Origin of the sequence: Rahnella sp. CG8 (genome assembly GCF_023701875.1) — a bacterium.
Classification (GTDB): Bacteria; Pseudomonadota; Gammaproteobacteria; order Enterobacterales; family Enterobacteriaceae; genus Rahnella; species Rahnella aceris.
In genome coordinates, this window is the sequence record NZ_JABAED010000001.1 from 127,469 (window position 1) to 242,811 (window position 115,343).

General features: G+C 52.9%; 102 protein-coding genes, 5 tRNA genes, 1 pseudogene and 1 riboswitch (2 of these 109 running past the window's edge). Of the genes and pseudogenes, 59 read left to right on the top strand and 49 right to left on the bottom strand.

The window, feature by feature from the left end:
• The 3 genes in view from HGO41_RS00655 to HGO41_RS00665 are tightly spaced (at most 26 nt apart) and all read left to right on the top strand, a layout consistent with a single transcriptional unit that may run on beyond the window.
• Nucleotides 1–273 carry the 3' portion of a sorbitol dehydrogenase family protein gene (locus HGO41_RS00655; RefSeq protein WP_015689471.1) on the top strand. The gene continues 249 nt to the left of window position 1, outside the view, so the window shows 273 of its 522 coding nt (coding positions 250–522); its start codon lies beyond the left edge, outside the window; its stop codon occupies nucleotides 271–273.
• 26 nt (nucleotides 274–299) lie between these two features.
• Complete coding sequence (locus HGO41_RS00660) at nucleotides 300–1,901, top strand: GMC family oxidoreductase (RefSeq protein WP_013574353.1); 1,602 nt, start codon at nucleotides 300–302, stop codon at nucleotides 1,899–1,901.
• Between the two features lie 10 nt (nucleotides 1,902–1,911).
• Complete coding sequence (locus tag HGO41_RS00665) at nucleotides 1,912–3,315, top strand: c-type cytochrome (protein WP_250980680.1); 1,404 nt, start codon at nucleotides 1,912–1,914, stop codon at nucleotides 3,313–3,315.
• A gap of 64 nt (nucleotides 3,316–3,379) precedes the next feature.
• Here HGO41_RS00665 and hmpA read toward each other — a convergent pair whose 3' ends face one another.
• Nucleotides 3,380–4,570 (bottom strand): NO-inducible flavohemoprotein, encoded by a 1,191-nt coding sequence (gene hmpA / locus HGO41_RS00670; RefSeq protein WP_153374834.1) that lies wholly within the window; start codon nucleotides 4,568–4,570, stop codon nucleotides 3,380–3,382.
• A gap of 332 nt (nucleotides 4,571–4,902) precedes the next feature.
• On the opposite strand from hmpA, the gene glyA reads away from it, so the two are divergent.
• Together glyA and HGO41_RS00680 are read left to right on the top strand one after the other, a co-directional pair.
• Nucleotides 4,903–6,156, top strand: coding sequence for a serine hydroxymethyltransferase (gene glyA, locus HGO41_RS00675; RefSeq protein WP_015689472.1), 1,254 nt, complete (start codon nucleotides 4,903–4,905; stop codon nucleotides 6,154–6,156).
• A 163-nt stretch (nucleotides 6,157–6,319) separates the two neighbouring features.
• Nucleotides 6,320–7,480 (top strand): 3-phenylpropionate MFS transporter, encoded by a 1,161-nt coding sequence (locus tag HGO41_RS00680; protein WP_112151291.1) that lies wholly within the window; start codon nucleotides 6,320–6,322, stop codon nucleotides 7,478–7,480.
• On the opposite strand, the gene csiE is transcribed toward HGO41_RS00680, so the two are convergent.
• Nucleotides 7,477–8,757, bottom strand: a complete 1,281-nt coding sequence (csiE, locus tag HGO41_RS00685) for a stationary phase inducible protein CsiE (RefSeq protein ID WP_250980681.1) — start codon at nucleotides 8,755–8,757, stop codon at nucleotides 7,477–7,479. The two genes, HGO41_RS00680 and csiE, sit on opposite strands and share 4 nt — an antisense overlap.
• 187 nt (nucleotides 8,758–8,944) lie before the next feature.
• Between csiE and HGO41_RS00690 the strand changes: the two genes are divergently transcribed.
• Both HGO41_RS00690 and HGO41_RS00695 read left to right on the top strand, forming a co-directional pair.
• Entirely contained in the window at nucleotides 8,945–9,610 is a 666-nt protein-coding gene (locus HGO41_RS00690; protein WP_223509731.1) for a DUF1007 family protein, read from the top strand.
• Nucleotides 9,601–10,620, top strand: a complete 1,020-nt coding sequence (locus HGO41_RS00695) for a nickel/cobalt transporter (RefSeq protein ID WP_126124668.1) — start codon at nucleotides 9,601–9,603, stop codon at nucleotides 10,618–10,620. The genes HGO41_RS00690 and HGO41_RS00695 overlap by 10 nt, the downstream gene beginning before the upstream one ends.
• Nucleotides 10,621–10,700: 80 nt before the next feature.
• On the opposite strand, the gene suhB is transcribed toward HGO41_RS00695, so the two are convergent.
• Nucleotides 10,701–11,504, bottom strand: a complete 804-nt coding sequence (gene suhB / locus HGO41_RS00700) for an inositol-1-monophosphatase (protein WP_013574361.1) — start codon at nucleotides 11,502–11,504, stop codon at nucleotides 10,701–10,703.
• A 127-nt stretch (nucleotides 11,505–11,631) separates the two neighbouring features.
• Here suhB and trmJ point away from each other — a divergent pair, with 127 nt between their 5' ends.
• The 16 genes from trmJ (at nucleotide 11,632) to HGO41_RS00780 (ending at nucleotide 28,116) form a co-directional block, all read left to right on the top strand.
• A complete protein-coding gene (trmJ, locus tag HGO41_RS00705; protein WP_121019585.1) occupies nucleotides 11,632–12,369 on the top strand; it encodes a tRNA (cytosine(32)/uridine(32)-2'-O)-methyltransferase TrmJ in 738 nt (245 codons plus the stop codon).
• A gap of 215 nt (nucleotides 12,370–12,584) precedes the next feature.
• On the top strand, nucleotides 12,585–13,079 hold the full coding sequence (gene iscR / locus HGO41_RS00710) for a Fe-S cluster assembly transcriptional regulator IscR (protein ID WP_013574363.1): 495 nt from the start codon (nucleotides 12,585–12,587) through the stop codon (nucleotides 13,077–13,079).
• 274 nt (nucleotides 13,080–13,353) lie between these two features.
• Nucleotides 13,354–14,523, top strand: a complete 1,170-nt coding sequence (locus tag HGO41_RS00715; RefSeq protein WP_121019584.1) for an IscS subfamily cysteine desulfurase — start codon at nucleotides 13,354–13,356, stop codon at nucleotides 14,521–14,523.
• A gap of 81 nt (nucleotides 14,524–14,604) precedes the next feature.
• Nucleotides 14,605–15,915 (top strand): aminopeptidase PepB, encoded by a 1,311-nt coding sequence (gene pepB / locus HGO41_RS00720; protein WP_250980682.1) that lies wholly within the window; start codon nucleotides 14,605–14,607, stop codon nucleotides 15,913–15,915.
• 82 nt (nucleotides 15,916–15,997) lie between these two features.
• A complete protein-coding gene (gene sseB, locus HGO41_RS00725; RefSeq protein ID WP_013574366.1) occupies nucleotides 15,998–16,861 on the top strand; it encodes an enhanced serine sensitivity protein SseB in 864 nt (287 codons plus the stop codon).
• 221 nt (nucleotides 16,862–17,082) lie between these two features.
• Nucleotides 17,083–17,508, top strand: a complete 426-nt coding sequence (gene ndk / locus HGO41_RS00730) for a nucleoside-diphosphate kinase (protein WP_013574367.1) — start codon at nucleotides 17,083–17,085, stop codon at nucleotides 17,506–17,508.
• A 225-nt stretch (nucleotides 17,509–17,733) separates the two neighbouring features.
• Nucleotides 17,734–18,933, top strand: coding sequence for a dual-specificity RNA methyltransferase RlmN (gene rlmN, locus HGO41_RS00735; RefSeq protein WP_013574368.1), 1,200 nt, complete (start codon nucleotides 17,734–17,736; stop codon nucleotides 18,931–18,933).
• Nucleotides 18,934–19,033: 100 nt separating this feature from the next.
• Nucleotides 19,034–19,771 (top strand): type IV pilus biogenesis/stability protein PilW, encoded by a 738-nt coding sequence (gene pilW, locus HGO41_RS00740; protein WP_041673193.1) that lies wholly within the window; start codon nucleotides 19,034–19,036, stop codon nucleotides 19,769–19,771.
• Entirely contained in the window at nucleotides 19,761–20,753 is a 993-nt protein-coding gene (gene rodZ, locus HGO41_RS00745; protein WP_013574370.1) for a cytoskeleton protein RodZ, read from the top strand. Before pilW ends, rodZ begins: the two co-directional genes overlap by 11 nt.
• A gap of 42 nt (nucleotides 20,754–20,795) precedes the next feature.
• Complete coding sequence (ispG, locus tag HGO41_RS00750) at nucleotides 20,796–21,917, top strand: flavodoxin-dependent (E)-4-hydroxy-3-methylbut-2-enyl-diphosphate synthase (protein ID WP_013574371.1); 1,122 nt, start codon at nucleotides 20,796–20,798, stop codon at nucleotides 21,915–21,917.
• 136 nt (nucleotides 21,918–22,053) lie between these two features.
• Entirely contained in the window at nucleotides 22,054–23,328 is a 1,275-nt protein-coding gene (gene hisS / locus HGO41_RS00755) for a histidine--tRNA ligase (protein WP_119261344.1), read from the top strand.
• A gap of 13 nt (nucleotides 23,329–23,341) precedes the next feature.
• Nucleotides 23,342–23,962 carry a YfgM family protein gene (locus tag HGO41_RS00760; protein WP_013574373.1) on the top strand — a complete coding sequence of 207 codons (621 nt, stop codon included), beginning with the start codon at nucleotides 23,342–23,344 and terminating at the stop codon, nucleotides 23,960–23,962.
• A gap of 11 nt (nucleotides 23,963–23,973) precedes the next feature.
• Entirely contained in the window at nucleotides 23,974–25,155 is a 1,182-nt protein-coding gene (gene bamB, locus HGO41_RS00765) for an outer membrane protein assembly factor BamB (protein WP_217243964.1), read from the top strand.
• 211 nt (nucleotides 25,156–25,366) lie between these two features.
• Nucleotides 25,367–26,851 (top strand): ribosome biogenesis GTPase Der, encoded by a 1,485-nt coding sequence (gene der, locus HGO41_RS00770; protein ID WP_013574375.1) that lies wholly within the window; start codon nucleotides 25,367–25,369, stop codon nucleotides 26,849–26,851.
• A gap of 66 nt (nucleotides 26,852–26,917) precedes the next feature.
• Nucleotides 26,918–27,874: an AEC family transporter gene (locus HGO41_RS00775; protein WP_250980683.1), complete on the top strand. Its 957-nt coding sequence runs from the start codon at nucleotides 26,918–26,920 to the stop codon at nucleotides 27,872–27,874.
• 11 nt (nucleotides 27,875–27,885) lie between these two features.
• Nucleotides 27,886–28,116, top strand: a complete 231-nt coding sequence (locus HGO41_RS00780; protein ID WP_013574377.1) for a zinc ribbon domain-containing protein — start codon at nucleotides 27,886–27,888, stop codon at nucleotides 28,114–28,116.
• Here the strand turns inward: HGO41_RS00780 and HGO41_RS00785 are convergent.
• From HGO41_RS00785 to HGO41_RS00795, 3 genes are all read right to left on the bottom strand, one after another.
• Complete coding sequence (locus HGO41_RS00785; protein WP_013574378.1) at nucleotides 28,101–28,445, bottom strand: protealysin inhibitor emfourin; 345 nt, start codon at nucleotides 28,443–28,445, stop codon at nucleotides 28,101–28,103. The two genes, HGO41_RS00780 and HGO41_RS00785, sit on opposite strands and share 16 nt — an antisense overlap.
• Nucleotides 28,446–29,480, bottom strand: coding sequence for a M4 family metallopeptidase (locus HGO41_RS00790; protein WP_112151286.1), 1,035 nt, complete (start codon nucleotides 29,478–29,480; stop codon nucleotides 28,446–28,448).
• Nucleotides 29,481–29,615: 135 nt separating this feature from the next.
• Nucleotides 29,616–30,698 carry a LacI family DNA-binding transcriptional regulator gene (locus tag HGO41_RS00795; RefSeq protein ID WP_013574380.1) on the bottom strand — a complete coding sequence of 361 codons (1,083 nt, stop codon included), beginning with the start codon at nucleotides 30,696–30,698 and terminating at the stop codon, nucleotides 29,616–29,618.
• A gap of 214 nt (nucleotides 30,699–30,912) precedes the next feature.
• On the opposite strand from HGO41_RS00795, the gene HGO41_RS00800 reads away from it, so the two are divergent.
• Together HGO41_RS00800 and HGO41_RS00805 are read left to right on the top strand one after the other, a co-directional pair.
• Nucleotides 30,913–32,226, top strand: coding sequence for an MFS transporter (locus HGO41_RS00800; RefSeq protein ID WP_013574381.1), 1,314 nt, complete (start codon nucleotides 30,913–30,915; stop codon nucleotides 32,224–32,226).
• Nucleotides 32,223–34,586 carry a glycoside hydrolase family 31 protein gene (locus HGO41_RS00805; RefSeq protein ID WP_250980684.1) on the top strand — a complete coding sequence of 788 codons (2,364 nt, stop codon included), beginning with the start codon at nucleotides 32,223–32,225 and terminating at the stop codon, nucleotides 34,584–34,586. Before HGO41_RS00800 ends, HGO41_RS00805 begins: the two co-directional genes overlap by 4 nt.
• A gap of 52 nt (nucleotides 34,587–34,638) precedes the next feature.
• On the opposite strand, the gene xseA is transcribed toward HGO41_RS00805, so the two are convergent.
• The gene (xseA, locus tag HGO41_RS00810) at nucleotides 34,639–36,012 is read right to left on the bottom strand and encodes an exodeoxyribonuclease VII large subunit (protein WP_013574383.1); all 1,374 of its coding nucleotides are present in this window, start codon (nucleotides 36,010–36,012) and stop codon (nucleotides 34,639–34,641) included.
• A gap of 168 nt (nucleotides 36,013–36,180) precedes the next feature.
• On the opposite strand from xseA, the gene guaB reads away from it, so the two are divergent.
• The 3 genes from guaB (at nucleotide 36,181) to HGO41_RS00825 (ending at nucleotide 40,917) form a co-directional block, all read left to right on the top strand.
• Nucleotides 36,181–37,647 (top strand): IMP dehydrogenase, encoded by a 1,467-nt coding sequence (guaB, locus tag HGO41_RS00815; RefSeq protein WP_015689478.1) that lies wholly within the window; start codon nucleotides 36,181–36,183, stop codon nucleotides 37,645–37,647.
• Between the two features lie 104 nt (nucleotides 37,648–37,751).
• Complete coding sequence (guaA, locus tag HGO41_RS00820) at nucleotides 37,752–39,329, top strand: glutamine-hydrolyzing GMP synthase (RefSeq protein WP_013574385.1); 1,578 nt, start codon at nucleotides 37,752–37,754, stop codon at nucleotides 39,327–39,329.
• 253 nt (nucleotides 39,330–39,582) lie between these two features.
• Nucleotides 39,583–40,917, top strand: coding sequence for a sensor domain-containing protein (locus HGO41_RS00825; protein WP_250980685.1), 1,335 nt, complete (start codon nucleotides 39,583–39,585; stop codon nucleotides 40,915–40,917).
• A 118-nt stretch (nucleotides 40,918–41,035) separates the two neighbouring features.
• On the opposite strand, the gene HGO41_RS00830 is transcribed toward HGO41_RS00825, so the two are convergent.
• Nucleotides 41,036–41,809 (bottom strand): NAD(P)H-dependent oxidoreductase, encoded by a 774-nt coding sequence (locus HGO41_RS00830; RefSeq protein WP_250980686.1) that lies wholly within the window; start codon nucleotides 41,807–41,809, stop codon nucleotides 41,036–41,038.
• Between the two features lie 85 nt (nucleotides 41,810–41,894).
• Here HGO41_RS00830 and HGO41_RS00835 point away from each other — a divergent pair, with 85 nt between their 5' ends.
• Nucleotides 41,895–42,788, top strand: coding sequence for a LysR family transcriptional regulator (locus tag HGO41_RS00835; protein WP_250980687.1), 894 nt, complete (start codon nucleotides 41,895–41,897; stop codon nucleotides 42,786–42,788).
• Between the two features lie 51 nt (nucleotides 42,789–42,839).
• Here the strand turns inward: HGO41_RS00835 and HGO41_RS00840 are convergent, their stop codons facing one another.
• Nucleotides 42,840–43,499 (bottom strand): DUF3313 domain-containing protein, encoded by a 660-nt coding sequence (locus HGO41_RS00840; protein ID WP_037036392.1) that lies wholly within the window; start codon nucleotides 43,497–43,499, stop codon nucleotides 42,840–42,842.
• A 139-nt stretch (nucleotides 43,500–43,638) separates the two neighbouring features.
• Complete coding sequence (locus HGO41_RS00845; protein WP_013574390.1) at nucleotides 43,639–44,073, bottom strand: GNAT family N-acetyltransferase; 435 nt, start codon at nucleotides 44,071–44,073, stop codon at nucleotides 43,639–43,641.
• A 153-nt stretch (nucleotides 44,074–44,226) separates the two neighbouring features.
• Nucleotides 44,227–44,325, top strand: a riboswitch (TPP riboswitch).
• A gap of 34 nt (nucleotides 44,326–44,359) precedes the next feature.
• On the opposite strand from HGO41_RS00845, the gene thiM reads away from it, so the two are divergent.
• Together thiM and thiD are read left to right on the top strand one after the other, a co-directional pair.
• The gene (gene thiM / locus HGO41_RS00850; protein WP_015689479.1) at nucleotides 44,360–45,169 is read left to right on the top strand and encodes a hydroxyethylthiazole kinase; all 810 of its coding nucleotides are present in this window, start codon (nucleotides 44,360–44,362) and stop codon (nucleotides 45,167–45,169) included.
• Nucleotides 45,166–45,966 carry a bifunctional hydroxymethylpyrimidine kinase/phosphomethylpyrimidine kinase gene (gene thiD / locus HGO41_RS00855; protein WP_013574392.1) on the top strand — a complete coding sequence of 267 codons (801 nt, stop codon included), beginning with the start codon at nucleotides 45,166–45,168 and terminating at the stop codon, nucleotides 45,964–45,966. The genes thiM and thiD overlap by 4 nt, the downstream gene beginning before the upstream one ends.
• A 7-nt stretch (nucleotides 45,967–45,973) precedes the next feature.
• Here thiD and HGO41_RS00860 read toward each other — a convergent pair whose 3' ends face one another.
• The 3 genes from HGO41_RS00860 to HGO41_RS00870 form a co-directional block, all read right to left on the bottom strand.
• Nucleotides 45,974–46,822: a hypothetical protein gene (locus HGO41_RS00860; RefSeq protein WP_250980688.1), complete on the bottom strand. Its 849-nt coding sequence runs from the start codon at nucleotides 46,820–46,822 to the stop codon at nucleotides 45,974–45,976.
• Between the two features lie 122 nt (nucleotides 46,823–46,944).
• Nucleotides 46,945–47,631 carry a GntR family transcriptional regulator gene (locus HGO41_RS00865; RefSeq protein WP_013574394.1) on the bottom strand — a complete coding sequence of 229 codons (687 nt, stop codon included), beginning with the start codon at nucleotides 47,629–47,631 and terminating at the stop codon, nucleotides 46,945–46,947.
• Between the two features lie 90 nt (nucleotides 47,632–47,721).
• Nucleotides 47,722–48,549 (bottom strand): AraC family transcriptional regulator, encoded by an 828-nt coding sequence (locus HGO41_RS00870; RefSeq protein ID WP_250980717.1) that lies wholly within the window; start codon nucleotides 48,547–48,549, stop codon nucleotides 47,722–47,724.
• A 281-nt stretch (nucleotides 48,550–48,830) separates the two neighbouring features.
• Here HGO41_RS00870 and HGO41_RS00875 point away from each other — a divergent pair, with 281 nt between their 5' ends.
• Both HGO41_RS00875 and HGO41_RS00880 read left to right on the top strand, forming a co-directional pair.
• Nucleotides 48,831–50,240, top strand: a complete 1,410-nt coding sequence (locus HGO41_RS00875; protein WP_250980689.1) for an MFS transporter — start codon at nucleotides 48,831–48,833, stop codon at nucleotides 50,238–50,240.
• Nucleotides 50,241–50,263: 23 nt separating this feature from the next.
• Entirely contained in the window at nucleotides 50,264–52,237 is a 1,974-nt protein-coding gene (locus tag HGO41_RS00880; protein ID WP_112197185.1) for a glycoside hydrolase family 127 protein, read from the top strand.
• A gap of 5 nt (nucleotides 52,238–52,242) precedes the next feature.
• Here the strand turns inward: HGO41_RS00880 and HGO41_RS00885 are convergent, their stop codons facing one another.
• The 12 genes from HGO41_RS00885 to mdtD all read right to left on the bottom strand — a co-directional run bounded on the left by HGO41_RS00885 (nucleotide 52,243) and on the right by mdtD (nucleotide 66,635).
• On the bottom strand, nucleotides 52,243–52,797 hold the full coding sequence (locus tag HGO41_RS00885) for a chorismate mutase (RefSeq protein WP_112151278.1): 555 nt from the start codon (nucleotides 52,795–52,797) through the stop codon (nucleotides 52,243–52,245).
• Between the two features lie 277 nt (nucleotides 52,798–53,074).
• The gene (locus HGO41_RS00890) at nucleotides 53,075–54,364 is read right to left on the bottom strand and encodes an MFS transporter (protein WP_015689485.1); all 1,290 of its coding nucleotides are present in this window, start codon (nucleotides 54,362–54,364) and stop codon (nucleotides 53,075–53,077) included.
• A 123-nt stretch (nucleotides 54,365–54,487) separates the two neighbouring features.
• Nucleotides 54,488–55,501 (bottom strand): Zn-dependent oxidoreductase, encoded by a 1,014-nt coding sequence (locus tag HGO41_RS00895; protein WP_119261354.1) that lies wholly within the window; start codon nucleotides 55,499–55,501, stop codon nucleotides 54,488–54,490.
• Between the two features lie 11 nt (nucleotides 55,502–55,512).
• On the bottom strand, nucleotides 55,513–56,727 hold the full coding sequence (gene manD / locus HGO41_RS00900) for a D-mannonate dehydratase ManD (RefSeq protein ID WP_013574401.1): 1,215 nt from the start codon (nucleotides 56,725–56,727) through the stop codon (nucleotides 55,513–55,515).
• Between the two features lie 191 nt (nucleotides 56,728–56,918).
• Nucleotides 56,919–57,932, bottom strand: a complete 1,014-nt coding sequence (gene yiaK, locus HGO41_RS00905) for a 3-dehydro-L-gulonate 2-dehydrogenase (RefSeq protein WP_119261355.1) — start codon at nucleotides 57,930–57,932, stop codon at nucleotides 56,919–56,921.
• Nucleotides 57,919–59,481: an MFS transporter gene (locus HGO41_RS00910; protein WP_013574403.1), complete on the bottom strand. Its 1,563-nt coding sequence runs from the start codon at nucleotides 59,479–59,481 to the stop codon at nucleotides 57,919–57,921. Before HGO41_RS00910 ends, yiaK begins: the two co-directional genes overlap by 14 nt.
• Nucleotides 59,482–59,726: 245 nt before the next feature.
• Nucleotides 59,727–60,614 (bottom strand): lipid kinase YegS, encoded by an 888-nt coding sequence (gene yegS, locus HGO41_RS00915; RefSeq protein ID WP_119261356.1) that lies wholly within the window; start codon nucleotides 60,612–60,614, stop codon nucleotides 59,727–59,729.
• A 369-nt stretch (nucleotides 60,615–60,983) separates the two neighbouring features.
• Nucleotides 60,984–62,369, bottom strand: a complete 1,386-nt coding sequence (gene trhP / locus HGO41_RS00920) for a prephenate-dependent tRNA uridine(34) hydroxylase TrhP (protein WP_013574405.1) — start codon at nucleotides 62,367–62,369, stop codon at nucleotides 60,984–60,986.
• Nucleotides 62,370–62,555: 186 nt separating this feature from the next.
• Nucleotides 62,556–62,903 carry a YegP family protein gene (locus tag HGO41_RS00925; RefSeq protein WP_013574406.1) on the bottom strand — a complete coding sequence of 116 codons (348 nt, stop codon included), beginning with the start codon at nucleotides 62,901–62,903 and terminating at the stop codon, nucleotides 62,556–62,558.
• A 154-nt stretch (nucleotides 62,904–63,057) separates the two neighbouring features.
• Complete coding sequence (baeR, locus tag HGO41_RS00930; RefSeq protein ID WP_037036367.1) at nucleotides 63,058–63,777, bottom strand: envelope stress response regulator BaeR; 720 nt, start codon at nucleotides 63,775–63,777, stop codon at nucleotides 63,058–63,060.
• Nucleotides 63,778–65,163: an envelope stress sensor histidine kinase BaeS gene (baeS, locus tag HGO41_RS00935; RefSeq protein ID WP_112151270.1), complete on the bottom strand. Its 1,386-nt coding sequence runs from the start codon at nucleotides 65,161–65,163 to the stop codon at nucleotides 63,778–63,780. It abuts the gene before it with no gap.
• The gene (gene mdtD, locus HGO41_RS00940) at nucleotides 65,160–66,635 is read right to left on the bottom strand and encodes a multidrug transporter subunit MdtD (protein WP_013574409.1); all 1,476 of its coding nucleotides are present in this window, start codon (nucleotides 66,633–66,635) and stop codon (nucleotides 65,160–65,162) included. Before mdtD ends, baeS begins: the two co-directional genes overlap by 4 nt.
• Nucleotides 66,636–66,894: 259 nt before the next feature.
• Here mdtD and HGO41_RS00945 point away from each other — a divergent pair, with 259 nt between their 5' ends.
• A complete protein-coding gene (locus tag HGO41_RS00945) occupies nucleotides 66,895–67,848 on the top strand; it encodes an aldo/keto reductase (RefSeq protein WP_013574410.1) in 954 nt (317 codons plus the stop codon).
• Between the two features lie 68 nt (nucleotides 67,849–67,916).
• Here the strand turns inward: HGO41_RS00945 and yegD are convergent, their stop codons facing one another.
• The 3 genes from yegD to tal form a co-directional block, all read right to left on the bottom strand.
• The gene (yegD, locus tag HGO41_RS00950) at nucleotides 67,917–69,269 is read right to left on the bottom strand and encodes a molecular chaperone (RefSeq protein ID WP_013574411.1); all 1,353 of its coding nucleotides are present in this window, start codon (nucleotides 69,267–69,269) and stop codon (nucleotides 67,917–67,919) included.
• A gap of 141 nt (nucleotides 69,270–69,410) precedes the next feature.
• Nucleotides 69,411–71,405, bottom strand: coding sequence for a transketolase (tkt, locus tag HGO41_RS00955; RefSeq protein WP_119261357.1), 1,995 nt, complete (start codon nucleotides 71,403–71,405; stop codon nucleotides 69,411–69,413).
• A 56-nt stretch (nucleotides 71,406–71,461) separates the two neighbouring features.
• Complete coding sequence (gene tal / locus HGO41_RS00960) at nucleotides 71,462–72,412, bottom strand: transaldolase (RefSeq protein WP_112198398.1); 951 nt, start codon at nucleotides 72,410–72,412, stop codon at nucleotides 71,462–71,464.
• A 370-nt stretch (nucleotides 72,413–72,782) separates the two neighbouring features.
• Here tal and maeB point away from each other — a divergent pair, with 370 nt between their 5' ends.
• A complete protein-coding gene (maeB, locus tag HGO41_RS00965) occupies nucleotides 72,783–75,062 on the top strand; it encodes an NADP-dependent oxaloacetate-decarboxylating malate dehydrogenase (protein ID WP_013574414.1) in 2,280 nt (759 codons plus the stop codon).
• Between the two features lie 59 nt (nucleotides 75,063–75,121).
• Here the strand turns inward: maeB and uriH are convergent, their stop codons facing one another.
• From uriH to amiA, 4 genes are all read right to left on the bottom strand, one after another.
• Entirely contained in the window at nucleotides 75,122–76,069 is a 948-nt protein-coding gene (gene uriH, locus HGO41_RS00970; RefSeq protein ID WP_013574415.1) for a uridine-preferring nucleoside hydrolase UriH, read from the bottom strand.
• A 54-nt stretch (nucleotides 76,070–76,123) separates the two neighbouring features.
• Nucleotides 76,124–76,573, bottom strand: a complete 450-nt coding sequence (locus HGO41_RS00975) for a YaiI/YqxD family protein (RefSeq protein WP_013574416.1) — start codon at nucleotides 76,571–76,573, stop codon at nucleotides 76,124–76,126.
• Nucleotides 76,573–77,556: an oxygen-dependent coproporphyrinogen oxidase gene (gene hemF, locus HGO41_RS00980; RefSeq protein WP_015689490.1), complete on the bottom strand. Its 984-nt coding sequence runs from the start codon at nucleotides 77,554–77,556 to the stop codon at nucleotides 76,573–76,575. Before hemF ends, HGO41_RS00975 begins: the two co-directional genes overlap by 1 nt.
• 99 nt (nucleotides 77,557–77,655) lie before the next feature.
• The gene (gene amiA, locus HGO41_RS00985) at nucleotides 77,656–78,540 is read right to left on the bottom strand and encodes an N-acetylmuramoyl-L-alanine amidase AmiA (protein ID WP_037036359.1); all 885 of its coding nucleotides are present in this window, start codon (nucleotides 78,538–78,540) and stop codon (nucleotides 77,656–77,658) included.
• A 276-nt stretch (nucleotides 78,541–78,816) separates the two neighbouring features.
• On the opposite strand from amiA, the gene HGO41_RS00990 reads away from it, so the two are divergent.
• Nucleotides 78,817–79,242: a GNAT family acetyltransferase gene (locus HGO41_RS00990; protein WP_013574419.1), complete on the top strand. Its 426-nt coding sequence runs from the start codon at nucleotides 78,817–78,819 to the stop codon at nucleotides 79,240–79,242.
• Nucleotides 79,243–79,305: 63 nt separating this feature from the next.
• On the opposite strand, the gene HGO41_RS00995 is transcribed toward HGO41_RS00990, so the two are convergent.
• Nucleotides 79,306–79,704 (bottom strand): YgiW/YdeI family stress tolerance OB fold protein, encoded by a 399-nt coding sequence (locus tag HGO41_RS00995; RefSeq protein ID WP_041673194.1) that lies wholly within the window; start codon nucleotides 79,702–79,704, stop codon nucleotides 79,306–79,308.
• Between the two features lie 217 nt (nucleotides 79,705–79,921).
• On the opposite strand from HGO41_RS00995, the gene HGO41_RS01000 reads away from it, so the two are divergent.
• From HGO41_RS01000 to HGO41_RS01045, 10 genes are all read left to right on the top strand, one after another.
• A complete protein-coding gene (locus HGO41_RS01000) occupies nucleotides 79,922–80,365 on the top strand; it encodes a DUF2919 domain-containing protein (protein WP_013574421.1) in 444 nt (147 codons plus the stop codon).
• Between the two features lie 150 nt (nucleotides 80,366–80,515).
• Nucleotides 80,516–81,145, top strand: a complete 630-nt coding sequence (locus HGO41_RS01005; RefSeq protein WP_183065307.1) for an RpoE-regulated lipoprotein — start codon at nucleotides 80,516–80,518, stop codon at nucleotides 81,143–81,145.
• A gap of 104 nt (nucleotides 81,146–81,249) precedes the next feature.
• Entirely contained in the window at nucleotides 81,250–82,149 is a 900-nt protein-coding gene (locus HGO41_RS01010; RefSeq protein ID WP_250980690.1) for a Dyp-type peroxidase, read from the top strand.
• A gap of 212 nt (nucleotides 82,150–82,361) precedes the next feature.
• Nucleotides 82,362–83,384: a thiosulfate ABC transporter substrate-binding protein CysP gene (cysP, locus tag HGO41_RS01015; RefSeq protein ID WP_112151264.1), complete on the top strand. Its 1,023-nt coding sequence runs from the start codon at nucleotides 82,362–82,364 to the stop codon at nucleotides 83,382–83,384.
• Nucleotides 83,384–84,214, top strand: a complete 831-nt coding sequence (gene cysT / locus HGO41_RS01020) for a sulfate/thiosulfate ABC transporter permease CysT (protein ID WP_013574425.1) — start codon at nucleotides 83,384–83,386, stop codon at nucleotides 84,212–84,214. The genes cysP and cysT overlap by 1 nt, the downstream gene beginning before the upstream one ends.
• Entirely contained in the window at nucleotides 84,214–85,089 is an 876-nt protein-coding gene (gene cysW / locus HGO41_RS01025; RefSeq protein WP_013574426.1) for a sulfate/thiosulfate ABC transporter permease CysW, read from the top strand. Before cysT ends, cysW begins: the two co-directional genes overlap by 1 nt.
• A complete protein-coding gene (gene cysA / locus HGO41_RS01030; RefSeq protein ID WP_013574427.1) occupies nucleotides 85,079–86,173 on the top strand; it encodes a sulfate/thiosulfate ABC transporter ATP-binding protein CysA in 1,095 nt (364 codons plus the stop codon). Before cysW ends, cysA begins: the two co-directional genes overlap by 11 nt.
• A 115-nt stretch (nucleotides 86,174–86,288) precedes the next feature.
• Nucleotides 86,289–87,173: a cysteine synthase CysM gene (gene cysM / locus HGO41_RS01035; protein ID WP_013574428.1), complete on the top strand. Its 885-nt coding sequence runs from the start codon at nucleotides 86,289–86,291 to the stop codon at nucleotides 87,171–87,173.
• A 102-nt stretch (nucleotides 87,174–87,275) separates the two neighbouring features.
• Nucleotides 87,276–87,959: a response regulator transcription factor gene (locus HGO41_RS01040; RefSeq protein WP_013574429.1), complete on the top strand. Its 684-nt coding sequence runs from the start codon at nucleotides 87,276–87,278 to the stop codon at nucleotides 87,957–87,959.
• Entirely contained in the window at nucleotides 87,940–89,289 is a 1,350-nt protein-coding gene (locus HGO41_RS01045; protein ID WP_013574430.1) for a HAMP domain-containing sensor histidine kinase, read from the top strand. Before HGO41_RS01040 ends, HGO41_RS01045 begins: the two co-directional genes overlap by 20 nt.
• Before the next feature lie 55 nt (nucleotides 89,290–89,344).
• On the opposite strand, the gene crr is transcribed toward HGO41_RS01045, so the two are convergent.
• The 5 genes and pseudogenes from crr to cysZ all read right to left on the bottom strand — a co-directional run bounded on the left by crr (nucleotide 89,345) and on the right by cysZ (nucleotide 94,318).
• A complete protein-coding gene (gene crr, locus HGO41_RS01050) occupies nucleotides 89,345–89,854 on the bottom strand; it encodes a PTS glucose transporter subunit IIA (RefSeq protein WP_013574431.1) in 510 nt (169 codons plus the stop codon).
• Nucleotides 89,833–91,630, bottom strand: a pseudogene (gene ptsI / locus HGO41_RS01055) (phosphoenolpyruvate-protein phosphotransferase PtsI). Before ptsI ends, crr begins: the two are co-directional and overlap by 22 nt.
• Before the next feature lie 50 nt (nucleotides 91,631–91,680).
• Nucleotides 91,681–91,938, bottom strand: coding sequence for a phosphocarrier protein Hpr (ptsH, locus tag HGO41_RS01060; protein WP_013574433.1), 258 nt, complete (start codon nucleotides 91,936–91,938; stop codon nucleotides 91,681–91,683).
• Between the two features lie 403 nt (nucleotides 91,939–92,341).
• Complete coding sequence (cysK, locus tag HGO41_RS01065; protein WP_013574434.1) at nucleotides 92,342–93,307, bottom strand: cysteine synthase A; 966 nt, start codon at nucleotides 93,305–93,307, stop codon at nucleotides 92,342–92,344.
• A 210-nt stretch (nucleotides 93,308–93,517) separates the two neighbouring features.
• Entirely contained in the window at nucleotides 93,518–94,318 is an 801-nt protein-coding gene (gene cysZ, locus HGO41_RS01070; protein WP_015689492.1) for a sulfate transporter CysZ, read from the bottom strand.
• Nucleotides 94,319–94,541: 223 nt separating this feature from the next.
• Between cysZ and zipA the strand changes: the two genes are divergently transcribed.
• The 3 genes from zipA (at nucleotide 94,542) to HGO41_RS01085 (ending at nucleotide 97,879) form a co-directional block, all read left to right on the top strand.
• The gene (gene zipA / locus HGO41_RS01075; protein WP_013574437.1) at nucleotides 94,542–95,540 is read left to right on the top strand and encodes a cell division protein ZipA; all 999 of its coding nucleotides are present in this window, start codon (nucleotides 94,542–94,544) and stop codon (nucleotides 95,538–95,540) included.
• A gap of 71 nt (nucleotides 95,541–95,611) precedes the next feature.
• Nucleotides 95,612–97,633 carry an NAD-dependent DNA ligase LigA gene (gene ligA, locus HGO41_RS01080; RefSeq protein ID WP_015689494.1) on the top strand — a complete coding sequence of 674 codons (2,022 nt, stop codon included), beginning with the start codon at nucleotides 95,612–95,614 and terminating at the stop codon, nucleotides 97,631–97,633.
• A gap of 3 nt (nucleotides 97,634–97,636) precedes the next feature.
• Complete coding sequence (locus HGO41_RS01085; protein WP_013574439.1) at nucleotides 97,637–97,879, top strand: DUF3820 family protein; 243 nt, start codon at nucleotides 97,637–97,639, stop codon at nucleotides 97,877–97,879.
• A 78-nt stretch (nucleotides 97,880–97,957) separates the two neighbouring features.
• Here HGO41_RS01085 and HGO41_RS01090 read toward each other — a convergent pair whose 3' ends face one another.
• The gene (locus tag HGO41_RS01090) at nucleotides 97,958–98,947 is read right to left on the bottom strand and encodes a bile acid:sodium symporter family protein (protein ID WP_013574440.1); all 990 of its coding nucleotides are present in this window, start codon (nucleotides 98,945–98,947) and stop codon (nucleotides 97,958–97,960) included.
• Between the two features lie 98 nt (nucleotides 98,948–99,045).
• On the opposite strand from HGO41_RS01090, the gene HGO41_RS01095 reads away from it, so the two are divergent.
• Complete coding sequence (locus HGO41_RS01095; protein WP_013574441.1) at nucleotides 99,046–99,972, top strand: LysR family transcriptional regulator; 927 nt, start codon at nucleotides 99,046–99,048, stop codon at nucleotides 99,970–99,972.
• A 33-nt stretch (nucleotides 99,973–100,005) separates the two neighbouring features.
• On the opposite strand, the gene HGO41_RS01100 is transcribed toward HGO41_RS01095, so the two are convergent.
• Together HGO41_RS01100 and HGO41_RS01105 are read right to left on the bottom strand one after the other, a co-directional pair.
• Nucleotides 100,006–100,347: a FlxA-like family protein gene (locus tag HGO41_RS01100; RefSeq protein ID WP_013574442.1), complete on the bottom strand. Its 342-nt coding sequence runs from the start codon at nucleotides 100,345–100,347 to the stop codon at nucleotides 100,006–100,008.
• 132 nt (nucleotides 100,348–100,479) lie between these two features.
• Entirely contained in the window at nucleotides 100,480–101,031 is a 552-nt protein-coding gene (locus HGO41_RS01105) for a nucleotidyltransferase family protein (protein WP_126125294.1), read from the bottom strand.
• Between the two features lie 286 nt (nucleotides 101,032–101,317).
• Here HGO41_RS01105 and eat point away from each other — a divergent pair, with 286 nt between their 5' ends.
• The 3 genes from eat to eutC are packed head-to-tail and all read left to right on the top strand — an operon-like array spanning nucleotide 101,318 to nucleotide 104,952.
• Complete coding sequence (gene eat / locus HGO41_RS01110) at nucleotides 101,318–102,727, top strand: ethanolamine permease (RefSeq protein ID WP_015689496.1); 1,410 nt, start codon at nucleotides 101,318–101,320, stop codon at nucleotides 102,725–102,727.
• A 21-nt stretch (nucleotides 102,728–102,748) separates the two neighbouring features.
• Nucleotides 102,749–104,131, top strand: a complete 1,383-nt coding sequence (locus HGO41_RS01115) for an ethanolamine ammonia-lyase subunit EutB (RefSeq protein WP_112151262.1) — start codon at nucleotides 102,749–102,751, stop codon at nucleotides 104,129–104,131.
• Between the two features lie 11 nt (nucleotides 104,132–104,142).
• Nucleotides 104,143–104,952 carry an ethanolamine ammonia-lyase subunit EutC gene (gene eutC / locus HGO41_RS01120; protein ID WP_250980691.1) on the top strand — a complete coding sequence of 270 codons (810 nt, stop codon included), beginning with the start codon at nucleotides 104,143–104,145 and terminating at the stop codon, nucleotides 104,950–104,952.
• Nucleotides 104,953–105,053: 101 nt separating this feature from the next.
• Here eutC and HGO41_RS01125 read toward each other — a convergent pair.
• The 3 genes from HGO41_RS01125 to HGO41_RS01135 all read right to left on the bottom strand — a co-directional run bounded on the left by HGO41_RS01125 (nucleotide 105,054) and on the right by HGO41_RS01135 (nucleotide 105,334).
• Nucleotides 105,054–105,129 (bottom strand) — tRNA-Lys (locus HGO41_RS01125).
• Nucleotides 105,130–105,136: 7 nt separating this feature from the next.
• A tRNA-Val gene (locus HGO41_RS01130) sits at nucleotides 105,137–105,212 on the bottom strand.
• Between the two features lie 46 nt (nucleotides 105,213–105,258).
• Nucleotides 105,259–105,334: transfer RNA gene (locus tag HGO41_RS01135), tRNA-Val, on the bottom strand.
• Between the two features lie 263 nt (nucleotides 105,335–105,597).
• Here HGO41_RS01135 and gltX point away from each other — a divergent pair.
• Nucleotides 105,598–107,016 carry a glutamate--tRNA ligase gene (gltX, locus tag HGO41_RS01140; protein WP_013574447.1) on the top strand — a complete coding sequence of 473 codons (1,419 nt, stop codon included), beginning with the start codon at nucleotides 105,598–105,600 and terminating at the stop codon, nucleotides 107,014–107,016.
• Nucleotides 107,017–107,103: 87 nt separating this feature from the next.
• Here gltX and HGO41_RS01145 read toward each other — a convergent pair whose 3' ends face one another.
• Complete coding sequence (locus tag HGO41_RS01145) at nucleotides 107,104–107,895, bottom strand: formate/nitrite transporter family protein (RefSeq protein ID WP_013574448.1); 792 nt, start codon at nucleotides 107,893–107,895, stop codon at nucleotides 107,104–107,106.
• Nucleotides 107,896–108,023: 128 nt separating this feature from the next.
• Between HGO41_RS01145 and HGO41_RS01150 the strand changes: the two genes are divergently transcribed.
• From HGO41_RS01150 to HGO41_RS01160, 3 genes are all read left to right on the top strand, one after another.
• Nucleotides 108,024–108,164: a hypothetical protein gene (locus HGO41_RS01150; protein WP_153374863.1), complete on the top strand. Its 141-nt coding sequence runs from the start codon at nucleotides 108,024–108,026 to the stop codon at nucleotides 108,162–108,164.
• A gap of 84 nt (nucleotides 108,165–108,248) precedes the next feature.
• Nucleotides 108,249–108,324 (top strand) — tRNA-Ala (locus tag HGO41_RS01155).
• Nucleotides 108,325–108,396: 72 nt separating this feature from the next.
• Nucleotides 108,397–108,472: transfer RNA gene (locus HGO41_RS01160), tRNA-Ala, on the top strand.
• A gap of 136 nt (nucleotides 108,473–108,608) precedes the next feature.
• Here HGO41_RS01160 and HGO41_RS01165 read toward each other — a convergent pair.
• Nucleotides 108,609–109,796 (bottom strand): NupC/NupG family nucleoside CNT transporter, encoded by a 1,188-nt coding sequence (locus HGO41_RS01165; protein ID WP_013574449.1) that lies wholly within the window; start codon nucleotides 109,794–109,796, stop codon nucleotides 108,609–108,611.
• Between the two features lie 417 nt (nucleotides 109,797–110,213).
• Between HGO41_RS01165 and HGO41_RS01170 the strand changes: the two genes are divergently transcribed.
• Nucleotides 110,214–111,443: an Nramp family divalent metal transporter gene (locus HGO41_RS01170; protein ID WP_013574450.1), complete on the top strand. Its 1,230-nt coding sequence runs from the start codon at nucleotides 110,214–110,216 to the stop codon at nucleotides 111,441–111,443.
• A 71-nt stretch (nucleotides 111,444–111,514) separates the two neighbouring features.
• Here the strand turns inward: HGO41_RS01170 and HGO41_RS01175 are convergent, their stop codons facing one another.
• Both HGO41_RS01175 and mgrA read right to left on the bottom strand, forming a co-directional pair.
• Entirely contained in the window at nucleotides 111,515–111,928 is a 414-nt protein-coding gene (locus HGO41_RS01175) for a DUF2502 domain-containing protein (RefSeq protein WP_241916690.1), read from the bottom strand.
• A 159-nt stretch (nucleotides 111,929–112,087) separates the two neighbouring features.
• Nucleotides 112,088–113,077, bottom strand: a complete 990-nt coding sequence (gene mgrA / locus HGO41_RS01180; RefSeq protein ID WP_112151259.1) for an L-glyceraldehyde 3-phosphate reductase — start codon at nucleotides 113,075–113,077, stop codon at nucleotides 112,088–112,090.
• A 328-nt stretch (nucleotides 113,078–113,405) separates the two neighbouring features.
• Here mgrA and HGO41_RS01185 point away from each other — a divergent pair, with 328 nt between their 5' ends.
• Entirely contained in the window at nucleotides 113,406–115,064 is a 1,659-nt protein-coding gene (locus HGO41_RS01185; protein WP_126124684.1) for an alpha-keto acid decarboxylase family protein, read from the top strand.
• On the opposite strand, the gene HGO41_RS01190 is transcribed toward HGO41_RS01185, so the two are convergent.
• Nucleotides 115,053–115,343: the final stretch of a LysR family transcriptional regulator gene (locus tag HGO41_RS01190; RefSeq protein WP_250980692.1), read on the bottom strand. 597 nt of this gene lie beyond the right edge of the window; 291 of the gene's 888 nt are visible here — the last part of the coding sequence; the start codon falls outside the window, past its right edge — the gene reads right to left on this strand; the stop codon is at nucleotides 115,053–115,055. The two genes, HGO41_RS01185 and HGO41_RS01190, sit on opposite strands and share 12 nt — an antisense overlap.

Below are 115,343 nucleotides of genomic sequence, written 5' to 3' on the forward strand. Positions count from 1 at the left end.
ACCGCGCAGGTTCAGGCGTTGCAGGCGTTTATTACGGCGAATCACATTGATGCCGCTGAACTGCAAAAAGCGCTCGATGCACAGCAGCCCGCGCTGGCGAAATTGCCGCGCAGCATTCTTCAGGCGTGGTATCTCGGTGTGGTCGGCGATGGCAAACAGGCGGTTTGTCTGGCGTATGAAAATGCGCTGATGAATGTTGCGGTTCGCGATCACCTCAATCCGCCGAGTTATGCCTACGGCGCTTACGGCACCTGGGCAAAACAGCCTGTCTGAAAATAACGTTCAAAAAGGGTTAAACAATGAGTGAACAACTTTCCGCTGACGTCGTCGTCATCGGCTCGGGGATCTGCGGCTCGCTGGTCGCACAGCGTCTGGCAAAACAGGGCATCTCCGTCATTATTCTCGAATCCGGCCCGCGTATTGATCGCGGTACGCTGACTGAAAACTTCCGTAATTCGCCGCGCAAAAAAGACTTTATGTCGCCATATCCGTACTCGGACTGGTCACCGCATCCGGTATATAAACCGGAAGATAATGATTATCTGCAACAGCAGGGGCCGTATCCTTTCCCGGCGGAATACATCCGCATTATGGGCGGCACGACCTGGCACTGGGCGGCGCAGGCATGGCGTGTTCTGCCTAATGATATGAAGATTAAAACACTGTACGGCGTCGGGCGTGACTGGCCGTTGTCGTACGAAGAGCTGGAACCGTTTTATTACGAAGCCGAAGTGAAAATGGGCGTGTCCGGTGCGCCGAATAACGGTTCACCGCGCAGCCAGCCCTTCCCGATGGAACCGGTCGCTGAATCCTGGCTGCAACAGCGTTTCCGCGAGCGTCTGGCACCGGGCGGTTATGAGGTGATCGTTAACACCACCGCCCGTAACAGCCGTAACTATGACGGCCGTCCTGCCTGCTGTGGTAACAACAACTGCATGCCGATTTGCCCGATTGACGCGCAATATCACGGCGGCATCGCCGCGCAGGCGGCTGAAGCGGCGGGTGCAAAACTGATCACCAGCGCGGTGGTTTACCGTCTGGAGCATGATGAGAAAGGCCGTATTGTTGCCGCGCATTATTACGACCCGGATAAAGGCGAACATAAAGTTACGGCGAAAAACTTTGTGCTGGCGGCGAACGGCATCGAAAGTCCGAAACTGCTGCTGATCTCCGCCAGCGATAAATATCCTGACGGGCTGGCAAACAGTTCCGGCACCGTCGGGCGTCATCTGATGGATCACCCGAGTAACTCACTGACCTTCGAAACCGAAGAACCGTTGTGGGCGGGGCGCGGGCCAATGAGTCCGGCGTCTATCAACAGCCTGCGCGACGGCGATTTCCGTAAAGATTACGCCTCGTTCCGTATCGATATCGCCAACTCATCTCAGGTGCAGTCGGTAACGCAAGATCTGCTGGCGGAAGGCGTTTACGGCATCAGCCTGGATAACGAAATTCGTCGCCGTGCCTCGCACCAGACCAGCCTGAAAAACGTGATGGAGCAGTTGCCGAATTACGATAACCGCATCATTCTCAGCGACAAAAAAGACAAACTGGGTATCCCGAAACCGGCAGCGATTTACCACATGGACGATTATGTGCATCGCGGTATGGCGCGCGCAGTGAAGGAATATACCGAGATCGCCAGACTGATGGGCGGCACCAATTTGCGCTTCAGCAAGCCGGGCGTTTATGGCAACAACCAGCATATTACCGGCACGATGAGCATGGGGCATGACCCGAAAGATTCCGTGGTGGATGCGTTCGGACGTACTCATGACCATGAAAATCTGTTCATCACCAGTACCGGTGTCATGCCGACCTCGGCCACGGTCAATTCGACGCTGACCGCTGTCGCACTGGCGTTACGCACTGCTGATCATCTTGCCAAAACTGCGCTATAGGCTGACTGACATGACTCTGAATCGTTTAACTCAAAAACGTCTGACGGGCGCGTTGCTGGCCTTTGGCCTGAGCCTGACGGCGGGCACAGCTTATGCCGCGTTATCGCCGGAACAGGATGCGCTGATCAGGAAAGGCGAATATGTCGCGGTCGCCGGGGACTGCGTGGCCTGTCACTCCACCGAAGGCGGCAAACCGTTCGCCGGTGGCCTCGGACTGGCAACGCCACTGGGCACTATTTACTCGAGCAACATTACGCCGTCTAAAAAAGACGGTATCGGCAATTACACGCTGGAGCAATTTGAACACGCGGTGCGTGATGGCGTGCGCGGTGATGGTGCGAATCTGTATCCGGCGATGCCGTACACCTCGTATGCCAAAATCAGCGATGACGACATGAAAGCGCTGTACGCCTACTTTATGCAGGGCGTAGAGCCGGTGGATGTGCCGTCAACGCCGACGGCGCTGCCGTTCCCGTTCAACGTGCGTTTGTCGATGGCAGGCTGGAATTTACTGTTCCTCGAAAAAGGCGCGTTTAAAGCCGATCCGTCGAAAAGCGATCAGGTCAACCGTGGCGCGTATCTCGGCGAGGCACTGGCGCACTGCAGCACCTGCCATACGCCGCGTAATGCGCTGATGGCGGAGGAGGGCGATAAAGCGCTGGGTGGCAGCAGTCTGGGCACCTGGTTCGCGCCGAACATTACGCCGGATGCGGTCAGCGGGATTGGCAACTGGAGCACCGGTGAGATCGCCGGTTACCTGAAAACCGGTCACGCGCCGGGTAAAGCGCAGGCGGCAGGGCCGATGGCGGAAGCGATCGACCATAGCCTCAGCCATCTGAGTGACAGCGATTTGCAGGCAATTGCCGTCTGGCTGAAACAGACCACGCCGGTCAGTCAGCAAGGGCAGGCGAGAGCCGCAGACCAGTTCGGATCACCGGCAAATTATGCCGATACTTTGCGTGGTGTTCCGCGTCCGGCTGATGCCGATAAAATGAGTGGCTGGCAGGTTTATGATGGCTATTGTGCCAGTTGCCATCAGCCCGACGGCCGTGGCAGCAAGGACGGTGGCCTGCCGTCGCTGATCAATAATACAGCGCTCGGGCACCTGAACAGCGACAACCTGGTGATGGCGATTCTGCATGGCGTGCAGCGCGGGCCGGAAAGCAAAGATGTCGCGATGCCAGCGTTTGAGCATTTACTGTCGGATACGCAGGTCGCTACGCTGAGCAATCAGTTGTTGCGGCAGTTTGGTAACGATCAGGCGAAAGTGACATCTGACCGCGTGAAAGAATTGCGTGCAGGTGGCAAACCTTCGCCGTTGCTTGAACTGGCGCACTGGGGCATGGGCATTGCGGGACTTGTGGTTATCCTGCTGATTGCGCTGTTCTTTGTACGTCGCCGACGTCGTCATTAATCTGTACTGAACAGCAATAAAAAAGGCTGACATTCTGTGTCAGCCTTTTCTTTTCGTGCAGGGATTAAAGGACTTTGTGCGGACCGAAACATTCGTAATGAATGTTGGCTTCGCTGATGTTCATCGCCAGCAGTTGTTTCGCTGCAAACTGCATAAAGCCGACCGGACCGCACAGGTAGAAATGCATCGCCGGATCGCTCAGCTGTGCGCTGACTTTGCTCAGATCCATCAGCCCTTCATACTGAAAATCTTCACCGGGTAAATCATTCGCCTGTGGCCGGTTATACCAGACATGGCTTTCCAGTTGCGGCAGGTTTTTCTGCGCGCTTGTCACTTCACCGGCAAATGCGTGCACGGCACCGTTTTCAGCCGCGTGCAGCCATTGTACCGGCGCATGATGTCCGCGTTCTGCCAGCGTATTGAGCATACCCAACATCGGCGTCTGACCAACACCTGCAGAAATCAGCGCCACCGGCGTGGTATCGCTGATATCCATAAAGAAATCACCGTGCGGGGCAGCAAGATGAATGATGTCGCCCGGCTGCGCAAAATTATGCAGGAAGTTGGATACGGCACCTTGCCCTTCGCGTTTTACCGCGATGCGGTAGGTTTTGCCGTTCGGTGCCTGGGTCAGGGAATACTGGCGGATTTCCTGATTTTCCAGTGAGGCATCGCGGATATATACCGCCAGATATTGCCCTGGCTGGAAGTCGGCCACCGGTTTACCGTCGACAGGTTCCAGCAGGAAAGAGGTAATCAGCTCACTCTGCGGTTGTTTTTCGGCGATGCGGAATTCACGCGTGCCGCGCCAGCCACCCGTTTTTTCTGCGCTGTCCTGATAAATCTCGGTTTCACGGTTAATAAACACATTCGCCAGCACGCCATAGGCTTTGCCCCATGCATCCAGCACTTCCTGACCCGGACTGAACATTTCATCCAGCGTTGCCAGCAGGTGAGCGCCGACAATATTGTATTGTTCAGGCTGGATGGTGAAGCTGGTGTGTTTTTGCGCGATGCGTTCCACTGCAGGCAGCAGCGCCGCCAGATTTTCAATATTGGCGGCATAAGCGCAGATGGCATCAAACAGCGCCTGACGCTGATCGCCGTTGCGCTGGTTGCTCATATTGAAGATGTCTTTCAGTTCGGGATTATGCGCAAACATACGGTCATAAAAGTGTGCGGTCAGTTTCGGACCGGTCGCAGCGAGCAAAGGAATAGTGGATTTAACGGTGGCGATAGTGGCTGAATCAAGCATGGTGAACACCTTGTCTGTGATGATTTTATTTAAACATGTATTTTAAATGCATCTTATATAAACCCACTATTTCTGTAAACACCCCCTAAAGGGGTAAGGGCTTTTCCCGACAGGGGCTGAGTCACAAAGCTGAAATTTGTACATGTTCAGGTGAATATTTATCCCTTGATTATGGACAGATGTTCGCAGATCAAAGCCTTGCTGTATCTGGAGCCAATCGTTTGCCTAAAAACCTCAAACTGACCCTATCCGAAGGCCGCTTAAACATTTACACTGTGGCGCAGAACCCGGAAGGGGCGTTTATTTTTAGTTTGTTGAGTCAGGAGATGCGGATGTTAAAGCGTGAAATGAACATTGCCGATTATGATGCTGAGCTGTGGGCAGCAATGGAAAAAGAAGTTGTTCGTCAGGAAGAACATATCGAGCTGATTGCGTCAGAAAACTATACCAGCCCGCGTGTCATGCAGGCTCAGGGTTCGCAACTGACCAACAAATATGCAGAAGGCTACCCGGGCAAACGTTATTACGGTGGCTGTGAGTACGTCGACATCGTTGAACAACTGGCTATCGACCGTGCAAAAGAATTGTTCGGTGCAGATTTCGCCAACGTTCAGCCGCACTCCGGCTCACAGGCAAACTTCGCGGTGTATACCGCACTGCTGCAACCGGGCGACACCATTCTGGGGATGAACCTTGGCCATGGCGGTCACCTGACGCACGGTTCACCGGTTAACCTTTCCGGTAAACTGTATAACGTGGTGCCTTATGGTATCGACGAAAGCGGCGACATCGATTACGAAGACGTGAAACGTCAGGCCGAACTGCACAAACCAAAAATGATCATCGGCGGCTTCTCTGCATTCTCCGGTATCGTTGACTGGGCAAAAATGCGTGAAATCGCCGACAGCGTTGGCGCTTACTTCTTCGTTGACATGGCACACGTTGCCGGTCTGATTGCTGCGGGCGTTTACCCGAACCCGGTTCCACACGCACACATCGTGACCACCACCACGCACAAAACGCTGGCTGGCCCACGCGGCGGTCTGATTCTGGCGAAAGGCGGCGACGAAGAGTTCTACAAAAAACTGAACTCTGCTGTCTTCCCGGGTGGTCAGGGCGGCCCGCTGATGCACGTGATTGCCGGTAAAGCGGTAGCACTGAAAGAAGCGATGGAACCTGAGTTCAAAGCTTACCAACAGCAGGTGGCTAAAAACGCACAGGCAATGGTGGCTGTAGTTCTGGAACGCGGCTACAAAGTGGTTTCCGGCGGTACGCACAACCACCTGTTCCTGATGGATCTGGTCGATAAGAATCTGACCGGTAAAGAAGCCGATGCCGCTCTGGGTCGCGCTAACATCACTGTGAACAAAAACAGCGTACCTAACGATCCGAAGAGCCCGTTTGTGACCTCTGGTGTGCGTATCGGTACCCCGGCTGTGACCCGTCGTGGTTTCAAAGAAGCTGAAGTGCGCGAACTGGCTGGCTGGATCTGTGACGTGCTGGACAACGTGAACGACGAAGCAACGATCGAACGCGTTAAACAGAAAGTTCTCGACATCTGTGCACGCTTCCCGGTTTACGCGTAATATTTGCGAAGCCGTTAAGCTGCTAAAACCCGCTACGGCGGGTTTTTTTATGGGCATGTATCAGAATTTGTGAGCTGGCAGACATTACGGGAGTATGAAAGCGTCTGCGGATTGCTAGCGATTGTGAGCTTTGTCAAAGTATTGGCCTCACACCGGAGGATTTATGGAATTGCGTTCCACGCGCTGGCTTGCACTCAGTTATTTCACCTATTTTTTCAGTTACGGTATTTTTCTTCCTTTCTGGGGCCTGTGGCTTAAAGGTGAGGGGATCTCCTCCGAAAGCATCGGCTTGTTGCTGGGTGCTGGTCTGGTCGCCCGTTTTCTTGGCACGTTAATCATTTCTCCGTCCATCAAAGACCCGTCTTACCTCATCACCGGTTTGCGTATTCTGGCGCTGCTTACGCTGGCGTTTGCCGTCGGGTTCTGGTTTGGCAACGGCTGGGCGTGGCTGATGATCAACATTGCCGGTTTCAGTCTGTTTTTCGGTCCGCTGGTGCCGCTGACCGATGCGCTGGCAGGCACGTTGCAACGCCAGATCAATATGGATTACGGCAAGGTGCGTGTCTGGGGCTCCATTGCCTTCGTGATTGGATCGGCGGTGACCGGCAAGCTGGTTGAGGTCTACGGTCATAAGGCGATTTTGTACACACTGACCGCAGGCGTGGCCGCGATGTTGCTCGGTATGTTGCTGCGCCCGAGCGTGAAGCCGGTGGGAGAGCCGCGTACCAGCGGTGCGCCGGGTATTTCGTGGAAAGCGTTGCTTGGCGAAAAACCAGTCTGGCGTTTCCTGTTATGTGTGACGCTGTTGCAGGGCGCCCATGCGGCGTATTACGGTTTCAGTGCAATTTACTGGCAGGACGTGGGCTATTCTTCCACGACCATCGGCTATTTGTGGTCGCTGGGCGTCGTGGCGGAAGTGCTGGTCTTTACCTTTAGCAAACAGCTGTTCAGCCGCTGGTCAGCGCGGGATCTGCTGCTGCTTTCGGCCTTGTGTGGCGTGGTGCGCTGGGGAATGATGGGCGCGTTTACCGCGTTGCCGTGGCTGATTGTGATGCAGATTCTGCACTGCGGCACGTTTACGGTTTGCCATCTGGCGGGCATGCGATTTATCGCCGCACGACCACGTGATCAGGTGATCCGCCTGCAATCGGTGTATTCCGCACTGGCGATGGGGGGCGGCGTGGCCGTGATGACCATGGTATCCGGTTTCCTGTTCGAACATCTGCATGCCGGATTGTTCTGGGTGATGGCGCTGCTGGCGGTGCCGGCGATTTTCCTGCGTCCGGTGGTTACGCCGTCAGCGCCGGTGACGTCAGCCCGTTAGGGGGCTTCGAGCAGCGAGCGGATACGTTTACGCTGCTCTTTGGCCAGCGGTAGTTGCGTGTGGATCACCAGCGGGTCGGCGTCGGTGCTGCGGGTGGCGTAAGGGGTGACAATCAGCGCTACGCCACTCGGCGCACCAAATTTATAGAAATCCGCCAGCGTCTGATATTTAATGTTCAGCGGCAGCAGCGTCGCTTCGCGAATTTGCTGCTCGACCGCTTCTTCCAGCTGCGGATTGTCGTGCGTCAGCAGCAAAATTTGTTTTTCCTGCAAGGCATTACCCTGCATCAGCCACGCGCCGAAAGTGATCGCCACCAGCCCGATTTCATCCTCAGAAAGCGTAATCAGATATTCGTGTTCGAAACCCTGCAACGCCTCGCGGGTGGTTCGCACCAGACGCGGATACATGCGGTTCACTTCTTCCTGCATCAGATTGTCGATGCCGATGCCAAAATGACAGCGTTCGATCGCCGGGCCCAGATGGGCGAAAAGCTGGCCGACCAGCCCTTCGTAACTGCTGAATTTCATCCCGGCGATATCCTGAAAACGCGCCACCATATTTTCAATATCTAATAACAGCCGCTGATCTTCCGTCGAACCGGAACTCTGATAACTGTGGATTTTCAGCATGCGTAACATCAGGGTGAAAAACTCACATTCGCACTCATCCAGCCGGCCGTTGCTGAGTTCCTGTAACTGAATAAACAGTTCGCGGGCGGCAGGATATTCGGGCTTTTCGCGCAGCCAGCGACGCTGTTGTTCGGTGAAGCGTAAGCCGGTCGGGCCATTGTTTTGCCACAGACAGTATTGCAGGCAGATGAGCATCAGCTGGCGGTCGTGTCCGCTCAGGGGTTTGGGTAATAACGCGCCGCAGTCTTCCAGCATCATGCCAAGAATGTCGGTGCGCAGAGCAGCCTTCGGGCAGGCCTGGCCTTCGAAGGCGATATGCAGCCAGGGAATAAAATGGCGGGAAACGAAGTCCGGTGAAATGCGCAATGTACGGCGCAAGCCCTGAAATAAACACAGCCTTTGAGCGAGCGTATCGCCCTGAATGCGGCATTCTTTTTCGCTGTACTGCAGCACATCAAGCTGGTGGATCCGCTGAATTTCGCAGGTCACTTCCGCCAGATCTTCCCACGTCATGTCTAGCCCGACGCCGTTAATTTCGCTGATGATCTCCAGCTGAACCGCCGTCAGCGGCGCGTACAGCATCAGCAACACGTGGCAACGGCGTTGCGTAGCGGAAAGCGCAGGGGAGGGCTGTTTTTCTGGATTCATATCACCTGCCGAAAAGGTATCGCCTGAAATTATTAGTCAAGCATAGCAAAGCGAATGCCCGCAATAAGGCGCGGGGATTGGCTTTTACTCCGGCTTACAACTCAGATCACAGATATTTTTGACGACCGGTTAAATGCACAGCAAAATACTGTTACTTAGTAACAATATAATGGCGCCTGATATGGAAATGACGTTACACCAGGCCCGGAACCGGCCTTTCTCCCGTTACGCCAAATGGCTGGGCGTTGCGCTGTTCTGTCTGCCCGCAACGGTGCTGGCGCACCCGCACAGTTTTATTGATATGCAGACCACGCTGGTGGCGAATGAAACCTCGCTGACCGGGCTGAAAATGGTCTGGACGATGGATGAAATCACCTCGGCAGATTTGCTGTACGACGCACAGAACGCCAAGCCGGGGTCGGATATCTGGAAGAAACTGGCGGCCGAAGTCATGGCGCGGGTGCTGAGCCAGCATTACTTCACGGATTTCTATCGCGACGGAAAACCGGTGAAATATCTGGATCTGCCCAGTGAATATCAGCTTTCCCGTAAGGGCGATCAGGCAGTGCTGGAATTCGTCCTGCCGCTGGCCAAACCGCAAGGGCTGGAAGGCAAACCGATGGAATTCTCCACTTTTGATCCTTCGTATTTTGTCGATATGACCTATAAAGACAAAACCGCGTTGCATCTGCCACCGGCGCTGGAAAAACGCTGTACGCTGGCGCTGTTTACGCCGAAGCCGGATGCCTCGCTGCAAAATTATGCCCTGTCACTCGATAAGGCTGATGCCCCGCCGGAAGACATGGATCTTGGTCAGCAATTTGCTCAGAAGGTCACGCTGGAATGTCATTAATCTCCACGCCATCGAAAACCCTGTCCTGGCGCGATCTCTGGCCGCTGGCAGTATTTCTGTTGCTGCTGGCGGGCGGCGCTTCCCTGTTAATCCATTACTGGCCGCGTATTTTGCTCAGCAGCATTATCTGGCAGCGGGAGTTACATCAGGAACTGGCGGGTCTGCTGCGGCAGGTGAAAGAAAATCCGATGCAGGCGGGTATGACGCTGGCCGGTTTTAGCCTGATTTATGGCGTGATCCACGCCATCGGGCCGGGGCACGGCAAAATCGTTATCACCACCTATCTGGCGACGCATCCTTCGCGACTGAAAAACAGCCTGAAGCTGACCTTCGCGTCGGCGATTGTGCAGGGGCTGGTGGCAATATTATTGGTCAGTGTGGTGCTCGGCGTGCTGCAACTGTCTTCGCGTCAGCTGCATCAGAGCAGTTTCTGGATGGAGCGGGGCAGTTTCATTCTGGTGATGTTGCTGGGGTTGCTGTTGTGCTGGCGGGCGCTTAAACGGATGTGGCAAACCATCAACAGTTTGCGTCCGGTTCACGCCATGAAAATCCACAGCCTGTCGCCGATGGGCAATGAAACGCATGTCCACGACGAACATTGCGGTTGCGGCCATCAGCATGTGCCAAACGATCAGCAGCTTCAGGCGGGCGGAGATTTACGCACGCAGGTGGCGATTGTGCTGGCGATGGGATTACGCCCGTGTTCCGGCGCGATCATGGTATTGCTGTTTTCCAAGGTGATTGGCGTCTACAACTGGGGCGTGATTTCAGCCATTACGATGGCTATCGGCACCTCGCTGACCGTCTCGCTGATTGGTGTGCTGGTGTTTTACAGCCGTGCGCTGGCAGTGAAACTAAGCGCAACCCGCACGCCTGCGGCGTGGCAGCGGATCACCTGGTCACTGCTGGCGCTGACCGGCGGAATTGTGCTGCTGGTGGCGGGCATTTTGCTCTTCAGCACGGGCGGCGGTGATGTTTCGCCGATAACCGGCGGGCCATTCAGGGGATAACCTCCTGTACATAAACAACAGACATAAAAAAACGGACGCCCGAAAGGACGTCCGTTTTTTTTAACTGATACTCAGCGGAATTAACGCTTCAGCGCTTCGCTCAGTTCATCACGCATGGTCATCAGAATACCTTTAACGACGCGTGGGTTGCCGGCAACGATGTTGCCTGACGAGAAGTGGTTGTGGCCGCCAACAAAGTCAGTCACCACGCCGCCGGATTCACGAACCAGCAGTTCACCGCCGGCGAAATCCCAGGGCTTGAGGGCGATTTCGAAGAAACCGTCAACGCGGCCAGCGGCCACGTAGGCCAGATCCAGCGCAGCAGAACCGGTGCGGCGGAAGTCTGCACATTCGGTGAACAGTTTGCCAACCACATTCATGTAGCTGGTTGCGTGTTGTTTTGCTTTGAACGGGAAACCGGTCGCCAGAATGGTGCCGTCGAGATCTTTCGCGTTAGTACCGCGCAGACGGTAACCGTTCAACTGTGCGCCCTGACCACGGCTCGCGGTGAACAGTTCGTTACGCATTGGATCGTAAACTACCGCGACTTCAGTGCGGCCTTTGATGCGCACGGCGATAGAAACAGCGAAATGTGGGAAGCGTTTAACGAAGTTGGTGGTGCCATCCAGCGGGTCGATAATCCATTGTACGTCTTTGTCTTCGCCTTCCAGCTCGCCACACTCTTCACTGATGATGGTGTGTTTTGGATAGGATTTGCGAATAACATCGATAATCATGTGTTCTGCATCGCGGTCTACGTTGGTAACAAAATCGTTGGTACCTTTTTGTGTAGATTCTACAGAGTCTGGCGTTTCGTAATGTTTGGCAATCAGGTTACCGGCCTTGCGCGCAGCGCGCACGGCGATGGTGAGCATCGGATGCATGGATATCTTCCAACTAGGATGTTAAAGAACGGGAATACGGGAAACGGCGCGCAGTATAGCAGGGGTTCTGAAAATTAACTACCGTTGTGTTAGGCTGTTGTGATTTTCCGTCTGGTTAAGAGTTCCTATGCTGCCCAATATCCGCATTGTATTAGTAGAAACGTCCCACACTGGCAATATGGGCTCTACCGCCCGTGCTATGAAAACCATGGGCTTATCAAGCCTTTATCTGGTGAATCCGCTGGTAAAACCTGACTCTCAGGCTATCTCTTTGTCTGCCGGAGCCAGTGATGTCATCGGTAACGCGACAATTGTTAATACGCTTGATGAAGCGCTGGCTGGCTGTAGTCTGGTGATCGGCACCAGCGCACGTTCCCGCACACTGCCTTGGCCGATGCTTGAACCGCGCGAGTGCGGTGAGCACAGTGCGAAAGCCGCACAAACCGCGCCGGTGGCGCTGGTGTTTGGCCGTGAACGCGTCGGGCTGACCAACGAAGAACTGCAAAAATGTAACTATCACGTGTGCATTCCGGCAAACCCTGAATACAGCTCGCTGAATCTGGCGATGGCTGTGCAGATTATTGCCTATGAAGTACGCGTCGCACATCTGGCCTTGCTGGAAGCGGCAAAACCGCAGATTGAATATGAAGAAACGCCGTATCCGCTGGTCGACGATCTCGAACGTTTTTATCAGCATCTGGAAAAAACCTTGCTGGAAACCGGCTTTATTCGTCAGGCACATCCGGGGCAGGTGATGAGCAAATTACGCCGTCTGTTTACCCGTGCACGACCTGAATCTCAGGAATTAAACATCCTGCGCGGTATCCTGACGTCGATTGAAAAGACTCATAGCAACAAAGAATAAGTATCGGAATTTGATTATAAAACACCGGTTTGTGGTTTTTTATCAAAGGGTTGCCGATTATCAGTAAATGACAGAAATCGTGCGGTTCTGCCCGCTCTGTAATACTTGAGTAAATTACTAGGTTAAATAGTTGACTGTTTTACTCGGGAATGGCAGACTCGTTTGCATGTTCCGCACTATTGAATTTCTAAGTCATTTAAACAGGTAACCATGCTATGAGACTGACATCCAAAGGCCGTTATGCCGTGACCGCTATGCTCGATGTTGCACTGCATTCCCAGGAAGGACCAGTACCACTGGCTGACATTTCTGAGCGTCAGGGTATTTCCCTTTCTTACCTGGAGCAGCTTTTCTCGCGCTTACGCAAAAATGGTCTGGTTGCCAGTGTTCGTGGTCCGGGCGGTGGTTATCTGTTAGGTAAAGATTCTGGTGATATCGCCGTTGGTGCCGTGATTACTGCCGTTGACGAATCTGTCGATGCGACCCGTTGCCAGGGTAAAGAAGGCTGCCAGAATGGCGAACGTTGCCTGACTCACACCTTATGGCGTGATCTGAGCGAACGCATCAGCGGCTTCCTGAACAATATTACGCTGGCAGAGCTGGTCAATAATCAGGAAATCCTGGAAGTGGCTGACCGTCAGAACGGTGAAACCCGTCGTCAGCCGAATGGCCGCCAGATGGAAACTATCAACGTCAATCTTCGAGCCTAATCCCTGTCATCCTTCGCGTCGCCTCGGGGTTTGCTCCGTTGCCGCCTTGATGCGACACGAATGATTTAGGGGAAGCATGTGAATTTTTACGTTACTCAAAGCCCGCGGAAATGCACATTTCCGCGGGCTTTTGCTTTTCTGACGTCAATTCTTACCGATTAGTGCCCGCAAAGCGTCATTTCCCTTTTAAGAAGCCGTGAACCCGTTTTAAACTGGATGTCGTTTTTTAATTCTTTCGTTCGAAGCCGAACGCGCAGTCCGGAGCTTACCTGCCATGAAATTACCTATTTATCTTGATTACTCTGCCACCACGCCGGTTGATCCGCGTGTTGCACAGAAAATGATGCAGTGTTTAACACTGGACGGTACTTTCGGTAATCCGGCTTCCCGTTCTCACCGTTTCGGCTGGCAGGCTGAAGAGGCGGTGGATGTGGCGCGTAACCAGATTGCCGAGCTGATTAATGCCGATCCGCGTGAAATCGTCTTCACGTCGGGCGCCACCGAATCTGACAATCTGGCGATTAAAGGTGCCGCCCACGCGCACAGCGCGAAAGGCAAACACATTATTACCAGCCAGACTGAGCATAAAGCGGTGTTAGACACCTGTGCTCAACTGGAAACCGAAGACTTCGACGTCACCTATCTGTCGCCGCAGGCAGATGGTTTTATTCCGCCAGCGGCGATTGAAGCGGCGCTGCGCCCGGACACCATTCTGGTGTCCATCATGCAGGTGAATAATGAAATCGGCGTGGTACAGGATATTGCGACCATCGGCGAACTGTGCCGCAGTCGGGGCATCCTTTTCCATGTGGATGCGACCCAAAGTGTGGGCAAGATTGCGATTGATCTCAGCGAGTTGCAGGTTGATCTGATGTCGTTTTCCGCGCATAAGATTTACGGCCCGAAAGGCATCGGCGCGCTGTACGTGAGTCGTAAACCGAAAGTGCGGATTGACGCGCAAATCCACGGCGGCGGTCATGAACGCGGCATGCGTTCCGGTACATTGCCGGTGCATCAGATTGTCGGGATGGGCGAGGCTTATCGTATCGCCAAAGAAGAAATGACCGCCGAAGTAGCGCGTCTGACTGAACTGCGCGATCGTTTGTGGAAAGGCATTCAGGCGCTGGATCAGGTGTTTCTGAACGGCACGCCGAAACATGCGGCACCGAATATTCTCAACGTCAGTTTTGCCGGTGTAGAAGGGGAGTCTCTGATCATGGCGTTGAAAGATCTGGCGGTATCGTCAGGTTCGGCTTGTACGTCTGCCAGCCTTGAGCCTTCCTATGTTCTGCGTGCTCTGGGATTAAGTGAAGAACTGGCGCACAGCTCCCTTCGCTTCTCGCTGGGGCGCTGGACAACGGAAGAAGAAATTGATTATGCGATTGCGCTGGTGGTGAAATCTGTCCGCCGCCTGCGTGAGTTGCCACCTGTTTATACGAAATGAAGTGCCACCCGATGAAAGGGTGATTTGCCTGTCATTGAAAATGAATATTCATTGAAGATAAAAAACATCAGGAGTGCTGTTATGAGTTCCGAAGTCACGACCAATGAAGCAATGTCCGTATTCCTTTCTTCCCAGCCTGCTGATGCGCGCTGGGGCGAAAAAGTCACACTGAGCACCGATTCCGCCGGTATGACCATTCATTTGAATGGCGGCGATGTGCTGACGGTCATTGCCCGTGCCGCGCGTCGTATCGACGGTCAGGGTGTTAAAAATGTTAAACTGGCGGGTGAAGGCTGGGATCTCGAAAATAGCTGGGCATTCTGGCAAGGCTTCCGTGGCCCGAAAGGCACACGCAACGTTGAATGGGCAGAATTGTCCGAAGATGACGCGAACACGCTTAAACAACGCCTGAAAATCATCGACTGGGTACGTAATACCATTAATACCCCGGCAGAGGATTTGTCCCCTGAACAACTGGCGACCCGCGCGGTTGATCTGATGTGTGAATTTGGTAATGAAAAAGTCAGCTACCGCATCACCAAAGGCGACGACCTGCGTCAGCAAAGTTATATGGGTATCCACACCGTGGGCCGCGGTTCTGACCGTCCGCCGGTATTACTGGCGCTGGATTACAACCCGGGCGGCGACGCAGATGCACCGGTTTACGCCTGTCTGGTCGGCAAAGGTATCACTTTTGATACCGGCGGTTACAGCCTGAAGCCAAGTGCGTCAATGGATTCCATGAAAGCGGATATGGGCGGCGCGGCCACGCTGACCGGCGCACTGGCGCTGGCAGCGGCGAACGGTCTGAATAAACGTGTGAAACTGTATCTGTGCTGCGCGGATAACATGGTCAGCGGCAATGCACTGAAACTGGGCGACATTATCCGCTACCGCAACGGTAAAACCGTTGAAGTGATGAACACCGACGCCGAAGGCCGTCTGGTGCTGGCTGATGGCCTGATCGACGCTTCTGCGCAAAAACCCGAACTGATCATTGATGCGGCCACGCTGACCGGCGCGGCGAAAACTGCGCTGGGTAACGATTATCACGCACTGTTCAGCTTTGACGATGCACTGGCAGGCGAACTGCTGGAAAGCGCGAAAGCCGAACACGAACCGTTCTGGCGTCTGCCACTGGAAGAATTCCACCGTTCTCATCTGCCATCTAACTTTGCTGAACTGAACAACATTGCCGGTCCTGCACACACTGCGGGCGCAAGCACAGCCGCTGCGTTCTTGTCTCATTTCGTCACTGACTATAAGAAAGGCTGGCTGCACATCGACTGTTCCGCAACGTACCGCAAAAGCGCAGCGGATCAGTGGTCTGCCGGTGCGACAGGTCTGGGGGTGCGTACCGTCGCCAACCTGCTGTTAGCCAAGGCGAAGTAAGTTTTAGAAAGCAATGCATGCATGAAGCACAACGGGGCGCTTAACAGCGCCCCGTTTTATACCACTAGCGGAGTTAAGAACCATGAGTGTCCCACACGATCATCTCCCTGCCAGCGCGGCGGCGACCGACGGTGAAAACGAGCTGGAGCGCCTGCTCCGCCTGTCTGTCACCGCGCCTGCCTGGCGTCCGGCGTTTTATCAAACTTTGCTGGAGTCCACCGTGTTTGTGCTCGGTGATGCAGGGCAGGATGACGCTGAAAAGCAGGGCAGTGTGGCGATTACCGCAGGCAGTGAACTGAATGTTTTGCACTGGGAAAAACAGGACGGCAGCTCGATCATTCCTTTCTTTTCCTCTGTGGAGGTTCTGGAAAAAGCCAGTGCCGGCGAAAGCCCGGATGAGCAGGCGTTTGTCGCGCTGCCTGCCCGCGTGTTGTTTGAAATGACACAAGGGGAGGAGTTGTTTCTGAATCCGAAGTCGGAGTACGGCAAGGAATTCACCCCGAACGAGGTCACGCTGTTGCTGAGCAATGGCGGGTTAAATGCGCCGTCTGAGCTGGTGCTGGATAAAGAAAGTCAGCTGCTGATCGGCCAGCCGGAGGAGTATCCTTCCGCCATGATCGACGCGCTCACCACGCTTTTCACTCAGAAGAAACCGGTGCGCCGTGCATTTATGGCGCTGATCCACGATAAAGCCGTGGATGAACAGCCAAACCTGCTGATTGGCGTCGAAGCGGACGGTGATGAGCAGGAGATTGACGCGCTGATCCGCGAGGCAGGGAATGTGGCGAGTGAAACCTCTCCCGACGAGCGTCCGGTGGATTTCTGTATCGTTTCTGAAAAAGAGCGTGGCATCAGCCATTATCTGATCAGCCACACCCAGCCGTTCTATCAGCGCAAGTGGGGAAGCTGGTTACGCAATATTATTCCTTCGTCAGGACAGGCATAAAGTGAGAGGACACCAGGGGAAAGCACCGTTTTGCCCCTGTTTTGTTTGCGGGAAATAGGTGGTTTAGGTTCGATAGTGAATTAATCACACATTTTTTTAATTAAATGTTGTGATTCGGGTAGGCAATCGTAACTTCGCTCCCTATAATCACCGCCATTTTACGGCAGGTATAACATTAAATTAACCCGCCCTACCTATAAAAGTCAGACAGAGGTTTTTTCATGACTATCGAACGCACTTTTTCCATCATCAAGCCAAACTCCGTAGCTAACAACGACATCGGTGCTATCTACGCACGTTTCGAACGCGCTGGCTTCACCATCATCGCGTCTAAAATGCTGAAACTGACGAAAGAACAAGCTGAAGGCTTTTACGCAGAACACAAAGGCCGTCCGTTCTTCGACGGTCTGGTTGAGTTCATGACCTCTGGCCCGATCATGGTTCAGGTTCTGGAAGGTGAAAACGCGGTTCAGCGTAACCGTGACATCATGGGCGCAACTAACCCGGACAACGCACTGGCTGGCACCCTGCGTGCAGATTTCGCGGATAGCTTCACTGCTAACGCGGTTCACGGTTCTGATGCTGTAGAATCTGCACAACGCGAAATCGCTTACTTCTTTACCGAAAGCGAAATCTGCCCGCGTTAAGATTTTTGAGTCACCGTTGCTGGAAGATAAGCCGCAAATTCACAAGAATTTTGTAACTGTACTTTCCAAACATGGCAACCGTGCCCTAAAATTTGTACAATGTTGCGCCCCGAATGAGCCAGCCTCTTCGGGGCGCAATTTTATTTGCAGGCCAGCCGTTACCTTTCGGGCCTGGCTCTGCACTTCCAATACGCCATAACGTGTAACAACGAGGCCATTTTCATCATGTTAGAATCCAACACGTCCGAGCCAATTTTGTCTGAAAATAACGCTGTTTCCGCAGAAGCCGTGAATACTGTCGTGCCTGCTGCCGCAAAAATTAACCTTCTTGACCTTAACCGCAAGCAAATGCGTGAGTTCTTCATCAACATGGGCGAAAAACCGTTCCGTGCTGATCAGGTCATGAAGTGGATGTATCACTACTGCAGCGATGATTTCGAGCAAATGACCGATATCAATAAGGCGCTGCGTGAAAAGCTGGCCCGCGTTGCAGAAATTCGTGCACCGGAAGTCGCGTCAGAACAACGTTCAACTGACGGCACCATCAAGTGGGCGATTCAGGTGGGCGGACAACTGGTTGAAACCGTGTATATCCCGGACGGCGACCGTGCGACGCTTTGCGTTTCCTCTCAGGTCGGCTGTGCACTGGAATGTACTTTCTGTTCCACGGCGCAACAGGGCTTTAACCGTAACCTGCGTGTGTCCGAAATTATCGGTCAGGTATGGCGTGCGGCAAAAATTATCGGTGCGGCGAAAGTGGCCGGTACGCGCCCCATCACCAACGTGGTGATGATGGGCATGGGCGAACCTTTGCTGAACCTCAATAACGTGGTTCCGGCCATGGAAATCATGCTCGACGATTTCGGTTTCGGTTTGTCAAAACGTCGCGTGACGCTTTCCACATCGGGTGTCGTCCCTGCGCTGGACAAGCTGGGCGATATGATTGATGTCGCGCTGGCGATTTCCCTGCACGCACCTAACGACGCCATTCGTGACGAAATTGTGCCGATCAACCGCAAGTACAATATCGATACCTTCCTGGCCGCTGTTGAGCGTTATATTAGCAAATCCAACGCCAATCAGGGCCGCGTTACCATCGAATACGTTATGCTGGATCACATCAATGATGGCACCGAGCATGCGCATGAACTGGCTGAGCGTCTGAAGAATACGCCATGCAAAATCAACCTAATCCCATGGAACCCGTTCCCGGGCGCGCCGTATGGCCGCAGCTCGAACAGCCGTATTGATCGTTTCTCTAAAGTGCTGATGGATTATGGCTTTACAGTTATCGTGCGCAAAACCCGTGGTGATGACATTGATGCCGCGTGTGGTCAGCTGGCCGGTGATGTTATCGACCGTACCAAACGTACGTTGAAGAAAAAAATGGCAGGCGAGCAACAGATTTCCGTAAAAGCCGTCTGATCCCAATGGGCTTCGCCACGGTGTTCCGTCGAAGCCCGCTGTTTTATTGTCGCTGGCAGGGTAAAGGGAATTAAGCATGGCAATGAAGGGCAGTGTGAAAATGCTGATCGCCGCAGGCATGACTGTGGCTTTACTGGCGGGATGTTCCAGTTCACCGAAAGAAACGCAACAGGCCAGCGGCGCAGCACAAACGCGTCTCGAACTTGGCATGGCGTACCTGAATCAGGGGAACATGGAGGCGGCCAGGCAGAATCTGCAGAAAGCCGTTGACGGTGCGCCGCAGGATTATCGGACACAGCTTGGCATGGCGCTTTACGAGCAAAAAAACGGCAATCAGAAAGCAGCGGAAAGCCGCTACCAGCAAGCGTTGCAGCTGGCGCCGCAAAATGGGACGGTCTTAAATAATTACGGTGCGTTTTTGTGTAGTTTAGGGCAGTATGTACCCGCACAACAGCAGTTTAGCGCCGCAGCTAATGCGCCTGATTACGGTCAGGTTGCTGACAGTCTGGAAAATGCAGGCTACTGTTTTCTGAAGGCCAATCAGAATGAGGAAGCGCGAGTGTTACTAAGCCGGGCATTGAAAGTGGATCCCGATAAAGGCGCACCCTTGCTGACTGAGGCAACCAAAGAATTTGGGGAAGGGAACCGCGCTCAGGCGAAACTATTACTGGATGTATATCAACATGTTCTGCCAGCCACTGCCGACAGCCTCATGTTACAAATTCGATTCGCTGCGTTAGCGGGCAACCCGGATAGCGTTCAACGCTACGGTAAGCAACTTGCGCGTAGTTATCCACAATCTAAACAGTACCAGCAGTTCTTAGCCAATGAATACTGAAGCCCCTCAAGAAAATAATGCAAAACTGACTACAGGCGAACGTCTGCGTCAGGCTCGTGAACAGTTAGGTCTTAGTCATCAGGCTGTTGCAGAACGCCTGTGTCTGAAAGTCTCAACTATTCGCCAAATCGAAGAAGAAACGACGCCGGCCGATCTTGCGCCGACTTTCCTGCGTGGTTACCTCCGTTCCTATGCAAAACTGGTTCATGTCCCGGAAGAAGAATTATTAGGTCTGATCGGTAAACAAGCGCCGATTAAAGTGCCTAAAGTGGCTTCAATGCAGGGATTCTCTCTCGGTAAGTCTCGCAAAAAACGCGATGGCTGGCTGATGGGCTTTACCTGGCTGGTAGTGTTTGTGGTGATTGGCCTGACCGGTGCGTGGTGGTGGCAAAATCATCAGGCGCAACAGCAGGAAATCGCAACAATGGCCGATCAGTCATCGGCACAACTGAATCAGGATAACGGCCAGGGGCAAACTATTCCTCTGGGCGACAATGCGAATTCTGCACCGACAACAGAAGATACTTCTTCTGACCCGGCTCCTGCTGCAAACACAACACAGCCGCAGAATTCTATCCCGCTGAATACCGCACCGGGCGCAGCAGCAAGCAACGCACCGGCAGCATCAGGTACGCCAGCGGAGCAAGCGCCTGCCGCGGTTTCAACCAGTCAGCCTGCAACAGCTGAAAACGGTCTGCCAACCGGTGATGCACAAACTGCGGCAGCAGGTGCGGATCCACAAGCGGTGACCTTTACCTTTAAAGCTGACTGCTGGTTCCAGATTGATGACGCATCAGGGAAAACCCTGTTCAGCGGCATGAAGAAAGGCGGAGAGACCTTCAGCGTGAAGGGCACTGCGCCGTATAAACTGAAAATCGGTGCGCCGGGGGCGGTGGATATCCAATTCCAGGGCAAGCCGGTTGATTTAAGTCGTTTTGTAAAATCAAGCCGTGTTGCGCGCCTGACCTTAGCTGCCGAGTAATCGGCAGTTTGTCAGACGATTGCAACGATGGAGAGTGAAGTAATGCATAACCAAGCACCCATTACCCGTCGCAAATCAACCCGGATTTATGTCGGCAAGGTGCCTGTAGGTGACGGAGCACCGATTGCGGTGCAATCGATGACCAACACTCGCACCACAGATGTCGCGGCGACAGTCGCACAGATCAAATCACTGGAACGCGTCGGTGTCGACATTGTTCGCGTTTCTGTGCCAACCATGGATGCGGCAGAAGCATTCAAACTTATCAAACAGCAGGTTAATGTCCCGCTGGTCGCTGATATTCATTTCGATTACCGCATCGCCCTGCAGGTTGCAGAATACGGCGTAGATTGCCTGCGTATTAATCCAGGTAACATCGGTAACGAATCCCGCATCCGCTCCGTGGTGGATTGCGCACGCGACAAAAATATTCCTATCCGTATCGGTGTGAACGGTGGCTCCCTGGAAAAAGATATTCAGGAAAAGTACGGCGAACCTACGCCGCAAGCGCTGCTGGAATCGGCGATGCGCCACGTTGATATTCTTGACCGTCTTAACTTCGACCAGTTCAAAGTCAGCGTAAAAGCCTCTGACGTTTTCCTGGCTGTTGAGTCCTACCGCCTGCTGGCTAAGCAAATTGTTCAGCCTCTGCATCTGGGAATTACCGAAGCCGGTGGCCTGCGTGCAGGTTCCGTTAAATCAGCCATTGGTCTGGGCCTGCTGCTCTCAGAAGGTATCGGCGACACGCTGCGTATTTCGCTGGCGGCTGATCCGGTTGAAGAAGTCAAAGTCGGATTCGATATCCTCAAATCACTGCGTATCCGTTCCCGTGGTATCAACTTTATTGCCTGTCCGACTTGTTCGCGTCAGGAGTTTGATGTCATCGGTACCGTGAATGCGCTGGAACAACGTCTGGAAGATATCATCACGCCAATGGACGTTTCGATCATTGGTTGTGTGGTTAACGGTCCGGGCGAAGCGCTGGTTTCTACCATGGGCGTCACCGGCGGTCATAACAAAAGCGGTTTCTATGAAGACGGTGTCCGTCAGAGAGAGCGTTTTGATAACAATGATATGATCGACCAGTTAGAAGCAAAAATTCGCGCCAAAGCGGCGATTATGGATGAGAGTAAACGTATCGTTATCAATCATCTTGAAAAGTAACATCGGTTGCAGGTGTCAGCGTACATCTGCATTATTATATTGAACCCGACTGGGGTAATGGCGTCTGTGCGTTGAACCACAAGCCACAAAGCCCCTATAATCGGGTTCATTTTTTATAAAACGATAGAGAACTGACGTGGCAAAGAATATCCAGGCCATTCGCGGCATGAACGACTACCTGCCAGAAGACACAGCCCTGTGGCAACGTATTGAAGGATCGTTGAAACAAGTGCTTGGCAGTTACGGCTACAGTGAAATCCGTATGCCGATTGTAGAGCAGACCCCATTGTTTAAACGCGCTATCGGTGAAGTGACTGATGTCGTGGAAAAAGAAATGTATACCTTTGAAGACCGCAACGGCGAAAGCCTGACGCTGCGTCCGGAAGGTACGGCGGGCTGCGTGCGCGCCGGTATTGAACATGGTCTGCTGTACAATCAGGAACAACGTCTGTGGTACATCGGTCCGATGTTCCGTTACGAACGCCCGCAAAAAGGTCGCTATCGTCAGTTCAATCAGTTGGGTGTAGAAGTCTTTGGTCTGCAAGGGCCGGACATTGATGCCGAATTAATTCTGCTGACCGCCCGCTGGTGGCGCGCGCTGGGGATTTCTGAGCACGTGGCGCTGGAACTGAACTCTATCGGTTCACTGGAAGCCCGCGCGGACTATCGTGATGCGCTGGTGGCTTTCCTTGAGCAACATAAAGACAAGCTGGATGAAGACTGTAAACGTCGCATGTACAGCAATCCGCTGCGTGTTCTGGACTCCAAAAATCCCGATATTCAGACGTTATTAAATGATGCACCGGAGCTGGGTGATTATCTTGATGAAGAATCAAGAGAACACTTTGCAGGTCTGTGTGAACTTTTAGAGCAGTCTGGTATCCCATATACGGTTAATCAGCGACTTGTGCGCGGTCTGGATTATTACAACCGCACCGTGTTCGAATGGGTAACCAGCAGCTTAGGCTCACAAGGGACTGTGTGTGCGGGTGGCCGCTACGACGGTCTGGTCGAACAACTGGGCGGTCGTGCAACACCGGGTGTCGGTTTCGCCATGGGGCTGGAACGTTTGGTATTACTGGTTCAGGCCGTAAACCCGGACTTCAAAGCACCGGCAACCGTCGACACCTACGTGATCTCATCCGGTGCTGGCACGCAAAGCGTGGCTATGCAACTGGCTGAAACACTGCGTGATGCGCTGCCTGAGCTGAAAGTTATGACTAACTACGGTGGCGGCAATTTCAAGAAACAGTTCGCCCGTGCTGATAAATGGGGTGCGCGTGTTGCCCTGGTACTAGGCGAAACTGAAGTCGCTAACCAGCAGGTCGTCGTAAAAGACCTGCAGAGTGGAACGCAAGAAACGCTGGCGCAAAGCGAAATCGTCGCGCGTCTGGCTTCGATGTTGGGTTAAGGAGAAGGACACTGTGGAAGTCTATACCACTGAGAATGAACAGGTTGATGCTGTACGTCGCTTCTTTGCCGAAAACGGTAAAGCGCTGGCCATCGGCGTTGTTCTGGGTATTGCAGCCCTGGGCGGCTGGCGTTTCTGGCAGAGTCACCAGGACTCTGCCCTGACGGAAGCTTCTGCGTCTTTCCAGCAAGCTAATCAGTCGCTGACCAGCAATAACGCGAAAGGCGTGGCTGATCTCGAAAAATTTGCTCAGAGCAATGACAATAATTACGGCGTATTTGCCGCCCTGCAACTGGCTGATCATTTTGTCGGAACCAGTGATTTCGCCAATGCTGAAAAGCAATTAGTGCAGGCGCAAGGTCAGGCCAAAGAAGATAATTTACGTTCGCTGGTGAACTTACGTCTGGCGCGTGTCCAGATGCAGCAAGGCAAATTTGATGATGCACTCAAAACGTTAGACGGCGTGAAGGGTGAAGGCTGGACGGCTATGCAACAAGGCATCCGTGGTGATGTTTTGCTTGCCAAAGGCGATGCAAAAGGTGCTCGTGAAGCCTACAGCAAAGGACTTGATTCTAAACCCTCTCAAACGCTGCAAACCGTGCTGCGTATGAAATTGAACAACTTAGCCAGCTAAGGGGAACCCCGATGCAATTGCGTAAAACACTCTTGGTAGGATGGGTTTCTGTTGCCCTGCTAAGTGGCTGTTCATTGTTTAACAGCGAAGAAGACGTGGTCAAAATGTCTCCTCTGCCAAAAGTTGAGAACCAATTCACACCGACGCAAGTGTGGAGCAAATCCGTAGGCGACGGCATTGGCGAATTCTACTCCAATCTGCGTCCGGCCTGGCAGGACAGCACCATTTTTGCGGCTGACCGTTTTGGTCTGGTTAAAGCACTCGACGCTGACAGTGGTAAAGAAAAATGGAGCGTCAACCTGTCTGAAAAGACCGGCTTCCTCTCCCGAAATATTTCTGCACAGCTGTCTGGCGGCCTGACAGTTTCAGGTGATCACGTTTACGTTGGCAGTGAAAAAGCTATCGTTTATGCATTGAACACCACTGATGGTAAAATCGCCTGGCAGACCAAAGTGGCGGGGGAAGCATTGTCCCGTCCGGTTGTCAGCGATGGTCTGGTTCTGGTTCACACCGGCAATGGTATGTTGCAGGGTCTGAATGAATCCGACGGTACCATTCAATGGACCGCTAACCTCGATATGCCAACGCTGTCTCTGCGTGGTGAATCAGCGCCTGTAGTAGCCTTTGGTGCTGCAATCGTCGGTGGTGATAATGGCCGCGTCAGTGCTGTACTGATGAAAGAAGGTCAGCTGATCTGGCAACAACGTATTTCTCAGACTACCGGTACGACTGAAATCGACCGTCTGAGCGATGTGGATACCACGCCGGTTATTGTTGATGGCGTTGTTTATACGCTGGCATACAATGGCAATCTGGTGGCGATGGATCTGCGTTCTGGTCAGATTATGTGGAAACGTGATGTTGGTTCTGTGAATGACATCATTGTCGACGCAGGCCATATCTATATGGTTGACCAGGATGACCGCGTGATGGCGCTCGATACTCAGGGTGGTGTCAGCGTGTGGCGCCAAAGTGAGTTGCTGCACCGTAACCTGACGGCACCGGTGCTGTATAATGGTTACATTGTGGTCGGCGATTCCGAAGGCTATCTGCACTGGATCAACACCACTGATGGTCGTTTTGTTGCTCAGCAGAAAGTCGACAGCGATGGCTTCCTGAGTGCGCCGATTGTGGCAAGCGACAAGCTGGTTGTGCAGGCGAAAGGTGGCGAGGTTTACTCCTTCACCCGCTAATACTGCGACCGGCATCTGGTCCTGAGGTCGGTTGACCCCGGGCTTTAAAACGGCTCCTGAATTGCTCAGGGGCCGTTTCGTATTCTGAAATCCGCGTAATCCCCAATGAGAGATTACGCTGTAACAAATTGAATTATAGTGGTTTGCAATGAAATTCAGCAGGCCAGCTATTTGCGTTTAGCACCACCTATAAAAACACTGAGGCTTCAAAATGATACCTGTCGTTGCGCTTGTTGGGCGCCCGAATGTGGGTAAATCCACTTTATTTAACCGTTTAACCAAGACGCGTGATGCGCTGGTGGCGGATTTCCCGGGGCTTACGCGTGACCGCAAGTATGGTCGTGCCGAAATTGAGGGTAATGAATTCATCATCGTGGATACCGGCGGTATTGACGGTACCGAAGATGGCGTTGAAACCCGCATGGCAGGGCAATCTCTGCTGGCTATCGAAGAAGCGGATATCGTGCTGTTCATGGTGGATGCGCGCGCGGGCCTGATGCCTGCCGATCAGGGCATTGCCCAGCATCTTCGCAGCCGTGAAAAAGCCACCTTCCTGGTGGCGAACAAAACTGACGGGCTGGATCCGGACAGCGCAACCGGTGATTTCTACTCACTCGGTTTGGGCGATGTGTATGCTATCGCGGCTTCACACGGCCGTGGCGTGACGCAACTGATCGAACACGTACTGATCCCGTTCGTGGGTGAAAAGCCGGAAGAAGTCGAACTGACCGAGGAAGAAGCTAACGCAGCTTACTGGGCCGAGCAGGAAGCCACCGGTGATGAAATCCCTGAAGACGAAGAAGATAATTTCGACCCGCAGTCTCTGCCAATCAAGCTGGCTATCGTCGGACGTCCGAATGTAGGTAAGTCCACACTGACTAACCGTATTCTGGGCGAAGAGCGCGTCGTGGTTTACGACATGCCGGGCACGACCCGTGACAGTATTTATATCCCGATGGTGCGTGACGAGCGTGAATACGTTCTGATTGATACCGCCGGTGTGCGTAAGCGCGGCAAAGTGACTGAAACCGTGGAGAAATTCTCGGTAATCAAAACCCTGCAGGCGATTGAAGATGCCAACGTAGTGATGCTGGTTATCGATGCCCGCGAAGGTATTTCCGATCAGGATCTCTCGCTGTTAGGCTTTATCCTCAACAGCGGGCGCTCACTGGTTATCGTGGTCAACAAGTGGGATGGCATGAGCGAAGAAGCGCGTGCTCAGGTTAAAGATCAGCTGGACCTGCGTCTTGGTTTCGTTGATTTTGCCCGCATTCACTTCATCTCTGCCCTGCACGGCAGCGGCGTTGGCAACCTGTTTGAGTCAGTAAACGAAGCGTACACCTGTGCAACCACGCGTGTGAGCACCTCCTTACTGACCCGTATCATGCAAATGGCGGCTGACGATCACCAGCCACCGCTGGTCAATGGTCGCCGCGTGAAACTGAAATATGCTCACGCCGGGGGCTATAACCCGCCAATCGTGGTGATTCACGGTAATCAGGTGAAAGACCTGGCTGATTCCTATAAACGCTATCTGATGAACTATTTCCGTCGTTCACTGAAAGTGATGGGAACGCCAATCCGCATTCAGTTCAAAGAAGGTGAGAACCCGTATGAAGGCAAGAAAAACTCGCTTTCTCCTCACCAGCAGCGCAAGCGCCGACGTCTGATGCAGCACCTGAAAAACAAATCCTAAACGAATGGGGTGCATGAAAATGTACCCCTTTTTTTCGTCTTAATTTCCCCGCAAGGAGCTGGCTGGATGTTCTGGCAGACCTGGAGTTTTGCATTTGGTGTTACGGTCCCAAACTTACTGATCTTGTTGCTGGGCGTGGTGCTCCGCCGTACCGGCCTGATGGACGACAGTTTTAACGAGAAAGCCAGCCGGCTGGTGTTCAATATCGCCTTACCTTGCCTGCTTTTTTTCAGCGTGGCGCAAGGGCATGATTCCTCAGGCTCAAATCTGCCGCTCGCCATTTATGGTGGCCTTGGCACCGTCGCTTCATTTCTGTTGCTGGAACTGGTGGCGATAAAACTGGTGAAAGACCCGCGTGAGCGCGGTATTTTTGTGCAGGGAGGATTCCGCGCCAATACCGGCATCGCGGGTCTTGCTTATGCCTCGCTGGCCTTTGGCAGCGAAGGTATTGCGCTGGGGTCGATGTATCTGGCGGTCACAGTGATCCTCTTCAACGTGCTTTCCGTGATTACGCTAACCCGTAGCCTGAAAGGCGGGCAGGGGAATAGCATCGGGCTGAAGCCGATTCTGCGCGGCATTATCACCAATCCGCTGATTATTGGTCTGGTGCTCGGGCTGGCGTTTAAGTACAGCCATTTACCGATGCCAGCGACCATTGCCAGCACCGGTGAGTTTATTTCAGGGATGGCGCTGCCGCTGGCAATGTTATGTGCCGGTGCCAGTCTTGACGTGAAGGCGATGTTCCGCAGTTCTCACGTGGCGGCCTGGTCTTCCGCGTCACGTGTGATATTTGTGCCTGCGCTGATGACCTTCGGGGCATGGCTGTTTGGCTTTCGCGACGCGGCGCTCGGCGTTATATTTCTCTTTTCCTGCACACCGACCGCAGCGGGCAGCTACGTGATGACCCGTGCAATGGGCGGCAACGCGACGCTGGCGGCGAATATTATTGCCGTCACCACGCTCGGATCATTTTTCACTACCGCACTGGGTCTGTATTTACTGCGGACGCTGGGTGTTATTTAGAGGGATAGACGATGGATGCACTTTGTCCGGTTTGCAGCCAGCCGATGAGCTGGGTAAGTGGTCACTTTCATTGTGACGCCAGCCATGGCGACTATCAGCAAATCGCATTATGCCCGGATTGCCAGCAACCGTTGCAGGAGCTGAAAGCCTGCGGCGCGGTCGATTACTTCTGCCAAAACGGGCACGGGATGATTTCTAAAAAAAGGGTACGGTTTACGTATTCGCCTTATTCCGCAGAGTGATCGTCAGGGGGAGCCTGCTTCCATAAATTCACCAGTTCCTCGGGCGTTTCGGTTTCAGGAATAATCACCACCAGGCTGGCCGAATGCGCTTGCGAAGCATAGTAAATCTCCAGCCGGAAATAACGCTGGTCGCCATGACCGGCGTTTTCTTTTTCCTGAGCATAGGGCAGGGCTTTGTTGATGAGCTGGCAAATTTCCCGCCGCTTATCATCACTCATACCTGAAAGTTCGACCCGTCGCGGCCCGCTGAGTTTCGGGATAAACGCAATGCCGCCTTCGCGGTAAATCTCAATGACCGCATTACTTTCCAGCGAATCTAAAGGTTTCATTTACATCACTCCGACCTGCTCCCAGGCTTCACGAACCGCTTGTGCAACGGAAGCGTCAAAGCGTTTTTCCGCATGCTGAATCGTCAGTTGGGCGAACGTGACAAAGTCTGCATTTTTGGGCAGGGATTTATCACAAACCGTGTCATACCAGACGTAACCTGCACGTTCCCACGCGTTACCACCCAGTTTAGTCGCTGCCAGATAGAACGCGCGGTTAGGTATGCCTGAATTAATGTGCACACCGCCGTTGTCATCGCGGGTATTCACATAACCCTTCATGTCCGCCGGTTGCGGATCTTTACCCAACAGCGGGTCATCGTAAGCGGTACCGGGATGAGACATAGAACGCAGGCCGGAACCGTTAATGCCTTTCGCCAGCAAACCTTCACCAATAATCCAGTCGGCTTTATCGGCAGTTTGTTTCAGGTGGAATTGTTTCACCAGCGAACCAAACACATCCGACATCGATTCGTTCAGTGCGCCGGACTGGCCGTTATATTCCAGACCTGCTTCCGTTTCGGTGACCCCGTGGGAAAGCTCGTGCCCGACAACGTCGATAGCAATCGTGAAGCGGTTAAAGATTTCGCCGTCACCGTCACCAAACACCATCTGCTGCCCGTTCCAGAAGGCATTCTGATAGCCTTTGTCATAATGCACCGTGCCGAGAAGCGCCAGCCCTTTGTTATCAAGGGAATTTCGCTGATAGGCCTGCCAGAAGAAATCATAGGTCACGCCAAGATAATCATAGGCTTCATCCACCGACACATCGCCGTTACTTGGCTGACCTTCCTTACGCACGGATTCCCCCGGTAGTCGGGTGGTATTTTTGGCGTCATAAATATCACGCTCAACCTGACCCGCTTTGGCTGTCACGATCTTCTGCGGTTTGGCGTAGGGCTGTGCCATCAGGGTATTCACATGTACCAGCGTCTGTCTGGCACATCTGCGCTGGGGCTCTGAACCGTGTTCAATAATACGGTTAAGCATGTAGGGCGGGATAACGCTGTTGTAACGCTTTGCTGAACTGTGATTCATCGTGAATCTCCTTATCAAGAGTCACCCGAAGGTGAAAACAAGGTGTTCTGACCGTCTGATACTGAAAGCCGGCTAATGAATAGTCATCACCGTCAGTATAGGACTGCTGAGCGTTAAGCCTGTTAAAGATGAGATTTATCTGTCCGGCTGCGGGTCATACAACGTATGTGAATGACAAATCACAGCGCGTCCGCTGGCTTTTCTGACCGATTCGCGCACCACCAGTTTTCCCTGCAACAGCTGCGTTGTGTGAGGCGCATCGGGGCGCAGCATGCGCCGTTGCAACAGGGAAATCGCTTCGGCACCGAGTTCATCGCGCGGCACATGCACCGCTGTCAGCGGCACATCGTGAATTTCTGCAAGATTGAATCCGTCAGTGCTGATAACGCTGATATCCCCGGGCACGGAAAAGCCGCGTTTAGCCAGCGCGGCTACCACGCCGGAAGCCATAAAATCGCCACCGGCCAGGATTGCGGTCGGCAGCGGCTGGCCGGGCGGCAAGGCATCCAGAAATTCCAGCAGCGCCTGTTCGCTTTCCTGGGCACCGAATCCTGAGGTATTCAGCAAATGCTGGCTGTCACTGAAAACCTGATGATGGCGCGTGAACGCCTGTTTAATCCCCGTGAGCCGAAGTTCCATCGTATGACGTCGCAGGCACTGCACGGTCACGATATGTGTGTGGCCCTGAGAAAAGAGATAGTCGCAGGCGAAATCGCCCATCGTCTGATGATCGGGGCTGACACTGTCATGGCGCATATGCCGGTCATGGCAATTGACCAGCACGCAGGGCTTGCCCATGTCAGCGGCCAATTGATGAATGTGAGGATCGTCGATACCGACCAGTAATACGGCTTCGGTTTGCGGATCGGTCATTTTGGCGATGAACAGCGCAGCATCGGCGTTTTCTTCTTCCATCGCACAATAACGGACGCGCACTTCATGATGGGCTGTGGCAGCCAGAATGCCCTGGATCACCTTGTAGTAAAAAATATCGCTGCGCACATCAAAGGCGCGGGCGGGAGCGAAAATCAAAATGTTGTTGAGCATCAGCCTGCCGGTGGAAAGGCCATCGAGAACGCCCTGAGATTTGGCACACTCAAGCACGCTGTCGCGCGCCTTGCTGCTGGTGTTATTTTTTCCGGCTAAAACCCGTGAAACGGTACTGATCGACAACCCTGTCTGGTCGGCAATTTGCTGGATATTTAACTTTCCTTTCAAACTGTGATCTCCTTCAAAATCGTCCATGCAAAAATTTTCATATCAGAAGATGTGCTTCCCGTGAGCTTTTATCCTCCCTGACTTCCCCGTCCAGTTATAGCGTGAAAGCTTTTGCAAAAAATCACGTTTCCCTCACAAATCCGGCTGCCTACTCTGCAGAAGTACCTCACATGACACATCATCTGCGGCCAGGCCGACGGGTGGGAGAACGGACATGACAATTCAAATAAATACCGGGACAGCTGCGGTTGCAGGACGCAGAAAGATAAAGGCTTTACGCTGGTGGATGCTGGCGCTGTTTCTGCTCGGCGTGACGGTCAACTACGTCACCCGAAATTCTCTGGGGTTACTGGCGGCTGAACTGAAAACCAGCCTGAACATGACCACGGAACAATATTCTTACATCGTCGCGGCGTTTCAGGCGGCGTACACCATTTTCCAGCCGTTGTGCGGCTGGCTGATTGATGTAATTGGCCTGAAGCTGGGCTTTCTGATCTGCGCCTCAATCTGGGCGGTGGTTTGTATGCTGCATGCAGGGGCGGGCAGTTGGATCCAACTCGCCGTTCTGCGCTTCTTTATGGGCAGTGCCGAAGCGGCGGCGACGCCGGCCAACGCCAAAGCGATTTCCGACTGGTTCCCGCGTAAAGAGCGTCCGGTTGCCGCAGGCTGGGCAGGCGTAGGCTTCTCGATTGGTGCCATGCTGGCCCCGCCGATTATCCTGGTCGCGCACGTGTCATTTGGCTGGCGTGGTGCGTTCCTGTTCTGCGGCGTGCTGTCGATGCTGTGGGTTCTGCTGTGGTGGAAGTTCTACCATTCACCGGAAACGCATCCGAACCTGAGCAAAGATGAACTGGCGCTGATCCGTTCAGATAACGAGCCGCAACAAACGCGTCTGCCGTTTATCAAATCGCTGAAAATTGTCTGTAAAAACAAGAAATTCTACGGTATCGCCATTCCGGCATTTCTGGCTGAGCCTGCGTGGGCGGTGTTCAGCTTCTGGGTGCCGTTGTATCTCGCCAATGAACGTGGGATGGATTTAAAACACATTGTGATGTTTGCCTGGCTGCCGTTCCTGGCCGCCGACCTCGGCAGTATTGCCAGCGGCTATCTCACTACGCTGTACCGCAAAGTGTTTGGCTGCACCCGCATTAACTCCATCGTCGCCAGCTCCGTCACCGGCGCATTTATGATGCTGTCGCTGGCGCTGGTCGCCTTGACGCAAAGCCCGTATGCCGCCATCGCCCTGATTTCCATCGGCGGTTTCGGTCATCAGGTGATTTCCTGCATGCTGAGTGCCGTCGTGGTGGAGACATTCGATAAGAGCCAGGTGGCGACAGTTAACGGCATGCGCGGTTCTTCGGCGTGGATCGCCAGTTTCCTGTTTTCACTGCTGATCGGCGCCGTTGCCGACAAAATGGGTTTCAATCCGCTGTTTATCGCGATGGGTTTCTTTGATTTGATCGGCGCAGTCTTCCTGGTTGCTCTGATCGCTGAACGCCGCAATCCGGCAAAAAGGGAGAGTCTATGAAGACGTTAAAACACTGGGAGCTTGCCGGGCAGGATGAAGCAGGCGTGGATTTGCGGGTTGATGGTAAACATCTGTTTTCTCTGCGTGTGCTGGAACAGGGTTTAATCCGCGTATTCATCCAGCGAAACGGCGAGCTTGCGCTGGATCGTACCTGGAGTATCGCACCACAAAATGATGCACCATGGGAAGGGCGTGACCGTCTGAGCAACGAAGGTTTTTCAGTGCCGGGTTATCAGCTCGAACAGGGCGACGATTGCCTGACACTGACCACTGAGGCGCTGCGCGTCACGGTGCATCAGCCGTTGTGGCTGGAGTGGGAATATAAAAATGAGGCCGGTGTCTGGCAGCCGCTGGTAAAAGATCGGAAAACCGGTGCGTATATGCTCGGCGTGAAAAACGAAGCATCGGCGCACTATCAGCTGCGTGAGGCGCAGGATGGCGTGTACGGACTGGGCGAGAAAGCCGGTGATCTCAACCGTAGCGGCCGCCGCTTTGAAATGCGTAATCTGGATGCGATGGGTTATAACGCCGCCAGCACCGATCCGCTGTATAAGCATATCCCGTTTACCCTGACGCGGCGCAATGGTGTCAGTTTTGGCGTTTTCTACGACAATCTCAGCAATGTCTGGCTTGATCTCGGCAATGAACTGGATAATTACCATCTGCCTTACCGTCGTTTCAGTGCCGAAGCGGGCGATCTGGATTACTACCTGTTTGTCGGCCCGACGTCACTCGACGTCACCAAAAAGCTGGTGCGCCTGACCGGTAAAACTACCTTTGGGCCGAAATGGAGTCTCGGTTACAGTGGCTCGACCATGTATTACACCGATGCGCCGGACGCCCAGCAACAGCTGATGAAATTCATCACGCTGTGTCAGCAACATCAAATTCCCTGCGATTCGTTCCAGCTTTCATCGGGTTACACCTCAATCGGCAACAAGCGTTACGTCTTTAACTGGAACTACGACAAAGTGCCTGAGCCGGAAGTGATGTCGAAAGCGTTTCTTGACGCTGGTATCCGTCTGGCGGCCAATATCAAACCTTGCCTGTTGCAGGATCACCCGCAATATGAACAGGTTGCTGAGCAGGGTTTATTTATCCGCGACAGCGAAAGCGACGTGCCGGAACGCTCAGTATTCTGGGATGACGAAGGTTCCCACCTCGATTTCACTCATCCGGCCGCTGTGCGCTGGTGGCAGAAAGGCGTGACGCAACAGCTGCTCGAAAAAGGCATCGGTTCGACGTGGAACGACAACAACGAATACGAAGTCTGGGACAGCGATGCGCGTTGCCACGGTTTTGGCAAGTCTATCGCCATCAAACATATCCGTCCGGTAATGCCGCTGCTGATGATGCGTGCGTCGTTTGAAGCACAGCAAAACTTCGCGCCGGAAATCCGGCCGTATCTGATTTCCCGCTCAGGTTGTTCCGGCATGCAGCGTTACGTGCAAACGTGGAGCGGTGATAACCGCACTAACTGGCAGACGCTGCGCTACAACACCCGCATGGGCATCGGCATGAGTTTATCCGGTTTGTATAACGTCGGGCACGACGTCGGCGGATTCTCAGGGGATAAGCCGGATGCCGAACTGTTTGTCCGCTGGGTGCAAAACGGCGTGATGCATCCACGTTTCACCATTCATTCCTGGAATGATGATCACACGGTGAATGAGCCGTGGATGTATCCGCAGGTGACGCCGCTTATTCGTGATGCCATCCGTCTGCGTTATCGCTTATTGCCTTATTTCTACACCTTGCTGTGGCAGGCTCATGCGGATGACGAGCCGATGCTGCGCCCGACATTCCTCGACCACGAGCACGACAAAAACACCTTCGCGGAAACCGATGACTTCCTGATGGGACGTGATTTGCTGGTCGCCAGCGTGGTGGATGAGGGGCAGCGTGAGCGTAATGTTTATCTGCCTGATAACGGAATGGGCTGGTGCGATTTCTATACCGGCGAATGGTTTGCGGGCGGGCAGACAATCACCCTCGACGCACCGCTGGACAGATTGCCGCTGCTGGTGCGCGCCGGTGCTGCATTGCCGCAATCTTGCCGTCTGGCGCATGTTGAGGCCAGTAAAGATATGCTGCGTGAATTGCATGTGTATCCGGCACCGGGTCAGGTGACATCGTCAGGCATGCTGTTTGAAGATGACGGCGAAAGCCATCGCTGGGAGCAGAATCATGCGCTGTGGCTGAACTGGGATATCGCCAGTGACGATCAGCGAATCAACATCACGCTGACGCAGCACGGCGATTTCAAACCGGCGTGGAAAACCCTGAGCATTGTGCTGCCGCAAAGCGAACCGCGTGAAGTTTGGGTGAATGGCGTGAAGACAAATAACTATAATCTGTAAGCTTTTCAATCTCCTCCCCCTGCGAAGGGGGAGGATGGGGGAAACCTAACGCTTATTTAACCGCACGTTTACGCACCTTCTTCTCTACCACAATCGATTTCACTTCACTTTCAATCCAGCCATCGGCCAGACGTGTTTTCAGTGTATCGCCCGGTGCAGTCTGCGTGGTTTTCTTCAGCAACGCGCCTTGCGGCGTGGTCGTCACGCTATAGCCGCGGGCGAGTGTCGCCAGCGGACTGACGCCTTCCAGTTGCGTACAGGCAGTACCGAAACGCTGACGGCTTTCGGTCAGTTGCGATGACATCGCCTGTTGCAGCCGGTACTGAAGCTGCTGAACCCGCTGCTGGGCGCGGTGAATACGCGGCTGCGGTTGCTGTTGTGTGAGGCGTTGCTGCAAACGGTCGGTGCGGCGCAGCATCTGACGCAGCTGGTTTTGCATGGCTTCATCAAGACGACGGCGCAATTTGAACAGCGCCGTTTGCTGACGCGCCAGACGTAAATGCGGATGCTGCTGTTGCAGGCGGTGATTCAGACGCGTGAAGCGCTGCGTCAGTTGTGCGAGATAATAATCCATCGCCATTTCGAGGCGCTGCTGCTGCGACTGGATCTGGCGCAGCAATTCCAGCTGATTGCGGCTGATCAGTTCGGCAGCAGCAGATGGCGTCGGCGCACGTAAATCAGCAACAAAATCGGCAATCGTCACATCGGTTTCGTGGCCGACGGCGCTGACGATCGGAATGCGGCTGGCAAAAATCGCCCGTGCCACGCGCTCATCGTTAAAGCTCCATAAATCTTCCAGCGAACCGCCACCGCGCCCGACAATCAGGACATCGACTTCTTCCCGAGCGTTAGCCAGCTCAATGGCGCGGACGATTTGCCCCGGCGCATCCGCGCCCTGAACTGACGTCGGATAAATAATGACGGGTAACGACGGGTCGCGACGCTTTAAGACATTTAACACGTCATGCAGCGCGGCGCCGCTGGCGGAAGTAATCACACCCACGCATTTAGCAGGCGAGGGCAGCGGTTGTTTAAACTGTGCATCAAACAGACCTTCGGCGGCCAGTTGCTGTTTCAGCAGATCGAATTTTTGCTGCAATAAACCGTCGCCAGCTTCCTGCATACTTTCGGCAATCAGCTGATAATCGCCACGTGGCTCATACAGCGTAATGGTCGCGCGGACTAATACCTGCTGGCCATTTTGCGGGCGGAACGTTGTGCGGCGATTCGTGTTGCGGAACATGGCACATTTGACCTGAGCGCGGTCATCTTTGAGCGTAAAATACCAGTGGCCGGAGGACGGCTGAGAGAAGTTTGAAATCTCACCGGAGAGCCAGACCTGACCCATTTCGTTTTCCAGCAACTGTCGGACCGTCTGATTCAGGCGGCTTACGGTAAAAATAGGAGGCGAAGAAGGTAGCGACATGTGATCCAGATCAAATTCAAAAACAGAGACTTAATCGAACGATACTACATGCCCGCAAAAGGTAATCAAGAAGTTTTTGAAATAGTTCTGGTCGAAATGCCTACTCACCTGTATACTCCCGCTGCAATATTTTATCTTTTCCGCATCCACCTTGGTGAGATATTGCCCATGCTACGTATCGCAAAAGAAGCACTAACGTTCGACGACGTTCTCCTTGTTCCAGCCCACTCCACAGTTTTGCCTAATACTGCCGACCTCGGTACTCAACTGACCGCTAAAATCCGTCTGAATATCCCTATGCTGTCCGCAGCGATGGATACCGTGACTGAAGCGAATCTGGCGATTGCTCTGGCGCAGGAAGGCGGCCTCGGATTCATTCACAAGAACATGTCTATTGAGCGTCAGGCGGAAGAAGTCCGTCGCGTGAAGAAGCATGAAAGCGGCGTTGTTGCTGACCCTAAAACCGTCACGCCATCGACCACTTTGCGTCAGGTTAAAGAACTCACTGAAATTAACGGTTTTGCCGGTTATCCGGTCGTGACTGAAGAAAACGAACTGGTCGGTATTATTACCGGTCGTGACGTGCGCTTCGTGACCGATCTGGAACAGCCTGTCACTGCGGTCATGACGCCGAAAGAACGTCTGGTCACCGTCAAAGAAGGCGAAGCCCGCGAAGTCGTGCTGCAAAAAATGCACGAAAAACGCGTAGAGAAAGCACTGGTGGTTGACGCGCAATTCCATCTGCTCGGTATGATCACCGTAAAAGACTTCCAGAAAGCCGAACGTAAACCGAATGCCTGTAAAGATGAGCAGGGCAGCCTGCGCGTCGGTGCAGCGGTTGGCGCAGGTGCGGGCAACGAAGAACGTATCGATGCGCTGGTTGCTGCCGGTGTTGACGTTCTGTTGATCGACTCTTCTCACGGCCATTCCGAAGGCGTTCTGGAACGTATCCGCGCAACCCGCGCGAAATACCCGGATCTGCAAATCATTGGCGGTAACGTTGCAACTGGCGCAGGTGCTCTGGCACTGGCGAAAGCAGGCGTGAGCGCGGTGAAAGTCGGTATCGGTCCTGGCTCCATCTGTACTACCCGTATCGTGACCGGCGTGGGTGTTCCGCAAATCACTGCCGTTTCTGACGCGGTTGAAGCGCTGGAAGGCACCGGTATTCCGGTTATCGCTGACGGCGGTATCCGCTTCTCCGGCGACATCGCAAAAGCTATCGCTGCCGGCGCAAGCTGTGTGATGGTCGGCGGGATGCTGGCGGGTACTGAAGAATCTCCGGGCGAAATCGAGCTGTATCAGGGCCGTTCATACAAATCTTACCGCGGCATGGGTTCTCTGGGCGCGATGTCCAAAGGCTCTTCAGACCGTTACTTCCAGACTGATAACGCTGCTGACAAACTGGTACCGGAAGGTATCGAAGGTCGCGTGGCGTATAAAGGCCGTCTGAAAGAGATCATCCACCAGCAAATGGGCGGTCTGCGCTCCTGTATGGGGCTGACCGGTTGTGCTACCATCGACGACCTGCGCACCAAGGCTGAGTTTGTCCGCATCAGCGGTGCCGGGATCCAGGAAAGCCACGTACATGACGTGACGATTACCAAAGAGTCACCGAACTACCGCATGGGATCCTGACCCTAAAGACAGCGAGCTAAAGGCTCGCTGTCTGCTTTTAAGATTGTTAGAAAATTTAACCTGTTGTTTTAACGCTTTTATTGCTTTCTGGAAAACGCCCCCTCATGAGCGAAAATATTCACAAGCACCGTATCCTGATCCTCGATTTCGGCTCCCAGTACACCCAACTTGTTGCGCGCCGCGTGCGTGAACTGGGTGTCTATTGCGAACTCTGGGCCTGGGACGTAACCGAAGCCCAAATCCGCGAATTCAATCCGAACGGGATCATCCTGTCCGGCGGCCCGGAAAGTACCACCGAGCATGACAGCCCGCGTGCACCAGACTATGTCTTCGAAGCCGGTGTACCGGTTCTGGGCGTCTGCTACGGCATGCAAACCATGGCGATGCAGTTAGGCGGCCATGTTGAAGGCTCTAACGAGCGCGAATTTGGTTATGCGCAGGTTGAAGTTCAGACTGAAAGTGCGCTGATCCGTGACATTCAGGATGCCCTGAGCGAGAACAACAAACCGTTGCTCGACGTCTGGATGAGCCACGGCGATAAAGTGACGGCCATCCCGTCTGATTTTGTGACCGTTGCCAGCACTGAGACTTGCCCGTTTGCCATTATGGCCAACGAAGAAAAACGCTTCTACGGTGTGCAGTTCCACCCGGAAGTGACGCATACCCGTCAGGGCCTGCGTATGCTTGAACGTTTCATCATGGATATCTGCGAGTGCGAAGCACTGTGGACGCCAGCAAAAATCATTGAAGATGCCGTTGAACGTCTGCGTGTGCAGATTGGCGACGATCATGTGATCCTCGGCCTGTCCGGTGGCGTTGACTCTTCCGTGACCGCCATGTTGCTGCACCGCGCCATTGGCGACCGTCTGACTTGCGTATTCGTCGATAACGGTCTGCTGCGTCTTAACGAAGCAGATCAGGTGCTGGAAATGTTCGGTGACCGTTTCGGTCTGAACATCGTTCATGTCGCTGCGGAAGAGCGCTTCCTGTCTGCGCTGGCAGGCGTTGATGAACCTGAGGCCAAACGTAAAATCATCGGCCGCGTCTTTGTTGAAGTGTTCGATGAAGAAGCCTGCAAGCAGGATGAAGTGAAATGGCTGGCGCAGGGCACCATCTACCCTGACGTGATTGAATCCGCAGCCTCGGCCACCGGTAAAGCGCACGTGATCAAATCGCATCACAACGTGGGCGGTTTGCCGAAAGAAATGAAACTGGGTCTGGTTGAGCCGCTGAAAGAACTGTTCAAAGACGAAGTACGTAAAATCGGTCTGGAACTCGGCCTGCCGTATGACATGCTTTACCGTCACCCGTTCCCGGGCCCGGGTCTGGGCGTTCGCGTGCTGGGCGAAGTGAAGAAAGAGTACTGCGACCTGCTGCGTCGCGCCGATGCTATCTTCATCGAAGAACTGCATAAAGCCGACCTGTATAACAAGGTCAGCCAGGCCTTCACCGTCTTCCTGCCAGTCCGCTCCGTTGGTGTGATGGGCGATGGACGTAAATACGACTGGGTCGTTTCCCTGCGTGCAGTAGAAACCATCGATTTCATGACCGCGCACTGGGCACACCTGCCGTACGATTTTCTTGGCCGCTGCTCCAATCGCATCATCAACGAAGTCGACGGTATCTCCCGCGTTGTCTATGACATCTCGGGCAAACCACCGGCAACGATTGAGTGGGAATGATTTCGCGTCTGGCAACAGTCTGCACGCTAAAGCAATAAATACCTCTAAGCCCGCGTAACTGCGGGCTTTTTGATATCTGTCAGATATCAAATGGCCGTTTCAACTTTATCATGTGATTCTTTCCTGAGTTTATTCAACTGTACCTGTACTATCTTTAACCGGTGGTGCAAAACGATGCAGTGCTAATGGACGACGGATATCTATCGTAAAGGTAGTCGTACTCACTCTTATATTCAGGCCTTATAGTTTCTCTATGGAATCGAATCCTCACGCGCCGTTGGCCAGTTTTATTGATCTCATGATGGATGCTGTTTTTGCGGTTGATGCCCATGCCAATATCGTTTTTGCGAGTGCATCATGCGAACGTATCTTTGGCTATACGCCGAAAGAAATGATCGGCAAAAACATGTTTGACATGATGCTGCCTGAAGATCGGGAAATAACCCGAAACTCGGTGGTGGGGATCATGTCTGGCAATCCTCAGTTTCATTTTGAGAACCGTTACATTCATAAGAATGGACAAGTAGTCAACATCATGTGGACGGCACGCTGGTCACCGGCTGATCAATTGCGCATTGGGGTTGCCCGAGATATTACCGAACGCAAACGATCCGAATTGTTGCAGTCTGCGCTTTATTCTATTTCTGAAGCTGCACATACCGCCGAAGATTTACTCAAGTTATTCCAGCGCATTCATGAGATCGTCGGCACGCTGCTGCCCGTCGATAATTTCTCGGTGACGCTCTACGATGATGAAACCGGTAAACTTAGCTTCCCTTATCATGTGGATCAGTTTCTGCCGAGGCCAGACCCCTTTACCCTGATCCCAGGTACGTTCTACGCAGAGATTATTCATACCGGTCTGCCGCTGCTGCTCACACCTGAAACGATGGTTGCCCGCATGGAAGAATTGCGGGTCTCTTTTGGCATGAATCCATTCTGCTGGCTGGGTGTTCCGCTCAAGTCGCATAAGGGCACGATTGGCGTGCTTATGGTCAAAAGCTACCCGGGGGGTGTGTGCTACAACGAACAGGATCAGGAGTTACTGCAGTTCGTTTCGACTCAAATTGCGACTGTCATTGAGCGTCAGCAAATGCAGGCTCGGCTGCAGTATATGGCGCAGTATGATCCACTGACCGACCTCCCGAATCGTGGTTTTTTGCATGACCGCCTGAAAGTCGCGCTCTCAACAGCACGTCGGGAGCAAGGTCAGTTGTCGCTGTTATACATTGATCTCGACAAATTTAAACAGGTTAACGATACGCTTGGCCATGGTATTGGGGATTTACTGCTGCAGGGGGCCGCTGCGCGCCTGAAGTTGTGTGCGCGCGAATCGGACACCGTCGCTCGTGTCGGCGGCGATGAGTTTGTGGTTTTGCTTCAGGGGGGTTCCTTACCCGCGTCTGCTCGGGTAGCAGAAAAAATCCGTGACGCTTTCAATCCTCCTTTTACCCTGGAAGGCCACAGTTTGACCATCACGCCCAGTATCGGAATCGCACTCTATCCGGAGCATGGTAACGATGAACGTCAGCTTCTCGAATATGCCGACAACGCCATGTATTTAGCCAAAAACGGCAAAGCGCATTGAGAAAATAGCGATCAAATGGGAATAAGTTTTAGAGACATCTGCTATTTAAAATCCACAAAACGCCAGTGTGATTAAATTATCCACTGGCATTTTTTATGCCTGAAATTCTCTCAGATCGTTATTTCAAATGCGCCGCAAACCCATTTTTCTCCGGCGCAATTTCCGGTTTCAATATCAGTGACGGAATAGCGTAATCGCCGCCATTCTGCTGGCGGAATGAAATGGGTGTCGCGCTTTCTAATGTATCCAGCCGGTGAGACATCTCCGCGCAAGTTTGCGCATAGCGGGTTTCATCCATGCGTCCGGTGCGGTAGAACACCAGCGGCGGCAGTACGCTGAAGCCCGGATAGTGCAGGATGCCGTGATGGATCGGGAACAGCAGCTCGTCGATAGGGCCATTAATCCCACGCGCACTGTAATGCGGTTCCCACCCGCCGGTCGTGACCATCAGCATGGCGCGTTTACCGGCCATTTTGCCTTCTCCGTAACGGTCGCCCCAGTGCGTGTCGGAATGTTCACCGACACCGTAAGCAAATCCGTAGGCATAAACGCGTTCCACCCAGCCTTTCATAATCGCGGGCATTGAAAACCACCATAGCGGGAACTGAAATATCACGGTATCAGCCCACTGTAATTTTTCCTGTTCGGCGCCAATGTCATGGCTTTGCGTGCCATTCTGGTAAGCGCGCTGTGAATTCTGCGAAGGTTGAAAAGGCCCTGGTGAAGGCTCGGTGTTATCTCCGGCATCCAGCGCAGCTTTCCATTGCATGGCATACAAATCCGATATCTGCACATTGTGCCCGGCGGCCTGCAGGTGACTGACCGCAAAATCTTTCAGCGAGCCGTTCAGTGATTGTGATTCAGGGTGGGCATAGACGATCAATACATTCATGACGAATTCTCCGCTAAGTGGTAAACGCAGAGTAGGTTGTTGTCAGGTATAGTTGAAATGAATTGATCATATAGCAGGTATAGCGATGAGTAATTTCGGCCGTTTGGATCTCAATTTGTTGCTGACGCTGGATGTCCTGCTCGCCGAGCAAAACGTCACGCGTACGGCGCAACGCCGTAATCTTTCACAACCTTCAGTCAGCGTTCAGCTCGCGAAGTTGCGGGAATTTTTTGATGACCCTTTGCTGCTGCCGGGACCACGGGGGATGCGGCCGACCGCGCGTGCTGATGAATTACGTGAGCCGCTGCGACAAGCACTGGCCGCGCTGGAGCAGGCCGTATCTGCGGGTGAAGTGTTTGACCCCTCGACGGCAAAGAATACCTGGAATCTGGGGGCGGCAGATTATGGCGAATCGACCATTGTGCTGCCCGCGTTACGGGCATTACGTATAGCCGCACCTTCTGCACGGCTGGCTATTTTTGAAACGTCACCTGCGCGGATTATCCGCAAAATGGAGCAGGGTACGCTGGATCTCGCATTCCATACCGGCGAGGCGGTGATGAATGGCCTGCACAGCCGATTAGTGTTTGCTGAACGTTATGTTTTGGTGAGCAGAAAAGGACATCCGCAGGTTAAAGGCAAGATATCGCGTTCAGCGTTTTGCGCACTGGAACATGTGATCGTTTCACCTGATGGTGGGGGTTTCTATGGCAATACCGACATCGCGCTGGCGGCCACTGGATTATCGCGCCGCGTCGTCATGTCAGTGCCGCATTTCCTGTTTGTCGTTCAGGTGCTGATGACCACTGATCTGGTGGCGATGTTGCCGGAACGTCTGGTACGTGGAAATCCTGCTTTGCAGGTTACTACACCGCCGCTGGATGTTTCGGGGTTCGAGATGTACATGGTCTGGCACGAGCGCGCTCATCGTGATCCTGCACATCAGTGGCTGCGTGAGTTTATCGCTGATTCAGTCTGAAAAAAGGCAGCCTTACGACTGCCTGTGTCTGACGGTGCGGAAAACCGGAACTTATTCGTTGAACAGCTTGGTATCATTCGCCAGGCTATCTACCACAACTTTTAAATCGTTAGCGGTAACTTTCTGCTTATCATTGGAAACTTGTTTACCGAATCCTTTACGCACGACTTTGATCACCGGTTTGCCAGTACTGGCGTCGATCAGCTCACCTTCGAAATACACTTCAGTATCACGCGTGCGGTGGCCTGTCGCGGTTTGAGTACCGGCAATAACCAGCGCGACCGGGACGACTTCATAGAACTGCAAACCTTCTGCCGACGTGTTCACACCGGTGATCGCGCCTTTGAAAATCAATGTGCGCGGCCCTGCGTGATCTGTCAGTGGCAGGCGCTCTGCCAGTGCAGGTTTCATGCGGCTGTTGGCGTAATCCAGCACCCCCTGCAAGGTGGCTTTGTCGATCTGCGCCGTAGGCTGCGGTTCCGGGTAGAATTTAATCGGTTCGTATTTGATGTAAGAATAATTTTCTTTCTTAAACGAAGGATCGATCCAGCGCAGAACCGGATTTCCCCCAGCCGTTTTCACTTCCTTAAGGCCGGAATAATCGCCTAAAAAACCTGAGTATTTTTCCGTCTTGGTAATGTGGCTGGTACAACCGGCCAGGAACAGTGCGCCAGTCACTGCGGCGATCTGCATCAGTTTTATTGTTTTCATTCGTACCCTCGAAATATTTTAAGGAAGACCAAGTATGTATAGCACCGCTGCGGAATTTAACCTCTTAACGACAAAGAAAAATTGATATTCATCAGGATCGCGAAAATACGGTTCTGTGAGGTAATCATTTCTTCCTTAATTATTTTTTTGATGAATGAAACAAATAGTATTCACCTTTTGGACTGTCCCCCGTAGAGATGATGTTCCAGCCTTTTGACAGATAAAAAGCGACTGATTTTTTACTCTTTACTAAACATTTCAACGACCCCTGACGGGTAAACGTTTCTTCCGCAGCCTGAAGCAATGCTGAACCTGCGCCGGTTCCCTGATATTGCGGATCAACAAACAGGTTATGCAGGAAATTTTCCTGAGTGAAAATTGAGGCGAATCCCAGTAAATGTCCGTCACGTTCTGCCACCAGAATCGTCTCGCCGATCACTGCGCGGTCAAAATCTTCCAGCTGAAAATCGTCTTCCAGCCATGTCCAGGTATGCTTGCGTGAGGCCAGATACAACGTGCGTAAAAACGGGCGGTCTGCTTCTTCATAAGGACGGACAATAAGTGATGAGGACAAGTAAAACTCCTGAGGAAATTTTTCATCAACGTGTGTTGTTCATGTCTGTTTCCTGATACTGCCAGTGAAGCGGAGTGAGTTCAATTACGTTGGCTGATCGGTTTTTTTAACGCATTTCCTGATTGATCTTCTGACCTCCGCCGCCAATAATGTTCCCTTGACTCGGGGTGCCCGCTGCAAAGCAGGGCTGAGATTTTACCCGTATTACCTGATCTGGATTATGCCAGCGTAGGGAAGTCAGGTATCTCTCCTGATACCGCCTTCCTGAGTGCCGGTGGGGAGATTTATGAATACCCGACCTACCTTCTTGCCCGGCGCCTTAGCCGCCACTTCTCTGAAACGACTCCGCCTTTCAGCGCCGCTGGTTCACTGCCTGACCAACGACGTGGTGCAATCTTTTACCGCCAATGTCCTGCTTGCGCTGGGTGCATCTCCGGCGATGGTGGTTGATCCCGCCGAAGCGGCGCAATTTGGCGCCATTGCCGATGCCTTATTGGTGAACGTCGGCACGCTGACACATCCCCATGCCGATGCGATGCGGGCGGCTATTCACGCAGCCACTCAGGCCGGAAAGCCCTGGGTGCTGGATCCGGTTGCTGTCGGCGGCCTGAGCTGGCGTACAGAATTCTGTCGTGAAATCATCACACTTAAACCTGCCGCAATCCGCGGTAATGCCTCGGAAATCCTGGCTCTCAGCGGCCTCAGTGCGTCCGGGCGCGGCGTGGACAGCGGTGATGATTCCCTTTCTGCCTTACCTGCCGCACAGCAACTGGCGCGGGAGACCGGTGCGGTAGTGGCCGTGACGGGTGAAACCGATTACGTCACCGACGGGATGCGCAGTTGGGCGGTGGCTGGCGGACATCCGATGATGACCCGCGTGGTGGGTACCGGATGCGCATTATCTGCGGTGGTGGCGGCCTTTGTGGCTTTGCCGGGTGATCGCCTGGATAACGTGGCCGCCGCCTGCCGGGTGATGTCCTGTGCCGGCGAGCGCGCCTGTGCGGTCGTGAAGGGGCCGGGCAGTTTCACGCCTGAATACCTCGATAATCTGTATTTAATGGGCGAGGAATGGCTGAATGGCGAGGAAATACAATGAAACGTATTAATGCACTGACGATTGCAGGCACAGATCCGAGTGGCGGGGCGGGGATCCAGGCGGATTTGAAAACCTTCTCGGCGCTGGGTGCGTACGGCACCAGTGTGATCACCGCGCTGGTGGCGCAGAACACCCGTGGTGTGCAGTCGGTCTATAACATTGAGCCCGGTTTCGTTTCAGCGCAGCTCGATTCCGTACTGAGCGATGTGCGGATCGACAGTGCGAAAATCGGCATGCTGGCGAACAGTCAGATTGTGGAGGCGGTTGCGGAGCGACTCAGACATTATCAGCCGCCGTTTGTGGTGCTGGATACCGTGATGCTGGCGAAAAGTGGCGATCCGTTACTGCTGCCGGAGGCCGTGGATGCCGTGCGTCGTTTGCTGATCCCGCAGGCTTCCATTATTACGCCAAATCTGCCCGAAGCGGCGGCGTTACTGGACTGTGCGGTGGCGGCGAATGAAACCGAAATGCGTAAGCAGGGAGAAGCCTTACTGGCGATGGGATGTGGTGCCGTGCTGATGAAAGGGGGACATCTGAGTGATGAGGAAAGCCCTGACTGGTTGTTTGTGACCGGTTCCCGCGAGCGGTTTACTGCGCCGCGTGTGAATACCCGACATACTCATGGCACCGGTTGCACGCTGTCTGCCGCGCTGGCCGCGTTACGTCCGCGTCATCACAACTGGGCCGATACGGTACGCGAAGCCAAAGCCTATTTACAGCAGGCGCTGATGCAGGCCGACTCACTGGAAGTCGGCCACGGTATCGGGCCTGTGCATCATTTCCACCGCTGGTGGTAACCGCGGATTATGCCTGGTGCTGGGTTTCGCTCAGCGCCTGTTCAACCTGATGAAATTTCGTCAGCGCCTTTTGCAAATGAACGGCATCAAACGGGTTCAGCGGATAGAATTTTTCTTCTTTACGCGGGCGCAGCATGACGCGGATTTTAGTTGCTGACATCCGTTCAAACAGATAGCTGGCAATATCGTCGTTCTCCTCGTCCTGCCACGACAGCAGCAATGCCGCATGCTCACCGCTGCGGCGGCCAATAAATTGTCCGTGTGACCACAGCCCTTCAAATTCGCCATCCTTTTGCAGTTTTTTGCCACTGAACCACGGTGATTCAGCCAGCGTCAGGAGGGCTTGCGGCGTGATATCCGCATACAACTGGCGCCACTGCGGGCGGTTGTTATCCATCTGCCAGCAGGCCATGCCGAGATAATCGTTCAGTTCACGCCAGTCCTGTTCCAGTTTCTCCCTGAGTTCAGGATCCTGCACATGCATGAACTGTTGCAGGCCGGTCGCCTGATCACCCAGCTTGTTATAGGCAATAACGGTCATGGTGCGGGGCTTACGGCGGAATGTGACCCACAGCAGTACTTTGGGGATGCGGAAAGTGATGGCCTGAACGGTGAGTTTGTAACGGTTGCCACGTGACATCACCAGGCCGCTGGAAGTGCCCCGTTTGTCCTGATAATTTCTCACCAGTACCACGCTGTTCTGTCCCATCCAGCCCGTGACGTAATGTTCTTTTTCGCTTTCTGCCACGTCCAGATCGTGAACGATCTGGGTGATTTTCTCGTTATCGAGCTGGGAGAGGGACAGTGACTGATCGGCACTGTAGTAGCTTTTTTTCAGGGCGGCTGCGGCTGGCATAAAAGTATCCACGATATTGATGTGGTTTACAGCTTACACCAAGTTGTCATACAGATTTTAGGGATAACCCGCAAAATTTGATCGCTGTCGTTCACTGTTTGTGTATTACAACGTCCTTTTACTTACTCGGCATCAAACCAGTCACTGTTCTGTTCAGCAATCGGGGTAATGGTGGAAATCATTTCCTGCAAATGAATGCGGATAGCTTTTTCAGCGGCGTCCGGGTCATGCGCTTTCAGCCCGTCAAAAATCGCATAATGTTGTGCAATCAGATTTTCCGGCGGTGACACTTTACTGAGTGTCAAAAAGCGCACGCGATCCATTGTCGCTTTGATGTGCTCGACGGTTTCCCATGCCAGGCGGCAGTCGATGATCTGCGCAATCGTGCGGTGGAACTCATCATCCAGCAGCAGGAATTCCTGCGTTTGCTGACTCTTTGCCGCCAGCGTCTGACGCTCAAGATTATGTTCGAGCAAGGCCAGATCTTTATCGGTGGCGACCATGGCTGCACGGCGTACCACGGCGGTTTCGACTGCTTCGCGAATGAAGCGTCCGTCGGCAACCCGCTTGGAGGAAATTTTCATTACATAGGTGCCGCGTTGCGGTAAAACCTGAACCAGCCCGGCTTCGGCCAGTTTGATAAAAGCTTCGCGAACCGGCTGGCGGGACACATTAAAGCGTGTGGAAATCTCTTTCTCCGACAGGAATGCCCCCGGCGCGATGGCACAGGTGACGATGTCCTGACGCAAGGTGCGATAAATCTGCTGATTAACCGGCACATTACTGAGAAATTCAAAGGAGTCTGTCATGGGCAAAAGTTGTCTTTAAAGTCGGGAAACGACAATACTAACATGAGTTTTCTGATGTTTTTGAGATTGTTAGCGCAAGCTTTCATCAAATTATTGGGAGTTTATATGCTCCCGGCAATACAGCTTTTTATAGGCCGCGGGTGTGATACCCAGCAGTTTACGAAATACCCGGCGAAAATACGCCACATCGTTAAACCCCGTCAGGCGTGCCACGTCCGCCACATTGCCGGTATTGGCCAGTAACAGCTTTTCTGCTGCAGCGACACGTTGTTTATGCAGCGCATCCGTCAGCGTCATCTGAAAGGTCAGGCGGAAAACCCGCCCGAGATAATCGGCGTTACAGTGCAGCCGCTGCGCCAGCTCACAGGCCCCCAGTGGCAGATGAAACTGTGTGGTGATCAGCTGACGGGCTTTGTAGGCCAGCGCCACGCCGGGGCCGCCGGGTTCGACATTCTCCGGCCAGGCGCGCGAGACTTCCTCTAACAGCAAAATCAGGAACAGCTCAAGAGAATTACCGCCGCGTTCCTGTTCATATAAAAATAATCTGAACAGCGTTAACAGGGTTTCACTGTCCCTGACTTTACAATGCTGTGGAATATTTAGCTGTAAAGAGGGACTATTTTGCTGTGGTTTAATGATTGCTATATCTTCCACAATATCAAAATGCAGCCAGTAAAATTTTAAATCGGGATCAAAGGTTGTGACGCCTTTATGTTCCCTGCCGGGAAATAACAGTAAACTTTCTCCTGTATGCAAATCAAAACGCGTATTTTCTTCCTGTAAAGACAACGAGCCACGGACGACATAAATTAATTCGTGCGAACTCAGGCGTCGGGTCGGATGTGTGCCAATTCCTCTGGAAATGAACAGGCCACCGTTTTGCACTTTAACCGGGTAATTTACGGAGAACGTAAGCATTTCAGGCATTTTAAGGCACTCATCAGGCAAGTTTTGCCTGACAGTAGCACAGGAAACGTGCACCACCAGCCGGGCATGAAGAGGTTTTGATCTGCTTCACAGATTCTGGGTGTGAGTCGGAATTGTCCCGTTTAACTACTTTTCTCTCCTCTTGTTGGCATGAGAACCCTATGCCAGATTTATGGCGTACCTTATTTCATCTCAGGGCTGATACGAATAATTAGCCTTATTCATTGTGTTCCTACAGCTTATAAATAACGATATAAAAGCGAGGAAAGATAATGCCAACAGATTCAGTTAATACAGGCTCTGCACCGGTAAACGGTGAGGACAGAATACTTTCTGCTAATGCCAAACTTTCTGTCAGTGAAAAAATCGGTTATGGATTAGGTGATGCCGGTGGCACGATAATTACCTGTCTTATCACCAGTTTTCTGACATTCTTTTATACCGATGTTTTCGGGCTGACACCTGCGATTGTCGGTACGCTGTTTATTTCGCTGCGTGTGATTGACGCGATTTCCGATCCGCTGATGGGCATTCTGGCTGACCGCACGCAAAGCCGCTGGGGACGTTTTCGTCCCTGGCAGTTATGGATCGCGTTGCCTATTGGCGTGGTCGGATTTCTCACTTTTACGGTACCCGGCCTGAGTGGCGATGCCAAAATTGCCTACGCCTTCTTCACCTATTTCCTGCTCTCCGTGTCCTATACGGCAATCAACGTGCCGTACTGCGCGCTGATTAACACCATGACCACTGATCATCGCGAAGTGATGTCTTGTCAGTCGTGGCGCTTTGTACTGTGCGGCGTGGCGGGCTTTATGGTTTCCGTCGGGTTGCCGTGGCTGGTGCAGGTGTTGGGTAAAGGCAATGCGGCGGTGGGATATCAGCAGGGCGTAGGGTTGCTTTGCGCGGTTGCTGTGGTGATGTTCCTGTGGTGCTTCTTCACGGTACGCGAACGCCTGCCCCTTGCACTGCTCGGGCAATTCAGCGTTAAGGAACACATTCGCGGCATGCTGAAAAACGATCAGTTGCTGCTGGTTTTACTGATGTCTTTCCTGCTGATCAACGTGTTCAATCTGCGTGGCGGCGGCTACATGTATTTCATCACTTATGTGCTGAAAGGCGGGGCGGGCTACGCCTCTATGTTCTTCGGCATGGTAACGCTGGCATCCATTCTTGGCGCGGTGATCGTCAATCAGCTGACCAAATTTATCGACAGCGTGCGGCTGTATATGTTGACTAATCTGGTACTGGCGGTGTTTTCCCTGATGCTGTGGTTTGTCCCTGCCGGTGAACATTATCAGACGCTGTGGCTCGGTATCATCTTTGTACACTGTGTGATCCTCGGGTTCACCTTGCCGCTGCACTTTTCCATCATGGCGTTCGCCGACGATTACGGGCACTGGAAAAATGGTATCCGTTCCTCCGGCATGAACTTTGCCTTCAATCTGTTCTTTATCAAACTGGCCTGGGCATCAAGTGCCGGGATCATCAGCCTGGTCTTCATTCTGGTCTCTTATCAGGCTGGCGCAGAGCATCAGACTGCAGCGTCACTCGGCGGGATCACTTTGCTGGATACATTGTTGCCTGCGGCGATGCATCTGCTGCTGGCGGGAACGCTGATGTTTTGCAAACTCGATAACAAATTGCTGTCGCGGATGTCGCACGATTTGGCCGCAAAAATCTAATTTACTGTTTTTCAGGAGGTTGTATGCCGTTTTCTCCGGTTGATTCTTTAGAAGTGCCTTTGCAAAAAGTGAATGTTTCCGATGCGTTCTGGCTGGAATATCAGCGACTGGTAAAAGATGTGGTGGTGCCGTATCAGTGGAAAGCGCTCAACGATGACGTCGCCGACGCCGAACCAAGCCATGCGATTGAAAATTTCCGGATTGCCGCCGGGCAAAGTGATGGCGAGTTTTATGGCATGGTTTTTCAGGACAGCGACGTGGCTAAATGGCTGGAAGCGGTGGGGTATTTGCTGGCGAAAACGCCGGATCCTGCGCTGGAAGCAACGGCGGATCAGGTGATCGAGCTGGTCGGCGCGGTGCAGCAACCTGACGGCTATCTGAACACGTATTTCACCGTCAAAGAGCCGCAACAACGCTGGGCCAATCTGGCTGAATGTCACGAACTTTACTGCGCCGGACATCTGATTGAAGCGGGTGTGGCCTATGCGCAGGCGACCGGCAAAACCCGGTTACTCGAGATTGTCTGCAAACTGGCGGATCACATCGCAGACGTTTTCGGGCCGGGCGAACAGCAACTGCATGGCTATCCGGGGCATCCGGAAATTGAACTGGCGCTGATGCGTTTGTATGAACAAACTGCCGAAACGCGATATCTCGAACTGACCCGCTATTTTGTTGAACAGCGCGGCACACAGCCGCATTTCTACGATATCGAATATGAGAAACGTGGAAAAACCTCGCACTGGAATACTTACGGTCCGGCGTGGATGGTGAAAGACAAAGCCTACAGTCAGGCGCATGTACCGGTGGCTTTGCAGACAACAGCCATCGGTCACGCGGTGCGTTTTGTGTATCTGTATGCCGGTGTGGCGCATCTGGCGCGGTTGAGTCAGGATCAGGAAAAACGCGAAGTGTGCCAGCGATTGTGGGAAAACATGACCCAGCGGCAGATGTACATCACCGGTTCAATCGGCTCGCAAAGCAGCGGTGAGGCGTTTTCTTCCGACTATGATTTACCCAACGACACGGCTTACACCGAAACCTGCGCATCGATTGGCCTGATGATGTTCGCCAACCGTATGCTGCAGATGGATTCTGACAGCCGTTATGCCGATGTGATGGAACGTGCGCTTTATAACACTGTGCTGGCCGGTATGGCGCTCGACGGCAAACATTTTTTTTATGTGAATCCTCTGGAAGTGCATCCGAAAAGCATTCCGTTCAACCATATTTATGACCACGTAAAACCGGTGCGTCAGCGCTGGTTCGGCTGTGCCTGCTGTCCGCCGAATATTGCGCGTCTGCTGGCGTCGCTCGGCCATTACATCTATACCCAGCGTCCGGACGGTGTGGATATCAATCTGTATATCGGCAGTGATGTCGAAGCGACCATCGGCGGAAAGGCGTTGCGACTGAAACAGTCCGGCGGTTATCCGTGGGCAGAAGGCGTGCTGATTGAAATCGATAACGATCAGCCACTGGAAGCCACGCTGGCGCTGCGTTTACCTGACTGGTGCGCCAGTCCGCAGGTCACGCTCAATGGCAATCCGCTTGAACTGACCAGCCTGACGCAACGTGGATATTTGCGTTTGACGCAGGAATGGCAGAAAGGCGATCGCATTGAAATGATGCTGCCGATGCCGGTGATGCGGGTGAAAGGCAACGCGCTGTTGCGGCATGTCGCGGGGAAAGTGGCAGTGCAGCGCGGGCCGCTGGTGTATTGCCTTGAGCAGGCTGACAACGGCAGTGAACTGCATAACATCCGCCTGCCGGGTGATGCGCAATTTCGTCTGATTTCCGGCAGCGGATTGTTCGCCGGTAAAACCTTATTGCAGACACAGGGCGAACGCCGGACATCCGTTCAGGCCAGTCAGCAGCCACTGTATCGTTACAATCCGCCAGCGCAACAAACGGTACCGCAAACCATAACCTTTGTGCCGTACTTTACCTGGGCGAATCGTGGGGAAGGAGAGATGCGGGTTTGGGTGGACGAATAAAACCGTCATCCTTCAGCCTGTTTCACGCGTCTGATCCCGGATAACCCCTGGACCAGACGCGCTTTATCCACTTCGGTTAGCTGCGGCGCATGCAGCAGAATCATAATCTCTGATTTATCTTCCTCACTGAACCCGCCGGCCAACAGGCGCTGACTAATGGCGCTCAAAATTTGCTTATCCTGTGCAGAGATGGAGTCCCTGACCCTATCGAGGCTTTTCGGTTTGTCCCCCATATCGGGCTGCGATAACCAGTCAGCAAAATAGCGGTACTGGATAGCTTTGGCGACGTCCATCTGCGCCTGAATAAAAGGAAGCACCGAGTGCGGGTCAAGCCCTGCTTCTTCCGCTTCAGCCTGCGCGAGAGAGAGAACCTTCTTTTCACGCACCAAATCTTCGACCGGTAAATGATTTGCCGCTTTATAAGCCGCCACGTCTTTCATATCCACCATGCGTTCGTTCATCGCCGTTGTGAGAGAAGAGATCGCTGTGGCCGGCACCGATGCCGCATAAACTGAGCCCACCATAAATAACGAAGACAAAAACACCATGATATAAGCCATAACACCCTCAGTTGCGTCAGGAAGAATAAGGAATTTACTTTGCCATCAAAATAATACCGCAGTGTTACAAAGATTCATGCATTACGCCTGAAATGTGCTCTGACGGCTTTTGAGTGATGGGCAGTATGGCAAGCATGGCGTACCGGGTACAGATTGTGCAGATGGCGGAAAGGGCGCTTCTGGAATGAACGGCATCGCGTTAATGTAAGATTACAATCAGCAAATAGGGAAAAATGCCGCTCCCCTGTGGCAGGGAGCAGCATTGGTATTCAGAATATCAGTTGTGAGACAGAGTGGAGTCGGGCAGGTGTTTTGGCGGTTTAATCACGAAGAACACCAGCATTGCACCCAGTGCGGCGACGCCGCCAGCGAGAATAAAGGCACTGTCAAAACGTCCGGTGTTTTGCACAATGAAACCCGTCACGACCGGACCAATGATGCCCGAGACGCTGCCGACCAGATGAATAAATCCGCTGGTGCCGCCGACGCGGGATTTATGCACCACATCCTGAATAATCGCCCAGTAAATCGCACCGGTGGTATACAGGAAGAAAATAGACACTGACATCAGAATGACTGCCGGCACCACGCTGGTGACAATACCGGCGAGGGCGACACAAATAGCCGCGGCTAACAGGCTGACCACTAATATAATTTTACGCGACAATAACAAACGGCCGGTAATATTGAAAATCTTATCAGAAATATAACCGCCCAATGCCAGGCCGACAAAACCGACAATCCACGGAATAACCGTTGTCAGACTCATCTCTTTGATATTCAGGCCATGTGCCTGAACCAGGTAAGCCGGGAACCAGCTGAGGAAGAAAAATAAAATATAGTTGTAGCAGAAGAACGCAAATGCCGTAACCAGAATAATCGGCTGACGTAAATAATAGCCCAGACCATGTGCGGCCTGCGCCATATTCTCTTCTTCGCTTAAATGCTCGTTCTTCATTTCATCAACTAAACGCAATTCTTCCGGTGAAACGCGTTTACTTTTCAGCGGATTATCGGCAACGGTAAAGAACCACACGACCATCCAGACGATCCCGATACTGGCAATGACCATAAACGCCGGACGCCAGCCGAAGGAAATCGCCAGATACCCGACAATCGGCCCGGCCACTGCACCGCCGAGGGGAGAACCGGCGCTGAGCAAGCCCATCGCGGTTGCCGCCTGTTTCTTCGGGAACCAGCCGTTAATCATCTTATTTGCTGAGGCGCAGATCGGGCCTTCGGCCATGCCGAATAATACCCGTAAAATAAGCATGGAATAAAAACCGGTCGCGATAGCGGTCATGCCGCAAAATACTGACCATAAGCCGACGGCTAATCCCATTACCAGCGTCGGACCGAATTTATCCACGGCCAGGCCACCGATAAAGTTAAATATTGCGTAACCAAAGAAGAAGCTGCCAAATATCATGCCGAATTGTTCGGGATTAATGGTCAGTTCTTTTTCTATCATAGGCACAGTAATCGACAGCGCAACGCGGTCGAGGTAATTGATCATGTAAACCAAGAACAGCAAGAATACGATGATCCAGCGTAGGTTCTTAAACATAAATGTATGCTCCACTTGTAGGTGTCGTTTTAATAGTGTTGCGTTTTTATAGGTAGAATATGAGGTACGGGAGGCGGGAAGATATTTGAGATCTTCCCGTCTTGTATAAAAAAAATCAAAAAATCAGAATGTCAGTAAAACCTTGCAGCAGGAACGCTGATCTTTCTCAAACAGCGTTAATGCCGCTTCCACTTCGCTGGCGGGCATCCAGTGCGTCACCAGTTTTTCGGGTGCGATTTTTCCCTGCTCCATCCATTCAATCACCTGGGGGAACCGGTGACTGTTCAGGCGTGAAGAAAACAGTGAAATCTCTTTGCTGGTAATGCTTTGCTGCGTGACCAGGCTGGGCTCGCCGGAGAAACCCATCATACCGATACGTGCTGCCGGAGACGCCAGCAGAATAGCTTCCTGCAAAATCGCCGGATGGCAGGCGGCATCGACGATGAGCGTTGGTCGCACACCTTCAGCGGCCAGTTCATCAGCCACGCTGCGTTCGCTATTGTTGATGATCCAGTCTGCGCCGCTGGCCTGCGCCATCTGCAACCGTTCGTCGATACGGTCAGCGACAATCACTTTCTGCACACCATAAACGCCTTTCAGCACCTGAATCACCGTCAGCCCCATCGGGCCGGCGCCGTATATCAGCGCGGTATCCTGCGGCGTCGGTTGTAGAAACGCCGTGATATTGGCCGCAATAGTAAACGGCTCGACCATACTGGCGAGTTTGTCCGGGATTATTTCCGGCACCACATAAGCGTTTTTCGCTGGCGCACAGGCGTAATCACTGAAACCGCCGTCGCGGTGGACGCCGATAACCTGCAGTTCTGCACAGACATTCGGGCGGCCAATCGAGCACGGATAACAATGTCCACAGCTGACGACCGGATCGATAACCACGCGCTCGCCGATACGTTTGACGTCTACGTCTTCACCGACGCTGTCGATGTGGCCGAAAAACTCATGGCCGATTACCCGTGGATATTTCGCAAACGGATTGTGACCGTGATAAATATGAACATCTGAACCACAGATGCCCGCGTGACTGACCCGAACTCGTACCTCACCGGCGGCAGGTACCGGCAAAGCACGTTGCTCGATGACTAACTTTCCAGGTTTCTGAATAACGACACTGTTCATTTTTCGCTCCCTCACCAGTTCCACAAAGTGCCGTCTTCCAGACGGGCCACCGGCAGATACGCCGGTTCGTACGGATATTTCGCGGCCAGCTTTTCGTCAAACTCAATGCCCAGCCCCGGTTTTTCGCCCGGGTGCATGTAGCCGTTGTCGAACGTCCAGTTATGCGGGAAGACTTCCAGCATTTGCTCGGAATAACCCATGTATTCCTGCACGCCGAAGTTCGGCACCCACAGGTCGAAGTGCAGGGCTGCGGCCATACAAATCGGCGAAAGGTCAGAAGGGCCGTGGGAACCGGTACGCACCTGATACAACGAAGCGAAATCAGCGATGCGGCGCATGCCGGTGATACCGCCAGCGTGCGTCAGTGTGGTGCGGATATAGTCGATAAGCTGTTCTTCGATAAGCTGCTTGCAATCCCAGATGCTGTTGAACACTTCGCCGACCGCAATGGGGGTCACTGTGTGCTGGCGGATCAAACGGAAGCATTCCTGATTCTCAGCGGGGGTCGGATCCTCCATCCAGAACAGGCGATATTCTTCGATGCTTTTGCCAAAGCGCGCTGCTTCGATGGGGGTCAGACGGTGGTGCATGTCGTGCAGCAGATGTTCGTCGAAACCGAATTTATCACGCACGGCTTCGAACAGTTTTGGCGTGAAATCGAGGTATTTTTCCGTCGACCACAACTGCTCTTCCGGCCAGTTACCTTTCGTCGCCGGTTCGTAGGCCAGACCTTTGCCTTTCGCCATGCCGTAAGTCGTTTTCATGCCCGGAACACCGCATTGTGCGCGGATCGCCTTGAAACCGAGCTCTTTATGTTTGGCGTAATCGTCGAGCACTTCATCAATGGAATGGCCGGTGGTGTGGCAGTAGACCATGACGCCGGTGCGGGATGCGCCGCCGAGCAACTGGTACAACGGCATGTTGGCGGCTTTGGCTTTGATGTCCCATAACGCCATGTCCACGGCAGAAATCGCCGACATAGTGACCGGGCCGCGACGCCAGTAAGCGCCTTTGTAGAAAAACTGCCAGATGTCTTCAATCTGATGCGCATCACGGCCAATCAGTTGCGGACACACATGATCTTTCAGATATGACGCGACCGGTAACTCGCGACCGTTCAGCGTGGCATCACCAATGCCAGTCAGTCCGCTGTCAGTGGTGATTTTCAACGTAACAAAGTTGCGTCCCGGACAAGTGACAAAAACTTCAGCATTCACGATTTTCATCGGTTACGACCTTCTGCAGTAAAAGTAGGATGCATTTTCTGTGGTTATAAATACGCCTTATCCTAACTACCATACAAGTATGTTTATCGTTTTTTGCCGGAGAGGATCACACTTTGTGAGGGAAATGTTGCGGGGATTAAAAACAAAACGCCTGCTATTAACAGGCGTGATTTGACGTGAAAGAGCGGGAACTATTCCGCCAGCCGTACCACTTCATCCCATACGGCTTCATCGACCGGGATGCCCAAACGGCGGTTTTCTTCGCGGTTGGAAGCGGCAGTCTGGCCCGGATAACGGACATCGTGGCTGTTTTCTGCGGGGTCGGACTGATTCACATAGTCTGCAACGCTGTCGGCCATGCGTTCGGTGAATTCGGCACCACCGAGTTGTGTCGGGTCAAACACCATAAAAATCTGGCTGGCGCCGGTACAACTGCCTTTGCCTATTTTGTCGATCTCATTGGTGGGCGATCCGGCAGATAACAGCGCGGCCATAGCATCGAGCACAATTGCCAGGCCGGAGCCTTTCCAGTAACCCGTCGGTAAAATACGCATGGAGGCCTCGATTGGGCCAGGATCGTCTGTGAGATTTCCCTCTTTATCGTAGCCGCCGGGGAACGGCAGTTTTTCCTTTTTCAGCCGCGTGACCTGCAATTTACCGTAGGAATATTGTGACATCGCCATATCCAGCACGATCGGGCCTTTGGCCCGGGGCACGGCCATCACGAACGGGTTGTTGCCCACGCGGGGGTTTTTGCCGCCCCACGCAGGCATACAGGATTCAGTATTCGTCCAGCAAATCGCCGCCATGCCTTGTTCTGCCGCATGCCAGCCATAACTTCCGCCACGCATCCAGTGACTGCTGTTTTTCAGTGCGACAATGCCGACGCCGTATTCTTTTGCCATCTCTGCCGCTTTTTCGACGGCAAACAGGGCGTTGGTAATGCCGATCCCGCGGTTACCGTTGTAGATGGCGATGGCGCCAAGAGATTTTTCCAGCGCTGGTTTGGCATGAATATCAATCCAGCCTTTTTTAACGTAATCGACAAAGCGCGCCACACGGTTCAGCCCATGGGATGAAATGCCGTCGCAACTGGACTCTGTGTGGATTCGTGCACAGGTACGTGCGCTTTCTTCATCCAGACCGGCTTTTTGCAGGGCGCGGAAGATGGTCTGTTGCATCATGCTGAATTCAATTCTTGGCATGGTTGGCTCCGGTTGAGAGATCATCAGGCGTCAGAGGGGATAATTCTTCTGTCTGGATAAGAATATTATTATCACCCCAACATTTTTCGTATGGCCAGCCGGTAAGTTGCTCGGCAACTAAACGGGCTTCTGGTGTAACATCGTATTTACTACCGCCGGCTTTCAGACGCTCAATTTCACTGACCAGCAACGCATGGTTATGTCGGGTGAGACGGAATTTCATTGAGCTGTATAACCCTACCAGCAGGAAAATGACGGAACCTGCGCCAAATACCAGCGTGATGCCGTAAACAGCTTCGACCGGTTGCGTTGCGCTTTTCGGTGTAAATCCGTAATGCTGTAATAACAGGCCAACTCCAAATAACGCCACCGCCTGAACGGCTTTGCGTACAAATGTCATTACCCCGGCGAATATCCCTTCGCGCCGTTTTCCGGTCAGCATTTCATCCACATCGGGAATAAAGCTGTAGATATTCCAGCAAACATAACTGGTACCCGAACGGCCAACGCCCATTAAAATGACGGAGAGATAAAGCAGCGCCATATTAAAAGGCAATTGTAATAAATGAATGGCTAAAAATAACCCGACACTGCCCAGCATAAATAGCTGTGCGATGCGGTAAGAAGCCCCGTTGCCTAATTTCATACACAGGAAAATAAACAAGGCGACGCAGACAAACTGCACCAGAGTCATTAACGTCATGGCATTCGACGCGGTCACGGCGTTTTGCCCGAGGACAAAAATAATGTAGTAGGCCAGCACCGCACCGAGCACGTCGAGGGCGACATAACCGCCAAGATACATCCCGACATGCTGACGGAAGGTGCGGACTTTCATTGTCGAAATCAGTGATTTAAACAGATGTTTCATGTCACGGCGGAAAGAAAGTTTTGGTGCAGCGACGTCAACCGGGATCGGACGCTCCCAGGTGTAGAAGTAAAGCATCAGGATCACCACGGCAAACAGCACGCCAAAAATCACCCCCATAATCAGAAATGATGACGATGAATCTTCACCGAGATAGGCAATGATCCGGCCGGGTAACCAGGCCGCTAATATCGCGGCACCGGTAGAGAAGAACATTCTGACGCCGGTCAGTTTGGTGCGCATTTTAAAACTGGATGTCATTTCCGCTGCCAGTGTTTCATAAGGCACAATTGCCAGCGTATAAGCAGCATAGAATAGAATATAAGTGAAAAGGTAGTACCAGAATCCCATGCCGCTGACCCACATAATAATGTAGGTCACCATAATCAGCGGAGCACCAAATAAGAAGAAGAAACCGCGGCGGCCGTATTTTTTACCCAGCGGATTACGATAGAAATTATCCGTGACATACCCCATAAGCGGATCGAAAAAAGCATCCAGCAGACGTGCTGTCGCAATAACGGCACCGGCCTCTGCGGGGCTTAATCCTGCATAGGTAGTATAGAAAAACATTATCCACAGACCCAAAACCGCAAAACAACCGCCGCCGAAGAAATCTCCTCCGCCGTAAGCCAGCATATTTTTTACCGATATCGGTCTTTCTTTATCGTGATTAATCATACTACCCCTGCATTCCGTCACCGGATAAATAAGAGTCGTAAAAAGAAATACGTCGTTTTTGCCCGCAAAAAATTCATGAATGAATTATTCAGCGACATCGGCAGATTAAAATTAGGTAATGCACTTCTACCATACAAGTATGTGAAGTGGGTTTTATCGGATGGGATCACAAAAATAAGGGCAGAATTCCTCTGTACTGCAAGATGGATCACAGTACAGAGAATGAACAATGAGAAGGGGTAATATCAGCCGAGCAGTTCGCATTGAGGGGGTAAGCGGCACTGAATGGCATCAGGCAACACTTCGATACGGAACTGTTTGCCGGTCAGCGGTTCGCCGTCGAGGTTGAAGGTCATGTCGTGCGGCGCGGTGATTTCGAGCCACGGCAGACTGGCAGAAAGGATGTTTTTATTTTCTTCATTGCTGAGCAGACTGCGCAGGAATGAAGGCAGCAGCTCTTCTGATGTCAGAAGGCGTAGCTGCAACAGGCCGTCGTTGATCAGCGCGTCCGGGCAAATTTGTTGCCCGCCACCGGCCTGTCGGCCGTTACCGATGCCGATAACCAGCGCATCGCCTTCCCACTGAAAATCAGGGCCTTTAATTTCGCAGCGGTCAGCTTTGAGCGTATCCAGGCGTAAAAGTCCGTGGATGAAATAGGAAACACCACCCAGAGCTGCTTTCAGTTTTTCCGGTGTTTCCGTAGTGATACGCGTCCCAAAGCCGCCGGTCGCCATGTTGATGAAGAAATGCTGGCTGTTGACGCATGCCAGATCAATATCGACGGCCCGGCCTTTTACCGCCAGTTGTAACGCCTGTTCAGGCGTAGGGGGAATACCGCAGGCGGTGGCGAAATCGTTCGCCGTCCCCAGTGGCACAATCCCCAGTACAGGTCTGACACCGTCAATTTGCGCCAGCGCACCTGCCACTTCGTTAATGGTGCCATCACCTCCACCGGCGATCACGGTTTCACAGCCCAGTTCTATGGCTTCAGCGACATAACGCGCCGCATCACCGTGTTCCCAGGTGACCCGTACTCCCAGCTTCACGCCTTCGGCACGCAGCGCGTTCACCGCTTCGCGCAGTTCTTCGATGGCTGCACCTTTTCCATTTAAAATCAGCAGTGCTGTGGTCATGTACGCTCCTTTTATCTATACATAACAACAATAGATGATTATGACCGTATTTGGCTATCGGATAAATCAGTGAAGCATTCTTTCTGGTATTAAATAATTGCAGTTAAAGTCATTCAATAAAACACTTATTTATCTGCAAATGATTTTTTATTTTGAGGGCGGAAAGAGGTTATTTGTTCACTGAATGGGAGAACAGAGAATTGCCCGAATACCAAAAGAAAAGCCAGCTCAAGGGAGATTGAGCTGGCCAAGGAGGTGGTTCCTGGTATAGTCCGGTGCTTTATTTTGCATTCGAAGTAAATTGCGAATGCATATTAACCAGTCACCCTAAAAATAGATGTGATCGAATTCTTGTTTTCGAAGAATTCCTTATTTTGAATGCGGATTCCGGGTGTCGGTTTCTTCCAGATTACGCAACAAAATAGCGAATTCCAGGCTGACATCTTCCGGCAACGCGACATATACGAAGTGGCCATTACCCGGCGCCACGTCGGTCGGCTGACCTTTTTTGTTGCGCAGCGCTTCCAGTGTGAACTGAACGTTACCCTGCGGCGTCATCATTTCCACACTGTCGCCGACGCTGAACTTATTTTTCACGTCGATTTCTGCCCAACCATCCTTACGGTTACCGGTGAATTCACCGACAAACTGCTGGCGGTCGCTGACGGAGAAACCGTATTCGTAGTTCTGTTGTGCGTCATGCGTATGACGGCGCAGGAAACCTTCGGTGTAACCGCGATGCGCCAGGCCTTCCAGCGTTGAAAGCAGAGTCGGGTCAAAAGGTTTTCCGGCGACTGCATCGTCAATGGCGCGGCGATAAACCTGTGCGGTGCGGGCGCAATAGTAGAAGGATTTGGTACGGCCTTCGATTTTAAGCGAGTGCACACCCATTTTGGTCAGGGTTTCCACGTGCTGTATCGCCCGCAGATCCTTGGAATTCATAATATAAGTGCCGTGTTCGTCTTCAAACGCACTCATATATTCGCCCGGACGCATCGCTTCTTCCAGCATAAAGACTCTATCCGTCGGCTGGCCGATGCCTAATGTCGGTTCGGCGGCTTCAACCTGTTGAACGGGGATTGGCTCGTACTGATGCACGATATTGCCGATGGCGTCTTCTTTGCCTTCCTGAACCTTATATTCCCAACGACAGGCGTTGGTGCAGGTTCCCTGATTGGGATCGCGTTTATTGATGTAACCGGAAAGCAGGCAGCGGCCTGAATACGCCATGCACAGTGCGCCGTGCACGAAGATTTCGATTTCCATGTCCGGCACCTGAGCGCGGATTTCAGCGATCTCTTCCAGCGACAATTCGCGGGATAAAATCACCCGCGTCAGCCCCATTTGTTTCCAGAATTTTACTGTCGCCCAGTTAACGGCGTTGGCCTGCACCGACAGGTGAATATCCATCTGCGGAAACGCTTCCCGCACCATCATGATAAGGCCAGGATCGGACATAATCAGGGCATCCGGCCCCATATCGATGACCGGCTGTAAATCACGGATAAAGGTTTTCAGCTTGGCGTTATGGGGGGCGATATTCACTACCACATAGAATTTTTTACCCAGAGCATGGGCTTCGTTGATGCCGGTCTCCAGATTCTGGTGGTTAAATTCGTTATTACGTACGCGCAGGCTGTAGCGCGGCTGACCGGCATAAACTGCATCGGCACCGTAAGCAAAAGCGTAACGCATGTTTTTCAGGGAGCCGGCAGGGGACAGCAGTTCCGGAACAAAAGAATCGCGGGTAAACATAGTCAATCTCAGTCTGATCACAAGTCAGGGCCGTCCCGGATGCGGGGCGACGAAAGGTCGGAATTGTAACGTCTGAGTTGATCAAAAGCAGCCAGTTCGTGTGGGTATTTGAGGTTTTACGGGGGCAGATCAATTTTTGCATCCTGAGGCTACAACAGGGAATGTGGCAGCCTCAGGACAATCAGGTCAGGCGGTTTGCTGGGTAAGATCACGGATATCGGTACTGGTACCGTTTTTCACGACCGACTGAACGCCTTTCTTCGATGCACTTTCCGTGGAGTACATTTCGCTCACGCCGATCACCTGATGATTTTTTGCTTTCAGCACAAAGTAGAACTGGCCGTCTTTCGAGGGTTTGACTTCGTACTGCGCTTCGTCAGGTGCGTTGGTTTGAACCGATGAAATGCCGTTTTCGGCCGAGGCTTTGCTGGCATACATTTCACTGGTGAGGATAATCTCTCCGTTCCCGGCCTTCAGGTTAAAGTGAAACTGTCCATTCTTCGCTTTTTTCAGATCATAGTGACCATTAGCCATAAAGGTAATCTCCATCAGAGGGGTTATTTTCCAGAGATAAGTGTAGTTAAAGGAAACTTTTTCGCGGAGACAGGAGAAATTTAAGGCATGAAATGTGAACTGGCCGACAGACTTTCAGCAACTTTACAAAACTCAATTGCCGGCCAGAAGCGCGTTAAACCAAATGGCAGGGCTCCGCTTCCCAGCGGTAACCGACGCCGTATACCGCGCGGATAAACGCCTTTTCGCCGTCCAGTGATTCGAGTTTGCGACGCAGATTTTTGATGTGGCTGTCGATGGTGCGATCGGTCACAACGCGGTAATCGTCGTAGAGATTATTGAGCAGCACTTCGCGGGTAAAAACGTAACCCGGTTTGACGGACAGGGTTTTCAGCAGGCGGAATTCCGCTGGCGTCAGCTCCAGTTCGTGCCCCTGGAATGTCGCCTGAAAGCGGGCTTCATCAATATGCAGACCGGTTTCTTTTGCCACGTGCTCATCCGGACGTACACAACGGCGCAGGATCACTTTCACGCGCGCGACCACTTCCCGCGGGCTGTACGGCTTGCAAATGTAATCATCGGCACCGATTTCCAGGCCAAGCAGGCGGTCGATCTCTTCGGTTTTGGCGGTCACCATCATGATCGGGACATCAGAGAACTGGCGGATATCGCGGCAAATCGACAGGCCACTGCTGCCCGGCAGCATCAGATCCAGAAGGATCAGCGCCGGTGGCTGATTTTTAACCAGCGTAATCACGTCGTGCCCGTCCGGTAACCATTGGGTGGCATAGCCGGCGGCTTCCAGGTAGTCGATCAGCAACTGGGCGAGTTTAGGTTCATCTTCCACGATCAGAATTTTCAACGGCGCAGGGCCGGACAGTACAGAGTCGTTCATTCAGTTTCTCAGGCCATGTGGAACAGAAAGGGGCAGGACGATGGTAATGCGCACGCCACCTGCCGGAGAGTGGCTGGCGCTGATTTGCCCGCCGTGGGCTTCGACGATATTCTGGCAAATCGCCAGACCTAACCCCGAGCCGCCGCTGGCGCGGTTACGCGAGCCTTCGGTACGGTAAAATCGTTCAAAAATACGGATCAGTTGTTCATCACTGATGCCCGGCGCGCTGTCCTGGAACATCAGATGCAGCGTTTTTTCGCGAATTTCTCCCAGAATTTCCAGGCCGCCATTTGGGTCAGTATAGCGCAGGCTGTTTTCCAGCAGATTGTTGATAAGTTGCGACAACCGCTGCGGGTCACCAAATACTTCGGCGCTTTCCGGCAGATGGCTGGTGAGCGTTAAATGTTTGTTGTGGAAACGATCGCGCGAACCGGCCTCTGCCAGTTGCACCAGATGTACCACATCAGTGTCGACTTTACGGTACGCCAGCGCACCGGCATCAGACAGCGAAAGCTGGTGCAGGTCATCGACCAGTTTGGTCAGAATCGATACTTCAGATTGCAGTGATTCCAGTGAACCGACTGTCATTTTTCGCACACCGTCCTGCATGGCTTCCAGCTCACCGCGCAATACCGCCAGCGGGGTGCGTAATTCGTGAGAAATATCCGCCATGAATGCCCGGCGCATTTGCTCGTTTTTCTCCAGCGTCATTGCCAGCTGGTTAAAGTCCTGCGCCAGTTTCCCCAGTTCGTCTTCACTGTCGACCTCCACGCGGGTGCTGAAATTTCCTGCGGCAAGCTGGTGGGTGCCATTCACCAGCCGTTTTACCGGCGCGAGCATTCCGCGGGATAAAACCCAGGTTACGGCGGCGGCCAACAGTGCAGTAAAGGCGACAATCATCCAACTGGTCCGGCTTTGCTGGCGCTCAAAGTTGATATCGGCATCGCGGGTCAGGCGCTCAGCAGGTGTGGAAATTACCGAACCGATGACGACGCCATCAACGGTCATCACGCGGCGCGGTCCCTGCAGATCGGGGGGAACAGGCTGATCGTAACCACCGATCCGGCGATCGTGACTGTCGAGGATCCAGAATTTTGTCCGCCAGCCCTGCGGTGGCATTCTCGGGCTGCTGTTTTGTTCAAATGAGCGCATCAGCTGATAGATTAACCGGTCATTTGTTTCCAAAAATTCCCAGTTGCCATGCTGCTTGTACTGCTCCTGCAATGTGTCCGCCAGCAGCTCGACACGCTGTTCATTGCTTTGGCGGATGTAGTCAATAAAGCCCCGTTCGAAGCTCATCCGTACGCCCCAGTTCATGGTGATCAACACCAGCGCGCAGGTACAAAAGATGGCCATAAACAGCTTGGCAGTGATACCAGGTTTCATGATTTTCTCATCGGATCGGGGGAGCCGGCCTCAGCACGACGACGGCTAATGATGGCATTTTTCTGCGTGTCAGGCGGCACTTTGGAAAATACCCAGGCGGGCAGGGCAATCACCAGTGCCATTGACATGTAGCAATACAGGAAAGCGGTGTGCAGGGTGCTGCTGTCAGGCGTAATCGCTTGCTGATGTGCAAACAGGCCAATCAGCAACCCGGCGACGCTGACACCGAGGCTCATCGACAATTGCATGATCATCGACAGTAAGCTGTTGCCGCTGCTGGCAAGGCGCGGCGGCAAATCTTTGAGCGTAAGAGTATTCATCGACGAGAAGCGCAGGGAGTTCACCATTCCCTGGAAGAAAAGCACAATCGGGATCATCCACATGGCGCCATAAATCGCCACCAGCGGGAAGATAAGCGTAATCAGTGCCAGCAGCAAGGTGGCGCTGACCAGTGCAGAACGGTAACCCAGCTGATTTACCAGCCGGACCACCACGCGTTTCATCCCCATGCTGCCCAGCACCATCGGGATCATCATCAGCCCGGCGTGGAAGGGCGTAAAGCCCATCCCGAGTTGCAGAAAGACCGGCGTCATAAATGGCAACATGCCGCTGCCGATACGTCCCAGCAGGCTGCCGATCAGACCGATCTTAAAGGTTGGTGTATGGAACAGGCGCAGGGAAAACAGTGCCGAGAGATTGCCGCGCGCATGCATCCAGTAAATGCCCAGCGCGCCGCCACCGGCCACCACCAGCAATACGATTTCCAGCGCCGTCAGCCCCATGCTGCGGCTGCCTTCCAGTGCCAGCGTCAGCGTCGCCATACACACGGCCAGCATGACAAACCCGCTGATATCAAAGCGCCGGGTCTGCATTTTATAATTTGGCATGATCATTAATGTGGCGATGCAACCGGCCAGACCGACCGGCAGATTGATCAGAAAAATCCAGTGCCAGCTGGCATATTGCACCAGAAAACCACCCAGCGCCGGACCCAGTAACGGACCGACCTGACCGGGCAGTGTCACCATCGTCATTGCTGCCATGTATTCGCTGCGCGGGACAATTTTCAGCACCGTCAGCCGTCCGACCGGCACCATCATCGCGCCGCCGATCCCCTGAACTATGCGCGACATCACCAGTTCACGCAGGCTTTCCGATTGCGCGCACAGTAGCGAGCCGAGCGTGAACAGCACAATGGCTGAAAAGAATACCCACTTCACACCGACTTTATCCGCCAGCCAGCCGCTCGCCGGTAACATCACCGCAACCGTCAGCACATAAGCGACAATAACCGAATGCATGTGCAGCGGGTTTTCGCCCAGACTGCGGGCCATGGACGGCAGGGCAGTATTGACGATCGTGGTGTCGAGGGCCTGCATAAAGAAGCCAAAGGCGACGATCCACAATTGCCAGCGAACCGAAGGTGGCAGCGGCGTGGAAGGCGATAAGGTGTCAGTATTTTCAGATTTCATGAGTCATCGCATCAGCACAATCATTTTTGTGGCATTTCAGGAGGGAATTCACCTGCAGACCGGCTCACAGTGTAGCCAGAATGTTTCAGCAGAAAATGGAGGAAATAAGGAGAGTCTTTCCCATTTTTTGACAATTCCTCTGACAATAAAGAATAGCTTTCAGCCTGACATTTTATATCAAAATGCTAAGGTTGACCTTTGACCATGAACCGTTCGCACGCAAAGTAAGTCTAATCTGAACTTATAAAGGGAGAGAATGATGAGCAAAAGAGAACTGGGTCGTTCAGGTATTCAGGTGCCGCTGTTAACCTTTGGTGGCAATGTATTTGGCTGGACCGTCGATCAGGCTGCCTCGTTTAACCTGCTGGATGCCTTGCTGGATCATAAACTGAATTTCATCGATACGGCAGATGTGTACTCGAGCTGGGTTGAAGGCAACAAAGGGGGAGAATCCGAAACCATCATCGGCAACTGGCTGAAAAAATCCGGTAAGCGTGACCAGATCATTCTCGCCACCAAAGTCGGTAAGCCGATGGGCGAAGGTAAAGTCGGTTTGTCGCCGCGCTATATTAAAGAAGCGGTAGAAGCCTCTCTGAAACGTCTGCAAACGGATTATATCGATTTGTATCAGTCACATGATGACGATGCGGATACACCGCTGGCTGAAACTATGGCGGCATTTGACGCGTTAATCAAAGAAGGGAAAGTGCGCGCCGTCGGGGCATCTAACTACAGTGCGCCGCGTCTGGCCGAAGCGCTTAAAGTCAGCCAGGAAAACGGGCTGGCGCGTTATGAAACGCTGCAACCACAATACAATTTGTATGACCGCAAAGTGTATGAGGAAGCGCTGGAAAAAGTCGTGACAGATAATGGTCTGGGCGTCATCAACTTCTATGGCCTGGCCGCCGGCTTTCTGACCGGGAAATATCGAACCAAAGCCGATGCCGGTAAGAGTAAACGCGGCGAAAACGTGATTGCGCGTTGCCTGAATGAGCGCGGCCTGAAAGTATTGGCCGGACTGGATCAGGTGGCTGAGAAGCATGGCGCACAACCGGGACAGGTTGCACTGGCCTGGCAGATTGCCCGCCCGGGCATTACCTCACCGATCGTCAGTGCGACCTCCCTGCAACAGCTCAATGAACTGGCGCAGGCCGCAACCCTGAAACTCGATGATACCGATATCAGGACCTTAAATGACGCCAGTGCCTGGTAAACCCGGGTTCTGAGATATAAAAAAACCGCCTGATTCAGGCGGTTTGCGTTTATCTGCATCTTTAAATCTTAACGGAACAACGTTTGTGCCCAGCGCGCCAGACCGGCGGTGACCGAGCCAAAATCATTCCCTCCGACCAGCGGGATACCCGGTAACTGAGCCTGCAACGCAGCACGCAATAACGGTGAACGCGCACTGCCACCGGTCAGGTAAATTACATCCGGTTTAATTTCGCTGCTGGCAAGTGCCAGACTGACCTGCTCCTGAATACGTTCCAGTGGCTGAGAAATCGCTTCGCTCAGTTGTTGCTGGCTGATCGTTTCTGCCAGACCCGATTCAATGAAGTCCATTGCCGCCGTTACGCTTTCATGTTCAGACAGTGCAATCTTACTTTCTTCCGCTGCACGAACCAGACGGTAGCTCAGACGTTGTTGCTGAATTTTCAGCAGGCGTTTGATCAAATCAGGCTGTGCTGCATCGCGGATCAGATCACGCAACATGCGGCCATTCGCCACACTATAGAAATCCAGTTGCGCCGGAACGTCGTTGGTCGCGACGGCATTCCAGTAAGGCAGGGCCGGAATAGCGATACCTTTCTGGGTTTCACTGCCCATACCAAATTGTGGTGTCAGTTGCTTGAATGCGGTCATGATATCCAGATCATTACCGCCGACGCGGCAACCACTATGGCCGAGCAGGCTGTTCTGACGCTCTGCTTTATCACGCCATTGTGGCCCCATCAGCAGCACCGAGCAGTCGGTGGTACCGCCGCCGATATCGACAACCAAAACCGTTTTCTCTTCGGTCAGTGTGGCTTCGAAATCCAGACCTGCCGCCACCGGTTCAAACTGGAAAGCGATATCGCGGAAACCTGCGCGTTCAGCCGCACGCTGCAAAATCCCCTGCGCCTGGGCATTGGCCTCTTCACCCCCCATACCCTGAAAGTTAATCGGGCGGCCGATAACGGTCTGTTCAATACTTTCCTGCAAGACGGATTCAGCCTGGCGTTTGATGTGGAACATCATCGCGCAAACCAGATCTTCGAACAGAGCGATCTGTTGAGGTTTCAGGCCATTTGCGCCAAGGAACGATTTTGGCGAACGCACAAAGTACACTTCTTCCGGATCTTCCATATAGGTCGAAAGCGCCTGCAAACCGAAGTTTACGCTGTTGGCATTGACCGGAATATCTTCCTCGCGGTTAAAGCTGATACTGCGACGCAGCAGCGCCAGATTTTCATCACTGCCTGCCGGAACCTGTCCGTGACGGTTCAGCCATTCGCTGACCGCTTCACGTGTCGGCGCACAAAGCATGGAGGGTAAGTAAGGATCGTTATTTTCGAGCGCCAGAAGGTGAGCGTTATTGTCACGCATCACCGCAACGGAGCAATTCGCTGTACCGTAGTCAAATCCAATAAACATCATTGTTCCCCATGCCAAAGAAGGGACGGGACTTTACCGGAGAGAGCGAGATTCATCAAGTCAGATGGGCGGTACAATTCTGAGGAAGTCCCTCTCCTGGGACGGAGAGGGAACAAAGGGCGGAGAATTACTTCATTTCTATCACTTCAATAGCCCCTGTGCTTTCGCGACGACATTATCAGCGGTAAAGCCGAACTCTTTAAACAGTTGCTCTGCGGGTGCGGATTCCCCGAAGGTTGTCATGCCGACAATGGCACCGTTAAGGCCTACATACTTGTACCAGTAATCGGCGATACCGGCTTCAACAGCGACGCGTGCGGTCACAGTTTTCGGCAGAACAGACTCACGGTACGCTGCGTCCTGCTGATCGAAAACATCGGTGGACGGCATGGAAACCACGCGAACCCTGGTACCCAACGCGGTCAGTTTCTCTGCGGCTTCCACCGTGATGCCGACTTCAGAGCCGGTGGCAATCAGGATAACGTCCGGTGTGCCGTCAGAATCTTTCAGTACATAACCGCCGCGAGCTACGTTAGCCAGTTGCTCAGCCGTACGGGGCTGCTGAGTCAGGTTCTGGCGCGAGAAGATAAGTGCAGAAGGACCGTCAGTACGTTCGATGGCGTATTTCCAGGCGATAGCTGATTCTACCTGATCGCCCGGACGCCATGTGTTCATGTTTGGCGTCACACGCAGGCTGGCCATTTGTTCTACCGGCTGGTGCGTCGGGCCGTCTTCACCCAGACCGATAGAGTCATGGGTATACACGAACACGTTGCGGATTTTCATCAGTGCCGCCAGACGAACGGCGTTACGGGCATATTCCACGAACATCAGGAATGTCGCCGAATACGGCAGGAAACCGCCGTGCAGGGCGATACCGTTAGTGATGGCGGTCATGCCAAATTCACGGACACCGTAGTGAATGTAGTTACCCGCTTTATCGTCACCGATAGATTTTGAACCAGACCACATCGTCAGGTTACTTGGCGCAAGGTCCGCAGAACCGCCGAGGAATTCAGGCAGGATTTTACCGAAGGATTCCAGCGCGTTTTGCGAGGCTTTACGGCTGGCAATATTGGCCGGTTTCGCCTGCAATTCTTCGATATATTTCTGAGCTTCGTTTTGCCAGTGAGCGGGAAGTTTGCCGCTCACTCGGCGCTCAAATTCTGCGGCCAGTTCCGGATAGGCTTTTGCGTAAGCCGCAAATTTCTCGTTCCAGGCTTTCTCTTTCGCTTTACCGGCTTCTTTGGCATCCCACTGGGCATAGATATCCTGCGGGATTTCGAAAGGCGGGGAGTTCCAGCCGATATGTTTACGGGTGGCTGCAACTTCATCATCGCCCAGCGCGGCACCATGAGCGCCGTGAGTACCGGCTTTGTTCGGTGAACCGAAAGCAATGACAGTTTTACACAGCAACAGTGAGGGTTTGTCGGTGACTGTGCGGGCTTCTTCGATTGCCGCTTTCACCGCGTCAGGATCATGCCCGTCAATACCGCGGATCACATGCCAGTGATAGGCTTCAAAGCGTTTGGCGGTGTCATCGGTGAACCAGCCTTCAACATGGCCGTCGATGGAGATACCGTTGTCATCATAAAACGCAATCAGCTTGCCGAGCTTCATGGTGCCGGCGAGTGAACAGGCTTCGTGTGAGATGCCTTCCATCATGCAGCCGTCGCCTAAAAAGGCGTAGGTGTAGTGGTTCACGATGTCGTGATTTTCACGGTTAAACTGAGCTGCAAGCGTGCGCTCGGCAATCGCGAAACCTACGGCGTTAGCGATACCCTGACCCAGCGGGCCGGTGGTGGTTTCGACGCCCGGTGTATAGCCGAATTCCGGGTGCCCAGGCGTTTTCGAATGCAACTGGCGGAAGTTTTCCAGCTCTTTCATTGGCAGATCGTAACCCGTCAGGTGCAGCAGGCTGTATTGCAGCATTGATCCGTGTCCGTTAGACATCAGGAAGCGGTCGCGATCGGCCCATTTCGGGTTGGTCGGGTTGTGATTCATGTAATCACGCCACAGCACTTCAGCGATATCCGCCATTCCCATTGGTGCGCCGGGATGGCCTGAGTTCGCTTTTTGAACGGCATCCATGCTCAGGGCACGGATCGCATTCGCAAGTTCTTTACGAGAGGGCATATTCACTCCATCTGTTTTTTTCAAAGCTAAAGTTCAGCGCTTAAATTGAGTTAAAACTAAAGTTGTGCTGACAGCATATCTTCGAGTTTTTTCTGATCGACGGCGAACTGGCGGATACCTTCGGCCAGTTTATCTACCGCCATCGCATCCTGATGATGTTCCCAGAGGAATTCAGCCTGAGTCAGCGGTGCAGGCTTTTTACCCGCCTGAGAGGACGGCTGCAGTTTGCGTTCAACCGGCGCGTCACTGGCTTTTAGCTCTTCCAGCAGGTTGGGAGAAAGGGTCAGGCGGTCACAGCCTGCCAGTGCCAGAATTTGTTCCACTTTGCGGAAACTGGCACCCATGATGACGGTCTCGTAACCGTGGGATTTGTAGTATTCGTAGATATCCCGGACAGATTTCACGCCCGGATCTTTTTCAACGTCGTAAGTGGCATTGGGCTCTTTGGCTTTGTACCAGTCGTAGATACGGCCAACGAAGGGAGAAATCAGGTAGACACCGGCTTCGGCGCAGGCGCGTGCCTGAGCAAAGGAGAACAGCAGGGTCAGGTTACAGTTGATGCCTTCTTTTTCCAGTTCTTTGGCGGCCTGAATGCCTTCCCACGTAGACGCCAGTTTGATCAGAATGCGCGATTTATCAATGCCATGATCCTGATATAAACCAATCAGTTTGCGGGCTTTTTCGATACACAAATCCCGGTTAAATGACAGGCGGGCATCCACTTCTGTCGAGACGCGCCCCGGTACACTTTTCAGAATTTCGGCCCCGATATTGACGGCCAGTTTATCTGTGGCATTGATCACCTGAGCTTCTTTGCTGCCGCCTTGCTTGCGGGCATAGTCCAGCGCGTCTTTAACCAGGTTTTGGTATTGTGGCAGGTCGGCTGCTTTGAGGATCAGCGAAGGATTGGTCGTCGCATCCTGAGGCTCGAAATGACGGATAGATTCAATGTCACCGCTGTCGGCAACGACGGTGGTGATTTTTTTTAGTGCGTCTAACTGGTTCATCTCTTAGCTCCTTGGCGAGAAAAAACGATACAGCAATTAAGGTCGAACGACTCTCTTTCGTAGGGCTCCTACCCTGCATCATCCGGTTAACAAACTGAATGCGCTTTTTCTGATTACTGCAATGGGTCTCAACAATGGCGGCCCCTGTTGCCCGTCAAACTGAGCGTCTGGCGAGAAAAGCGCAAGGACAAACTTTAAGCTTAGTGCATTTTTACGAGACGTCTTCCATGAATGAAAAGTAATCAATGTAACCGCTAATTTTTGGTCGTGATCCGCGTTTAGTCGTGGCAGGGTTATCTATACTGGTCAGCGGGAAAACCAGATGCTGATATTTCCCCGTACCCTACAAAAACAAGAAAAGGATCCTGCAATGGACGAACAACTCAAGCAAAGTGCGCTCGATTTCCATGAGTTTCCGGTGCCCGGAAAAATTCAGGTTTCGCCCACCAAGCCTCTTGCGACACAACGTGATCTGGCGCTGGCCTATTCTCCGGGCGTTGCTGCCCCGTGTCTGGAGATCGCTAAAGATCCGCTGGCGGCATACAAATACACCGCACGCGGCAATCTGGTGGCGGTGATTTCCAATGGTACTGCCGTTCTCGGACTGGGGAATATCGGTGCACTGGCAGGGAAACCGGTGATGGAAGGCAAGGGCGTATTGTTCAAAAAATTCGCCGGTATCGATGTTTTTGATATCGAAGTGGATGAGAACGATCCCGATAAACTGATCGATGTGATTGCCGCACTAGAGCCGACATTCGGTGGCATCAATCTTGAAGATATCAAAGCGCCGGAATGTTTCTACATTGAAAAAAAGCTTCGGGAACGCATGAAAATCCCGGTGTTTCATGACGATCAGCACGGCACCGCCATTATCTGTACTGCCGCAGTATTAAATGGTCTGCGCGTGGTTGGGAAAAGCATTTCCGATGTGCGGCTGGTCGTTTCCGGCGCAGGGGCTTCCGCCATCGCCTGCCTGAATTTGCTGGTGGCGCTGGGGCTGAAACGCCACAACATCACGGCCTGCGATTCCCGTGGTGTGATTTATCAGGGGCGTGAAGAAAATATGGCCGAAACCAAAGCGGCGTATGCCATTGCAGATAACGGCCAGCGTACGCTGGCCGATGCAATCCCGGATGCGGACATTTTCCTGGGCTGTTCCGGCCCCGGCGTGCTGACGCAGGAGATGGTGAAAACCATGGCCAAAGATCCGCTGATTCTGGCGCTGGCCAATCCGGAGCCGGAGATTTTACCGCCGCTGGCAAAAGCCGTCCGGCCGGATGCCATTATCTGCACCGGACGCTCGGATTACCCGAATCAGGTGAACAATGTGCTGTGTTTCCCGTTCATTTTCCGCGGCGCGCTGGATGTCGGGGCGACCACCATTAATGAAGAAATGAAACTGGCCTGCGTTCATGCTATCGCGGATCTGGCGATGGCCGAACAAAGTGATGTGGTGGCTTCCGCTTACGGTGAAGAAGAGCTGTCTTTCGGCCCCGAATATATTATTCCTAAGCCTTTTGACCCGCGTTTGATCGTGAAAATTGCGCCTGCGGTGGCGAAAGCTGCAATGGATTCCGGTGTGGCCATGCGCCCGATTGAGGATCTGGAAGCGTATACCGAAAAACTCGCCGAGTTCGTCTACAAAACCAATCTGTTCATGAAACCCATTTTCTCGCAGGCGAAGAAAGACGCTAAACGGGTGGTGATGGCAGAAGGAGAAGAGGAGCGCGTACTGCATGCCACGCAGGAGCTGATTTCCCTCGGGCTGGCGAAGCCAATTCTGGTCGGGCGTCCCAGTGTCATCGCTATGCGCATCAAAAAGCTCGGCCTGCAACTGGAAGCGGGACGGGACTTTGAAGTGGTGAACAACGAATCTGATCCGCGTTTTAATGAATACTGGCGTGAATATTATGAGCTGATGAAACGGCGCGGTGTATCGCAGGAGCAGGCGCGTCGGGCAGTGATCGGCAATCCGACACTGATTTCTGCCATCATGCTGCTGCGCGGAGAAGCCGATGCGATGATTTGCGGCACGGTTGGCACCTATCATGAGCATTACGATATCGTGGAGAATGTATTCGGGTTTCGCAAAGGTACACATGTTGCCGGGGCGATGAATGCGCTGTTGCTGCCGAGCGGCAACACTTTTATTGCGGATACCTACGTCAATGATGACCCGACGCCGGAACAACTGACGGAAATCACGCTGATGGCGGCAGAAACGGTGAGGCGGTTTGGCATTGAGCCGAAAGTTGCGCTGTTGTCGCATTCCAGTTTTGGTACATCAGACAGCCCGGCTGCGCTGAAAATGCGGCGTACGCTGGAGCTGATTAATGAGCGTGCTCCTGATCTGGAAATTGACGGTGAGATGCACGGCGACGCGGCGCTGGTCGAAAGCATCCGCCAGGACATCATGCCGGACAGCCCGCTGAAAGGTTCAGCAAATATCCTGATCATGCCGAACATGGAATCAGCGCGTATCAGTTACAACCTGCTGCGGGTGTCGTGTTCGGAAGGAGTGACCGTCGGACCGGTGCTGATGGGGGTGTCGAAACCGGTACATATCCTGACGCCAATTGCATCGGTCAGGCGAATAGTCAATATGGTGGCGCTGGCTGTCGTTGAAGCACAAACCGAGCCTTTATAAACACCTTATAGTGAAGAAAACGGGCCTCATAGCGAGGCCCGTTTTTCTCAATCGCTGGCTCAGTATTTTACTTCGCCGATACGCTCCAGCGCATCGACGATCAGATCCCAGAAACGCTGATGATCAAGTTTAACTGCCACTTGTGTATGGCAATCCGGCGGAGCTGGGACGCGGAAATCGGCTACTGTCATGCCCAGCGTTAAAGTGCCGGTCAGTTCGATATCCACCGGCACTTTTTGCACGGTCATTACGTTCGGATCAATCACGTAAGCCACAGCACAAGGATCATGAACCGGTGGAGAATCAAAGCCCTGACGGTCTTTGTAGCTCAGACCAAAGAACTCCAGCAACTCACCGACAAATTTAGCGGGCTGAGTACCCACAGCGGCAATGCGCGCGGCGACTTCTGGTGTCGCCAGCGCCTGATGGGTTAAATCCAGTCCGACCATGGTCAGCGGCCATTTTTCGTTGAACACGATATGCGCGGCTTCAGGGTCAATCTTGATATTGAATTCTGCGACCGCACTCCAGTTACCCACGTGATAACCGCCGCCCATCAGCACGACTTCCTTCACGCGTTCAGCAATGCGCGGTTCTTTGCGCACCGCCATGGCTATGTTGGTCAGCCCGCCAGTGGGTACCAGCGTGATAGTTTTCGGTGGATGAGACATGATCAAATCAATGATCAAATCGATAGCGTGAACCGGCTCCAGCGTAATGACGGCTTCCGGCAGCACCGGCCCGTCAAGACCTGATTCGCCGTGGATTTCGTCAGCCACTTCAATCTGACGCACCAGCGGACGGGTTGCGCCCGCCGCAAACGGCACGCCGGTCAGATTAATAACACGCGCCACGGCAAGGGCATTGCGGGTGACTTTCTCCAGCGTTTGATTGCCGACGACCGTAGTAACGGCCAGCAACTCAATTTCCGGGTTACCGTGAGCCAGTAACATCGCGATAGCGTCGTCGTGCCCCGGATCGCAATCAAGGATGATCTTTTTGACCATTTTTTATTCCTTTAATTAATGTAGTGGTACGTCGGTTTCGTCAGCCAGATCGGATTATTTTTTAGCGTGTTGCAGCCACTTATCCAGTTCATTGGCAAATTGCTGGCGGTCGCGCTGATTAAGCGCGGGTGGTCCGCCGGTCTGTACGCCGCTGGCGCGCATGGTGTCCATGAAATCACGCATATTCAGACGTTCTTTAATGGTTTCAGTCGTGTAACGCTCGCCGCGTGGGTTGAGCGCAACACCACCTTTTTCAATCACTTCCGCTGCCAGCGGAATATCGGCGGTGATCACCAGATCGCCGGGTTCGGTGCGTTTCACAATTTCGTTATCCGCAACGTCGAAACCCGCTTCTACGCGTAAGGTGCGCAGGAATTTTGACGGCGGTGTGCGGATGATCTGGTTGGCAACCAGTGTCACCATCATGCCGGTGCGTTCCGCGGCGCGGAACAGCACTTCTTTAATGACGTTCGGACAGGCGTCTGCATCAACCCAGATTTGCATCAGTTTGGCGCTCCGTTTTCAGATAAGCCCTTTTCAGCCAGCCAGTCGCGAACTGGCAGGAAATCGCTGTAAAGCGCGGCCTCCGGGCTGCCTTCTTCAGGTTGATAGCCGTATTCCCAGCGCACCAGCGGCGGCATCGACATTAAAATGGATTCTGTACGGCCACCGGTTTGCAGACCAAACAGTGTTCCGCGATCCCACACCAGATTGAATTCGACGTAGCGGCCACGGCGGTAAAGCTGGAACTGGCGCTCGCGTTCGCCCCACGGCAGGGCTTTACGTTTTTCCACTATGGGCAGATAAGCGTCGGTAAAGCCGTTGCCCACGGCCTGCATAAAGCTGAAGCTGGTGTCGAAATCCGGCGAATTCAGGTCATCAAAGAATAAGCCGCCGATACCGCGTGCTTCGTTGCGGTGTTTGATAAAGAAGTAATCGTCGCACCACTTTTTGTATTTCGGGTACACATCATCGCCAAACGGCTGGCAAAGTTGTTGTGCTGTCAGGTGCCAGTGGCGGGCATCTTCTTCAAAACCGTAATAAGGCGTGAGGTCAAAGCCACCGCCAAACCACCAGACCGGTGCTTCGCCGGGCTTTTCCGCAATGAAAAAGCGTACGTTGGCGTGGCTGGTTGGCACATAAGGATTCAGCGGATGAATAACCAGTGAAACGCCCATCGCCTGAAAACTGCGACCAGCCAGTTCGGGGCGATGCGCGGTTGCTGAGGCAGGCAGGGTGGCACCGGCAACATGCGAGAAGTTTACCCCCGCCTGTTCAAACACTGCGCCATGGGTCAGCACCCGGCTCTGGCCGCCGCCACCTTCTTCCCGTACCCATTGATCTTCAGAGAACTGGCCGTTGCCATCAGCGGCGGCCAGTTGCTGGCAAATATGATCCTGGAGCTTAAGCAGGAAAGTTTTAACTTGCTGGATGTCGGGAATGGATTGGCTCACGGGCAAACTCGCAGACGTTGACTGAAAAGACATTCAGCGCTTTGCAGGCGCTGAATCAGAAAGAGGAAGTGATTATATACCCAAAATCATCCGGGTCGCCCAGATGCGTCTGCTTTTGGTGGCGGAAGAACTTTACCGTGGCTTGCGTTCATTGGCATCGAAGTAACTGAAGAAATTCACAATACCCTGAGAAATCGCCTGTGCGATCTCGCGACGGAACGCTGTGGTGCTGAGCAACTGTTCTTCCTGGTGATTGGTGATAAACGAAGTTTCCACCAGAATCGACGGGATCGACGGAGATTTCAGAACAGCAAACGCCGCCTGTTCGGTCTGCTGGCTGTGCAGATGGTGGATCGGGCGGATCCTGTCGAGCACGTGATGCCCTAATGTCAGACTGTTTTTGATGGTGTCGGTTTGCACCAGATCGAACAAAACCTGTTGCAGATAATTGTTGTCTTCTTTGGCATATTTCGCGCCCGCGACCAGATCGGCATCGTTTTCTTTTTTTGACATATACCGCGCCATTGTGCTGCTGGCACCGCGATTAGAGAGGGCGAAAACAGACGCGCCGGAAGCGGTGGGGCTGGTGTAACCATCGGCATGAATCGAGACAAACAAATCGGCCTGATGCTGATGCGCCAGTTCAACGCGCTGATAAAGCGGAATAAAGTGATCAGAGTCACGGGTCAGTTTAACTTCAATATGACTTTGTTCGCCGAGGAATTCCCGCACATAGTTGGCGATTTCCAGCACGACGTGTTTTTCTTCCGAGCCTTCATGACCGACCGCACCGGAATCGATGCCGCCATGGCCGGGGTCAATCATCACCAGTTTTTTTGCGCCTGGCGGTTTAGGGGCCGGGGCTGATTTGGTGATGTGTTCCTGCTGCGCAGCGCTGGCAGAGCGCGAACCGAATGCGGCAATCGCTAATCCCAGCCCGGACAACAATAGCTGGCGACGTGTGGCGGTGGCAGGCAAAGGCTGGAAATGCAGAAATTTGTTCAGAGGGTTTAACATCAGTCCGTTACCGTCAGAAAAGTGCAGAATGCTCTATGTTATAGAGTATCTTTTTTATAGTTTCGATCTGAGAACTATTACTTTTTATGAATATTGTGTCGTGAATGATGTCATGACCGAATAAATATCCGTTGCAGGAAAGGTGTCACGTTGTTTTATGTGAAGATTTTATCGTTCAAAATGGTTTGTAAAGTCCTCAATTTGTGATTTTGATGTTGCGTATCAAACAGATCACGCGATAATCATATAAACCCCTATCAACAGCGGCGAACAGTGATGGAAATTCGCGTATACCGTCAAGAAGATTTTGAAGAAGTACTGACCTTATGGGAGCGCTGCGATTTATTGCGCCCGTGGAATGATCCTGAGCTGGATATTGAACGTAAAATTAACCACAGCCCGGAGTTTTTCCTGGTGGCGGAAGTCGGTGGTGAAGTGGTAGGCACGCTGATGGGGGGGTATGACGGTCATCGTGGTTCGGCGAATTATCTGGGTGTGCATCCGGATTATCGCGGGCGTGGCATTGCCAATGCGCTGGTTAACCGTCTGGAGAAGAAGTTAATCGCCCGCGGCTGCCCGAAGATGAATTTAATGGTGCGTGCTGAAAACGATGCAGTGGTCAGTATGTATGAAAAACTGGGTTATGAAATTTCGGATACTCTTTTGCTTGGCAAACGTTTGATCGAAGATCAAGAGTACTGAAGCTGTTTCCTCAATAAAAAGCCCCGGCAAGTATGACTTTGCCGGGGCTTTTAGTTTTCTGATTTACTTAATCAATTTTACGCTTTTGACATCCACTTCCACAGAGTTCCAGTCTTTATCGACTTTACCTTCAATGCGGATTTTGTCCTTCGGCGACACGTTCTGTCCCTGCCAGCGTTTGCCGTCAATTTCGACATTGAGTGTGCCGGTATTGTCGCGGAAAATGTATTTATCGTGGTCGATACGCTGATCGATAAACCCTTCCAGCATAACCCACTGATCATCTTTCATGGTTTGCGCATCTTTTACTGTACTCAGCGCCGTGGTGCCAGTGAAACCGCCCTGTGCTGCTGGCTGGGTCTGCGACTCCTGCGCTGACGGGCCGTTAAAGCCACCGGTCTGTTGGGCAAATGCAGTCGCTGAACAAAGTGCAATCAGGGTTGCCAGAGTGATCTTCTTCATCATAATAGGTCGTCCTTAATTTAACGTTTCCGGGTACCGGCAACTATGACATCGTTTCGCATGTCTTGCCGTGCTGGAGACCATTAAAACAGACAGTTCTTAACAGTTTCTTAAGCGCATACCCGGCATACTTTACATTGCAGATTATGAATTATTTTGGGTATGTCCTTGAGTGATGGTTAACTTTCACCTTATTTGCAGGAATGTTGTCCTTTTTATGAACCCGGATGATTATAACGACCACGGTATGTTGCGATTGCCGCTGTGGTTCTGGACTATTTTGATTTTGCAGGCGAGGACCTGGTTATTGTTTGTGATGGCCGGCGCATCGCGCCAGCAGGGGAGTGATCTGCTGGCGTTGTTTTATCCTGATCAGCAAAGTTTCTGGTCTGGCATGCTGCTCGGGTTGCCGCCCGCGCTGGTTTTTCTGCTTAGCGGCCGTCGCCATCTGTGGCCGCGTATCTGGCAGGCCGGTTACTGGTTACTCCTGGCAGGGATGTTTATCACTTTCGCATTGCAGGGGCTGGGGCTGTGGCAAAGCACAGATACGATTTCCGGCGTGGATATCGTGCTGGCCTTGCTGGATGCCGCCGCGCTGGCTTACTGGTTACTGAGCCGCCGTCTGCGCGCTTGTTTTGATGCCGCGCGGCGTCTGGCCTGATGCATATTCCATTCGAGGCTGAACTTTTTTACCAGAAAAGTACTCGAACTGGCGCTGAACAATAATGCGTAAATAAATAATAATTTCACTGCCGGTTTATCCGTCAGGCCGCACCGGCCAACGGGAACGGGGAGTATAGGAGTGTACCGAATGACTGTTCGCCTGCGGGTTCGCCCGATGTTACTGGTGCTGCCGCTGATCCTGACCGGCTGTTCGTCGATGTCATCTATGTCATGGCCGGGCGTGTCCTGGTCGGCCATGAATCCGCTTAACTGGTTTGGCAGCAGCCTGACGGTCAGCGACAAAGGGGTGGGTGATATTACGGCCAGCACCCCGCTGACAGAAACGGCCATTAAAGATGCGCTGGACGGCGACTATACCCTGCGCAGCGGTATGTCGATGAGCAACGGCAAAATGCTGAGCTTCTTCCAGGCGATGGACGGTAAAGACGTGAAGATGTCGATCAGCGGTGAGCCGAAAGGTAACGTCCAGCGCGTCGATGTTGTTGATACGAAAGTTGAAAGTGAATGGGGCGTTAAAATCGGTACGCCCTTCAGCGATCTCTACAGCAAGGCTTTCGATGTGTGCGTGAAGGGCGAAGGGGACGATGCTGAAAACGTCGAGTGTAAAGCGCCGCAAAGTGCTCACGTGACGTATGTGTTCAGCGGTATCTGGCATGGCCCGGATTCGCTGATGCCTTCGGATGATGCCCTGAAAGACTGGAAGGTCAGCAAAATTATCTGGCGTGCTAATCCTGCGCAGGCCGCTGCCGCGCAATAAACGGGTTTCTCCGCTTAAAAAGCCCTCAATGCCTTGCCTTCGCGCAAGGCATTTTTATTGACATCCGGTATGATATCGCCGGTCAAATTAACGAGGATGAGAAAATGACTCAGGTTCAGAGCGGCATTTTACCCGAACATTGCCGTTTCGCGATTTACATTGAAGCGAAAGCTCAGGGTGACCTGGATGCGCTCCGGCACGGCTGCCGTGCATTTTTGGCCGTACTGGAAGACATGCAGAAAAAATTTCCCACTGAACATCTTGGTGCGGTCGTGGCCTTTGGCAACGATGTATGGCGTGATTTATCCGGAAATCAGGGTGCCGCTGAGCTGAAGTCTTTCGAGCCGCTGGGTAAAGGTCTGGCACCGGCGACGCAGCGCGATATGTTGTTGCACATTCAGTCCCTGCGTCATGACGTGAACTTCGCGCTGGCACAGGCGGCATTGAAAGCCTTCGGCAGTTCAATCACTGTCGAAGAAGAAACCCACGGGTTCCGTGCGCTGGAAGAACGTGACCTCAGCGGTTTTATCGACGGAACTGAAAACCCGAAAGCAGAAGCCCGCGCTCAGGTGGCGATTATTCCTGAACGCAGTGTTGATGCAGGCGGCAGTTACGTGATGGTTCAGCGCTGGAAACATAATCTGGTGCAATGGGAACGCTTCTCCGTGCAGCAGCAGGAAGATGTTATCGGGCGTACAAAAGAAACCGACGAAGAGCTGGATTCAGAAACTCGCCCGGACACTTCCCACGTCAGTCGTGTTGACCTGAAAGAAGACGGCAAAGGCCTGAAAATTCTGCGCCAGAGCCTGCCTTACGGTACGGCCAGCGGTGAGCACGGTTTGTATTTCATTAGCTATTGCGCCCGTTTGTGGAACATTGAGAAACAGCTGCTGAGCATGTTTGGCGATCTTGATGGCAAACGCGATGCCATGCTGCGCTTCACCCGTCCGGTGACCGGCAGTTATTATTTCGCCCCTTCACTGACCCGACTGTTAGCGCTTTAAGTTCTTCCGGCGCGTTCCGTCGCGGACGCGCCTGCTTCTTCCCTTTTTGTTATTCCCCCATCGCTTGTTAATGCCTTATAGCTTTTCATGCTTGAAAATCACCAAATGGTATATAAAACCGTTACAGCCTGACCCTCAGTTATAAATACACTGTGTGATATTGAGCGACATATATCAGCGTCGCATATCGGTTCACTCACCTAAGGCTAAGCATGAAAACACTCGGATTTACCGGCAATGTGCTGAAAAGTTCTGTGGCGGCATTGTTGCTGGCCAGCGGGGCGGCTTCGGCAACCGAATTGCTCAACAGCTCTTATGATGTGTCCCGTGAACTTTTTGCCGCGCTGAATCCGCCATTCCAGAAACAGTGGGCTGATCAAAATAATGGCGATAAACTCGATATTAAACAGTCGCATGCCGGTTCCTCCAAGCAAGCGCTGGCGATTTTGCAGGGCCTGAAAGCAGATGTGGTGACGTATAATCAGGTGACCGATGTGCAGATTTTGCATGACCGCGGCAACCTGATCCCGGCCAACTGGCAAAGCCGTCTGCCTAATAACAGTTCGCCATTCTATTCCACCATGGCCTTCCTGGTACGTAAGGGCAATCCAAAAAACATTCACAGCTGGGACGATTTAGCACGTCCGGGCGTGAGTCTGGTGTTCCCGAATCCAAAAACCTCCGGTAATGGTCGTTATACCTATCTCGGTGCCTGGGGCGCATTCAATCTGGAAGACAATAAAAACCAGACGCAGACCCGCGAAAAGATGGCGAGTTTCCTGAAAAACGTGCAGGTATTTGATACCGGCGGTCGTGGCGCAACCACCACATTTGTCGAACGTGGACTGGGCGATGTGTTGATCAGCTTTGAATCGGAAGTGAACAACATCCGTAAGCAGTACGGTGATGATAAATATGAAGTGATTGTTCCGAAGGTGGATATTCTGGCGGAGTTCCCGGTCGCCTGGGTGGACAAAAACGTTGAGAAAAATGGCACAGAGAAAGCCGCAAAAGATTATCTGAATTATTTGTGGAGCCCGCAGGCGCAGAAAATCATCACCAGTTTTAACTACCGCGTGTATGACAAAACGGCGATGGCGGCGGCGAAAGAGCAGTTCCCGGAGACCCAACTGTTCAAAGTTGAAGAGCAGTTCGGTGGCTGGCCACAAGTGATGGAAACCCATTTCAGTACCGGCGGTGAGCTGGATAAACTGTTAGAGCAAGGTCACAAGTAATGTTGTTGTCGAGCAAACGCGTATTACCCGGATTCACCCTGAGCCTCGGCAGCAGTTTGTTGTTCGTGTGCCTGGTGCTGTTGCTGCCGCTGAGTGCACTGGTGATGCAGTTGTCACAAATGACACTGGCACAATATTGGGATGTGATCACCAACGGTCAGGTGGTGGCGGCCTATAAAGTAACGCTGCTGGCGGCGGGCGTGGCGAGTATTTTTAACTGTTTCTTCGGCATGCTGATGGCGTGGATCCTGACCCGTTATGAATTCCCGGGTAAAAGTCTGATCGATGGTCTGATGGATTTGCCGTTTGCCCTGCCGACGGCAGTCGCCGGTTTAACGCTGGCAGGATTGTTTTCTACCACCGGTTTTTACGGTCAGTGGCTGGCGCATTTTGATATCAAAGTGGCGTACACCTGGCTCGGTATTGCGGTGGCGATGGCATTTACCAGCATCCCGTTTGTGGTGCGTACCGTGCAGCCGGTGCTGGAAGAATTAGGCCCGGAATATGAAGAAGCGGCTGAAACGCTGGGCGCTTCGCGCTGGCAGAGTTTTCGTCGCGTGGTGTTGCCGGAAGTGATGCCTTCCTTGCTGGCGGGTACGGCGTTGTCCTTCACCCGCAGCCTGGGCGAATTCGGCGCAGTGATTTTCATCGCCGGTAACATTGCCTGGAAAACCGAAGTGACCTCGCTGATGATTTTTATCCGCTTACAGGAGTTTGATTACCCGGCAGCCAGCGCTATTGCTTCGGTGATCCTCGCCGCATCGCTGCTGTTGCTGTTTGCGATTAACACTTTACAGAGCCGTTATGGCCGTCGTCTGGGAGGCCAGTAATGTCTGATATTCCGGCTTTTGCGGGCGAAAGACGTCAGCGTATTGACTGGGTGAAATGGTCGTTGATCGGCACGGGGGTGCTGATTTGTATTCTGCTGCTGGTGATCCCGATGATCAGCATTTTTGTGCTGGCGTTTTCCGACGGCATTGCAGCGGTGTGGAAGAACCTGTCGGACTCCGACATGTTGCATTCTATCTGGCTGACCGTCCTGATGGCGCTGATCACCGTGCCGGTGAACCTGATTTTCGGCACGTTGCTGGCCTGGCTGGTCGCGCGCTTTAATTTCCCGGGACGTCAGTTATTACTGACGCTGATCGACATCCCGTTTGCGGTTTCACCAGTGGTTGCCGGTTTACTGTATTTGCTGTTTTACGGCACCAACGGCCCGATTGGCGGCTGGCTGGATGCGCACAATATTCAGTTTATGTTCGCCTGGCCGGGCATGGTGATGGTGACAGTATTCGTCACCTGTCCGTTTGTCATCCGTGAGCTGGTGCCGGTGATGTTGAGTCAGGGCAGTCATGAAGATGAAGCCGCGGTGTTACTGGGTGCGTCCGGCTGGCAGATGTTCCGCCGCGTGACCCTGCCGAATATCCGCTGGGCATTACTGTATGGCGTGGTGCTGACCAACGCCCGCGCGATTGGGGAATTCGGGGCGGTATCGGTGGTGTCCGGTTCTATCCGTGGCGAAACCTACACGCTGCCATTACAAGTCGAATTACTGCATCAGGACTACAACACCGCAGGCGCGTTTACTGCCGCTGCGCTGTTAACCCTGATGGCAATTGTCACACTGTTTCTGAAAAGCGGCCTGCAATGGCGTCTGAAGCGCCACAACGACCGTCTTGAGCGGGAGGAAAGTCATGAGCATTGAAATTAACGGTATCAACAAATATTTTGGCCGCACTAAGGTGCTCAATGATATCTCGCTCGATATTGCTTCCGGAGAGATGGTGGCGTTGCTCGGGCCTTCCGGCTCAGGTAAAACCACGTTGCTGCGTATTATCGCCGGACTGGAAAATCAAAGCGCCGGACACCTGAGTTTTCACGGTAAAGACGTGACGCGCCTGCATGCCCGTGATCGTCAGGTCGGTTTCGTTTTCCAGCATTATGCGCTGTTCCGCCATATGACGGTGTTCGACAACATCGCGTTTGGCCTGACGGTGCTGCCGCGCCGTGAGCGTCCGAATGCTGAAGCCATCAAACAGAAAGTCACTAAATTGCTGGAGATGGTGCAACTTGGCCATCTGGCAAACCGTTATCCGGCACAGCTTTCCGGCGGTCAGAAACAGCGTGTGGCGCTGGCCCGTGCGCTGGCGGTTGAACCGCAAATTCTGCTGCTGGATGAACCTTTTGGCGCGCTGGACGCACAGGTGCGTAAAGAGCTGCGCCGCTGGCTGCGTCAGTTGCATGAAGAACTGAAATTCACCAGCGTGTTCGTGACTCACGATCAGGAAGAAGCGATGGAAGTCGCTGACCGCGTGGTGGTCATGAGCCAGGGTAATATCGAACAGGTCGGCGCCCCGCAGGAAATCTGGCGTGAACCGGCAACCCGTTTCGTGCTGGAATTCATGGGTGAAGTTAATAAAATTCATGGCGAAATCCGGGGATCTCAGTTGTACGTCGGTGCATATCACTGGCCGCTGGATAACCCGCCACTGCATCAGGGTGTGGTCGATTTATTCCTGCGTCCCTGGGAAATGGAAATTACGCCGCACAGTACAGCACGCTGTCCGTTGCCGGTGAAGGTGCTGGAAGTCAGCCCGCGTGGCCATTTCTGGCAGCTTATCGTGCAGGCCGAGGGCTGGCACGACGAACCGCTTTCGGTTGTGCTTTCCGAAATCCACGGTAATAGCGCACCGCAGCGCGGCGATCGTTTCTATGTCGGCGGACTGAATGGCCGCCTGTATGCTGGCGACCAGCCGTTACAACCCGTTGCGTTAGCGAAGAGTGCCTGATATTTTTTAATCAGCATTTTTCTCAGGGCGGTCATCGGGCCGCCCTTTTTATCGCCTGATACCTGTTTATGTGTTTTTTATCAGTCAATATACCTTTTTAATATAAGGCAAGCCCGTGAGTACGCTCGAACATTACATCGGCAATACCCCTCTGGTGAGATTACAGCGTCTGACGCAGGGGCTGGACAGCGAGATTTGGGTCAAGCTGGAAGGCAATAACCCCGCCGGTTCGGTTAAAGATCGCGCCGCGCTGTTTATGATTGAGCAGGCGGAAAAACGGGGCGAAATTCATCCGGGGGATACGCTGATTGAAGCCACAAGCGGCAATACCGGCATTGCGCTGGCGATGATTGCGGCGCTGAAAGGCTACAGGCTTAAATTGCTGATGCCCGAAAATATGAGCCTTGAGCGTCAGGCATCAATGCGGGCGTATGGTGCTGAACTGTTGCTGGTCAGCCGCGCGCAGGGAATGGAAGGCGCACGTGATCTCGCTCTGGAAATGGAAAAACAGGGACTGGGGAAAGTGCTGGATCAGTTTAACAATCCTGACAATCCGCTCGCACATTTTACGACGACAGGCCCTGAAATCTGGCAACAGACACACGGGCGCATCACCCATTTTGTCTCCAGCATGGGCACTACCGGCACGATAACCGGTGTCAGCCGTTATCTGCGCAGCCAGCATGCTGGCGTGAAAATTGTCGGGCTGCAACCGTCAGAAGGCAGCAGCATTCCAGGTATCCGCCGCTGGCCGGAAGAATATCTGCCGGGCATTTTCAATCCTGAACTGGTCGATGAAGTGATGGATATGGGGCAGGGCGAAGCAGAAGACACCATGCGGGCGCTGGCGCGTAGGGAAGGTATCTTCTGTGGCGTGAGTTCCGGGGGGGCGGTAGCGGGCGCTTTACGCGTCGCCAGAAATCATCCGGGTAGCGTGATTGTGGCGATTATTTGTGATCGTGGTGACCGTTATTTATCCACAGGTGTGTTTAATGTTTGATCCTATATTCATCTGTTGAATGTAAAATTAGAGTAAAAGCGGCTGCTAATGGCTGGCTTAGTGGTAAAAATGACCAAAATTTTAGCCAGGCGGAAATGAAGAATGAAAATTTTATTAGTCGATGACGATCTTGAATTAGGCACCATGCTCAGCGAATACCTGATCGCAGAAGGCTTTGATGCTTCTCTGGTGCTGACCGGTAAAGCGGGTGTGGAAGGTGCGATGTCTGGCGAATATACCGCAATGATCCTCGACATTATGCTGCCGGACATGAGCGGTATTGATGTATTGCGCCAGGTGCGTAAAAACAGCCGTCTGCCGATCATCATGCTGACCGCGAAGGGTGACAACATTGATCGTGTCATCGGTCTGGAAATGGGCGCAGATGATTACATGCCAAAGCCGTGCTATCCGCGCGAACTGGTGGCGCGTCTGCGTGCTGTGCTGCGTCGTGTGGAAGAGCAGCAGGAATCACACTCTGATAACTCCTCGGTCAACTATGGCGATCTGACGCTCAATCCGGCGACCCGCAGCAGTGAATGGCGCGGCGTGCCATTCGATCTGACGGCTTCTGAGTTCAACCTTCTGGAGTTACTGTTACGTTCTCCTGAACGCGTGGTATCGAAAGATGAGTTGTCGGAAAAAGGTCTCGGGCGTCCGCGCGAAGCTTATGACCGCAGTATTGATGTGCATATCAGTAACATCCGTCAGAAACTGGGGTCACTGGAAGGTGGCGATATTCTGACTATTGAAACGGTGCGCAGCATTGGCTATCGAATCCGCTAAACGACTGCGCGGCAGACTGTTCTGGAAAATACTGCTGGGATTCTGGTTTACTTTCGTGGCGATCACTCAGGGCCTCTGGGTGGTTTTTGCTTTCTACAATCCACATGAACCGCCGGAAAGCGGAATTGCCCGCCGGTTTGTGAAACTGCAAATTACCTCGGCTGTTTCCACGCTGCATTACGGCGGTCTGCCTGCTCTTAACGCCATGATGGCCGACTGGCCGCAAGATGACCGACAATTCTTCTCAGTGTCGCCGTCGTTGCTGCCTGCTAAAGGCAATACGATTAAGGATCTGGAACCCGGTAAAATTCCGCATGAAGTCGTGCAGTTTGTGCAGGGACCGGACGGGCAGGGTTACCGGCTGAAATATGATGTTGACGGGCTGATGCATGAATATCGCCCGAGACGTCACAGGGACTGGCTGAATATGCCGCCGCCACTGTTATGGCTGGGTGGACTGGGCGGTTTACTGTTCAGCGCCGTACTGGCATGGAACCTGACGCGGCCAATGTTGCAAATGCGTAAAGCCTTCGGACGGGTGGCGCAGGGGGATTTATCAGTCCGCCTGTTTACCAGTATGGGTAAGCGGCACGATGAGCTGTCTGAAGTGGCGCGTGATTTTGACTCTATGGCTGAACGCCTGCAGGTGCTGGTCAAAGCGCGCGAAGAGCTGTTGCATGATGTCTCGCATGAACTGCGTTCTCCGCTGGCACGTTTGCAACTGGCAATCGGTCTGGCGCGGCAGAATCCGTCGAATGTCGAAAGTTCCCTGAGTCGCATAGAACACGAAGCGGGCAGGCTGGATAAAATGATTGGCGAACTGCTGGCGTTGTCACGTACTGAAAGCAGTGAAATCCCTGATGAAGAGTATTTCGATCTCTACGGATTGGTGGAGGCGGTCGTTAATGATGCCCGCTATGAAGCGCAGTTGCCGGGGGTCGAAATCGCGATGTACCCCGGGTCTCCGGATAATATGGATTACACCGTGAAGGGTAATGCTGAGCTGATGCGTCGTGCGGTGGATAATGTGGTGCGTAATGCCCTGCGTTTTTCGGCCCGCGGCCAAACTATCAGTGTTTCACTGGCTCAGGTTGAACAGTATTTGCAAATTGAAGTGGCCGATCAGGGGCCGGGCGTGGAAGAAGATAAGCTGTCGAGTATCTTTGACCCGTTCGTGCGCGTGAAATCGCCGCTGTCAGGCAAAGGCTACGGCCTGGGGCTTGCGATCACCCGCAAAGTGATGTTGGCGCATGAGGGGAAAGTAGATGCCCGTAACGCGCAGCCTCATGGCCTGATCATCAGCCTTCAAGTCCCGCACTGGCAAATGTGAGGCAATAAAAAACGGCGCTGATTAGGCGCCGTTTTTTTACTTCTCGCTGAGCAAATTACTTCCTGATGCGGATGATTGGGGTTTCGCCCACAGTCACGCTACCAGTCAGTTTAATCAGCTCTTTGATCTCGTCCATGTTAGAGATGACAACCGGAGTCAAAGTAGACTTCGCTTTCTCTTCCAGCAGAGCCAGATCAAACTCGATAACCAAATCGCCTTTCTTAACACGTTGACCTTCTTCAGCGATGCGTTTGAAGCCTTCGCCTTTCAGTTCAACGGTGTCGATACCGAAGTGCACGAACAACTCAATGCCACTGTCGGATTCGATTGAGAAAGCATGGTTAGTTTCGAAGATTTTACCGATAGTGCCGTCAACCGGAGCAACCATTTTGTTGCCAGATGGTTTGATAGCAATACCGTCACCAACGATTTTCTCAGCGAAAACAACGTCTGGCACATCTTCAATGTTGACAATTTCACCAGAGATTGGCGCTACGATTTCAATAGTGCCAACGTCTTTTTTATCATCAGAAACCAATGATTTCAGTTTATCGAACAAACCCATGATCTTCTCCTAAGCATTAATTTGGGCAGCTTTACCAGCATCGCGCAATTAGCAGAGTGTTTTTTCTTCAATGAACTTGTTAACCAGGTTCATCAACTCTTGCGCCGTAGGTTGGGCCAGGGCCTGGTCTGCCAGCGCTTTCACATCTTCGAAGTTTGTATTGCGAATAATTTTCTTGATGCGTGGGATAGAGATAGCGCTCATGCTGAACTCATCTAACCCCATGCCCAATAGAAGAAGTGTAGCACGTTCGTCACCGGCTAGCTCGCCGCACATCCCTGTCCATTTACCGGCAGCATGAGATGCGTCAATAACTTGTTTAATTAAACCAAGTACAGACGGAGACATTGGGTTGTACAGATGAGAAATCAGCTCGTTACCGCGATCCACCGCCAAAGTATACTGGGTAAGATCGTTTGTACCAATACTGAAGAAATCGACTTCTTTCGCCAGGTGATGCGCAATCACAGCCGCTGCGGGTGTTTCCACCATCACGCCGACTTCGATAGTCTCATCGAATGCCTGGCCTTTTTCACGAAGCTGCACTTTCAGCATTTCGAGTTCTGCTTTCAGTTCACGCACTTCTTCAACAGAAATGATCATCGGGAACATGATGCGCAGTTTACCGAACGCAGAAGCACGCAGAATACCTTTCAGCTGATCGTGAAGAATTTCTTTGCGATCCAGACAGATACGGATTGCGCGCCAGCCCAGGAACGGGTTTTCTTCTTTCGGCAGGTTCATGTACGGCAGGTCTTTGTCACCGCCGATGTCCATGGTGCGTACGATAACCGCCTGTGACCCCATCGCTTCAGCAACGGCTTTATACGCCTGGAATTGCTCTTCTTCGGTAGGCAGACTGTCACGATCCATGAACAGGAATTCTGTACGATACAGGCCGACACCTTCAGCGCCATTGCGCTCTGCACCGGCGACGTCGCGCACGGTACCGATGTTGGCACAAACTTCAACCTGATGACCATCAAGCGTGATAGCCGGTAAGTCTTTCAGTTTAGTCAGTTCGTCTTTTTCAGTGATGTACTGGTTCTGAACGGCTTTCAGCTCGTCAATAACGTCTGCTGTCGGGTTGACATAGATTTTATTGTTAACAGCATCGAGGATCAGATAGTCATCATTTTTAACTTGTTTGGTCACATCGCTGGTACCCACGATAGCAGGCAGTTCCAGGGAGCGGGCCATGATTGAGGTGTGAGAAGTACGACCACCCAAATCAGTGATAAAGCCCAGAACCTTGTTCAGGTTCAGCTGCGCTGTTTCTGATGGCGTCAGATCGGTCGCAACCAGGATAACTTCGTCCTGGATGGAGCTCAGATCAACGATGGTCATGTTCAGAATGTTGCGCAGCAGGCGTTTACCGATGTCACGCACGTCAGCCGCACGTTCTTTCAGGTATTCGTCATCAAGCTCTTCCAGGGCTTTCGCCTGGCCTTCAATGACAGAGAAAGCTGCAGCGTCAGCAGAAGCGTGCTCGTCTTTGATGAGGGCTATGATTTCCTGTTCAAGCTCTTCGTCTTCCAACAACATGATGTGGCCTTCGAAGATGGCTTCTTTCTCTTCACCGAAGGTCTCACCGGCTTTGGTCTTGATCACTTCCAGTTGAGCAGACGCTTTCGCACGGCCCGTCAGGAAACGTTCAACTTCCTGATCAACGTGATCTGGAGAGATTTTTTTCCGGTTGATGACAATTTCATCTTCTTTCAACAGAAGTGCTTTGCCGAAAGCGATACCGGGAGATACTAAAATGCCTGAAATCATAACCCTACCTTTCTCTTGACTGGTTTAAACTTTATAAGAGCGGCTGTGTATTACTCGAGCTCTGCCATCAGTTTTACCAAGTGTTCAACGGCTTTCTGCTCGTCTTCACCTTCAGCTGAGAGGGTCACAACGGTACCTTGGGTCAGGCCCAGAGTTTGCAGTTTGAAAAGGCTTTTAGCACTGGCGCTTTTACCGTTTGAAGTCACGGTGATGTCAGAAGCGAAACCTTTAGCTTCTTTCACGAACTGTGCAGCAGGGCGAGTGTGCAGACCATTAGGAGCGGTAATAGTAACTTCTTGCTGGAACATTGTTGTTTCCCCAACTTATTAAAGTAATGTTGTGGAGCTAAAGTTTAGCTTATGGCCTTCACTTTAGCCTGTAGAGATTCGCGCCTGACTATGGTTCAGGGGCAGGTTCAGATGCAACAGAAAAGAGAAAATAACGCACTCAGCGATAAAACTCTTTGCCCTGGATCCAGGCTTTTTCTGTTATTCCTCCATTATGCCGTCTTTTCCCCTCGTGTAACAAATCAGTAAATCGATTCAGCGGGGAAGACTCGTGGAAGCGATTAATTTCGAGCATCGAAATAATTGTCCGGTTAAATACTAAACCTGGCGGGTAAAATCAATGACGAAGTGGTGTAAAGTTTGACACAGGCCACAAAAAAGCACCCCTCGAGGTGCTTTTTTGGCCGCTTTTAAGGATGTGGCATTATTGTTGCAATTCTTTTTCAGTGAATAAATCTGCAAACAATGCGGTACTCAGATAGCGTTCACCGGAAGAAGGCAGAATAACCACAATCGTTTTATCTGCAAACTCCGGTTCTTTGGATAATTTCACCGCAGCTTCAACCGCCGCACCGGAAGAAATCCCGGCCAGAATGCCTTCTTCTTCCATCAGACGGCGTGCCATCTGAATGGATTCGTCGTTGGTGATTAGCGTGACACGATCCAGCAATGCCAGATCCAGGTTACCCGGAATAAAGCCTGCGCCGATACCCTGGATTTTATGCGGGCCCGGCTTCACTTCTTCACCGTTGAGCGTCTGGGTGATAACCGGGGAGTCTGTTGGCTCAACGGCCACCAGTTTCACGCTGCTTTTTTTACTTTTCAGATAACGGCCCGTTCCGGTGATAGTCCCGCCGGTACCCACGCCTGCAATCAGCACATCCACTGCGCCATCGGTATCTTCCCAGATTTCCGGACCGGTGGTTTGCTCGTGGATAGCCGGGTTGGCCGGGTTGCTGAACTGCTGAAGAATAAGATAGCGCTGCGGATCACTGGCCTGAATTTCTTCGGCTTTGGCAATCGCCCCTTTCATACCTTTGGCGCCTTCGGTTAACACCAGATTGGCGCCGAGCGCTTTGAGCAGCTTACGGCGTTCAACGCTCATGGTTTCCGGCATAGTCAGTGTCAGCTTGTAACCGCGCGCAGCAGCCACATAGGCCAGTGCGATACCCGTGTTACCGCTGGTAGGTTCAACCAGTTCGATATCTTTGGTCAGAATGCCTTTCTTTTCAGCATCCCAGATCATGTTGGCACCGATACGGCATTTTACGCTGAAGCTCGGGTTACGTGACTCGACCTTAGCCAGAATTCGACCATTACCGATACGGTTCAGGCGAACCAGTGGCGTGTGGCCAATTGTTAATGAATTGTCTTCATAGATCTTGCTCATAACCCGTCCTTTAACTGTATGAAATATTCACGGTGTGAAGCTTTCAACACTATGAAATTAGTGGGAATCAGGAAAGCATACGCGAACCGCTTTCCCAGTGAAGTAAGGTTTTGGTATTTGCTATATCGATACGTTATTAAGAAATAAGTTTGAGGGAGAAAAGTCAAGCATAGCAGGCAGCCGCCCGCAGGCGGCTGTGAATAAAAAACGTTATTTGCGGCTGGAATTCACGTCGATACTATTGTTATAAACATCGCTTTTAACGTAAATATTGCGATAACGATCACACCACATGGCCGTCGCGCCGCACACGGCAACCGGCAGGATCACCAGATTCAGCAACGGGATCATCGTAAACAGGCTGACCAGCGAACCAAACTGCATGTTGTCGATTTTGTTGCTGCCGAGCGAACGGCGCATATCGGCAAAGCTGACTTTGTGGTTATCGAACGGATAATCGCAATATTGAATGACGACCATCCACGCGCTGAAGAAGAACCACAGCACCGGGGCCACGGTCTGGCCGATCACCGGAATAAAGTACAGCGCGAACAGCAGCAGGGCGCGCGGCAGGTAATACGCCAGTTTCTGCCATTCACGTTTCATGATACGCGGTAAATCTTTCATGATGTCCCAGATGCCGGTATCAGGCAGCGTTTTCCCTGTCAGGCGCGCTTCGAGTTGTTCGGCGAGCAATCCGCTGAAGGGGGCGGCTATCCAGTTGGCGAGGGTGCTGAAGAGATAGCTGAACACCAGCACGACAGAAAGCACCGCGACCGGCCAGATCAGATAATCCAGCCAGCTGAGCCACGACGGCACCTTGCTCATCATCGCCGGGATCCATTCACCCAGTTTGGTGAACAGCCACCAGAATGCGCCGCCCATCAACAGCACGTTGACGGCAAGGGGTAAAATCACAAAACGTCGTATCCCCGGCAAGGAAATGAGCGCCCAGCCTTGTTTGAAATAATGCACACCATTTTGTTGTCTGGTGCTGTGCGAGGAGGTCATAAACGAAATTTTCTCTCTGAGTTGAATGACATGGGCTATCATATCGGTATGATTTTCCACTGGCTAGCGGTGGATTGGCTGAAAAAACAGCAAAAAAAGGTGCAACTGCCCTATTTATTAGCAGAAAGTAGAGTCGAGACTTGCACTTATCTACGTGGGCAAATAGAGTTAATCATGTGAATGTTTGCCGTGGTGGCAATGTATTAGAACAACAGAGATAGCAATGATGCAGGATTTGCGTCTGATATTAATCGTTGTTGGCGCGATCGCCATAATAGCGTTGTTGTTACACGGTTTGTGGACCAGCCGTAAAGAACGCTCTTCGCTTTTCCGCGATCGTCCAGCTAAACGTGTGAAAAAAGAACGGGAACAATCTCCGTCCGAAGATTTTGTCGATGGAGTGGGGGAAGTGCGCGTGCGTCCTGCTTATCCTCAGGATGAACCGACTTTAGGTCAGTATGACGAGCCCGAACAGACTGCACCGCCACGTCAGCCGCAGGTTTCCCCTGCGCAGCCAGCGCCAGCATCTGTTGCTCGTCCTCAGCAACCGGCTCAGCCGCAGCAACATGCTGTGCAGGATGATCCCTTGCTGAGTGGTTATTCAGCTGCTGAACCCGTCACTGCACCGCGTCGCGAACCTGCCGCAGATTTTGCGCATCAGGAATACACGCCTGAAGCTAAACCGCACACACCGGTTCCGCCGCAGGAAATTCATGCTGATGCCGCGCCTGCTGCGAAAGCAGAACCTCAGGCTGCACCTTTTGCTCCTGCAGAAGAAGCACCGGCTGAGAAAGCGAAACTGAAAGAGACGGTTCTGGTATTGCACGTTGCCGCGCATCAGGGCGGTGTCATCGGTGGTGAAGTGTTGCTCAACAGCGTGCTTCAGGCCGGTTTCCAGTTTGGTGCCATGAATATTTTCCATCGTCACGTCAGCCCTGCGGGCAGCGGTCCGGTGTTGTTCAGTCTGGCAAATATGGTCAAACCGGGTTCCTTCGACCCTGACAATATGTCTGACTTCTCCACCCCAGGCGTTACGTTGTTTATGATGGTACCTTGCTACGGTGATGCGCATCAGAACTTCAAACTGTTGCTGCAGTCCGCCCAGCGTATTGCCGATGATGTCGGTGCGATGGTGCTTGACGATGAGCGTCGTATGATTACGCCGCAGAAGCTCGAAACGTACAAAGCGCGGATCCGCGAGGTCCTCGAGGCGATCGCCTGAGTCCGGCGTTCGTGAAACACCCACTTCCCTGACCCCCGCTTGCCGGGGGTTTTTTATCTCCACGGTGAGTCATGGCCACTATCGAAGAACAAATCAGTCAATTACGCACTCAGTTGCGCCATCACGAATATCAGTATCACGTTCTGGATGCACCGGAAGTGCCAGATGCCGAGTATGACCGCTTAATGCGCGAATTGCGCGAGCTGGAAACCGCGCATCCTGAGCTGGTCACCGCGGATTCCCCGACGCAGCGCGTGGGGGCGGCACCGCTTTCTGCATTTGAACAGGTCAGGCATCGGGTACCGATGTTATCGCTGGACAACGTATTTGATGAAGAAAGCTATCTGGCATTTTATAAACGCGTGCAGGATCGCCTGAAAACCGCTGAAGCACTGACGTTCTGCTGCGAGCTGAAACTTGATGGTCTGGCGGTGAGCCTGTTGTATGAAAATGGCGAACTGGTGCAGGCTGCCACGCGTGGCGATGGCACGACCGGTGAGAACATCACCGCTAACGTACGCACCATCCGCGCGATTCCTCTGCGTCTGCATGGCGACAACATTCCTGAGCGACTTGAAGTGCGTGGTGAGGTGTTTATGCCACAAGCGGGCTTTGAAGCGATGAACGACGAAGCGCGTCGTACGGGAGGGAAAGTGTTCGCTAACCCGCGTAATGCCGCCGCCGGTTCGTTACGTCAGCTCGATCCGCGTATCACCGCCAAACGTCCGCTGACCTTCTTCTGCTACGGCGTTGGCCTGCTGGAAGGGGGTGAACTGCCGCGCAGCCACTTCGCCCGCCTGCAACAGTTTAAAGCCTGGGGTTTACCGGTCAGTGATCGCGTCCGCCTGTGTACCGGCAGCGAAGAAGTGCTGGCGTTTTACCGTCAGGTTGAAGCCGACCGTCCGTCACTGGGCTTTGATATTGACGGCGTGGTAGTGAAAATTGACTCGCTGGATATTCAGGAAACGCTGGGCTTTGTGGCACGTGCGCCGCGCTGGGCAACAGCCTTCAAATTCCCGGCGCAGGAACAAATCACGCTGGTGAAAGACGTCGAGTTCCAGGTCGGGCGTACTGGTGCGATCACGCCGGTCGCACGTCTGGAGCCGGTTCTGGTCGCGGGCGTGATGGTCAGCAATGCCACGCTGCATAACGCAGATGAAATCGAACGTCTTGGGCTGCGTATCGGCGATACCGTGATTGTCCGTCGTGCCGGAGATGTTATCCCGCAGGTGGTGGGCGTGGTGCTGGATGAGCGTCCTGAAGATGCCCGCGAAGTGGTTTTCCCGACGCATTGCCCGGTCTGTCATTCTGATGTTGAACGTGTCGAAGGCGAAGCCGTGGCGCGTTGTACGGCGGGTCTGATTTGTGGTGCACAGCGTAAAGAAGCGCTGAAGCATTTCGTCTCCCGCCGGGCGCTGGACGTTGACGGCATGGGCGACAAAATCATCGATCAGTTGGTCGAGAAAGAATATGTCAAAACGCCGGCAGATCTGTTCCGTCTGACGGCGGGCAAACTTACCGGTCTGGACCGCATGGGACCGAAATCGGCGCAGAACGTGGTCAGTGCGCTGGAAAAAGCCAAAGAAACCACGCTGGCGAGATTCCTGTATGCGCTGGGCATTCGTGAAGTGGGCGAAGCCACGGCGGCTAACCTTGCCGCGCATTACGGCTCGGTTGAGGCGCTTAAAGCGGCAGATATTGAATCGCTGAAAGGCGTTCAGGATGTGGGTGATGTCGTGGCGAAACACGTGGTGAATTTCCTGTCGGAAGAACATAACCAGCAGGTCATCGACGAGTTGTTAAGCCCTGAAATCAATATTCACTGGCCGGAAGTGCAGGTCATTGTACCGGAAGAAATCGACAGTCCGTTTGCCGGCAAAACTGTGGTGCTGACCGGTTCGCTGTCGATTCTTTCCCGCGATGACGCCAAAGACCGTCTGACTGCGCTGGGCGCGAAAGTCTCCGGCAGCGTGTCGAAGAAAACCGATCTGGTGATTGCCGGTGAAGCGGCGGGTTCCAAGCTGGCGAAAGCACAGGAACTGGGCATTGAGGTGATCGACGAGGCGGAAATGATCCGTCTGCTGGGTGAATAAATCATGGAAAAAGAAGATCTGATCCAGATAGCCAATAGAGTGATGCCGTTCGGAAAATACGCCGGACGGGTGCTGATCGACTTGCCGGAAGAATATTTGCTGTGGTTCGCCCGCAAAGATGAATTTCCGCAAGGAAAACTGGGTGAACTGATGCAGCTGACGCTGACGATTAAAAGCGAAGGGCTGCAAAACCTGATCAATCCGCTGCGCCGCAATGGTCCGGGACTCGATGGCACCGACGAGTAAACGCGGTTGAGAACGGGTCAACTCATAAAACAAAGGCGCTGAATTCAGCGCCTTTTTTCTGCCTGCTATTTAGCCAGCTTATTCAGTAACAGGCGCGTGTTTCAGCGCCGCTTCCTGTTGTTTTTTCTGATAACGTTTTGCCAGCACCGCGCAGGTCATCAACTGTACCTGATGAAAAATCATCAGCGGCAGCACCATCATGCCAATCGCGCTGACCGGGAACAGAATGTTCGCCATCGGAATACCGTTCGCCAGGCTTTTCTTCGAGCCGCAGAACACGATGGTAATTTCATCGGGTTTGCTAAAGCCCATCCAGCGCGCCATATAGGTATTGATCACCAGGATAAAGGCCAGCAGCACCAGACTGAACACCACGATAAACAGCAGTGAACCGATGCCGACCTGATGCCAGATCCCCTGCGTCACGGCTTCGCTGAAAGCGGAATACACCACCAGCAAAATCGATGTCTGGTCGGTTTTGCCGATCATTTTACGGTGACGTTCGACAAAGCCGCCAATCAGCGGACGGAGTAAATGCCCGGCGACAAACGGCACCAGCAGTTGCAAAACAATATGCCAGACCTGTTCTAAACCATTCCCCGTTTCCCCCTGCACATGCATCAGCAGGCTGACCAGCAACGGCGAAACAAAAATCCCCAGCAGACTTGATGCGGAGGCGCTGCACACCGCTGCCGCTACGTTCCCGCCTGCCAGTGAGGTAAATGCAATCGCCGACTGCACCGTCGCAGGCAAAATACACAGATAGACAAAGCCGCTGTAAATTTGCGGACTGACGTCTACCGGATGCCACCACTGGAAAAGCAGCCCGAGGATCGGGAATAAAATGAAGGTACTGAACATCACCCACAAATGCAGACGCCAGTTATTGCTGCCCTGAAAAATAGCTTCGCGCGAGAGTTTTGCGCCATGCATGAAAAACAGCAGGCCGATGGCGAAAATGGTCAGATTATTGAAGAAAGCCACAAATATGCCGCTGGCCGGGAAGAACGTCGCCAGCAAAACCGTAGCGATGAGTGTCAGGGTAAAGCGATCGGGTAAGAAGCGCATAACAAGTCTCGGATTTGTTGTTTCTGAATGCGGCTATTCTGAGTCTTTGCGATACAATTAAAAAATTGATTTATTTAATCCATTAATGCAGAAAATTCATGAATTATTCGCTCAGGCAACTTCGCGTATTTGTGACCGTTTCACGCTACGGCAGCTTCAGCCGGGCTGGTGAGTCCATTGGTTTAAGCCAGTCGGCGGTCAGCCATAGTATGAAAGAGCTGGAAGCCGAAATGGGCGTGCGGTTGCTGGACCGCACAACGCGCGAAGTCGTGCTCACTGATGCCGGTCTGCGTCTGGCGAATCGTGTCGAGCCGTTGCTCGACGAACTCCACGCCATGCTGCTCGACACCCGCAGCTTCGGCACGCAGCATAATGGTCGGGTGCGTATTGCCTCTAGCCAGACGATTTCGGCGCAACTGATGCCGCAATGTATCTCCAGCGGCGAGCGGCAGTATCCGGACATTCGTATTTTGTTGCGCGATCAGGCGCAGCAACTGGTGCTTAACAGCGTCAGAAATGCGGAAGTGGATTTCGGCATTGTGATTGATCCGGGTGAAAACACTGATCTGGACTGCGAGCCGATTCTGCATGAGCCGTTTTTGCTGATGTGCCGTGAGGATCATCCGCTGGCGGCGCTGCCGGAGGTTGAATGGCAGGCACTGAACGGCCAAAAACTGGTGCTGCAGGATTACGCATCAGGAAGCCGGATCCTGATCGACGGCGCACTGAAAGCGCAGAAAGTGAAAGCGGAGATTGCTCAGGAAATCGGCCATCCAGCCACGTTATTCCCGATGGTGGAAGCCGGAATTGGTATCAGTGTTATCCCGGCGCTGGCGTTGCCCATGCCGGAAGGGAGCCGTCTGGTGGTCAGAAGCCTGGTGCCGGAAATCAACCGGGTGCTGATGCTGGTCAGACGTAAAAACCGGTCGTTATCACCCGCTGCACAGGCCATCTGGCAGGTGGTGAAAGAGCAGGCGAATTTATTGCGGGAAAAACGCAGCCAGCAGGGAATGTACAACCACTGATACCTTGCCGGCTGTTTCAGGCTTTGACCGGGGTTATACGTAGATATCGACTGCGTTGGTTTCTGAAGGCTTATTCACGCCTTCGTCTTTCTTCATTTCAGCGTCAGCTTGTTGTTGCTGCTGTTGCTGAAGTGCTTTCTGAGCCTGCTGCTGTTGAATCTGCGCGATCTGCTGTTGCAGCATTTCGATTTGCTGCTGCAGGAGTTCTTGCTGTTGCTTAACTTCGTCAGTATCGCCGCCTGAATTGCCCACGTTTTTGAGCTGCTCAGTCAGTTTGGTAATCTGCTTAGTCAGCTTTGCAATCTGGCTGGCACTGCCTGAGTCGCTGGTGGACGCAGAGCTTACCGAACTGCTGGTCGCGCTGATAGTCGTCATAAAAAGCCTCATTGAGTAAGAATAAAATTTTGCACGTAAAGGTGCTTAAGCTATATCGGCAAAAATCAGCGAGGCTTTACAGGCTTTACAGGCTTTACAGGCTTTGCATATTCCTTACGGTATTTATGGCTTTCATTCGGTTAACGCTTTCACTCTGAGCTTCGGCCACCGGGTCAGCCAGCCTTTGCTGCTGATCCGCTCGGCAAAAACTGCGGGGATCGCATGCCGCGGGTTTGGCGTAATACTGAAAGCAAACAAAGCATCCAGTCCCAGCGGCGCATTCAGCTCAATTTGCCCGTCAGCATTCATTCTTGCGCCGATAGCGGTTTCCATTTCCACCCAGTAGCTCATCGCCTCGGCGCTGGAGGAATAGGGCGCATGGCCGTGGCGCTCATGCATGCGGGCCTGATTTTTCACAGACCAGGGAAGGTCGGGCGATTGCGCTTTCAGGCGATGTTCATAGCGCTCGTCAGCTTCCGGCGAGCAATCCAGCGGATTGAAATACACCACGTCGATATCATTGAGTGCTGTGGCCTGCACATATCCGTGTAGCCGGTCCCAGACCAGATTGCGGACAAAGCCCGCCGCCAGCCAGGCATCGTTAAGATTTTGCGTGCGTGCCTGCGTCAGTGCCAGCAAATGAAGCGGTTCCTCTCTGAGCCAGGTGATGATTTGCTGTTCCATTGTTGCCACGTGATGTTCTCCTTTTATCCGACGTCAGCGTTCTGAGAAGCCAAAGTGTAGCGCCCTTTTGTGACGCTTATCCAACGCACCATTTCGGATATGCGGCTTACGGCGGCGCGCTAAAATGTAGCAAGCCTCCCCTGAATACGGCTACAGGCCGCGCCTGCTGAGGGTTTCTTAAGTGGTACAGCCTTTGCAACATCCATCCTTTGCAACACAAATAAGAGCAAGGCTGTCGCAGTTCTTTTCAACAAAAATTGAATTATCACCGGGCAGGGGATCATTTATGCAAACCACGAAAGTCACACCTGTTTTAAAACGTACACTGGGGAGTTTTAAACTTTGGGGCATTGCCGTCGGGCTGGTTATCTCCGGCGAATATTTTGGCTGGAGTTACGGCTGGGCGCAGGCAGGCACACTGGGCTTTCTTATCACTGCTCTGGTGATAGCGGCTATGTATTGCGCCTTTATTTTCAGCTTTACCGAACTCACTACGTCGATTCCGCACGCGGGCGGTCCTTTTGCTTACGCTTACCGTGCGTTCGGGCCAACGGGCGGATTTGTCGCGGGTTTCGCAACGCTGGTGGAATTTGTTTTTGCGCCGCCTGCTATCGCGATGGCGATCGGGGCGTATCTCAATGTGCAGTTCCCGTCGATTGAGCCGAAATGGGTGGCTGTTGGCGCGTATCTGGTATTTATGGCGCTCAATATTCTCGGCGTCAGTATTGCCGCCACCTTTGAACTTCTGGTCACGTTGCTGGCAATTTTTGAATTGCTGGTCTTTATGGGCGTGGTGGCGCCGGGCTTTGAAATGTCGAACTTTGTTCACGGTGGATGGGCGGGCAGCGACACTTTCAGTCCCGCAGCCTTTTCCGGTATTTTTGCAGCCATTCCTTTTGCCATCTGGTTTTTCCTGGCGATAGAAGGTGCCTCAATGGCCGCTGAAGAGGCGAAAGATCCGCAGCGTACCATTCCGAAAGCTTTTATCGGCGGCATTCTGACTCTGACCGTTCTGGCGCTCGGCGTGATGTTGTTTGCCGGTGGTGTGGGCGACTGGACCAAGCTGTCGAATATCAACGACCCGTTACCGCAGGCCATGAAACTGATTGTCGGCAGCAACAGTGGCTGGCTGCACATGCTGGTCTGGCTGGGGCTTTTTGGCCTGATTGCCTCTTTCCACGGCATTATCATGGGGTATTCCCGTCAGATCTTCGCGCTGGCCCGGGCAGGTTATTTGCCTAAACGACTGGCCAGCGTCAACGCCCGTTTCCAGACACCGCATCTTGGTATTATCGCGGGGGGCGTTGTTGGCATCGCGGCTATTTTCTCGGATTCACTGATCGTGATTGGCGGCCAGCCACTGACGGCCAATATCGTGACAATGTCGGTCTTTGGCGCCATTGTGATGTACATCATTTCGATGGCTGCATTGTTTAAACTCCGCCGCAGCGAACCGAATTTAATCCGTCCGTTCCGTGCGCCGCTCTATCCTTTTGCACCTGCTCTGGCGCTGGTGCTGGCAGTCGTCTGTCTGATCGCTATGATTTACTACAACACCTTACTGTTTTTGATCTTCGCCGCCATGATGTTGCTGGCGTATGCCTGGTTCCGTATCACCCATCAGTCGCGCACTGATGCTGCGGAAGATCCGCAATTACGTGGCCTGCGCCCGGTTCCCGCTAAAAGCAGCAAATAATCCGGCGCGCTAAGGAGTGTTATGTTTCAGACGACATTAAGTCACCGAAGGTATCAGTTTAAGGATTTACGCGAACTGATGGCAAAGGCGTCGCCCGCACGGTCGGGCGACTATCTGGCTGAAGTGGCTGCCGCCAGCGCTGAAGAGCGCATGGCGGCAAAAATGGCACTGGCTGATGTGCCGCTCAAAACCTTCCTGCAACAATTGCTGGTGCCGTATGAGGACGATGAAGTCACGCGGTTGATTGTCGATACTCATGATGTCGCGGCGTTTGCCGCGATTTCGCATCTCACCGTCGGGGATTTCCGCGACTGGTTGTTGAGTGAAAAAACCGACAGCGTTGTGCTGGCAGCCGTCGCCCGCGGGATCACGCCCGAAATGGCGGCTGCCGTCAGCAAACTGATGCGCAATCAGGATCTGATCCTGGTGGCTAAAAAATGCCGGGTGATTACTCAATTCCGCAATACTATCGGGCTGCCGGGGCACATGAGCGTGCGCCTGCAACCGAACCATCCGACCGATAATTTACAGGGCATTGCTGCCAGTATGCTCGACGGTTTGTTATATGGCTCCGGCGACGCGGTGATCGGTATTAATCCTGCCAGCGACAGCTTACCGCTGCTGGAAAACCTCAATTACATGCTTGATGACATCATTACGCGCTTTGAAATTCCCACGCAGTCCTGTGTTCTGACGCATGTCACTAACACCATCAAACTGGTGGAGCGCGGCGCACCGGTTGATCTGGTGTTTCAGTCGATAGCGGGAACTGAAGCGGCGAACAGCGGGTTTGGTATCAATCTGGCGCTGCTGGCGGAAGCGCAACAGGCGGCGCTCAGTCTTAAGCGTGGCACGCTCGGCGACAATGTGATGTATTTCGAAACCGGGCAGGGCAGTTGTTTATCTGCCAATGCGCATTTTGGGGTCGATCAGCAAACCTGTGAGGCGCGTGCGTACGCCATCGCCCGCCATTTTTCACCGCTGCTGATTAACACCGTGGTGGGGTTTATCGGCCCGGAGTATTTGTATGACGGTAAACAAATTATCCGTGCGGGTCTGGAAGACCATTTCTGCGGTAAACTGCTGGGCGTGCCGCTGGGCTGCGATGTCTGTTATACCAATCATGCAGAAGCCGATCAGGATGATATGGATACCTTGCTGACGCTGCTCGGCACTGCCGGGCTGACATTCCTGATTGGCGTACCGGGCGCGGATGACATCATGCTCAATTATCAGAGCACGTCTTTCCATGACGCGTTATATATCCGCGAATTACTCGGGCTGAAACATGCGCCGGAATTTGCCGTATGGCTGGAGAAAATGAAAATTATCGATCCGCAGGGCGTCTTGCAGGATACCCGGGCGTCCCATCCGTTACTGCGTCAGTTGCCGCAACTGAGCTGAGGTCTGTGCTGATGAATAAAGAAAAAGAGCAGGGATTATCGCCGCTGGTGCATAGCAACCCGTGGGAAACTCTGCGTCAGTTTACGGCCGCACGTATCGCGCTGGGACGTACCGGTTCGAGTCTGCCCACCGATGAGCTGCTGCGATTTGGTTTAGCCCATGCGCAGGCGCGTGATGCCGTGCATCAGCCCTTTGACAGCCAGAAGCTCGAACCCGAACTTTACGCGCTGGGGGTGGAAACGCTGACCGTTGCCAGCGCTGCACCGGACAGGGCGACCTATCTGTGTCGTCCTGATCTTGGCCGCAAGTTGTCAGAAAGCAGCCGTCAGGCCTTGCTGCGTCTGGCGCCGGAGCCTGCCGACGTGGTGCTGGTCATCGCTGACGGTTTGTCATCGAAAGCCGTGCACCGGCAGGCCGTACCGCTGATTGCGGCGTTATTGCCCTATCTGCGCACGCTGGAGCTGAAAATCGGGCCTGTGGTGCTGGCGCATCAGTCGCGGGTGGCACTGGGCGATGATATTGCGCAGGTGATGAAAGCGAAGGCGGTAGCGATTTTGATCGGAGAACGTCCGGGATTGTCATCTCCCGACAGTTTAGGCATTTACATGACCTGGGGGCCCCATTCCAAAAGACTGGAATCGGAACGAAATTGTATTTCCAATGTGCGGCCGGAAGGGCTGAATTATCCGCAGGCGGCTTTTAAACTCGCCTGGCTGCTCGAACAATCTTTCCATCGCCAGTTGTCGGGCGTCAATCTGAAAGATGAAAGCGATAATCCGGCGCTACACAATAAGGTCGTGCCGATGTTTAAACTGGAGTAGGGGGAGGAGAAAAATAGAACCAGCTGCTGGTTCGCCTCCATCACGGTTTTTCTTCGGAGTACAGATGCGAAAAAAGCGCCTATAGGCGCTTTTTTCTGAATTGGTGGGCCGTGCTGGATTCGAACCAGCGACCAATTGATTAAAAGTCAACTGCTCTACCAACTGAGCTAACGGCCCGCAGAAGTGGTGGGCGATGACGGGCTCGAACCGCCGACCCCCTCCGTGTAAAGGAGATGCTCTACCAACTGAGCTAATCGCCCATTTCTCAATTCTTCTTACTTATCACAACGCGGCACTCTTAAAGAGTGGTGGGCGATGACGGGCTCGAACCGCCGACCCCCTCCGTGTAAAGGAGATGCTCTACCAACTGAGCTAATCGCCCCCGTCGTGATGGAGTCGCATTATAGGGATACTTGAAATTACGTCAACGCTTTTTAAAAACAAAAATGTTCATTCGGCTTATTTTTAGTCAACCTGACGTGTTTCTCGCCCGCGTAGTCGATTCTTTACGCATTCATGGCCTTAAACCACGCGACTGCCCCTGGTTGTGCGTTGAGGAATCAGGGCAGAGTGGTAGAATGTCAGCCACTTTTTGTTAATTGATAGCGACGTTTTTTGGCGTTGCGTGATTAAGGTTGCACCCAGATGAAAATCAAAACCCGTTTTGCCCCAAGCCCGACCGGCTATCTGCACGTCGGTGGCGCCCGTACCGCGCTCTATTCCTGGCTCTTTGCCCGCAACCTTGGCGGTGAGTTTGTGCTGCGTATCGAAGACACCGATCTCGAACGTTCCACTCAGGCAGCTATCGACGCGATTATGGATGGCATGAACTGGCTGAATCTGGACTGGGATGAAGGCCCGTATTTCCAGACCAAGCGTTTTGACCGTTATAACGCGGTGATTGATGAGATGCTGGAAAACGGCACGGCTTATAAATGCTATTGCTCTAAAGAACGTCTGGAAGCGCTGCGTGAAGAACAAATGGCAAATAACGAGAAGCCTCGTTATGACGGCCGCTGCCGCGACAGCCACGAACATCACGCTGCTGATGAGCCGTGTGTGGTGCGTTTTCGTAACCCGCAGGAAGGTTCTGTCATCTTTGACGATCAGATCCGCGGACCGATCGAATTCAGTAATGACGAGCTGGACGATCTGATCATCCGCCGTACCGACGGTTCGCCGACCTATAATTTCTGTGTCGTTGTCGATGACTGGGATATGGAAATCACCCACGTCATCCGTGGCGAAGATCATATCAACAATACGCCGCGTCAGATAAATATCCTGAAAGCGCTGGGCGCGCCAGTACCGGTTTACGCGCACGTTTCTATGATTCTGGGTGACGACGGTAAAAAACTGTCCAAACGCCACGGTGCGGTCGGCGTGATGCAATACCGTGATGACGGTTATCTGCCGGAAGCGCTGCTGAACTATCTGGTGCGTCTGGGCTGGTCTCATGGCGATCAGGAAATTTTCAGCCGCGACGAAATGAAAGCGCTGTTCTCACTGGAAAATGTCAGCAAATCTGCCAGTGCGTTTAACACTGAAAAACTGCAATGGCTGAACCATCACTACATTAACACGATGGATCCGCATTACGTGGCGACCCATCTGCTGTGGCATGTTGAGCAGGCGGGTATCGAAACCCGTAACGGTCCGCAGCTGTTTGAAATCGTGACCCTGTTGGGCGAACGTTGCAAGACGCTGAAAGAGATGGCGGAGTCCTGCCGTTACTTCTACGAAGATTTTGCAGAGTTTGATGCCGATGCGGCGAAGAAACACTTACGCCCGGTTGCACGTCAGCCGCTGGAAGTGGTTCGCGCCAAACTGGCTGCTATCACTGACTGGACCGCTGAAAACATTCACCATGCGATTCAGGGCACGGCGGATGAGCTGGAAGTAGGGATGGGTAAAGTTGGTATGCCACTGCGCGTTGCGGTAACGGGCGCAGGCCAGTCACCGGGTGTTGATGTCACCGTTCACGCTATCGGCCAGAGCCGTGTGCTGGCGCGTATCGATATGGCGTTAGCCTTTATTGCTGAGCGCGAAACACAAGCACAGTAATGGCGGTTAAATAGCGATAAAAAAGCCAGCGCGGGAAACCGGCTGGCTTTTTCTTTTCGTAAAACCCGGGTGTGAAAAACGTCTTAATTAACGTTGTTCAGTTGCCGGTGTTTCAACGGTCGGGCGGTAGGCCAGGAAATACATCAGGCCAACGAAGCCCGCACCACCTACGGCGTTACCGAGGAACACGGCCACGAAGTTAGGCAGGTATTCTGACCAGCTCAGCGCACCGGCAAAGATTGCCGCAGGCACGATGAACATATTTGCTACCACGTGCTGGAAGCCGATGGCCACGAACGCCATAACCGGGAACCACATGCCGATCACTTTGCCGCCAACTTCTTTGCTGGCGAAGGCCAGCCAGATTGCCAGACACACCAGCCAGTTACAGCCGATACCGGAAATGAACGCATGCATGAAGTCTGCGTTGACCTTCGCGGTGGCGGTTGCCACCGTTTTGCTCAGGAAAGCGCCTTCCGTCAGCCCCAGAACGTGGCCGAAGAAATAGGCCACTGCCAGGCTGCCCAGCAGGTTAGCGACAGTGACCCAGAACCAGTTACGCAGCACCGCGTAAAGGCTGATCTGACGCGCGAACCAGGCGATAGGTAAGGTCATCATATTACCGGTCAGCAGTTCTCCCCCTGCTAACACGGTCAGAATGATGCCTACCGGGAAGACGGCAGCGCCAAGCAAGTTACTGAATGAACCCCAGGATGCAGGTAATGTCCCTATTACATGCAGATCCAGAAGGAAACCGGTGGCGATGAATGCGCCAGCCAGAAAGCCCAAAATTAACAAATTCAACACGGTGGCGCGGCTTTTATTAACGCCCGCTGTGACGGCGATGGATGCGATTTCTTTAGGTGAATACAAGGACATGGGAGTGCTCGAATGGTGTAAGTTATGATTATTGCGCGAGAAGTCTATTCTGAGATTTATCTCAAAACAAGGCGATTATCATAGTCTGCTAACATTTTATTAATCATTCGGACATAGATGTTAAGGAAATGCGTAAGCAGATCAGAAAGCTAGGAAAAATGCGGGCTGGCGGACAAATTGTAAAACAAAGCGTCTGTCTGAAAATTTCCCTGATGGCAGAGGATTTTTCCCTGTGGAATGGGGGATTTGGCGGCTTTTTCAGCGCTTGAATTGAGAAACGGATTTAGCCGTTGACAGGGGTAGCGACGTTTCATATTATGCGCCCCGTTCACCCGTTTTTACGGGCATGAATTGGGGGTATAGCTCAGCTGGGAGAGCGCTTGCATGGCATGCAAGAGGTCAGCGGTTCGATCCCGCTTATCTCCACCAACTTCCTTTCCAGAGCAAGTTGGCTGTTTCCTTCCCAGGGAAACAAAAAAGTAAATGTGTACGACCTCGTGTGGGGGTATAGCTCAGCTGGGAGAGCGCTTGCATGGCATGCAAGAGGTCAGCGGTTCGATCCCGCTTATCTCCACCAAATATTAAAGAAACCCGCTTCGGCGGGTTTTTTGCTTTTGGCGCTTTGTCATTTCTCCTGCCTGTTTTACTGCGCTGAATCGCAGACATAAAAAAAGGCGCCGGAGCGCCTTTCTCGTCGTTCTGTATTTGCTTACTTACGCCAGTACCAGACCCGCGATAGAAGCAGACAACACGCTGACCAGCGTTGAGCCGTACAGCAGTTTCAGGCCGAAGCGTGAAACCACGTTGCCCTGATGTTCGTTCAGGCCTTTGATAGCGCCGGCAACGATACCGATGGAAGAGAAGTTTGCGAAAGACACCAGGAACACGGACAGGATGCCCACGCCGCGTGGTGAAAGTTCGGTTGCTACTTTCTGCAGATCCAACATCGCAACGAATTCATTGGAAACCAGTTTGGTTGCCATGATGCTGCCTACCTGCAAGGCTTCGTGACTTGGTACGCCCATCATCCACGCGAATGGATAGAAGACATAACCCAGCACGCCCTGGAAGGTGATACCGAATACCACGTCGAACAACGCATTCAGGCATGAAATCAGTGCGATGAAACCAATCAACATGGCTGCAACGATGATAGCCACTTTGAAGCCTGCCAGGATGTATTCACCCAGCATTTCAAAGAAGCTCTGACCCTGGTGCGTATTACCGATTTGCAGGTCTTCTTCTGAATCAACCTTATAAGGGTTGATCAACGACAGTACGATGAAGGTACTGAACATGTTGAGCACCAGCGCAGCAACAACAAAGCGCGGTTCCAGCATGGTCATGTACGCACCCACAATCGACATAGAAACCGTCGACATTGCTGTGGCAGCCATGGTGTACATACGTTTTTCAGACATTTTGCTCAGAATATCTTTATACGCGATAAAGTTTTCTGACTGACCCAAAATCAGGGAGCTGATGGCGTTGAAAGATTCCAGTTTTCCCATGCCATTAATTTTCGACAGAACCGTACCGATAATACGGATGACGAAAGGCAGTACACGAATGTGTTGTAAAATACCGATCAACGCAGAAATAAACACGATCGGACACAAGACTTTCAAGAAGAAGAACGCTAATCCTTTATCGCTCATGCCTCCAAATACGAAGCCGGTCCCTTCCGCAGCGAATCCTAATAATTTTTCAAACAAGTCTGAGAAGCCTTTCACAAAACCTAAACCAACAGAAGAATTCAGGAAGAAGTAGGCTAACAAGACTTCGATGACCAACAGCTGAACGATGAAGCGTAAACGGATATTTTTCCGGTCACGGCTCACCAGTAAAGCGAGTGCAGCGACAACGGCCAACGCTAATACAAAGTGCAATATTCGGGACATGGGTGCTCCAAATTAGAGGCAGGCTATATTTCGACGGTCATTTTATGTAACGCGTACATTTAAAACGTGAAGTCGATTGCAAATATAGAAATTACAGACACGAATTGCAACAAATCGCGGCCCATCACACAAAAAATCAAGATGTTAATAAAACTAAGCACAATTAGCATTCCTGTGCTAGTTTTATCATGTGCCGTAATGCGTTCTGAATCTGGCCCGTTAATGTCTGTTTTAGGAAAGTGCGCTGCGTCTGGCTTTCTGAAGCCGGGTGAGCGAATCACCCCCTCAGTTATTACCTTCTCGCTTACTGCTGCTGCCTATCAGAGTAATCACTCAGATCATTCCAAATGCACTTGATAATCATTATCAATTAGATATCATTGATGTAAGCGTAATAATTGTAAGGGTTAACTAACTATGCTGAACAGCCGGGCCGAATCTGCAGGCCGCGCGTCCAGAAAGATGAAGCTTTCACTGATGGGACCGGCCTTTATCGCCGCCATTGGTTATATCGATCCGGGCAACTTTGCGACGAATATTCAGGCCGGTGCTTCTTATGGCTATCAGTTGCTGTGGGTGGTGGTATGGGCCAACGTCATGGCGATGTTGATCCAGTTGTTGTCTGCCAAACTCGGTATCGCGACCGGCAAAAACCTGGCCGAACATATCCGCGATCGTTTCCCGCGTCCGGCCGTCTGGGCTTACTGGGTGCAGGCGGAGATTATCGCAATGGCCACCGATCTGGCCGAATTTATTGGCGCCGCCATTGGCTTCAAATTGCTTCTCGGGGTTTCCCTGTTACAGGGCGCAGTACTTACCGGGATTGCCACCTTTATTATCCTTGGGCTGCAAAAACGCGGGCAAAAGCCGCTGGAACTGGTGATCGCCGGTTTACTGTTGTTTGTTGCTGCGGCTTATATTGTTGAATTGTTCTTCTCGCAGCCAAGCATGCTGGCGCTGGGCAAAGGCATGTTAATCCCCGCACTGCCAACCGCCGATTCGGTGTATCTGGCCGCGGGTGTGCTCGGCGCAACCATTATGCCGCATGTCATTTATCTGCACTCTTCGCTGACTCAGCGGGGCGGCAAGGCGTCCAAAGCGCAGCGTTATTCAGCCACCAAGCTGGATGTCGGTATTGCCATGACCATCGCCGGTTTTGTGAATCTGGCGATGATGGCGACGGCTGCGGCGGCATTCCATTTCAGCGGACACAGCGGGATCAGTGAGCTGGATGAAGCCTATCTGACGCTGCAACCGTTGCTCGGCCACGCTGCTGCGACCACCTTCGGTCTGAGTCTGGTGGCAGCCGGTTTATCTTCTACAGTTGTCGGCACGCTGGCCGGACAGGTAGTGATGCAGGGGTTCGTGAAATTCTACATTCCGCTGTGGGTTCGCCGTACCGTGACCATGATGCCGTCTTTTATTGTGATCCTGATGGGATTAGATGCCACACGTATTTTGGTGATGAGCCAGGTATTGCTGAGCTTCGGGATTGCGCTGGCATTGCTGCCGTTGCTGGCTTTTACCGGTAACCGCAGCCTGATGGGCGAGATGGTGAATACTAAAACCGTGCAGTGGGCGGGGCGGGTCATCGTGCTGATCGTCGTCAGCCTTAACCTTTATCTGCTGACAGGTATGTTGAAATAACGCCTTCGCCAGCGACAGATAATAAAAAACGGGACAGTTTGCGCTGTCCCGTTTTTGTTTTATTCCGTTGATTAATGGCGGTGATCGCCATGCCCGCCCCGGCGATCATCATGGCCGCGACCCCGATCCGGCCCGCGGCCGTGATCATAATGCGGACGTCCGTGGTCGCTGTGATGATAACGCGGTGGCGGCATCGGACGACGTGGCGGATGGCGTTCGTTCCACCAGCCATGATCGCGCCAGCGATAACCATCCCAGTAATAGCCGCGCGGGCTGCGTGCACCATAGTGGTGACCACGGTAACCATTCCACCAGCCTGGGTTACGCCAGTCATAGCCGTCCCAGTAATAACCCCGCCTGTCGCGATCACCGATATTGATAGAAAGGCCCGGCGTATTCAGGCTGAAGCTGCTGGCCTGCACGGTGGGTGCCGCCGCAGGGAGCAGGGTAAAGAACAATGTGGCAAAAAGTACCGGCTTTAACATGAGTGGCCCCAGATTCCTTATAATTTATGCTGACAGTTATAAGGGGAAGAGGGCACCGGTACTATTGCTTACAATCCTGTTTTGAATGATTTACGCGCCTTAACGGTTTGCTTACGAATCCTCCATAAAGGCGCGTTTTTTATACCGCAGGGTAATCGCTTACACTAAAATCCCTTCGATCGCCGCCAGTTCTTCTGTGCTGAAATGACGGTGAGAGACCATGCCCACGGCATCGTCGATCTGGCTGGTTTTACTGGCACCAATCAGGACGGACGTCACGCGGTCGCCGCGCAGAACCCACGCCAGCGCCATCTGCGACAGCTTCTGACCGCGTGCCTGCGCAATATCATTCAGCTTACGCACTTTTGCCAGCTTCTCTTCCGTCAGCTGATCTGCTGTCAGGAACTTACTGCCGCTGGCTGCGCGGGAATCTTCAGGAATGCCCGCCAGATAACGGTCAGTCAGCACGCCGCCTGCCAGCGGTGAGAAGGCGATAGACCCGACGCCGTTATCCGCCAGCGTATCCAGCAGATCAGCCTCAACCCAGCGCTCGAACATGGAATATTTCGGCTGATGGATCAGGCACGGTGTGCCAAGATCTTTCAGGATTTCAAACGCTTTTTTGGCGCGTTCTGCCGGATAATTCGACAAACCGACGTACAGGGCTTTGCCCTGACGCACGATCAAATCCAGCGCGGCCATGGTTTCTTCCAGCGGTGTGTCAGGGTCAGGACGGTGATGATAGAAAATATCCACGTACTCCAGCCCCATGCGTTTCAGGCTCTGATTCAGGCTGGCGACCAGATATTTTTTCGAGCCCCAGTCTCCGTACGGGCCGTCCCACATGGTGTAACCGGCTTTGGAGGAAATAATCAGCTCATCGCGATAAGGCAATAAATCTTCCTGCAGGATGCGGCCGAAATGCTGTTCTGCCGAACCCGGAGGCGGGCCGTAGTTATTGGCCAGATCGAAATGGGTGATCCCATGGTCGAAAGCATGGCGGATCAGTTTCCGGCCATTCTCAAAATGGGCGTTATCGCCGAAGTTATGCCACAAACCCAGGGAAACGGCGGGCAGTTTCAGACCGCTCTGGCCACAGCGACGGTATTCCATATTCTCGTAACGGGTTGGACTGGCTTGATACACCATGTGAGTCCTTATAATAAATTCAGAAGTGAACAGAAGGTTATAAATGTCATAAAAAACCAATTTTAGTGTATGCGCTTTCACAAGCATTTCCAGCTAATCAGATCACATCCGGAACAATCCTTGTACGCAGGATCGTTGATTACCGTGACTATTCTTCCTGCCTATTACCTTTACTGCTGAATCCGCTTCCCTGCATTAACACAGTGCAGGGGTGTAACTCTGCGTTGCCATGCCTTATTTCGAATAATAAATGTGCTGTCCCCCGGTTTGGAGTAATACTCATATTAGTGGGATTAACTGGTTACTTTATTTTTCACAGAGGATCGTCATGGTTAATGAATACACAGTAGGTGACTATCTCTTAGATCGTTTATCACTCAGCGGGATCTCCGAGTTGTTTGGCGTGCCGGGCGATTACAATCTGAAATTCCTCGACAGTGTGATTAATCATCAGCAAATCACCTGGGTTGGCTGTACCAATGAATTAAATGCCGCCTATGGCGCAGATGGTTACGCCCGTACCAAAGGTATTGCGGCGTTGCTGACGACATTTGGTGTCGGCGAACTGAGCGCACTGAATGGCATTGCCGGTAGTTATGCGGAATATGTGCCCGTCGTGCATATCGTGGGTGCGCCAGCGCTGACGTCTCAGCGTAAAGGTGAGCTGCTGCATCACACGCTGGGAGATGGCGAATTCTGTCATTTCATGCGGATGTCAGCTCCGGTCAGCGTGGCGCAGGCGTCCCTCACACCGGAAAATGCCCTGGCTGAAATCGACCGTGTGATTGAAGAAGTGATGTACAGCTCGCGGCCGGGTTACCTGTTATTGCCCAGCGATGTGGCCGCTTTGCCGGTCAGTACCCGTGCGCATGCGTTACCTGCGCGTCAGCCGCCTTTCTCGGCTTCTTCTCTGGAAGCTTTTACTGCCGCCGCTGAAAAGCAGTTGCGGGGCGCAAGCCGTGTTTCGTTGCTGGCGGATTTTCTGGCAGACCGCTTCAAGGTTAAAAAGGCGCTGGAACAGTGGATGGAAGAAGTGCCGCTGGCGCATTCAACATTGCTGATGGGTAAAGGTTTATTCAACGAGCAGCAGGCGCATTTTGCTGGCACTTATTCGGGGGCCGCCAGCGCACCGTCAACGAAAGAAGCGATTGAAGGGGCTGATGTGGTGATCACGGTCGGGGTGAAATTTACTGACACCATCACCGCCGGTTTTACCCAGCAGCTTCCGTCCGGAAAATGCATCGACCTTCAGCCCTTTTTTGCCCGCGTGGGCGATAAGATCTTCCATCAGCTGCCGCTCGAAAAAACGGTCAGCGTGATGCACCGCCTGACCGCTGAACTGGCTTCCGGCCGGACGCCTTATCCTGTTAAACACAACGCATTGCCGTTGTCGCACGATAACAGCCTCGGACAATATGCCTTCTGGCAACAGATTCAGGATTTCCTGCAACCGGGAGATGTGCTGGTCGCTGAGCAGGGCACCGCCTGTTTTGGCGCGGCGGCGCTGAATTTGCCGCAGGATTGCCAGTTCGTCGTCCAGCCGTTATGGGGCTCAATCGGTTTCACGCTGCCCGCCGCATTTGGTGTACAGATTGCCGTACCGGACCGCCGTGTCGTGCTGCTGATTGGCGATGGCTCCGCACAGCTCACCTTGCAGGGATTAGGTGCGGCCATCCGTTATGGCCTGCCGCCGATTATTTTTGTGATTAACAATGACGGTTATACCGTCGAACGGGCGATACACGGCGAAACCCAGCGCTACAACGACATCGCGCAGTGGAACTGGACACAGTTCCCGGCGGCCTTCGGCGGTAAAGAAGTCTTCAGTGCGCGGGCGGATTCGCCGCAGGCGCTGAAAGAAGCGATAGCAAAGGCAACCGCACGGCGGCAGATGGCCTGGATAGAAGTCATTTTGCCAAAAATGGATATTCCTGAACTGCTCAACTCAGTGACTAAATCGCTGGCGCAGCGTAACTCAGGGCAATAAATCAGTTTCCGGTGATGGCGGGACAGTCAGCTGGTCGATGAACCACCAACCCGCCGGACCGGGCTGATTGTTTTTACTCCAGACCGCATCCACCGATATCTGCTTCGGCCAGCCGCGCATCGGCAGGCTGACCAGTTTGTCATGTCCGAACTGTTTCACCAGCCAGTGCGGCAGTGTCGCCCAGCCAAATCCCTGTTCCGCCATTTCCAGCAACATCAGATAACTGGGCGCTGACCAGATCTGACCCCGCGCCCGCGGCATTTCACGACGGCTGTAAGG

Bases quoted from the DNA above. Each gene is read 5' to 3' on its own strand.
- HGO41_RS00660 (WP_013574353.1), top strand. From the start codon at position 300: ATGAGTGAACAACTTTCCGCTGACGTCGTCGTCATCGGCTCGGGGATC.
- HGO41_RS00665 (WP_250980680.1), top strand. From the start codon at position 1,912: ATGACTCTGAATCGTTTAACTCAAAAACGTCTGACGGGCGCGTTGCTG.
- hmpA (WP_153374834.1), bottom strand. From the start codon at position 4,570: ATGCTTGATTCAGCCACTATCGCCACCGTTAAATCCACTATTCCTTTG.
- glyA (WP_015689472.1), top strand. From the start codon at position 4,903: ATGTTAAAGCGTGAAATGAACATTGCCGATTATGATGCTGAGCTGTGG.
- HGO41_RS00680 (WP_112151291.1), top strand. From the start codon at position 6,320: ATGGAATTGCGTTCCACGCGCTGGCTTGCACTCAGTTATTTCACCTAT.
- csiE (WP_250980681.1), bottom strand. From the start codon at position 8,757: ATGAATCCAGAAAAACAGCCCTCCCCTGCGCTTTCCGCTACGCAACGC.
- HGO41_RS00690 (WP_223509731.1), top strand. From the start codon at position 8,945: ATGACGTTACACCAGGCCCGGAACCGGCCTTTCTCCCGTTACGCCAAA.
- HGO41_RS00695 (WP_126124668.1), top strand. From the start codon at position 9,601: ATGTCATTAATCTCCACGCCATCGAAAACCCTGTCCTGGCGCGATCTC.
- suhB (WP_013574361.1), bottom strand. From the start codon at position 11,504: ATGCATCCGATGCTCACCATCGCCGTGCGCGCTGCGCGCAAGGCCGGT.
- trmJ (WP_121019585.1), top strand. From the start codon at position 11,632: ATGCTGCCCAATATCCGCATTGTATTAGTAGAAACGTCCCACACTGGC.
- iscR (WP_013574363.1), top strand. From the start codon at position 12,585: ATGAGACTGACATCCAAAGGCCGTTATGCCGTGACCGCTATGCTCGAT.
- HGO41_RS00715 (WP_121019584.1), top strand. From the start codon at position 13,354: ATGAAATTACCTATTTATCTTGATTACTCTGCCACCACGCCGGTTGAT.
- pepB (WP_250980682.1), top strand. From the start codon at position 14,605: ATGAGTTCCGAAGTCACGACCAATGAAGCAATGTCCGTATTCCTTTCT.
- sseB (WP_013574366.1), top strand. From the start codon at position 15,998: ATGAGTGTCCCACACGATCATCTCCCTGCCAGCGCGGCGGCGACCGAC.
- ndk (WP_013574367.1), top strand. From the start codon at position 17,083: ATGACTATCGAACGCACTTTTTCCATCATCAAGCCAAACTCCGTAGCT.
- rlmN (WP_013574368.1), top strand. From the start codon at position 17,734: ATGTTAGAATCCAACACGTCCGAGCCAATTTTGTCTGAAAATAACGCT.
- pilW (WP_041673193.1), top strand. From the start codon at position 19,034: ATGCTGATCGCCGCAGGCATGACTGTGGCTTTACTGGCGGGATGTTCC.
- rodZ (WP_013574370.1), top strand. From the start codon at position 19,761: ATGAATACTGAAGCCCCTCAAGAAAATAATGCAAAACTGACTACAGGC.
- ispG (WP_013574371.1), top strand. From the start codon at position 20,796: ATGCATAACCAAGCACCCATTACCCGTCGCAAATCAACCCGGATTTAT.
- bamB (WP_217243964.1), top strand. From the start codon at position 23,974: ATGCAATTGCGTAAAACACTCTTGGTAGGATGGGTTTCTGTTGCCCTG.
- der (WP_013574375.1), top strand. From the start codon at position 25,367: ATGATACCTGTCGTTGCGCTTGTTGGGCGCCCGAATGTGGGTAAATCC.
- HGO41_RS00775 (WP_250980683.1), top strand. From the start codon at position 26,918: ATGTTCTGGCAGACCTGGAGTTTTGCATTTGGTGTTACGGTCCCAAAC.
- HGO41_RS00780 (WP_013574377.1), top strand. From the start codon at position 27,886: ATGGATGCACTTTGTCCGGTTTGCAGCCAGCCGATGAGCTGGGTAAGT.
- HGO41_RS00785 (WP_013574378.1), bottom strand. From the start codon at position 28,445: ATGAAACCTTTAGATTCGCTGGAAAGTAATGCGGTCATTGAGATTTAC.
- HGO41_RS00790 (WP_112151286.1), bottom strand. From the start codon at position 29,480: ATGAATCACAGTTCAGCAAAGCGTTACAACAGCGTTATCCCGCCCTAC.
- HGO41_RS00800 (WP_013574381.1), top strand. From the start codon at position 30,913: ATGACAATTCAAATAAATACCGGGACAGCTGCGGTTGCAGGACGCAGA.
- HGO41_RS00805 (WP_250980684.1), top strand. From the start codon at position 32,223: ATGAAGACGTTAAAACACTGGGAGCTTGCCGGGCAGGATGAAGCAGGC.
- xseA (WP_013574383.1), bottom strand. From the start codon at position 36,012: ATGTCGCTACCTTCTTCGCCTCCTATTTTTACCGTAAGCCGCCTGAAT.
- guaB (WP_015689478.1), top strand. From the start codon at position 36,181: ATGCTACGTATCGCAAAAGAAGCACTAACGTTCGACGACGTTCTCCTT.
- guaA (WP_013574385.1), top strand. From the start codon at position 37,752: ATGAGCGAAAATATTCACAAGCACCGTATCCTGATCCTCGATTTCGGC.
- HGO41_RS00825 (WP_250980685.1), top strand. From the start codon at position 39,583: ATGGAATCGAATCCTCACGCGCCGTTGGCCAGTTTTATTGATCTCATG.
- HGO41_RS00830 (WP_250980686.1), bottom strand. From the start codon at position 41,809: ATGAATGTATTGATCGTCTATGCCCACCCTGAATCACAATCACTGAAC.
- HGO41_RS00835 (WP_250980687.1), top strand. From the start codon at position 41,895: ATGAGTAATTTCGGCCGTTTGGATCTCAATTTGTTGCTGACGCTGGAT.
- HGO41_RS00840 (WP_037036392.1), bottom strand. From the start codon at position 43,499: ATGAAAACAATAAAACTGATGCAGATCGCCGCAGTGACTGGCGCACTG.
- thiM (WP_015689479.1), top strand. From the start codon at position 44,360: ATGAATACCCGACCTACCTTCTTGCCCGGCGCCTTAGCCGCCACTTCT.
- thiD (WP_013574392.1), top strand. From the start codon at position 45,166: ATGAAACGTATTAATGCACTGACGATTGCAGGCACAGATCCGAGTGGC.
- HGO41_RS00860 (WP_250980688.1), bottom strand. From the start codon at position 46,822: ATGCCAGCCGCAGCCGCCCTGAAAAAAAGCTACTACAGTGCCGATCAG.
- HGO41_RS00865 (WP_013574394.1), bottom strand. From the start codon at position 47,631: ATGACAGACTCCTTTGAATTTCTCAGTAATGTGCCGGTTAATCAGCAG.
- HGO41_RS00870 (WP_250980717.1), bottom strand. From the start codon at position 48,549: ATGCTTACGTTCTCCGTAAATTACCCGGTTAAAGTGCAAAACGGTGGC.
- HGO41_RS00875 (WP_250980689.1), top strand. From the start codon at position 48,831: ATGCCAACAGATTCAGTTAATACAGGCTCTGCACCGGTAAACGGTGAG.
- HGO41_RS00880 (WP_112197185.1), top strand. From the start codon at position 50,264: ATGCCGTTTTCTCCGGTTGATTCTTTAGAAGTGCCTTTGCAAAAAGTG.
- HGO41_RS00885 (WP_112151278.1), bottom strand. From the start codon at position 52,797: ATGGCTTATATCATGGTGTTTTTGTCTTCGTTATTTATGGTGGGCTCA.
- HGO41_RS00890 (WP_015689485.1), bottom strand. From the start codon at position 54,364: ATGTTTAAGAACCTACGCTGGATCATCGTATTCTTGCTGTTCTTGGTT.
- HGO41_RS00895 (WP_119261354.1), bottom strand. From the start codon at position 55,501: ATGAACAGTGTCGTTATTCAGAAACCTGGAAAGTTAGTCATCGAGCAA.
- manD (WP_013574401.1), bottom strand. From the start codon at position 56,727: ATGAAAATCGTGAATGCTGAAGTTTTTGTCACTTGTCCGGGACGCAAC.
- yiaK (WP_119261355.1), bottom strand. From the start codon at position 57,932: ATGCCAAGAATTGAATTCAGCATGATGCAACAGACCATCTTCCGCGCC.
- HGO41_RS00910 (WP_013574403.1), bottom strand. From the start codon at position 59,481: ATGATTAATCACGATAAAGAAAGACCGATATCGGTAAAAAATATGCTG.
- yegS (WP_119261356.1), bottom strand. From the start codon at position 60,614: ATGACCACAGCACTGCTGATTTTAAATGGAAAAGGTGCAGCCATCGAA.
- trhP (WP_013574405.1), bottom strand. From the start codon at position 62,369: ATGTTTACCCGCGATTCTTTTGTTCCGGAACTGCTGTCCCCTGCCGGC.
- HGO41_RS00925 (WP_013574406.1), bottom strand. From the start codon at position 62,903: ATGGCTAATGGTCACTATGATCTGAAAAAAGCGAAGAATGGACAGTTT.
- baeR (WP_037036367.1), bottom strand. From the start codon at position 63,777: ATGAACGACTCTGTACTGTCCGGCCCTGCGCCGTTGAAAATTCTGATC.
- baeS (WP_112151270.1), bottom strand. From the start codon at position 65,163: ATGAAACCTGGTATCACTGCCAAGCTGTTTATGGCCATCTTTTGTACC.
- mdtD (WP_013574409.1), bottom strand. From the start codon at position 66,635: ATGAAATCTGAAAATACTGACACCTTATCGCCTTCCACGCCGCTGCCA.
- HGO41_RS00945 (WP_013574410.1), top strand. From the start codon at position 66,895: ATGAGCAAAAGAGAACTGGGTCGTTCAGGTATTCAGGTGCCGCTGTTA.
- yegD (WP_013574411.1), bottom strand. From the start codon at position 69,269: ATGTTTATTGGATTTGACTACGGTACAGCGAATTGCTCCGTTGCGGTG.
- tkt (WP_119261357.1), bottom strand. From the start codon at position 71,405: ATGCCCTCTCGTAAAGAACTTGCGAATGCGATCCGTGCCCTGAGCATG.
- tal (WP_112198398.1), bottom strand. From the start codon at position 72,412: ATGAACCAGTTAGACGCACTAAAAAAAATCACCACCGTCGTTGCCGAC.
- maeB (WP_013574414.1), top strand. From the start codon at position 72,783: ATGGACGAACAACTCAAGCAAAGTGCGCTCGATTTCCATGAGTTTCCG.
- uriH (WP_013574415.1), bottom strand. From the start codon at position 76,069: ATGGTCAAAAAGATCATCCTTGATTGCGATCCGGGGCACGACGACGCT.
- HGO41_RS00975 (WP_013574416.1), bottom strand. From the start codon at position 76,573: ATGCAAATCTGGGTTGATGCAGACGCCTGTCCGAACGTCATTAAAGAA.
- hemF (WP_015689490.1), bottom strand. From the start codon at position 77,556: ATGTCTTTTCAGTCAACGTCTGCGAGTTTGCCCGTGAGCCAATCCATT.
- amiA (WP_037036359.1), bottom strand. From the start codon at position 78,540: ATGTTAAACCCTCTGAACAAATTTCTGCATTTCCAGCCTTTGCCTGCC.
- HGO41_RS00990 (WP_013574419.1), top strand. From the start codon at position 78,817: ATGGAAATTCGCGTATACCGTCAAGAAGATTTTGAAGAAGTACTGACC.
- HGO41_RS00995 (WP_041673194.1), bottom strand. From the start codon at position 79,704: ATGAAGAAGATCACTCTGGCAACCCTGATTGCACTTTGTTCAGCGACT.
- HGO41_RS01000 (WP_013574421.1), top strand. From the start codon at position 79,922: ATGAACCCGGATGATTATAACGACCACGGTATGTTGCGATTGCCGCTG.
- HGO41_RS01005 (WP_183065307.1), top strand. From the start codon at position 80,516: ATGACTGTTCGCCTGCGGGTTCGCCCGATGTTACTGGTGCTGCCGCTG.
- HGO41_RS01010 (WP_250980690.1), top strand. From the start codon at position 81,250: ATGACTCAGGTTCAGAGCGGCATTTTACCCGAACATTGCCGTTTCGCG.
- cysP (WP_112151264.1), top strand. From the start codon at position 82,362: ATGAAAACACTCGGATTTACCGGCAATGTGCTGAAAAGTTCTGTGGCG.
- cysT (WP_013574425.1), top strand. From the start codon at position 83,384: ATGTTGTTGTCGAGCAAACGCGTATTACCCGGATTCACCCTGAGCCTC.
- cysW (WP_013574426.1), top strand. From the start codon at position 84,214: ATGTCTGATATTCCGGCTTTTGCGGGCGAAAGACGTCAGCGTATTGAC.
- cysA (WP_013574427.1), top strand. From the start codon at position 85,079: ATGAGCATTGAAATTAACGGTATCAACAAATATTTTGGCCGCACTAAG.
- HGO41_RS01040 (WP_013574429.1), top strand. From the start codon at position 87,276: ATGAAAATTTTATTAGTCGATGACGATCTTGAATTAGGCACCATGCTC.
- crr (WP_013574431.1), bottom strand. From the start codon at position 89,854: ATGGGTTTGTTCGATAAACTGAAATCATTGGTTTCTGATGATAAAAAA.
- ptsH (WP_013574433.1), bottom strand. From the start codon at position 91,938: ATGTTCCAGCAAGAAGTTACTATTACCGCTCCTAATGGTCTGCACACT.
- cysK (WP_013574434.1), bottom strand. From the start codon at position 93,307: ATGAGCAAGATCTATGAAGACAATTCATTAACAATTGGCCACACGCCA.
- cysZ (WP_015689492.1), bottom strand. From the start codon at position 94,318: ATGACCTCCTCGCACAGCACCAGACAACAAAATGGTGTGCATTATTTC.
- zipA (WP_013574437.1), top strand. From the start codon at position 94,542: ATGATGCAGGATTTGCGTCTGATATTAATCGTTGTTGGCGCGATCGCC.
- ligA (WP_015689494.1), top strand. From the start codon at position 95,612: ATGGCCACTATCGAAGAACAAATCAGTCAATTACGCACTCAGTTGCGC.
- HGO41_RS01085 (WP_013574439.1), top strand. From the start codon at position 97,637: ATGGAAAAAGAAGATCTGATCCAGATAGCCAATAGAGTGATGCCGTTC.
- HGO41_RS01090 (WP_013574440.1), bottom strand. From the start codon at position 98,947: ATGCGCTTCTTACCCGATCGCTTTACCCTGACACTCATCGCTACGGTT.
- HGO41_RS01095 (WP_013574441.1), top strand. From the start codon at position 99,046: ATGAATTATTCGCTCAGGCAACTTCGCGTATTTGTGACCGTTTCACGC.
- HGO41_RS01100 (WP_013574442.1), bottom strand. From the start codon at position 100,347: ATGACGACTATCAGCGCGACCAGCAGTTCGGTAAGCTCTGCGTCCACC.
- HGO41_RS01105 (WP_126125294.1), bottom strand. From the start codon at position 101,031: ATGGAACAGCAAATCATCACCTGGCTCAGAGAGGAACCGCTTCATTTG.
- eat (WP_015689496.1), top strand. From the start codon at position 101,318: ATGCAAACCACGAAAGTCACACCTGTTTTAAAACGTACACTGGGGAGT.
- HGO41_RS01115 (WP_112151262.1), top strand. From the start codon at position 102,749: ATGTTTCAGACGACATTAAGTCACCGAAGGTATCAGTTTAAGGATTTA.
- eutC (WP_250980691.1), top strand. From the start codon at position 104,143: ATGAATAAAGAAAAAGAGCAGGGATTATCGCCGCTGGTGCATAGCAAC.
- gltX (WP_013574447.1), top strand. From the start codon at position 105,598: ATGAAAATCAAAACCCGTTTTGCCCCAAGCCCGACCGGCTATCTGCAC.
- HGO41_RS01145 (WP_013574448.1), bottom strand. From the start codon at position 107,895: ATGTCCTTGTATTCACCTAAAGAAATCGCATCCATCGCCGTCACAGCG.
- HGO41_RS01150 (WP_153374863.1), top strand. From the start codon at position 108,024: ATGCGTAAGCAGATCAGAAAGCTAGGAAAAATGCGGGCTGGCGGACAA.
- HGO41_RS01165 (WP_013574449.1), bottom strand. From the start codon at position 109,796: ATGTCCCGAATATTGCACTTTGTATTAGCGTTGGCCGTTGTCGCTGCA.
- HGO41_RS01170 (WP_013574450.1), top strand. From the start codon at position 110,214: ATGCTGAACAGCCGGGCCGAATCTGCAGGCCGCGCGTCCAGAAAGATG.
- HGO41_RS01175 (WP_241916690.1), bottom strand. From the start codon at position 111,928: ATGTTAAAGCCGGTACTTTTTGCCACATTGTTCTTTACCCTGCTCCCT.
- mgrA (WP_112151259.1), bottom strand. From the start codon at position 113,077: ATGGTGTATCAAGCCAGTCCAACCCGTTACGAGAATATGGAATACCGT.
- HGO41_RS01185 (WP_126124684.1), top strand. From the start codon at position 113,406: ATGGTTAATGAATACACAGTAGGTGACTATCTCTTAGATCGTTTATCA.